Consider the following 113,170-nt stretch of genomic DNA (forward strand, 5'->3'; position numbering starts at 1 on the left):
TCGGCCTGGTGTTCTGGGGCGCCGCCGAACCGCTCTCGCACTACGTGCAGCCTCCGGAAGGACTGAGCCCCGCAAGTCCCGCCGCCGCGCGCGCATCGCTGCGCTACGCGTTCTTCCACTGGGGACTGCATCCGTGGGCGATCTACGCGCTCATGGGCCTGGCGATGGCGTGGGCGCAGTACAACCGCGGATCGCGCGGGCAGATCAGCGATCTGCTCGAACCGCTCATCGGGCGCCACGTGCACGGCACGATCGGCCACCTGGTGGACGTGCTCGCCGTGGTGGCGACCGCGGTCGGCGTCGCGACCACGCTGGGCCTCGGCGCCGCGCAGATCAGCGCGGGCCTTGAACAGGTCGCGCATGTTCCCGCGACATTCGCCACGCAGGTGGTGGTGATCGCCGTCGCCTTCGTGCTCTACATGGCCTCCAGCCTTTCCGGGCTGGATCGCGGCATCAAGTGGTTGTCGAACTTCAACATCGTCGCGGCGGCGATCCTGCTGGTGCTGGTGATCGCGCTCGGACCCACCGCCTTCATCTTCGAGACCTTCACCACCACGCTCGGCGGTTACCTCAACCAGCTTCCGGCGATGAGCCTGCGCATGACGCCGTTCTCGCAGACCTCGTGGGTCGGCGAATGGACGATCTTCTACTGGGCCTGGTGGATCGCGTGGGCACCGTTCGTGGGCGCGTTCTTCGCGCGCATTTCCTACGGCCGCACGGTGCGCGAGTTCGTCTTCGGGGTGGTGTTCGGCCCCGCGCTGGTGAGCTTCATCTGGTTCTCCGCGTTCGGCGGAACGGCGCTGTTCCAGCAGATGTTCGGCGGAATCGACCTGCTGCCCGCACTCGCGGAAGGCTACGAGCACGTGCTGTTCGCGATGACCACGCACCTTCCGCTGGCGAGCCTGCTGGCGTGGTGCGCGATCGTGCTGCTGCTCACCTTCTTCGTCACCTCCGCCGACTCGGCGACGCTGGTGCTCGCCAGCATGTCGAGCGACAGCCCCGAGGATCCGCCGATATCGCGCCGCATGGTGTGGGGCGTGATGCAGGCGGCGATCGCGATCGCGCTGCTCGCCGCGGGCGGACTCAACGCGTTGCAGGCGGTCGTCATCGTCGCGGCGTTGCCGTTCGCCATCCTGTTGGCCGCCGTGCTGGTCGCGTTGCAGCGGGTGCTGTCGCAGGATCTGGCGACGCTGGAACGCGAGGAACGCGAACTTCACCGGGCCGAACTGCGCTGGCTTCGGAAGGAGCGCGATGATGCAGTGCGAAGCCCGCCGGCCGGGGGCGAAAGCGACTGATCTTCCATGCCGCGACTACCGCGTGCGACGCAATTCCTTGCGCGTGATGTATGCGAGCACCCCGCCCGCGATGCCCAGGATCACCGCGTAGAACGGCCAGAAGTAGAAGTACCAGAGCCAGTCGATCGGGCCGCCGGTGCCGCGCTTGAACGTCAGCGGCGGCTCGACGACGACCGTGACGCGCTCGCCTTGGATGGCGTCGCCGACTTCCAGGACCGTGATGTCCAACGTCGACCGGCCCGCCGGAATCGATCTGGAAGGAAGCCGCGGCGGCCAACGGAAGCGTGTTGGATCGCCGTCGTCCAGGAATGGGGTCAGGCTTCGGTGTATCCGGTCCCTGCTCCAACCGCCGGCCGGAAGCGCCTCGTATACTTGCGGGCGCGTGCGATCGGCAACGCGGAGTTTGACCGCTTCGCCGGGATTGGCGAAGTACAGCGTTCCCTCTCTCTGCGAAGGCCTCCACTCGCCCAGCTCGGGCCGCCTCCGCGCGAATCCCGTCGATGGACTCGCTTGCGCCGGGACGTCGAACTCCATCGACAATCGCGGCGAGTCGGGCACGAACCGGAACACGGGAATCGAGACCTGCGCGCCCGGCTTGAGATCGATCCGCGCACGAACGGTGCGCGATGCGATGTGCAATGCAGTCGTGCCCAGGATCAGCAACGTGCAGAGGATGGCCAAGACCGACCAGGCCCACTTCAGCGGGGATGACATCCTCGAAGCTCCCATCCATGCAACCCGATTACGACGACGGAGGAGTCACGGGCACCGGACATCCCTGAGCCGCCCGACTCTCGACCTTGGCCCGCCGAAGCCCATCCGGCTCCTGCACCAGCTCATACACCTGCACGGCACAATCGCCCGCGACCCAATGGCTGACCACCTCGTAGTTCCGTCCGACCTGCGGAACGAAACTGCCTGCGGCGTAGCAACTCGCCGAATTGCGCGTGCCGGGCGCGCCAGTGCCCGGGGTGCCGGGCATGGACGATTCGCGATAGAACGAGAACGCCGCCGAAATCGGCTGGCCGGCGCTGGCGGCGATCTCCACGTAATGTTTTGGCGCCTCGGCGCCCTTCGGCATGCCCAGATCGCGCTTGCGCTGGCCGCCCATCTGCGGCCCGGCTGGATATCCGCTGCCCGGCACCAGATGACTCACGCACGTACTGTCGGGATACACCTTGACGTTGCGCGAGCCGATCAGGCGGATATGTGCGCGCTCGCCGTCATGCGGTTCCGCATACGAGGACAACTCGCTCTTGATGGTGTCGCCTATGAACGAACACCCCGTTACGCCAGCGCATATCAGGACGGTTACGCCTAGCAATCTTGAACTCACTACTTCACCTCGTTTCTTGAAGATCTTCTCCGGCTTGCCTGAGCGCCTAACGGCACGCGAACAGCCACAGCCCTACATGGCTCTCACCCGGGGAAACGCATCGTCATGTCGTCGGCATCCCGCGTGCGCTTCGCCTACCCGGGCTACGCTGGCTTGCGCGCAAGAGCAACGGCTCGATCAATCATCGCTTTATCGATGTAAGGAACGAAGCCGAAATCGATCACCACGCTCGAATGCCTTCCGGTAGCCCTCCAGCCTCCAGAGCTCTTGATCATCTGATGTAGCCGTTTTCATCATTCCAAGTATCAACACCTCAGAAGCGTAACGGAATCAGCGCCTCGTTCGTCCATGGCACGCCGTTGGCCTCGAACAGTTCGCATATCTCCTCGTTGAAGCCGGCGACATTCCGCTCATCTTCCAGGTCGAGTGCCCGCGGAAAATAGCGACTCACCAGTGCTTCGCCGGCTTCCGTGCAATAAAGCTCGGGCCCCAACCAAATCATCATGTCATCCATGCGTTTATTGTGAGCTGCCTCGTCAAGGCGACGCCCTCCAAACTGATCAACTTGCGCCAGCCTCTCGGCAAACCCCTCGATATCATCCACCCCGTAAGCTTGCCTCCAACCCTCGGGATCGATATCGATCAGCCCACACTTTAGGCACCGGTAGATCATGTCTACGGCCAATTGCTGTTCGCTTGGCGTGCGCGCCGGGTAGGCGGCGTCGTTGACTCCCCCAGGGAAGAAATCCGGGGAAGCACTATTTCCTCTCAGCGTATGCAAATTGAACAACAGCCACCGACTGACACTAGCAGGCATCTTCATCGATCAGCCCCCTGGCCCTGTTTCGCCTATCAATGGAAATTTAAGTTCCAATCTGCTCTTTCCCGCATTCAGCTGATTCACATTCGGGCTATTGATGTCCACAGTGGCTGTTGTTCCTTTGGTCCTTGAACTTGCCTGCCCCGCAGGACGATACGTAATGATTGTGCCGTCTGGCGCTTCGGCAACCCATGCTCCTGGTTTGTTAGGAATCGGCCTAGCCTTTTGAGGCATCTTTCCTCCGAAGAACCCCAACGCAAACTCCTCTGCTACTGCATTCGGATTACCAGTTGCAGGCATCTCCCGGGGAGTTCCCGGACCACCAATCGGCTTACCTGGCAAGCGACCTGCATTCAGGTCATTGATGACCTCCTGCGCAGTGCGTCCAGCCAGTCCGTCGCCGCGAACGCTATCCGGCAGCAAGTGATCCGGCGTTTCGACACGTCCCGCACCGTTGGTCGTCGGCTTGCCTACCGCCGCATCTCCGCCTCCACCCGCTGACCGGATCGCCCCCGGCACCTTGGCAAGCTCCGACAATGCACTACCGGCAGCGATGCCCACCCACGTCAACCGCTGCGCCGTCGCCCAGTCGACGGCCTCAACAAAACCGGCCTCATCCCAGCGGCCTTCATCCTTCAGCAGCAGCTGATAGTTGTTCTTCAACGCCAGTTCGTCGTAAGGCCCCACCTGGTCGCTGCTGCCGCTGTTGAGCACTGAGCCCACATATCCAAGAACACCCTGGCCCAAAGCCACGACATCACTGCCAAGGCCGGCTTGCGCGTCCGCCGTGGCATAGCCTTGCTGCTGCCCCTGATGATAAAGGGCCTGATTCTTTGCCGAGGGGCCTGCGTCGGCCGCCTTGTTGTTATCCAGGAACGTGCGAACCGCGGGGTCGAAGCGGTTGTTGTACAAGGCGTTGAGGTTGATGGTCTCGTCCTTGTACTCCGTGGCCGTGCTCTGGAAATAGGCGTGCTGATTGCCGTTCGAGTCGGTATAGGTGCGACCCTTGGATTCCTTGTCCAGGAAGGCTTCGGTCATCGCGTCCTTGCCATTGACCGCCGCCCGGTGGGCGTCTTCGCCGGCTGCGCCGTAACGATCCAGTCGGATGCGGGCCTCGCTCTCGGTCAGCGACACACCGTTGGCCGCCATGTACTCGATGTAATCGGCGACGACCTTGTCATCCTGGAGGAACTTCGCCTCATCGGGGTGAAGCTGACGGTTGTACACCTCGCCAGCCAGTGCGGTGCTGGCACCACTTGTGCCGCCGACCGCTCCACCGATCGTGAAGCTCACAAGATCCTGGACCAGCTTGTTCTCATCGGCCGTCAGAGGACGCGCCAACTCAGCCGCCGCCGCACCCAATGCGCCATCGAGCGAAATTCCGCCCCCAAGCCCCGCTGACATTGCCCCCGCCACTGCATGCGCGATGGTCTTGCCAGTGCCACCGTCCTTCCACAGGTCGTACTTGGCTTGATTGGCCGCCATGGTGCCGTTGGCGTCAGTCAGCATCTGCTGAGCGACGGCTTTGTCGGACGGTGATGCCTTGGGGTCCTTAAGGATGGATTCGGCAGCTTCCTTCTGCACCTTTGCACGGTCGTAGTCGCGGGTCATGGAGCGGGCGATATCACCCACTGCGGTGAACCCGACCTGGGCGGCCACCTGGCCCATCTCCATCTGCTCGGCGACCGTCTGCGCATCAAAGACCTCCTTCAGACCGTCCTGCTGCAACTCGGTCGCGCCGCGCGCGATGCCGGTGCCACTGCCGTCCTTCACAATCAGCGTGCCGTCGGCGATACCGGCCTTCGTCGTGCTGCTGGCCTTGTCGCCGGTGTTGGCGTATCCGCCGCTGCCACTTCCACCGTCGCTGCCGCCGCTGACGCTCACACTCACACTGGTGGCCTTGTACTCGGCCTCGTTCTTCAGATCCGTATAGCCCAGCGACCCGGTGCTGAAGTGATTCTTGCTCGGGTCTGCAGTGCTCGCGATCGCGCCTGCGTCCAACTGCGTATGGCCCTTGACGTCGATCTGGAACCCACCTGCTCCGGCCTGGATGCCCGACTGCTCACGCACACTGGTGTAGTTGCTGTCGATCTTGCTCTGTGCGTAGTTGACGCTGACCGATCCGCCGCCAATGCCGACGGCCGCGTCGACACCGGCGCTCTGGTCCTTGCGCTTGTAGTCGTCGATGTCCTGCTGGCTGCGGATCGTGAGGTCGCCGCCGACCTGGCCGACGACGCGCTCGCCGATGATCTGCGCGCCTTCCAGCGTGGTGTCGTTGCCGCTGACGAAAGTGACGCTCTGGTTGCCCTGGATCACCGTTTCGATGTGGCTGGTGCTCGCACCATCACCCTTGCCGCGTGCCGCGCTGGCGCTGACGTACACGCCGATGCCGGCTTCCGTACCGATCGTTACGCCGATCTCGCCGCTCGATGCCTCGCTGCGTTCGCGCTGCTCGGTGGACTCCTGCGCGCTTTGCAGCACGATGCCGCGCTTGGCCGCCAGCGCGACGTCCTCGCCTTCGATGCGACTGCCGCTGACAGTTAGATCGCCCTCGCGCGCGACGATGGCGACTTCGCCATTGCTGCGGATCGTGCTGCCCTGCACGGTGGTTTCGCTGGTGGCGATGTCGCTCTTGCTGGAGCTGGCACCGATGCCGATGCGCAGGCTCATGCCACCGGCTCCGGTGACGTTGCCATCGGCGTCCATCTGCGGATTGAAGTTCTGCAGGTCCATGGCCTTGTCGATGCCGTCGCCACCCGCATTGGAGAACAAGGCCTGTCCGGCCTTCGCCGCATACAGACCCTTGAGCCGGTCGTCCTCGACCTCATCCGCACGCTTGGCGCTGTCATAGACCGTCATCGCGGCGTCCACCACGCCGCCCTTCAGGCTGACATTCAACCCGCCCTGTTTCGCGTACTGTCCCTGGTTGACTTCCAGCGTGTTCTCGACGTGTTCGATGGTCACGTTGGCGCCGGTGATCAGCGTGCCAGCGCCCGACAGCACGTCCGAGCCGCGAATCGCGACATCCTTGCCGGCGACGATATCGACGCGCCCTTCGCTGCTGCCGATCAGGCTTCCGGTGTGCGTCGTCTCCTTGAGGTCCAGCGTGTTGCCGGTCTTCTGGCTGCCGATGGTGAAGCCGATGCCGCCGTTGCCGAAGGCCCCGGACTTCTTCTTGTCGGTCGTGTTCGATTCGGTGTGCGTGTTGACGACGGTTTCGATGACGATGTCGTCGCCTGCGACGAGGCTCACGCCCTGGTCGCCCGCCACGACCGCGCCGCGCAGCGTGAGGTCGCTGCCGGCCGACAGGTCCACGCGCTCGCCGGAGAGCGTGGTGCCGATCGCCGTCGTGTCCGTCACCTCGTTGTGCGTGCGCGTGGTGGTCTTCGACAACGTGTTGCGCTTCTTGCTGATGCTGTCGGTGACGGTGTGGTCGGTTTCGTACGCCGATTCCAGCGTGAGGTCGCGTCCCGCCGCCAGCGCGATCCCGCCCTCCTCGCTGCGCACCGTCGCCGCTTCCAGCGTGATGTCGCGGTCGGCCACCATCGCGATGTCGCCGCCGGCTTCGAAGGTGCTGCCGGTGACGGTTTCGTTGCTGAACGTGGTCGTCGTCCACGTGCGCTTCTTGCCCTGGCGGCTGTACGTGTCGTACGTGCCCGACACCGTGTCGGTGACCGCTTCGCTGACGACATCGCGGCCGGCGGTGACGGCGATGCTGCCGCCGGCGCCGACCTCGGAGGCGATGAACTTCGCGTCGCGGCCCGCATCGACGACGGCGTGGCCGCCTGCGTTCACCGAGCTGCGATCGATCACCACGTCGTTGCCGGCGGTGATCGACGTGCTGCCGCCGCTCGCGATCGCCGCCACCGGGCCGCGCACCGCACCCGCGGCGTCGGCCGCCTTCTGCACGAAGTCGCGGCCGGCGGCCACGATCGCGTTGCCGTCGCTCGAGAGCGTGCCCTGGTTGACCACGTCGCGCGCGGCCGAGACCTGCAGGCCGCCTTCGCCGGCGGCGATCGTGCCGCCGCGCCATGCCAGGCCGCCGTTGACCTGCGCGTTGACGACGTCACCGCCGGCATCGACGACGATCGTGCGGCCTTCCATCGAGCCGCGGTTGATCGTGTCCCCGCGCGTGGCGATGTCGAGCACGTCGCCGCCACGGATCGCGCCGTCGTTGATCAGCGTATCGGCGCTGAGCCAGGTGCCCATGTCGGCGGAGAACGTGCCGCTGTTGTCGATCCTCCCACCCGCTTCGACGTCGACGGAACCACCGGCGATGAGCGCGCCGTCCGCGCGCAGGCGCTCGGCGGTGGCCTTCGACAGGTAGACCACCGGCACCAGCACCTTCTGGCCGTCGACGATCTGCTCGACCAGCCAGACGATGTCCTGGTCCAGCGCGGCGATCTGCGTGCTGGTCAGCGGGACGCCCAGCGCGAGGCCGAGCCGTTCCGCCTGCGCCGCCGCGCCGTCCATGAGCGAGCGGTACTGGGTGAACGCGTCGTCCAGTCCGTTCAACGAACGGCGGCCCGTCAACGCCATGATCTGGTCGAGCACCAGGCGCTGCTCGTAGTAGCCGTCGCCCACGCGCTTGTCGATGACGTCCGGATCGGTGCGCAGCGCGTCGAGCAGGTAGTCCGAACTCGTCCACTCGCCCTTCGATGCGAAGCGCGGCGCCGTGGTCACCAGGAAACGCGCGTTCGGATCGGCGCTGACGTCGAACATGCCGTTGTCGGAAGGCACCAGCCCGGGCAGCGGCTGGTTCGCGTCGCCGACGGTCTGCGGCGCGGCGTTGGCCGGGTTGTCGGCGCTTCCGATCTGGTCCTGCAGCGCGAGCTGCGTCGCGCGCGTGGCCTGCACCTGGCGGCTGTTCGCACCGCCGGTGGCCGACGCGCCCGAGGCGTTGCGGCCGTTGGCGCCCGTGAGCCCGACGCTGCCCGGCCCCGTGATCGACCCCGCGTTCAGGCCGCCCAGTCCCGCACCGGCGCCGACCACCGCATTGGTGAGGTCGCCGCCGGTTTCGATGACCAGCGCGTTGCCGGCGGTGATGGTCGCGCGGCCCTCCGCCGGCGTGACGGTCTGGGTGATCGTGCCGTAGCTGTACGAGCCGTAATCGAAATTGGGTTCGTAGTAGCACTGGCCGGTCGGGCTGGTGCAGCGCTGGTACTGCACCTCGTATTCGCCCGTCACCTGGTAGACCTGCTCGCCGGACAGGCTGATGTTGCTCACGCCGCCCGCGCCTTCGCCGCTGGCGCCCGACTGCGAGGCGCCGTTGATCCACAGGTTCCAACCCGCCGCGATGGAGGAATGGCGGTTCAGGATCGAACCGGCTTCCAGCGTCATGTCGCCGCCGGAAGCGATCTGCGCCGCCGCGGTGACGGTGTCGGTGTTCACGAACAGCCCGGTCGTCGGCGTCATCCGTTCGACGTAGGAGTCGATCTGGAACACGAAGCAGCCGCCGGTGCAGTGGTCGGCGAGCAGTTGCTGGCGCGTCTGGCCGTAGGTGATCGCGTCCGTGCCGGCGTTCGTCAGCGTCATCGCGGCCTGCTGTTCGGGCGAGAGCGTGCCCTGCACGAACTGGAGCACGCGACGCTCGTTGCGGATCGCGTTCGCGGCGATGTACACGTCGCCTTCGGCCTGGATGCGGCCGGAGATGTTGTCCACCTGGCCCACGCGCGTGCCGTCGCCGCCACGGCCGGTGATCGACAGGTCGCCCGCGCTGAAGATCTCGCCGTCGAGGTTGCGCAGCGACTGGCCGATGCGCAGGTCCAGGTCCACCGCCGCGCCGATGAAGCCTTCGCCGTAATCGCGTGCGGCCTGCTGCGTGCCCAGGTCGCGTCCGTTCACGAGCGTGTCGGCCTGGATGCCGACCACGTCGCCGACGATGTCGCCGGTGTTGACCACGCTGCCGGCGATCAGCGACAGCGTGTCGCCTTCCAGGCTCGCACCCGTGCGGTTGTCGATGACGCCGCCCACCGTGATGCGGTTGATGCCGGTGCCGTCGGCGTTGCTGGCGTTGATGGTGCCCTGGTTGACCAGGTGGCCGGCGGTGATCGCCAGTTCGCCCGGCGTCTGCAGCGTGCCCAGGTTGGTTAAGGTGCCGGCGACGCTCAGGTCGAGCAGGCGGTCGCTTTCCAGCCGCAGCCCGTTGCCGTAGGTGAAATCGCCGGTGAAATCGATGTCCAGCCATTGCGCGCCGTACACGCGGCCGGTGCCGGTGAGGCTGCCGAGCTGCAGATGCAGCGCGTTGGCCGCGATCTCGCCGCCGCTGGTGTCCAGCGTCGGCATGCTCAGCCAGAGCGAGCCGGCCTGGATGCGCCCGCCGCCGGCGTTGTCGATGGACGCGAGGTTCAGCCGGGCGGTATCGCCGGCGCCGAACTGCCCGGCCGCGTTGAACAGCGTGGCGGCGCCGTTCTGGAAGCGCGCCTCGCGGGTGGCGAAGACGGTGCCGTTGCGGTTGTCGAGCGTCGTCGCGTTCACCGTGAGGTCGCGACGGCTCGCCAGCGTGCCGCCCGCGCTGTTGTCGATGGTGGCGACGTTCAGGACGGCGTCGCCGTCGCGCGTGCCCACCGTGCCGCCCCGGTTGTCGAGGGCGGACGCAGAGACGGTCAGCGCTACGGCATCGCTGGCGCTGGCGAGGATCTGCCCGCGCACGTTGTCCACGCGCGTGGCGTTCACGGTCGCACGGCCGGTGGCGTCGATGACGCCATCAGTGTTGTCGAGCCGCCCGCCCGCGCCGATCGTCAGGTCCGTGTTGCTGCGCACGACGCCCGCCACGTTGCGAAGATCGGCATCGGACTGCACCTGCAGGCCGTTGCGGGCGAACAGCGCGCCGGCGCTGTTGTCGATCGAGCCGCCGGTCACGCGTGCGCTGCCTTCCGCGCCGATCAGGCCGCCGGCGGTGTTCGCCAGCGATTGCGCGACGTCGAGCGTGAGCATTCCGCTTTCGCCGCGCTGCACGAGTTCGCCGTCGGTGTTGACCAGCGCGTCGACGAGCACGTCGACGTTGCCCACGCCATCGATGCGGCCGGACGCGTTGGTCAGCGTGCCGCCGCCGATCGACAGCGCGTCGTGCGCCACGATCTGGCCGCGCGTGTTGTCGAGCTGCTGCGCCTGCAGGATGACCCGATCGCCGAACAGGCCGCGCTGCGCGGATGCGTCGGTGTTCGCCGGATCCAGCGTGTCGCGGTTGAGCAGGCTGCCCGCGCGCACGCCCAGATCGCCGCCGGCCACGACGGTGCCCAGCGTGTTGTCGAACGCGCCGGCAACCTCCACGTCGATGCCCTGCTGCGTCTGCACCAGGCCGGCGCGATTGCTCAGCGACGCGGCCTGGAGTTCGATCGCGCCATTGGCGGCGATGGTGCCGTCGTCGTTGACCAGTTGCCCGTCGGCGGTGATCTTCAACGGCGCGCTGCCGGCGGCCTGGAACGTTCCGCCGGTGTTGATCAGATCGAGCGCGTGGACCGTCGCGTCGCCCGCCGCGGCCAGCACGCCGCGCGTGTTGTCGAGCGTTCCGGCGACGCTCCAGATGCTCGATCCGGTCCCCGCCGCGCGCACGGTCCCGTCGATGTTGTTCAGCGCACCCGCGGTCAGGTCGATGACGCCGTTGGTGGCGATGACGCCGCCGCGATTGTCGAGCGTGTCGCGCACGTCCAGTGCGAGCGCGTCGGTGCCGGCAGCACTGAGCTGGCCGCCCGCGGTGACGAGCGAACCGGCGTCGATGTCGATGCGGTTCGCCGTCGTGCTGCCGTCGCGCAGGTTCAAGGTTTCGCCGGTGAGCTGCAGCGTGCCGTTGCTGGCGATCGTGCCGCCCGCGCCTTCCAGTGTCGCGGCGTCGATCGCCATCGACTGCACGGCGCTCAACAGACCGTTCGCGTTGTCGAGGCGCTGTGAGGTCAGCGCGAGCGTGGTGTTCGCGGCGATCTGTCCGCCGGTGTTGTCGACGTGACGCGCCTGGACGCCGAGCGTCCCGGCGAGGATGCCCCTGGGCGCCGCATCGGGATCGGCGACGCGCGTGTCGCGGTTGACCAGCTCGTCGGCGGCGATCGCGAGCGCCGCATCGGTGGCGATCAGGCCGCGCGTGTTGTCGAGGCTGCCCGACACGTCCAGTCGGCTCTCGCCATCGCCGGACGCGCTGAGCGTGCCGTCCGTGTTGACCAGGTCCGCGGCGTCGAGTTGCAACGCGCCATTGGTGAGGATCGCGCCGGCGGTGTTGTCGAGCATGCCGTCCGCATGCAGCGTCATCGTGCCCGCATCCAGCGCGCTGAGCGTGCCACCGGCGGTGATGAGATCGCCGGTGTCGATGGTCACCGAGCGGCCGAACGTGGTGGCGTCGCGCAATTGCGTGCGCTCGCCGGTGATGGTCAGCGCGCCGTTGCTCGCGATGCGCCCGCCCTCGCCTTCCAGCGCATCGGCGTCGATCGACAGTGCGCCGCTGCCCGCATGCTCGATCGCGCCGCCGGAGTTGTCGAGCGTCTGCGCGGCCAGCGTGAGGTCGCCGTTCGCCATCAGCACGCCCTGCGCGGCGTTGTCGAGGCGGCCGGTGGCATCGATGGTCAACGCCTGCTGCGACTGCACGATGCCGCCGCGATTGAGCAGATCGCCGACGCCAAGCACGGCGTTGCCGGCGGTCGCGAGCGTGCCGCCGGCATTGTCGAACGCGCCGCTCACGACGACGTTGGACGTCGCGGTCCCCGCCGCGCTCAGCGTGCCGCCGCGATTGTCCAGCGTCGCGGCGGAGAGTTGAAGCGCGCCGTTGGTGGCGATGTTGCCCGCGGTGTTGTCCAGCGCGTCGCGAACGTTCAGCGACAGCGCCTCGCTTCCGGTGGAGATCAGGTCGCCGCCGGCGGTGACCAGCGTGCCGGCATCGAGGGCGATCGCCTGCGCCTGCGTCGCGCCGTCGCGCAGATCGATCGCCTCGCCCGACAGCCGCAGCGCGCCATTACCGGCAATGGTGCCGCCCGCACCGTTCAGGGTTTGCGCCTGCACCGTCAGCGTGCCGTCGCCCGCGTGCTGCACGGTGCCGCCGGCATTGCCGAAGGTGCCGGCCGACAGCGTCAGATCGCCGTTGCCGGCGATGCTGCCGCCGCCGTTGTCGAGGACGCCGGAGACGCGCAACGCACTGGCGTCGTTGCCGCTGGCGAGCAGCGTGCCGCCGCGATTGTCGAAGTCGGCGGCATCCAGTGCGATGCGCGTGGCGGCGAGCGTGGCATCGCGATGATCGGCCTCGCCCACGGCCAGCGTGGCCGTGCCGGCGGTGACGATCGCGCCGCCGGCGCCGCGCAGCGTGTCGGCGGCGAGGCGGAGTCCGCCGGTTCCGGCGTGTTCGATGCGGCCGTCCTCGTTGACCACGACGCCGCCTTCGATGTCCAGCCGCGCGCCGTTGCTGGCGAGCGTGCCGCCCGAGTTGTCGAACGTGCCGTCCACGCGCAGCGATGCATCGCCGTGCCCGCTGTGGCTGATCAGGCCCACGCGGTTGGAGAGCTGCGCCGCGCCGAGATCGAAATCGCCCGCCACCTCGAAGCGTCCGCCATCGTTGACGATGCGATCGGCGTGCACGTTCGCGGCGCCCGACACGCTCAGTTCGCCACCGGCGTTGGTGAGTTCGCCCTGCGCGATCGTGAGTTGCCGCAGGCCGAGATGTCCGCCGTCGTTGTGCAGGGCCGACGCGATGTCCACGCTCACGTTGCCGCCGGCGTTGATCCGGCCGCCGTCGTTGTCGAGCGTCCCGGCGATGTTCAGCGCGCCGTCGGGCAACGGCGTGAGATCGGGAAGACCGCCGCCGCTTCCGGCATCGCCGCCGCTTCCGCCGGTCGAACCGCCACCGGTGCCACCCGTGCCGCCCGAACCGGTACCGCTTCCGCCACCGCTGCTGCCGCCCTCGCCGCCGCTTTCGGCAATGCCGATGCGACCGCCCACGCGGTTGGTGATCGTGCCCGCCTTCAGCGCGAGCGCCTGCAGGCCGGTCTGTTCGATCGAACCGTCGCGGTTGCGCAACGATTGCGCGTCCACGGCGACGCGACGTGCATTCAGCGTGCCGCCGCTGTTATCGAGGTCCGCACCGGTGCGCAGGATCAGCTCGCGCGCCGCGCTGAGCGTGCCGGCGTTGGCGACGCCGCCGGTGGTGTCGATGCGCGCATCCGACTTCGCCTGGATCGCACCGGTGTTCTCCAGGCGGCCATCGACGTTGACCACCAGCTCGCCCGCCTGCGCGCCGATCTCGCCCGCGTTGCGCACGCCGACGCCGTCCTGCGTGCCCAGCAGCACGATCTTGTTGGCGTACATGCCGCCGAGGTGGCTCACGTCCAGCGCGAACGACGGCGCCGTGGTCGCGCCGGCGTCGCGCGTGATCGCGGTCTGGTCGGCGCTGACCGTGTTGACGCCCAGCGTCGCCTGCAGCTGCCTGGCCCAGATGCCTGCGTTGACCTCGATCGAACGCGCGATGAGATCGGTGTAGTCGGTCTGCGTCGCATCGAGGCCGGCGCCGTCCACGCGGATCGCGCCGCCCTGTACGCGATAGCCTTCGAGCGCGCCGCCGTTGACGATCGGCGTGCCGGTGGTCAGCGTCGCGCGGCTGGCGTTGAGGAAGCCGCCGCCGTTGACCCGGATGCCGGCGGGGTTGGCGATCACCACCTGCGCGCGATCGCCGGCCACTTCGACGTAGCCGTTGAGATGGCTGGGATTGGCGCTGTTGACCTCGTTGAGGATCACCCGCGCAGTGCCGCCGACCAGCCACGGATTGCCCTGCACCGGACCGCCCAGCTGCGTCTGCGCGCCGGCGCGCGAGTTGTTGAGGACGACGCCCTGCGCGCCCACGTCGAACTGCCGGTACGTGTTGCGCGAAACGCCCGCCGCGCTGGGCGTGGTGATGTTGACCAGCGGCGCGCCGCTGGGCGCGGTGATCACGGTCGGACGCTGGTTGCCCGGCGCGTTGGGATCGGCCACCACCTGCGCGAAGGCGTCGTGCGCCAGCGTCACGTAGCCCAGCGCCATCCACAGCGCGAAGCTCACCGGACGCAGGACGGCCGTCGTCGTCCCCGCCTGCGCGGGGCCGTTCGCGCCGGGCCGGCGGACGATCTCCGCGACGGCCTGCAGCACGCCGAGCGCGCGGTTGAAGACGATGCGGTACAGATGCTTGTTCATGCGACAGCTTCCCTACATTGCACGAATGGACACGGACGCGGCCTGCGCCTCCGTCGGTCAATACGACCAGCTCAGGCTGAAGCCGGTGGTGGTGTAATCGGTCTGGAATCCCGAGGGCCGGTCGATCGCCGCGCCGACGAACACATCCCAGTACAGGCGATGCGCGCCGCCGCGCAGGCCGACGACCGCGCCGGCGAGTTCCTGCCCCTGCAGCCATCGCGCGGACGGCCCGCCGACGTGGCCGTAGTCCGCGCCCAGGTACAGTTCCTGCCCCGCGCCGAGCGTCAGGCCCACGTCGTTGCGCACGGTCCAGCCGCGTTCGCCGGCCAGGGTGAGTTCGCCGTCGAAGCCGCGCACGGTGAAGCGGCCACCGATCGAGAAGCGGTCCTGCGGCACCAGCGGCGTGCGCTCCCACTGCGCGCGCCAGCTGCCGGTGTAGCGCAGGCGCTGTTCGCCCAGCTGGAAGGGGACGGCGATCTGCGCGTCGGCGGTGATCACCTTCGAGCGAGACGTGCCTTCGCCGAACGCCTCCTCCGGCGCGGGCAACGCACCGAACGCGCCGGTGCCGCGGCGGTACGCGACGCTCGCATCCAGCGTCGCCTGGCCGAAGAACTGGCGATGCGTGAAGCCCAGCTCCCAGCCGGCCATGCGGCGGCGCTGCACTTCGACTTCGGTGTCGTCGACGTAGTTCTTCGACTCGCGCCACCAGCCGCGCGCATAGGCGCCGGTCTTGACGGTGGCATTGCGGAACAGCAGGCGCGACACGCGCAGCTCGGCGTTCTCGCTGGTGCCGCTGTAGGTGTAGGTCTCGAACGCGCCGGCGACGTTCTGGTGGTAGTCGTAACTGCTGGCGGTTGCACCGACCAGCCAGTAGCCGAACGGGACGTCGTAATGCGCGGTCCAGCTGGACGTGCCCTTGCCCGCGCCGTTGAACGCGTCGTGGCCGACGTTGACGTAGAAGAGGTCGTTCCAGCGCAGCGTGTTGTCGAGCGACACCGTCGCGCCGGCCTGCACCTTTCCGGTGCCCTCGCTGCCGGAATCGTCCAGCGTCACGCCGATGCGGAACGGTGCGCGCTGCTTCCAGGCGATCACCAGGTCGCTCTCGCCCGGCTGAGCATCGCTTCCGTCGGCGGGCGCGATCTGGATGTCGGCCTCCACCGTCGGAACGCGCTTGAAGTTCTCCAGCGCCTGTTCGATGTCGCGCAGGTTGAGCAGGTCGCCGCGTCGCGCCGGCACCGCGTTCCATGCAGCCGCCCGCGCATCGCCGTCGGCGAAGCGGACCGCACGGATGCGCCCGGGCACCAGCGTCAGCGTGAGCACGCCCGCGTTGAGGTCCTGCGGCGCGGCCAGCACGCGCGTGGTGACGAAACCGCGCGCGACGATGGCGTTCTGCACGCGCTTCATCACCACGTTGACGCCCTGCGTGCCGAGGCAGCGTCCGGTCGCCCGATCCCCGTCGGGGTCGGCCGCCCGCAACGCCCATTGGAAACGCGCGGCCTCATCGCCCGTCAGCCGGATCTCGCGGATCTCGAAGCACGGCGACTCGTCGGCCGGCAGCCGGTCGGCGCGCGGCGCCTCCGGCTCCTGCATGCGCACGTCGGGCCGCGTTTCCTGTTGCTCGCGCAGGGCGCGCTCGCGCTCCTGCTGGCGCAGCAGTTCCTGCGCCGCCGTATCCAGCCCCTGCCCCAGCGCCACACCGGCCGGCGCGAACAGACCGCACAGCACGAACCATCCCGCAAGCGGCTTGTGCAGCCGCATCCATTTCCCCTGTTCCACTTCGCCTTTCCCTGTGAAGACCGCGCCCGGCCAGTCGATGCCCCCTGCGACCGCTCCCGGACGGTCGACGACCCCAACGCCGGACACCTTCAAGGATACATCGGCCGGCGTGCCGGCTTCTTTAGCGTCGGCGATGCGGGCGGGCCGGCACGTGCCTCAAGGCGCGCGCGGCTAACATGGACGCCTTGTCACCGGGATCGGAAATGGAAGCACTCCGCAGGCTCCTGGCCGCACTGGATCGCGATGGCGACCCGGCGCCGGCGGACGACATCGCGTTCCGGATCGAAGCGCTGGACCGTATCGACGCGTGCCTTCCACATGCCGACGAAGCGCTCCGACGGCAGGCGATGGCGGCCAGCGATCGACTCGAATCGCTCAACGCGCGGTTCTTCGAAGATCTGCGCGAGGACATCCGCCGCGGCTTCGGCCCGGAACGGCTGATGGCCTGCTTCGCCCGATGGGAGCGTCCCCGCGCGCACGCCGACGACCCGCAAGCCTACGACCTGCTCGACGAACTCGTCGCCGGCCTCCTGCGCATCGGCGAGCCGGCGGTGCCAACGATCGAGCTGTCGCCGGACATGGTCTTCTACCAGCCCACGCCCGCGCGCCACATCCTGGCGATGATCCGGCACAGCAGGCTTGGGCCGGACGATGTGCTGGTCGATCTGGGCTCGGGGCTCGGTCACGTCCCGCTGCTCGCGGCGATCTGCACGCGAGCGACGGCGATAGGTATTGAACTCGAACCGGCATACGTCGCCTGCGCGCAGGCGGCGGCCGGGGCGTTGGCGCTCTCCAACGTGCGCTTCATGCAGGCCGACGCGCGCGCGGCCGATGTCTCGGCGGGCACGGTGTTCTACCTCTACACGCCGTTCAAGGGCGCGATCCTGCGCGACGTGCTGGAACGCCTGCGCGATGAAGCGACGCGACGCACGATTCGCGTGTGCACCTTCGGCCCGTGCACGGCGGAGGTCACGCAACAGTCGTGGCTGATTCGAAGCGCGGAGTATGAAGCGAACGCCCCCGCGATCTTCCACAGCGGGTAACTGCACGGCGGCGTTGCGCGGTTGAGCTGGTGGGGCTCGATCCTCTTCAGTTCGCCGATCCCGGCCTCGAGCATCGCGGACGGCGGTGCTTACGCATGAGTCGCTCCTTGAGGAAGGGCTGCCTTGCGGCGGAGCCGCAAGGCTGTCGGGAGGCTCAAAACCGTGTACGGACGGCGGGCAGCTTTCCCTTTCGGGTGCTCCATGGCGGCCACGCTCCCGACGCGGGAACGACTGCGTCCGGTTCGCGCCCTGGAATCATCCGGTCACAAAAAACCCACCGTGGTTACGGAGGTGAGAGCCGCTGTACAAGGAGTTGCCTCACATATTCACTCGGTCGCGTACTCCACGCGCTCTTGTAGCCCGGGCAAGGCCGAAGGCCGCACCCGGGGAACGCTCGACGGACCCTCACGCGAGAAGCCCCGTATGCGCGCCGCTTACCCGGGCTACGGATGCCAATGGGCATGTAGCCAGGGCGGCACGTGAATCGGCGTCCCGGACACCTTCCCGTATTCCTCGCCCCCGAACGTGTGCGAGAACCCGTGCGCGCCGCTGAAGCCCTTGTCGGACAGCTCGCCTCGATACATCGGATACGCATCGCACAGCGCCGTCGACAGAAGAACAACGAGGTTTCGCCCATCCACTGCGTAAGCAGGATCGCGGAGCCGGGCTCCGTCACCGCTGACGATCTCCAGCTTCTTCCAGCTGCCCGACAAACAAACCTCCTGTGGCGTTTCCGTCACGCGGAAGACGAAGGACTCCGCAATGGCGCCGCCGTTGTCGAAAGCCACGAACCTCCATTCGGCGCCTGCCCGCCAGGTATCCGGTGGCGCTTCCGACGCCAGCTTCCGATAGCGCGCCTGCCTGGCTTCAAGTCTTCGTGTTCGCGTCCGGATGACAGACCGCTTCGTGTCGGGCATCCGGACAAGCCGACAACGGTCACGAACAACAGCAGCACGATCGGGGCATGAAGCTGCTCGCAGGAGGGCGCCGTGATGATATTCCACCGCGATCGAATGTCCGATTCGGGCCGGAAGCCGACACCATCCGGCGCCCCCTCACCCCACCGCCCGCCGCGCATTGCGACGCAGCACCTGCGGCGGTTGCCCGAACGCGCGCAGGAACGCCCGCCGCATGCGTTCGATGTCGGCGAATCCGGTTTCCGTCGCGACTTCGCCCATCGAATGCCGGCCCTGTTCGATCATCACGCGGGCCGCTTCCACGCGCATGTGCTCGACGGCTTTCGCGGGCGACTGGCCCGTTTCGGCGCGGAAGGCGCGACTGAACTGGCGCGGGCTCAGGTGCGCGGCATCGGCGAGTTCCTCCACGCTCAACGTCGAGTTCAGATGGCTGCGCGCGTAGGTGAGCGCGCTCTGGATGCGATCGCTCTTCGCGTCCAGTTCCAGCAACGCCGAATGCTGCGATTGCCCGCCGCCGCGCCGGTGGTAGACGACCAGCTTCTGCGCGACCGCCCGGGCCAGTTCGATGCCGAAGTCCTTCTCGATCATGCCGAGCGCCAGGTCGATGCCGGCGCTCATGCCGGCCGATGTCCACAGCGCGCCGTCGATGATGAAGATGCGATCGTCCTCCACGATGGCGTCCGGAAACCGCGCCTGCAGATCGCGCGAATGGAACCAGTGCGTGGTCACGCGCCTGCCGTCCAGCAGCCCCGCCTCGCCGAGGATGAAGGCGCCGGTGCAGACGGATGCGATCCGTCGCACGGCGCCAGAGGCGCGGCGGATCCGCCTGACCAGCCCATCGGGGGACGCGGCCGGATGCAGCAGACCCGTCACGATCAACGTGTCGACTTTCGCGCGCGACAGCACGCGCGTTTCGATCGGAATGCCGAGCGAACTCGCGACCGCGCCGCCATGTTCGGAGAACACGCGAATCCCGTACAGCGCGTCGCCCGCGGTGGCGTTCGCGAGTTCGAACGCGGAGATCGCGGCCAGCCCCATGATCTGGAAACCAGGGGGCGCGACGAATCCGATGGTGAGCACGGGGCGCTCCAGATGGCCGGACGCGGCATGTCCTGAAACGAGGTATATACGTCATTTAGGCCATTGGCAAGAAGGTCTACATTCCCGTTCGCCCGGCCATCGCGCCGCCCCACTGGAATCGACATGACCCCCTCCATTCATCAAGGCACCGCCCTCATCACCGGCGCGTCGTCCGGCATCGGCGCGGTGTACGCCGACCGTCTCGCGCAGGCCGGCCATGACCTGATCCTTGTCGCACGCCGCGCCGAACTGCTCCGCTCGCTCGCGCAGGACATCACGACGCGCACCGGCCGCTCGGTCGAAACGATCGCCGCCGACCTCACCCGCGCCGACGATCTCGCGCGCGTCGAATCCGTCCTGCACACCGATGCCAGCATCACGCTGCTGGTCAACAATGCCGGCGTCGGCGCCACTGCCCCGCTGCTGCGCAGCGACGTGGCCGACATGGATCGCATGATCGCGCTCAACGTCAGCGTCCCGATGCGCCTGGCCTACGCGGCGGCACCGGCGTTCGTCTCGCGCGGCGCCGGCACCATCGTCAACATCGCCTCGATCCTCGCGCTCCAGCCGGAGCTGCTCAACGGCGTGTACGGCGGCAGCAAGGCGTTCCTGCTCGCGTTGTCGCAATCGCTGCACCATGAACTCGCCGACCAGGGCGTGCGCGTGCAGGCCGTGCTGCCCGGGGCCACCGCGACCGGATTCTGGGCCGTCGCCGGCCACCCGCTCGAAGACCTGCCGCAGGACATCGTGATGTCCGCGGAGGACATGGTCGACGCCGCGCTCGCGGGACTGGCGATGGGCGAACTCGTCACCATCCCCGCCCTGCCCGACGTCGCCGACTGGAACGCATTCGAGCGCGCGCGCGAAGCGCTGCAACCCGGCTTGTCGCGCAATTCCCCTGCGGCGCGTTATCGGATCGCGCGCGCCGCCTGAGCGGTGCTCGATGCCGCAAAGGCCCCACTACGCGGAGGAAACGCCATGTTTCGACAGTCACTCCACGGCCATGAACGCAGGCCCATCGCACGCGCGTGGCGCCTCGTTACCGCCGCGGCGCTCGGACTGGCGGCAATGGGCAGCGCGTCGGCGCAGGATGGACGAGAGGCTTCGCAATTCGTCCCCATCGCGAACGAACCGCCGGCGGAACTGTCCGTCGAACCGCCGTTGCCCGGACCGCTAGCACGCGGCGCGGCCGTCGTCCCGTACCGGACACGGCACTTCCGGATCCTCCCAATATTCGGCGCGGGCGCGCGGGAGGTGTCGCCACGCGCCGGACACCTTCACGTCGGCGTGGACGATCTGCCATGGCGCTGGGCCGATGCGGGCGGAAACGGTTCGGTGGTCGTGAACGGGCTGCCCGCCGGGCCGCACACGATCCACATCGAACTCGCGCTTCCGGATCACACGGTCATCGCAGCCGGAGCGGTGCACTTCACCGTGCCGGCATCGGCGCCTTCGCCTCACGGTCCACCGCATGCTTCGAACACGCACTGAGCGACCAACGCGCGCTCCAGCATCCTGCGTACGCGACGATACGAAACAGGCGCGCGGCGGACATCTCAGGCCGCACGCGCAGCGTTGAATCGGAACTCCAGTCATCAGGATCCGCCGACATGAAACTCGCCACCCTCTTGCTCGCGACCGTCGTCACAGGCGTCACGCCTGCCGACGCCGACGCCGCGCCACCCGCCGAAACCGGATTCGTCCGCCTCGACGAGGACATCACCCTGCGCCACCTCGTCGTACGCAACCCGCATGCGAAAGGCGCCGTGCTGTTCCTGCACGGATTCCCGGAAAGCAGCCTCGCCTTCCGGGACATCGCCATGCGCCTGGGCGACGACTACGAAGTGCACGCGTTCGACTGGCCGGGATACGGGCAGTCCTCGCGCCCTCCGGCGGAGCGTTTCAGCTACGCGCCGGCCGACTACGCGCGCGTTCTCGGTGACTACATCGAGCACGAGCGCATCGACACCGCGAACCTGACGATCTACGCCACCGACATCGGCGCGCTGCCGGCGCTGCTGCTGGCACTGGACAAACCGGAGATCGCGCGACGCATCATCGTCGGCGATTTCGCCCCGTTCGACCGGCCGCACTACATGTACGAGAGCCTGCGCGCCCTCAAGACGCCCACCGGCGCCGGGCCCACGCGCGCGGCGATGAACGCGAACCGCGCGGAGATCCTCGCCAACTTCCATCGCCGCGATCTTCCGTCGGAAGCGCAGTACGAACTGCCTGCCGACTTCGCCAGCGACATCGCGAAGAACTGGAACCGCGACGGGATCACGACCGCCGACGCCTTCGCCCACTACTACGCCCACTTCACCCGCGACCAGCGGCTCTTCGAAGCGAACATCGCCCGCCTGAAGACGCCGGTGCGCGTCGTCTGGGGCGAGCGCGACATCTACATCCGGCCGGACATGGGCAAGGAGTTCGCCGAGAAGGCCGGTTTGAAGTTCGACGTGCTGCACGGCATCGGCCACTATCCGCACCTGCAGGATCCGCGGCGCACCGCCGAGGAAGTGCGCGCTTCGTTCCGCTGAAATCTGCGCGCGAAGCCGCGTCGGGCCTTCCTCAGTAATCCACCGGATCGCGCATGATCGGACACGTCATGCAGTGTCCGCCGCCGCGTCCGCGACCGAGTTCGGCGCCGACGATGGTGATGACTTCGATGCCGTGCTTGCGCAGCAGCGTGTTCGTGTACGTGTTGCGATCGTACGCGTACACGACGCCGGGCGACGCGCAGACGAGGTTCGCGCCGCTGTCCCACTGCGTACGTTCCTGCTGGTACGTGGTGCCGCCGGTTTCGATCACGCGCAGCGCCTTCAGGCCCAGCGCTTCGGCGACGACGTCGACGAAGGGCCTGCTTTCGCGATGCAGTTCGATGCCGCTGGGATGATCGCTCGGCCGGTACGAGAACGTGCGCACCTGGCTGATGAATTCCGGCGCGAGCAGCACCACGTCGCGATCGGCGAAGGTGAACACCGTGTCCAGGTGCATCGCCGTGCGCATCTTCGGGATCACCGCGACGATCACGCGTTCGGCCGCCTTCTTGGCGAACAGCGTGGCCGCGAGCTGGCTGATCGCCTGCCGCGACGTGCGCTCGCTCATGCCGATGAGCACGTTGCCCCGTCCGATCGGCATGACGTCGCCGCCTTCCAGCGTCGCCAGTCCGTGATCGACCAGCGGATCGCCCCACCACACGTTGACCTTGCCGACGAAGTCCGGGTGGAACTTGTAGATCGCCGTGGCGAGGATGGTTTCCTCGTGGCGCGCGGCCCAGTACAGCGGATTGAGCGTCACGCCGCCGTAGATCCAGCACGTGGTGTCGCGCGTGTAGAGCGTGTTCGGCAGCGGCTGCAGCAGGTATTCGGTCTGGCCGACGGCTTCGTGCACGATCTTCAGCACGTCGCTTCCGAGCTTCTCCGGGAATTCCTCCACCGACAATCCGCCGATCAGCGTCTCGGCGAGTTCGCGCGATTCCATGCCATCCAGGCAGCTGCGGATCTCGTCGACCAGTTCGAGACCGACCTGGTCCGGCACGATCTGGTTGTCGAGCACCCACTTGCGCGCTTCCGGAATCGCCATCGTGGCGGCGAGCAGGTTGTGCATCTCCACCACGTCGATGCCGCGATCGCGCATCTTCATCACGAAGTCGGCATGGTCGCGCTTGGCGTTGTCCACCCACAGCACGTCGTCGAACAGCAGGCGCTCGCGGTTGGTCGGCGTGAGGCGCTGGTGCGGACGGCCGGGCGAGCACACCATCACCTTGCGAAGCGTGCCGACTTCCGAATGCACTCCGAACTTCAGGTCTGCGGCGACGGCCATGGCCAAGCCTCCTGCTCTCAGATGGTGATGTAGCCCGTGGCGAGCCACCAGATGCCGACGATCGCGCCCAGCAGCGCTGCGGCGAAGATCACCCAGTCGGACACGCGCGTGAACACCGCCACGCCCTGCTCGCGCCGCGCCCACACGTAAAGCGCGGTGCCTGGTGCGTACAGCACCGCCGACAGCACGATGAACTTCAGGCCGCCGGCGAAGAGCAGGAAGATCGTGTAGACCGTTGCCAGCGTCGCGATGAACAGGTCGCGTCCGCGACGTTCGCCATGCGCGTAACCTTCGCCCCGCCGCGACACCATGAAGCCGTATCCCGCGACCAGCAGCAGCGGGATCAGCGACATCGCGCTGGTGAGATTCAGCATCAGCGCGAACGCGTCGCGCGACCAGTACGTCGTGACGACGATGATCTGCACGACGATGTTCGTCGCCCACAGTGCGCTGGACGGCACCCTGTTCGCGTTCTCCGTCGCGAACACGCGCGGCATGTCGCGGTTGTTCGCGGCGGCGAACAGCACTTCGGCGCAGATCAGCGACCATGCGAGGTACGCGCCGAGCACCGAGATCAGCAGGCCGATGCTCACGAACACCCCGCCCCACGGCCCGACCACGGCCTCCAGCGCCGCCGCCATGGAGGGCTGCCGCATGCCGGCGACGTCGGAACGCTCCAGCACCGCGTACGGCAGCAGCGTCACCAGCACCATCAACGTGGTGACGATGAAGAAGCCGGAGATCGTGGCGAAGCCGACGTCCTCGCGCTTGAGCGCGTAACGCGAGTACACGCTCGCGCCCTCGATGCCGAGGAAGACGAACACGGTGACCAGCATCGTCGCGCGCACCTGTTCGAACACGCTGCCGGCGAGCCCGCCGCCGTAGAAGTTGAAGCGGAACATGTCGGCCTTGAACAGGAAGGCCAGGATGACGATGAACACGACGATCGGAATGACCTTGGCGATCGTCACGATCTTGTTGATCGCCGCCGCCTGCTGCACGCCGCGCAGGATCATGAAGTGGAACGCCCAGATGCCGACCGACGCCACCGCGATCGCGATCACCGTGTTTCCGTCGCCGAACACCGGGAAGAACGCGCCCAGCGTGGACTTGATCAGCACCCAGTACGACACGTTGCCGATGCAGCTGCCGATCCAGTAACCGAACGCGGACAGGAAGCCGGGGTAATCGCCGAAGCCTTCCTTCGCATAGGCGAAGACGCCGGCGTCGAGTTCGGGCTTGCGTTCGGCCAGCGCCTGGAAGACACGCGCGAGCATGAACATGCCGGTGCCGGCGATGAGCCAGGCGATGACCGCGCCGAGCGGTCCGGTGGCGCCGGCGAAGGTGCGCGGCAGCGAGAAGATGCCGGCGCCGACCATCCCGCCGACCACCATCGCGGTCAGCTGTGCCCGCGACATCTTCTGGGCAGACGCCATGGCGCAACATCCTGTCAAGGCCGCTGGAGGCGCAGCGGAGCCGACGATGGCGTGGTGGCCGTCATGGAGTCGTGAAGGCGGCGTGCACGCGCCGGAGGTCTCCAGTGAACGCGGCCACGGTTCGTTAATGCGCGATGCGGTGCTTCTTCCCGACGCGTTGACGCGTCGTTAACGCAAGCACCCGCCACAGTGCCCGCGCGCGCGACGGACTGGCGCATCGAGCCGGTGCGGCAAGGAGGAGCCATGCGACGTCCCCGCGGATCACCCGCCGTACGGCGCCGCCACCGGAAGCTTCGTCTCGCGGCGTGCATCGCGCTGCTCGCAACCGCCATGGCGTCGAATGCGCAGGACGACGCGCTTTCCAGCGCGGAGGAGATGCTCGCGCATTACCAGTACGCGCAAGCGATCGAATTGCTGGAGCCGATGGAACCGACCCGATCCGACGATGCGAGATTCCTGTACCTGCTCGGTCGTGCCGCGCTGGGCACCGGCGATACGGAACGCGCGCGCGTGGCGCTGGAACGCAGCATCGAGCTCGATCCCGACAGCGCCAGCGCGCATCTCGCGCTGGGTCGCGCATATCACGCACGCGGCGAGCACGCGAACGCGCGCAACCAGTTCGAAGTGGCCCTGCATTTCGAGAACCTGCCCCCCGATCTGCTGACACAGGTACGGATCTACGACGAGGCGGCGCGCCAGGCCCTGGAGGAAGGACGCCGGACCACCGCCTTCGGCTACGCGGCCACGGGCATCGGCCGCTATCGCGTGAATTCCACGCGCGGCACCAACGCGCTGGGCGGCGGCGATCGTCGCGAAACCTTCTACAACCTGCGCGTCGGCGGCGGGCTGAGCCACTCGCTCGCCAACGACACCGCACTCGACGCGACGCTCGACTATCGCCATCGCGAATACGACGCCGGATCGCGCGACGACCGCGACCTGCGCTGGAGTTTCGCCGCCAGCCACGGCTTCGACGACAGCCGCCTTTCCGGCGGACTTCGTGGGCGCGTGAGTTATCGCGGCAATGGCGACTATCGCAACGACGTCGCCGGCTTCATCGATTACCGGCACAATCTGGACGTAAAGTCGCAACTGACGACCGGGCTGTCCGTGCAGCGCCGGCGTTATCCCCAAGGTCCGCTGCGCGCGCGCAGCCGCACCACCACGATCGCGAACGTCGGCTGGTCGCGCTCGTTCAACGATGGCGCGGCGAACTTCGGCATCACCGCGCACGCCGGGCGCAACACCGCGACCTCGCGACCCGATGGCGATTCGGACGTGTTCGGCGCCACCGCGAGCCTGGACTGGACCTTCGGCGACACGCTCGACGCGTTCGTCTACGTGTGGTGGGAGCGCGACGACTACAACACCGACCGCTTGCATTTCCATCCGGACGCGGTGGACGAGGAGGCGATCTTCCGCCGCGAGGACAATCTGTACGAAGGCGGCGCCGGGCTGGTGTGGGCGTTCACGACGACGTGGACGCTGCGGCCGGAACTGCTCTACATCCGCGACCAGAGCAACGCGGTCGCCTTCAACTACAGCTCGACGGAGGTGTGGCTGAATGTGCGCAAGGATTTCTGAGGCGCTTCCGGCAATCGCCGCATGCGCGTCGCTCGCGCTGCTGTGCGCGTGCGCGCATGCGCCGGTCGATCCGCGCGAGCGTCTGGCGCAGTACCGCGCGAACGCGGGCAGCCCGGTCGCGAGCATCGAATACGTGCGCAACATGCGCTGGCAGGCGCTCGGCGACCAGGCGATGGCGGTGTGGCCACGGCGCGATTCGGGCTTCCTGGTGGAGTTCGCCTCGCCCTGCCCCGGCCTCGGCGAGGCCCGTTCGATCCAGATCACCCGCGCGGAAGGCCGCGTGCGCGCGCGTCAGGATTCGGTGCGCGTGGTTTCGCTGGCCGGCGCGCCGCCGATGCAGCGCGCTCCCTGTCCCATCCTGCTGATCCGGCCCATCGGCGAACCTGCCGGCGACATGCCGGACGGGCTTCGCGGACTCGATCCGTCCGAAGGAACCGCACCATGACAGCACCACGCGCCTCTTCGCGTCCGTTCCGACCGCCCGCGACGCGCGGCGTCTCGCACCGCGCGACCCTGATCGGCATCGCGATCCTCGCGGCGCTGGCGATCCTCATGTTCTCGCTGTTCGACCGCAGGAGCAGCCAGGATGCGCCGCCAGGGGCGCTGATCGAACGCGGGATGTCGCCCGGGCACCGTCTGCTCAACCTGGAAACCGGCCGCACGCTGCCGGCGAACTCGCCGCGCATCCAGCGCGCCGACGCGTCGATCACCCGCGTGTCCGCGCGATTCGGCACGAGCAAGGACCACGTCGCCGACCTCGCACTGTCCACGCGCAACACCATCGCGAAGCAGCACCCCGAAGACGTGCTCGACGTGCTCGATGCGGCACTGTTCGCGACCGAAGGCATGCCGGCACGGTCGGTGCCGCCGCTGGCGCCGCTCCTCGCCGCGTACGCGCAGGCACGGCTCAGCGGCGCAAGCGTGACGGAATCGCGCGCGGTCACGCGCTCGTTCGCACAGCTCGCCGCGAAGGATCGCCCGCCGCGGTAAGCGCGATCAGCGCCGGAACCTGCGTCGCATCGCCGCGATCCGGCCCAGGTACAGCGCGACGAGAACGCCGATGCCGACGATCAGCCACAACGCCGTCACGCGCAGCCATTCCCCGCGTGCGGCGCGCAGGCGTTCGCCGCTGGCGATCCGGGTGAGTTCGGCGATGCACGGCGCATCCGCGCGTTCGCGGTCGCGCGTGGCGCCGTAGACGGCGCCCGCGCGACGCTGTTCGGCGACTTCGCCGGAGCGCTGCGCGAGGCGTGCGGCATCGGTGCCTTCGGCCGTGGCTGCGTTGCGGCGGTCCAGTTCGCGTCGCGCCTGCGCGCGGGTGATCGGCGGCGCGAGATCCGCACAACTGGCGGCGACGCCGGTGGATTGCGCGGTCGGCCATGCGGGCAAGCGGAACACGGCCACGAGCGCGAGCACGGCGCCGATCGCGATCAACAGCATTCCCCGGTACATGATGGCCTCCTGGCTTCTGTGGTCATGGATGCGTGGCGGCGCGCCTGGACGGATCGCCCGCGAGCAGCGACGCCCATCGCCGCGCGGCGGGATGGTGCTCGGCGAGCGTCGTCGCCGCGATCAGGATCGGCACGCCGATGAAGGCGCCGGCCACGCCCCACAGCATGCTCCACAGGAACACCGCGAACAGCACCATGAAGGGCGAGATCGACAACTGCTCGCCGGCGATGCGCGGCTCCAGGTAGCTGCCGAGCAGGAACTGCACGAGGTTGAGACCGGCGAAGATCGCCAGCGGGAGCAGCACGCCGTCGAACTGCACGATCGCGAACAGCGTCGGCAGCATCGTCGCGAACAGCGGGCCGAGGAACGGGATGAAGTTCAGCGCGAACGCGATCACGCCCCATTCCAGCGCGAGGTCCACGCCCAGCGCCCAGGTCAGCGCCCACACGCCCAGGCCCGTCGCCAGGCTCATGATCGCGCGTATCGCCATGTAGCGCTGGAACTTCGCCGCCGCCGCGCGACACGCCGCGATGAGCTCGACCTTGCCCGCGTGCACCAGCTTGCGGCGCGTGGCGTCGACTTCCAGCAGGCCGAGGACCACGAACACCAGCGCGATCATGACGAAGCTCGCGAGGTACTGCAGCCCGGCGCCGAGGCGTTGCAGCGCCGCGAACAGCCAGCGCGGATCGAAGTTGTGCACGAACTCGCTGACCAGGTACAACCCATGCGCCTGCAACCATGCATCCATGTGCAGGTATTGCGCCTGGAAACCGGCGGCATTGGCGATCGCCCACTGCATCGCACGGTTGAGCCCCCACAGCACCAGGCTCGCCATCGCGGTCGTCGCCACGCCCGTCGCCACCACGGTGAGGAACATCGCGAGCACGCGCGGCACCACGCGCTCCATCGCGTGCTGCAAGGGGAAGACGATGGCGATGATGAAGATCGAGAAGCACACCGGCGCGAACAACGCGCGCCCGAGGTACAACGCCAGCAGGATCACCAGCGCCGCGCTGATGCCGAGCAGCGTCGCGATGGGCGTGGAGGTGCGGGGCGCGCGCATGCGGGCGTGGTCAGAACGCGGCTTCGAGGTACGCGTAGAGATAGTTCGAACCGCCATCCACGGTGCCGAGCAGCTGCGAACTGGCGAAGATGCCCGAACGGTGCGAGACGGCGAGGCCGAAGTACACGTCGTGCCAGCGCTTGTTGCCGAACAGGTCGCCCAGGCTCACGTCGATGCTCGGCTCCAGGTAGTTCAGCAGCTTGGACGTGTTGCGCTCGCGCGCCGCCTGGGTGACGACTTCCGAGTACGGCACGCGTTCGGCATAGGACACGCCGATGCCGAAACCCACGCGCGTGGTCACGCGGTGGCTCCATGGAAATCCGTACCAGAAACCCTTCATGTACGCGTCGAGCTGCCATCCGTCCGGCTGGCGGCCTTTCTCGTCGTGGCGCAGTACGCCCACGTAGCCGATGATGTCGAGCGGCCAGCCGTTGAGGCGCGATACGAACGGCCGGCCCACGTGCACGCCCCAGATGTCGGTCGGATCCTCGTCGTTGAGGCTCACGCACTGCAGCGTCATGATGCGCACGAGGTGGCAACCATCGCCCGTGTCGCGACCGTAGAACACCTTCACGTAGGTGGGCGCGGCGTCCTCGTCCCAGCGCACCTGGCCGTTGCCGAAGTCGTAGGCGGCGCCGGCCATCACGCCCCATTGCAGGTCGTCGTCGACCACGGGGCTGTCGCGGATTTCCGACGAAAGCCGCGTGACGTACGCGCCGCCGATCAGGCTCCAGTGCTGGAGGATGCGGTACTTGCCGTACAGCGCCAGCGTCGCGTTCCAGCCGGCTCCCGCGTCGTAGGACGGGCGATCCGGCAACGCATCGATCGGGGACACGCCGTAGTAGTAGTCGTTGAGATCGCCGCTGCGCCATGACGCGAGCGCGACCGGTTGCAGCCGCCAGCGTTCGCCTTCGATCGTGTAGGCGTAGGCGGCGCGCGCTTCGGTGCCGTGCGAGAGCCCGGCGATGTCGTGGCGCACGCTCACGTCCCAGCGCGACGCGCCGTGCTTCACGTAGAAGCGCGCGCCCAGGTCCGCACCGGTGTTGCGCACTTCCATGCCTTCCAGCGACAGCGGCAGTTCGTCTTCCGGATAGCCTTCCAGGCGCCGCTCGACGAAGCCTTCGAACCCCATCGTGTCGTTGCGCCACAGGCGCATGCCGGCTTCGTTCGCGCGCAGGAAGAAGCGCTCGCCTTCGTACAGATAGAGCGGAAGGAAGTCGTCGCGCGTGCCGCCATCGCGATACGGCGAGGACTCCGCGCGCACCATGAAACCCAGGCCCGCGCTGCCCTCTTCCTCCAGCACGGTGCCCATCCACGCATCCTGCGCCGATGCATCGGACGCGATGACGAACAGGCTCGCGCCGAGCGCCGCAGCGAGCATGCGGCAACGCAACGCGACACGAGCGCGCGGCACGCGCGCCGGGTGGCGGGACATCGCGGGCACCCTCATGGCATCGTCCTCCTGGACGCCGCGGCACGGCGTGCGCCGCGCTCGCTGCGCACCATCGCCGGTTTTCGTCGATGCGGCGTGGGCACCGCGTGAAACCCGCGTCACATCGCGTGCATGCCGTCACGACGACTTCACCCTCATTTCACCGCATCGGGAGTAAGCCGACTGCGCGTAATCGCTCATGGAGCCGGCAGCGCCGGTATCGACCAGGGAGGCACCCCATGAAACGCGAGATGATCCATGCGACGTTGATCGCGCTCGGGCTGGCGCTCGCCGCGGGCTGCGCGACGCACACCACGCCTTCGACCTTCAACCGCTCCGAAGTGGGCGCGGCCCGCACCGTCGAATGGGGCACGGTGCGCGGACTGCGCGACGTCGCCATCCAGAACGATTCGCGCGGCATCGCCACCGCCACCGGCGCGGCGCTCGGCGGCATCGCCGGCAGCACCATCGGCAGCGGCACGCGTGCGAACACCGCCGGTGCGGTCGCGGGTGCCGTGGCCGGCGGCGCGGCGGGCAACGCGATGGCGCGCGGCAGCCGCGCGGGCGTGGAGATCACCGTCGAACTGGATTCGGGCCGCACGATCGCGGTCACGCAGGACGGCACCAGTCGCGATTACCGCGTGGGCGATCGCGTGCAGGTGTCGTCCGACGGAACGACCACGCGCGTCACGCGCTGATCGTCCGCGCCGATTCATCCGCGCGGATCCTGACCTCCGGCCACATGACGCGGCCAGAGCGGCACGCGTCGAACAGGACTTTCCATCGCGCAAGGGATGCCAGCGACATGAAGCCTCACGCCCTCCTCCTGCCGCTGTTCGCGGCCGTCATCGCCGCCTGCTCGACCGGACCGACCCTGTCCACCCAGGACCGCCTCGCGCTGTATCGCCAGCATGCCGGCGCGCCGGTGATGTCGTTCCGCCTGGAACGCATGACCGGCACGCAGCAGTGGACGCCGCTGGGCGACCAGGCGCTTGCGGTCTGGTCCAGCGCCAATCGCGGCCATCTGATCGAGTTGCGCAACCGGTGTCCGGCGATGATGTCGGCGGGTGGCATCTCGATCACCAATTCGCTCGGCCAGGTCACCGCGCGCATGGACAGCGTGGTCCCGCGCAGCCCCGCCGCGTCGCGCCTTTCGTGCCGCATCGACACGATCCGCCCGATCGACGGACGCTCGCTGCGCGATGCCAAGCGCGAACTGCGCGAGGCGCAGATCGTCGATCGCAGCACGGCGCCCCCGGAACCGGAACCGCCGCAATCCTGACGCGCGGCGCTCAGCCGCCGCCCTCGTCCTCGTCGCGCGCGAGTTCCGCCGCACGGCGCTCGTCGAGCACGCGCGCCAATCGCGTGAGATCCCGTGGCGACCAGTCGTCGATGCCCGCGACCTCGCGCCATGCGGCCACGTAGTGCGAAGGCGCGTACACGTGGCCGAACCCCATGGGCGTCTCGTCGGCCAGCGTCATGTCGAGCACCAGCTGCATGGTCGAAACGACCGGATACCAGCGCATCTGTGGCGCGACGTCCGGCCCGCGCACCGGATACAGCCAGTCCGGCGTGCGGAACAGATCGCGATGATCGAAGAAGGTGATCGCATCGCTGGCGTATTGCAGGTAGACCACCCGCATCGGCCCCCAGGGGGCGTCGGAAGGCACCGGCGAGCCGTGCTGGTTCATGAAGCGCACGAAGCGGCCGTCGCGGAATTCCGGCCGCCACGCGGGGGAGCCGGGATTGCGCATCGCCGTGAGCCTGCGCCATTGCCGCGCGGCGAACGGCGGGCCGCTCCACAGCGCGCCCTGCGGCGGATCGCCGAGCACGTCGAACAGCTCCAGCGAACGTTCGGAGTTCATCGCGCCCAGGCTCAGACCGTGCAGGTACAGCTTCGGCCGCGCCTGCGGCGGCAGCGTGCGCCAGTACGCGTACACGGCCTCGAACAGCGCCTGCGAGCTTTCCTCGCCGTATTCGGGCTCGATCATCAGCGACAACGGGCTGGACAGGTACGAGTACTGCATCGCGACGCTGGCGATGTCGCCGCGGTACAGGTATTCGACGGGTTCGATCGCGGCCGGATCGACCCAGCCGGTGCCGGTCGGCGTGATCACGATGAGCGCGCTGCGCGAGAAACCGCCGACGCGGCGGAGTTCGGCGAGCGCCAGTTGCGCGCGCTCCGTCGCGGAATTCGCCGACGGCAAGCCGGCGTATACGCGTAACGGCGTCTGCGCCGGTTCGCCGGCGAGCGTTGCGACGTCCGCGGCATCCGGTGCGCTGGAGACGAAGCGCCGGCCCATGCGCCCGAGGTTTTCCCATGCGATCAACGATTGCGGGCTGCCGGTGCGGTATGCCTCCTGCGACGGCGCGGTGTCGGGCGGGATCAGCGCATCGGCCTGGCGGAACGACGAGTCGATCACCTGCAACGCGATGCGCAGCACGACGTTGTTGCTGAGCACGATCACCAGCGCGAGCACCGCCGACACGCCGAGCACGCCGGCCATGCGTCGCGGCAGCACCATGCCGAGCGAGCGCGAGAACCACGCCGCGAGGAAACCGAACACGCGCGCCGCGCCGAGCAGCACGCCGAAGGCGAGCGCCGCCGCGAGCGCGACGATGATCGAATCGACGCCCTCCTCCGGCGCCAGGCCGAACACCGCACGCACCTGGTTCTGCCAGTGCGGCGCGCGCCACAGCGCCCACAGCACCGCGAGCGCGCACAGCGCGTGCGACGTGCGTAGCACGTGTCGTGGCGTACGGCCGCGCGCGGGCGGGATTTCCAGGTACTCCCACAACCAGCGGGCGAACACGCCGATGGCATACCCGGTGGCGAAACCGGCGCCGGCCAGCACCCCCTGCATCGCGGGCGTGCGCGGGATCAGGCTCGGCGTGAGCGAGGCGACGAGGAACAGCGAGCCGACGACGACGCCAACCGGGGACAGCGGCGCCGGCAGTCGCGCGAGGGCCGCGAGGTGTCGGTGCCGTTCGCCTTCGATCGCCGCGCCATGGATGTTCGCCTCGCGCATGGCACTCGCGCGCGCTTCAGTGGGCGTCGGGGGTGTTCGTGCGGATCGCCCCGTTCTCCGGCGCGTGCGTGGGGGCGAGGTTCGCGGACCATGCCTGTCGCATCACCATCGCTCCCTGCGGGGACGGGCGAGGATAGGTGTACGTGGCGTGACGGTTCCGTGATAGCGGATGCGTTCGCGACCCACGAGGACGAGGGGCGCATCGGTGGGATCATGCCGGGCGGCAGCAGCACGCACTTGATGCCACGAACAACGCGTCGATGGACGCATGCGGGCCAGGATCATGACGGTCTCGCGCGTTGCAGTCGCCGAGCCTGCTCGGGCGCGCAACGCCGCACCAGCGCCACCTGCTTCGGGATGTGGGCAGCGGCAGGCGAACGCGGCATGTCCAGCGGCGACGGCTGGCGCGGATCGGAGGGAGGGAAATCGGTGTCCATGCTCCTCGGACGGGCCAAGGGGAGCGGCTGTGCCCGGACGGCCGGTTCGGTGTCCCTTTTGGTGTCCCCTTCCCTGTCCCTGGGCCGCGGCCGGCGTCCGTCGTGAAGTTGCGTGCCTCGACGGATCGCTTCGGCCTGTCATCCAGCCGCCAGTACGCTGTGCCACACTCGCCTCTCGAGCGCGCTACTTGCGCGGCGCGCTCGAATCGGCCCAGTCGTTCGAAACGATGGCGAGCGCATCGTCCACGTGTACGTGCAGCGCAATCCGGAAAGCTGCGGCGGGTATCCGGATTGCAGGTGTTTGGGTTGCAGTGAAGCGGCTGCGGCGGCGTGCCATTGGTGCGCGGCAGGCAACGCGGTGAGATCGTGGCGATGGCTACCCGCGGTGCGCAGCCGTCGCTAAGGTCCTGGTGTACTGGTTTTTCGAACATCGGCGTCGCGTGTCCGCGGTGCTTTACTTTCGTTTCGTGCATTTCTCCCTTCGCGCCATGAAGGCGGGCGTTCCTCTTCCGGAAGTCCACCGCTGAAGCGCGAAGCGTCCCCGGGTTCCCGCCAGCGCGGGAACGACGAGTCGTTGCTTCTGCTCCCCGCCTCGTCGCTGTCGCTCGTTCCTCGTTCCTCCGCTCGTTTCCTCATCCCCGTTCCCTCAACGAAGGACACCCCCATGACCCACATCACCACGCAGGACGGCACGAAGATCTTCTACAAGGACTGGGGCACCGGCCAGCCGATCGTGTTCCACCACGGCTGGCCGCTGTGCGGCGACGACTGGGACACCCAGATGATGTTCTTCCTCGCGCAGGGCTATCGCGTGATCGCGCACGATCGCCGCGGCCACGGGCGCTCGACGCAGACGGCGACCGGCAACGAAATGGACACCTACGCGGCCGATGTCGCCGCGCTCGCCAGGGAGCTGGACCTGCGCGACGCGATCCACGTCGGCCATTCCACCGGCGGCGGCGAAGCGACGCGGTATGTCGCACGGCATGGCAAGGGCCGTGTCGCCAAGCTCGTGCTGATCGGCGCGGTGCCGCCGGTGATGGTGAAGTCGGCGAGCAATCCGGGCGGACTCGACAAGCAGGTGTTCGACGGCCTGCGCGAGCAGTTCGCCGCCAATCGCGCCGGGTTCTACTGGGATTTCCCGATCCCCTTCTACGGCTACAACCGCGACGGCGCGACGCTGTCGGAAGCCGTGCGCCAGAACTGGTGGCGCCAGGGCATGATGGGCGGCGCGAAGCCCCAGTGCGACTGCATCGCGGCGTTCTCGGAAACCGACTTCACCGAAGACCTCAGGAGCATCGAGGTGCCCACGCTGGTGATGCACGGCGACGACGACCAGATCGTGCCGATCGACGATTCCGCGCGTCTTTCGGCCAAGCTGCTGCGCAATGCGACGCTGAAGGTGTACGAGGGTTTCCCGCACGGCATGTGCACCACGCATGCGGACGTGATCAATCGCGATCTGCTGGCGTTCCTGCGCAGTTGAGCGCGCCAGGATGCATGCGCCGGCGCGTTGGCCGGCGCATGCGGCGCTCGCCGCGTCGTTCAGACACGGCGCGACCCTTCGGCGTAGGGTCGAAGATCCCCGCATGGATGGAACCCGTCATGTCCGAGATGCTCGTGACCGATAGCCAGCGGGCCTTCCTCGAAGACCTGGGCCGCACCGCGCGTTCCCACCTGCCGCACATGGAATGGGACGAAGTGGAGCCGCACCTGCGACTGGGCTGGTATTCGAGCGTGCTCTCCAACGACCTGGACTGGGGGCGCGTGGAGGCGATCGCGCATGAGAGCTGGTCGAGGGATCCGTTCTAGGTTGGGTCGCTGGTGATCGCCTGAGCGCTTGCACCGGCTGCATCGTTACATCGCGCGTCCCGACCCTCGCCCCAACCCCGCTCCCGGTGGGAGAGTGGGAGAGGGGCCCTACTCTCCCGGCCCCGGCACGCCGACGAGGCCCTCCTGTGCGCGCCAGGCCCGGACATGCGCTATATAGCCCCCTATATCCCGCCGTCCCAGGAGCCCTCCCCCGATGTCCGCCTGGCCTCGCCACGCCGCGCTGTGCGCGCTCGCGCTCGCCTTCGCCGCGCCGGCCGCCGCCGAGCAGCCCGTGCGCGTGTTCGCCGCCGCCAGCCTGACCAACGCGCTCGGCGACATCGCCACCGAATGGGAAAAGGCCGGCCACCCCAAACCACGCCTGGCCTTCGCCGCCTCCTCGACGCTGGCCCGGCAGATCGAAGCCGGCGCACCGGCGGACGTGTTCGCATCCGCCGATGCGACCTGGATGGATCACCTCGAACGGCGCGGCAAGCTCGCGCCGGGCACGCGCGCGAACGTGGCCGGCAACACGCTGGTGATGATCGTGCCGCGCGGCAGGCGCTTCCCGGTGCACATGCAGCGCGGCTTCGACCTGGCCGACGCGTTCGACGGAAAACTGTGCACCGGCGCGCCCGGCGTCGTGCCCGTCGGCATCTACGCGCGCCAGGCCCTGCAGGACCTTGGCTGGTGGAACGCGCTGCAGGGCCGCGTGGTCGGCACCGACGACGTGCGCACCGCGCTGGCCTTCGTCGAACGCGGCGAATGCCCGCTCGGCATCGTCTATGCCACCGACGCGAAGATCAGCCGCAGGGTCGAGGTGCTGGCGACGTTCCCCGCCGCCTCGCACGAACCCATCGTGTATCCGATGGCGATCGTGCGCGGCGCGCGTCCGGAAGCCCGCGCCTTCCTCGATTACGTGAAGACCTCGAAGACCGCCGCCGCGATCTTCGCAAGGTACGGCTTCACCACGGGCGCGCGCTGACATGTGGCTCTCGCCCGAGGAATGGGATGCACTGGCGCTGTCGGCGAAGGTCGCGTTGTGCGCGACAGCCGCCTGCCTGCCGTTCGGCATCGCGCTGAGCTGGCTGCTCGAACGCCGCCAGTTCCCCGGCAAGGTGTGGATCGACACGCTGGTGCAGTTGCCGATGGTGCTGCCGCCGGTGGTGCCGGGCTATCTGCTGCTGTTGCTGCTGGGCACGCAGGGGCCGCTGGGGCGTTGGCTGCTCGACACGTTCGGAATCGTCGTCGCCTTCACCTGGAAAGGCGCGGTGATCGCCTCGGCGGTGATGGCCTTCCCGCTGATGGTGCAGCCGATCCGGCTGGCGGTCCGGCTCATCGATCCACGCCTGGAGAAGGCGGCGGCGACGCTCGGCGCGAAGCCGTGGGACACGTTCCTCAACGTGACCCTGCCGTTGTCGGCGCCGGGCGTGATCGCCGGCTGCATCCTGTGCTTCTCGCGCAGCCTGGGCGAATTCGGCGCGACGATGGCCTTCGTCGGCAACATCCCCGGCGAAACCCGCACGCTGCCGCTGGCGATCTACAGCCTCACCCATGTGCCCGATGGCGAAGCGGCGGCGTTGCGGCTGTCGCTGCTGTCGATCGCGCTCGCCGTGGCCGCGCTGCTGGTCAGCCGCTGGATCGGCCTGCGCGCCGAACGCCGGCTCGGCTTCCACGATCGGGGGCCGCATGCTGAGCTTTGACCTGCACTTCGCGCGCGGCGACTTCGCGCTGCAAGCCATCGCGGACGTCGGCGACGGCGTGACCGGCGTGTACGGGCCGTCGGGTTCGGGCAAGAGCACGTTGCTGGCGTTGCTGGCGGGATTGCTCACGCCCGCGCGTGGACGGATCAGGCTGGGCGAACGCGTGCTGGTCGACACCGGTGCGCGCCGGTTCGTGCCGCCGTGGGATCGCCACGTCGGCCTGGTGTTCCAGGACGGCCAGTTGTTCCCGCACCTCACCGTGCGCCAGAACCTGCTGTTCGGCCACGCGCGCATCCCGCAGGCGATGCGCCGTTACGAACTGGACGGCGTGGCGGAGCTGCTGGAAATCGCGCCGCTGCTCGATCGCCGCCCCACCCTGCTCTCCGGCGGCGAGCGCCAGCGCGTGGCGCTCGGCCGCGCCCTGCTCTATTCGCCGCAATTGCTGCTGCTCGACGAACCGCTGTCCTCGCTCGACGATCGGCTGAAGCGCCAGATCCTGCCCTTCCTCAAGCGCATCAAGGACGAGACGCGGCTGCCGATGCTCTACGTCACCCACGCGCACGGCGAACTGGATTACCTCGCCGACCGCGTGCTCGGCATGGAGCGCGGACGGCTGGAAGCGAAGGTCACGGGCTGACGGCGAGGATCACGCTGGAGGCCTCGAACAGCGCGCTGGCGCGGGTGCCTTCGGCGAGTCGCAGCTTTTCGGCGGAGGTGTTCGTGACGATGGCGGCGATGGTCGTGCCGCCTTCGGCTTCGATCACGACTTCGGTGTTCACCGCGCCGGGCGTCACCCGCGACACGATGCCGGGCAGCTGGTTGCGCGTGGACAGGCGCACGCCGTCGAGGTCGGTGGCGACGACCACGCTGGACGCCTTGACCAGCGCGATCGCCTGCGCGCCGACGGCCAGGCCCATGTGCTGCGTGCTTTCGTGCGTGACGATGGCGACGATGCGCCCGCCGCCGCGCAGTTCCAGTTCCACCTCGTCGTTCACCGCGCCGTGCACGATGCGCGCGACGCGGCCGGCGAAGTGATTGCGCGCACTGGTGAGCATGGCGAACCTCCCGATGATGTCCAGGTCGCGCCCGGCGTTGGCGATGCGCTGGTTGAGCAGCTCGACGAACCGCGCGTTCTGCGCCTCGGCTTCGCGCCACGTCGAGACCAGGCGTTCGCCGTCCGGCGTGAGCCGCGTCGCCCCGCCGCCCTTGCCGCCGACCACGCGCTCGACCAGCGGTGCGTCGGCGAGGTTGTTCATCGCCTCCACCGCGTCCCACGCGGCCTTGTAGCTCAGTCCGACGCGGCGCGCGGCGGCGGCGATGGACGTCTCGCTGCCGATCGCCTCGAGCAGTTCCATCCAGCGGCGGCTGCCGAACCGGCCGCGCGAGGCTTCGACGGTGAGCGAGCTGTGGATGCGCATCGGGTTTCGCGATGTCCGGGGCGGTGAACTGTAACGCAGCGGGCATTCGTAGCCCGGGTAAGCGAAGCGCATCCGGGGTCGCCGCGTCGTATCCGTGGCGGCGAGGCTTCCCCGGGTGCGCTTCGCTTACCCGGGCTACAGAAGCTCTGGTGACTGGACGCCGCAACGCTGGCCACACACACTCGCCGCTTCCGCGCGACGGCTGGAGGACGCATGAGGCTGATGATCGTCGGTTCCACCGGTCTCGTCGGCCGGCATGCGCTGGAGATCGCGCTCGCGCATCCGGCCATCGCGCAGGTGATCGCGCCCACGCGCAGGCCAGCCGCCGATCATCCGAAGCTGCTCGCACCGGTGGTCGACTTCGACGCGTTGCCGGCCGATGCGCCGTGGTGGACGGTCGATGCGGTCGTCTGCGCGCTGGGCACGACGATCCGCACGGCCGGGTCGCAGGAGGCGTTCCGTCGCGTGGACCACGACTATCCGCTCGCCGTCGCGCGCCTGGCGCAGGCGCACGGCGCCTCCACTTTCGTGCTCAATTCCGCGATGGGCGCCGACGCCGGTTCGCGCATCTTCTACAGCCGCGTGAAAGGCGAAGTGGAACGCGACCTCACTGCCCTGGGTTTCGCCTCGCTGACGCTGTTGCGGCCGGGACTGATCGGCGGCGATCGCGAGGAATTCCGTGCCGGCGAACGCGTGGCGACGGCGGCGCTGCGCGTGCTGCATCCGCTGCTGCCGCGGCGCTGGCGGATCAATCCGGCCGCGCGCATCGCGCAATGCATGGTGGATGCCGCCGTGCAGGCGCGGCCGGGCGTCCACGTGGTCGCATCCGACGCGCTGACCTGACGCATCACCGTCGGCTAACCGGTCGCGCGCGAGACTGCGGGCTCGTTTCCACCATCGCGACCGCCACGCCATGAAGATCCTTATGGTCCTCACCTCGCACGACCGCCTCGGCGACACCGGCGAGAAAACCGGCTTCTGGCTGGAGGAATTCGCCGCGCCGTACTACGTGTTCACCGACGCGGGCGCGCAGGTCACCGTGGCTTCGCCAAAGGGCGGACAGCCGCCGATCGATCCCAAGAGCGACGATCCGTCGAACCAGACGCCTGCACAGGACCGGTTCAAGGCCGATGCGAAGGCACAGGCCGTGCTGGCCGACACGAAGCGGCTGGATTCGCTGTCCCCCGACGATTTCGACGCCGTGTTCTATCCCGGCGGCCACGGGCCGTTGTGGGATCTCGCGGAAGATCCCGCGTCGATCCGCCTGATCGAATCCTTCTTCGACGCCGGCAAGCCGGTCGCCGCCGTCTGCCATGCGCCCGGTGTGCTGCGGCACGTGAAGCACGACGGCGAGCCGCTGGTGAAAGGCCGCCGCGTCACCGGCTTCACCAACTCCGAGGAAGCGGCGGTGAAGCTGACGGAGGTGGTGCCGTTCCTGGTGGAGGACGAACTCAGGCGCCTCGGCGGCCGTTACGAAAAGGCCGCGGACTGGCAGAGCTTCGCGATCGTCGATGGACGACTGGTGACCGGGCAGAACCCGGCGTCTTCGGAGGCCACGGCGGAGGCGCTGCTCGGGTTGTTGCGTTAGGCGGCAGAGGTTCGATTTTCGGCGCGGCGGCGGCCGGGGGTGCGCTTCGCTTGCCCGGGCTATCAGGGCTGCGGTGCTTCGGTGGCGCGTTTGTATCGGACTGTATCCGCGCACCTGACGGCCACATTCCCCGACAAAATTCCCGGTCGCCCGACACGGGCGCGATACCGCGCGGGCATGGAATGGCGCCACCGGAAACCACCGGCCACCCACACCGAGGAAACATCGCCATGACCCACTCCCTCCAGACCGTCGTCTACACCGCGCACACCCATGTCACCGGCGGGCGCAGCGGCAAGGGCCGTTCCAGCGACGGGGCCATCGATGTCGCGCTCAGCACGCCGGGTTCGAACCGCCCCGGCACCAATCCGGAGCAGTTGTTCGGCATCGGCTGGTCGGCGTGCTTCATCGGCGCGCTGGGCTTTGCCGCGAACGAGCTGAAGGTGAAGTTGCCGGCCGATACCGCGGTCGATGCGGATGTCGTGCTCGGCAAGACCGCGAACGGCGAGTACCAGCTCGCGGTGAAGCTCGACGTCAAGCTGCCCGGGCTGGACGAGGCCACGCGCCGGCAGCTGGTCGACATCGCGCACCAGACTTGCCCGTACTCGCGCATGACGCGCGGCGACGTGGACGTCGAGATCGTCACCTGAACCTGGATCGCGACCGCGACGCGGCCCGGGCAGGCGCGCCTGCGCCGTGCCCGGGCCGCGAGGCGGTGTCGTTCCGTCGATCGCCCACAAACCTCATCAGCAGGTGTCCCATGTTCAAGTCGATCCTCACCGCGTTCGCGCTGTCGCTCACGCTGCTCGCCGGCTGCGCGCCCGGTGCGCAGGCCGAGCCGCCGAAAGCCGCGCCCGCACCGGAATTCACCGGCATTTCCCGCTGGCTCAACGCACCGCCGCAGACGATGGCGGGGCTGAAGGGCAAGGTCGTGCTGGTGGAGTTCTGGACGTACTCCTGCATCAACTGCATCCACGTCCTGCCGCACGTGCGGCAGTGGCACGAGCGCTACCGCGAGCAGGGCCTGGTCGTGATCGGCGTGCACACGCCCGAGTACGACGAGGAGCGCAGCACCGACAACGTGCGCCGCGCGATCGAACGCTTCGGCATCGCCTATCCGGTCGCGCAGGACAACGGCTACGAGACCTGGAACGCCTGGGGCAACCGCTTCTGGCCGGCGCTGTACCTGGTCGATCGCGACGGCCGCATCGTCCATCGCCACTACGGCGAAGGCGGCTACGAGGCCACCGAGCAGCGCATCCGCGAACTGCTCGCCACGCGCTGAACCCTCCCGGGGCGATGGCACAATCGCGTCATCGCCTCCCTCTTCCCGAGCGCCGCATGGAACACGCAGACCACATCCTGGTCGTGGACGACGATCGCGAGATCCGCCAGATGGTCGCCGACTATCTGCGCAAGAACGGTCTGCGCGCGAGCGAGGCCGCCGACGGGCGCGAGATGCGCGCGGTGCTGGAGACGCACGCCATCGACCTGATCGTGATGGACTTGATGATGCCCGGCGAGGACGGCCTCACCCTCACCCGCAACCTGCGCGCCGGCCGGCATCGCGCGATCCCGGTGGTGATGCTGACCGCGCGCGAGGACCAGACCGACCGCATCATCGGCCTGGAAATGGGCGCCGACGATTACGTCACCAAGCCCTTCGCCGCGCGCGAACTGCTGGCGCGGATCAAGGCCGTCATCCGGCGCACGCGCATGCTGCCGCCGAACCTGCAGGTCACCGAAGCCGCGCGCCTGCTCGCGTTCGGTCGCTGGCGGCTGGACACCACCGCGCGGCACCTGCTCGATCCGGACGGCACCGTGGTGGCGCTCAGCGGCGCGGAGTTCCGCCTGCTGCGCGTGTTCCTCGACCATCCCAACCGCGTGCTCAGCCGCGACCAGTTGCTGAACCTGACGCAGGGCCGCGATGCGGAACTGTTCGACCGCTCCATCGACCTGCTCGTCAGCCGCCTGCGCCAGCGCCTGCAGGACGACGCGCGCGATCAGAGCTACATCAAGACCGTGCGCAGCGAGGGCTATGTCTTCAGCATGGCGGTGACCGTCGTGGGCGAGGACGGATGAACATGCGTGCGCATGCCGGATCGCGCTGGCTTCCGCGCAGCATGGCCTCGCGGCTGTACGCGATCCTCGCCGGCGGGCTGCTGCTCGCGCACGCGCTGTCGTTCGGGCTGCTGTTCTACGAGCGCTACGAGGCCGCGAGTTCGATGCTGATGACCAACCTGGAACAGGACGTGGTCGTCGCCGTGAACCTTCTCGACCGCCTGCCGCCGGACGAACGCGCGTACTGGCTGCCGATGCTGCGGCGGCGGACGTTCCATTACGCGCTCGGTGAAGGCGATCCGGGGACGCCGCTGGAAGGCGCGACCTCGCGCCAGATGGCCGGCACCATCGCGAGCGCGCTCGGCCCGCGCTACACGACGCGAGCGCGGCAGCTGTCGCGCGATCCCGAACGCTTCCAGGTGCAGGTGCGCCTGCGCGATGGCAGCCCCGTGGTCATCGACGTCCAGCCCTCGGTGATGCCGCTGGCGCGGTGGCTTCCCTACCTGCTCGCGTTGCAGCTGGCCGTGCTGCTGCTGTGCGCCTGGGCCGCAGTGCGGCTGGCGACGCGCCCGCTCGCGCGGCTCGCGCGGGCAGCGGAGAACGTGCGCCCCGACGGCGACGGCGAACGTCTCGGCACCGACGGCCCGATCGAAGTCGCGCAGGCCGCCGGCGCCTTCAACGCGATGCAGGACCGCATCGCGCGCTACATGAAGGAGCGGTTGCAGATCCTCGCGTCGATCTCGCACGACCTGCAGACGCCGATCACGCGGATGAAGCTGCGCGCCGAGTCGATGGACGAAGCGCCCGAGCGCACGAAGCTGCTCGACGACCTCGACCAGATGCAGCACCTGGTGCGCGAAGGCATCGCCTACGCACGCAGCGCGCATGGCAGCGACGAGCCGCCGGTGCGGCTGGACCTCAACGCGTTCCTCGACAGCCTGGTCTGCGATTACCGCGATACGGGGCGACCGGTGAACCTCGACGGCCGCATCGCCGCGCCGGTCGTCACCCGTCCGCACGCACTGCGCCGCGTCGTCGCCAACCTGATCGACAACGCGCTGAAGTACGCAGGCGCGGCCGAGGTCGATCTGCGCGACGAAGCGGATGCGGTCGCGATCCGCATCCGCGATCGTGGGCCGGGCATTCCCGAGGCGGAACTCGCCCGCGTGCTGGAGCCGTTCTACCGCCTGGAAGCGTCGCGCAATCGCGATACCGGCGGCACCGGACTGGGGCTGGCGATCGCGCAGCAGCTGGCGGAGTCGATCGGCGCGACGCTGATGTTGCGCAATCGGGACGGCGGCGGGCTGGAGGCGATGGTGCGGTTGCGGCGGGCGTGAGCTTCGCCCTTACCGTGAAGAACGTCGCTCGATCCGAACGCCCGGGAGATTCGCATCGCTACTCCTGCAACACGGGGCGCAGCGCCTCCGGCCGGCGCGGCTTCCGCTTCGACGGGAACCACAGCGCGATCGCCGCCGCCCCCAGCCCCACCGACATCGACCCGATGTACATCCACGTGTAGCTGCCGTAGCGATCGAACAGCCATCCGCCGAGCAGCGGCCCGAGCGCCATTCCCAACGCCGACAGCATGCCGGCCGCACCGAGAATGAGGCCTAGGATCTGCGGACTGAACGCTTCCCGCGCGAGCGAGGCGTACAGCGGCATCGTGCCGCCATACGCCATGCCGAACACGATCGCCACCGCGTAGAAGCCGTCGAGCTGGTTCACGCCCAGGTACGAGACCGCGGCGATGGCCTGGATCAGCAGCCCCGCGATCAGCACCGGCTTCGCGCCGAGCCGGTCGGCGAGCAGTCCGAACAGCACGCGTCCTCCCAGCCCGGCCGCGCCTTCCATGCTGTAGATCGTCACGGCCGTCGTCACCGCCAGGCCGCAGCCGACGGCGTAGCTCACGGTGTGGAAGATCGGGCCCGAATGCGCGGCGCAACAGGCGAAGAACGTCAGTGCCAGCACGATGAAGGCGCGCGAGCGCAGTGCCTGTCCCGCGTTGCCGATGGTGGGCTCGCCGGGTTCACTTGCGGATGCGTGTTCGGGACCAGGCTCCGGAATCGGCGAAGCGCGCACGAACCATACCGCCGGCAGGGTCAGCGCCCACGCGACGACGCCGACGATCAGCAAGGTCTGTCGCCAGTCGTACTGCGTCACCAGCCACGCGACGAGCGGCGACATCGTCATCGGCGCGACGCCGACGCCGGCCGACACGAGCGACACGGCGATGTTGCGGCGCTTCTCGAACGACGAGGCCGTGGCGGCGATCACCGGCGCGAAGAAGCTCGACACCGCCACGCCCATGAGAACGCCGTAGGTGAGCCGGAACTGCCACAGGCTCGTCGCGCGGCCGGCGAGGATGCACGACAACCCGAGCAGCACCGCCCCGACCAGCACGACCTTGCGCGGTCCGATGCGGTCGCTGAGCGTGCCCCAGGCGAAACCGCCCACGCCCATGCTCAGGAACGCCAGCGTCATCGCGCTGGACAACGCGCCGCGCGACCAGCCGGTCGCGACGCTCATCGGCCCGAGCAGGACCGCCAGCGCGAAGATCACCCCGACGCCGACGCAACCCAGCACGGCGCCAGCGGCGACCAGCGGCCAGTTGCGGTCGGGGGGATAGGAAGCGACGTGGCTTGCGTTCATGCGGCGGTTCTCCGGGGGCTCATCCGCTTGGACGAACCGGGAGGGAGGGATTCGACATCGGATTGTGATTCACCGTTGGGCTCCCTCCCCTGCTCCGCAGGGAGGGTTGGGGAGGTGAAGTGCACGGCGCCACTTCGTCAGGCTCATCTCATCAAGTTCGGCGCGGACCGCGCCTCTAACCCCCTCCCAACCTCCCCTGCAAGCAGGGGGCGAGGAGCAACAGAGGCGCCACCGCGTCGGTGAGCCCATGGTCTTTCTGTCGCGGTCGAGCGTGGATCGACGCGCGCAGCACGCTGTCGCCCCACGCCCACGTGCCGCCTTGCACTCGCTCTTTGCTCCCTCTCCTGCTCCGCAGGGGAGGGTTGGGGAGGGTGAAGTGCTCAGCGCCCTTTCGTCAGGTTCACCTCATCAAGTTCGCCGCGGACCGTGCCTCCGCCCCCCCAACCTCCCCTTGCAAGCAGCGGGAGGAGGAATAGCGGTGCCATCACTTCCGTGAGCGCCTGGCGCTAGTGCTCTGCCCTCGCACTTTAGCTCCGCCTCTTGCTCCCTCTACTGGTCCGCAGCGGAGGGCTCGACACCGAAATCCCGCGCCCCACGTAGCCGACGGGACGATCCACATGGCTGGACCGCGGCCTTCGTGGTACGACGGCGACAGCCCGCATGATCTGCCGCGCGATTGTCCCATCGGACATCGATTCATCCGCGCCACGCCGACCCGGCAGTGCCGGTGCGTGCACGGAATCCGCACCTCGCCCTTCCCGCTATGCGGCGCGTTCACACGCGCAGCGCCATCGTGTGCGCATCCGGAAGGTTTCGGCGCGGCGCAGGCGCCGGGGAGCATCACGTGGGCCAGGCAGGCGTCGATCCGGAATCGCTGCACCCTGCTCCGGCACCGGCGGCGAACGAGGGCGAATGCGTTCCGCAATTCGCGCCCGAGGTGTTCGCGAGGATCGTCGAGCAGAGCAGCGTCGGCATGGTCGTCGCGGGCATCGGCGGCGACAACCCGATCCTCTATGTCAACGAAGCGTTCCTGCGCATGACCGGCTATGCGCGCGAGGAGGTGCTCGGGCGCAATTGCCGTTTCCTCCAGGGGCCGGAGACCGATCGCGCAACGGTGGCGGACATCGCCGCCGCGATCGCGGAACAACGCGAGTTCGCCACGGAAATCGTGAATTACCGCAAGGACGGCAGCACGTTCTGGAACCTGCTCCACATCTCGCCGGTGCAAGAGGCGAACGGCCGCGTTGGCTGCCTGTTCGGTTACCAGCGCGACGTCACGCGGCGCAAGGAGATGGAGGATGCGCTGCAGCAATGCATGCGCCTGGAAGCGCTGGGCAAGCTGACGGGCGGCATCGCGCACGAGTTCAACAACCTGCTGCAGGTGATCGGCACCACGCTCGACATCCTGGAACAGGATGTGATGCAGTCGCCGGAGCTGCCCCACCGTACGCTGCGGCACTTCGGCCGCTGTCGCGACGCGATCGATCGGGTCGACGCCCTCACCTCGCAGTTGCAGACGTTCTCGCGCGGACGCCCCGGCAGTGCCACGGCGCTGTGCGTCAACGAACTGCTCGAGAACCTGCGCGCGGTGCTCGGCCGCGCGCTCGGCGAGCAGGTGCAGCTGACGCTGCATCCCGGCGACGGCGTGTGGGGGTGCACGCTCGATCCGGTGCTGGCCGAGACCGCGCTGCTCAACGTCGCCATCAACGCCCGCGACGCGATGCAGGGACGCGGCGATCAGAGCCTGTCCCTCAGTTCGCGCAACCACGATGTGGATGCGCACGAGGCGCGCATGCGCGACATTCCGGCGGGCCGCTACGTGGCCATCGAGATCGCGGACAACGGCTGCGGCATGTCGCGGGCGATCCTCGCGCACGTGCTGGATCCGTTCTTCAGCACGAAGGGCGAAGGCAACGGCGTGGGCCTGGGGCTGTCGATGGCGTACGGCTTCGCGCGCCAATCCGGCGGCACGTTGTTCCTGGAAAGCCAGAAGGACCTTGGAACGCGCGTGACCTTCCTGTTCCCCGCCACGGACACGATCGATGCCGCGCGCGCGGAGATGGCGGAGGCGACCGAACCGGCCGCGCCACGTGTGCTGGTCGTCGACGACCGCGAGGATCTCGCCATGCTGGTGAAGGAATCGCTGGAGATGAACGGCTACAGCGTGGCCGTCGCATACGAAGCCGAATCGGCGCTGGCCTGCCTCGAACTCGACGGCCCGTTCGACCTGGTGCTCAGCGACATCGTCATGCCCGGAACGCGCAGCGGGCTCGCGCTTGCCCGCGAGGCCGTGCGGCGGTTCCCGCGTCTGAGCGTCCTGCTGATGACCGGCCAGGCCGGCAGCGAATCCGAAGACGGGCCGATCGAGTTCGACGTGCTCTCCAAGCCGTTTCGTCAGGTCGAACTGCTTTCGAAGGTCCGCATCGCATTGGGGCTGGCGATGGCGTCGGGAACAGACGGCGGCCCCGCCTGACTGCACGGCATGCCTGCGCGGCATGCATCGCGGCGTCCTTCCTGAATGCGCGTACGCCGCTACAGCATGAACGTTGCCGTTCAGTTTCGGAGCTTCAGCCCGCGCGGCGGGTGCCGTTAACCGAACCGTAACGCTTCCGCGGACCGTCCGCCTCCTTCCTACGAGCAGTTCCCCATGAGTGGATTCAAGAACCTTTCCATCGCCAGGAAACTGGCGGTGGCCTTTGCCGCCGTGATCGCCCTGGCCGCCTTGCTCGGCGGGTATTCGATCATGCAGTTGAGCGCCGGCAACGTGCAGATCACCGACATCAACCGCAACTGGGTGCCTTCGGTTCGCCATCTGCTCGGCATGCGCGCGGAACTGGGCGAGTACCGCACCTTCGAGATCTCGCAGCTGCAGTTCCAGGGGAACGAGACGCAGCTGGCCGACTACCGCAAGCGCATGGAGGATTCGAAGGCGAAGATCGACGCGGCCATCGAGGCCTACCAGAAGCTGATTTCCAGCGCCGAGGAACGCAAGCGTTACGACGTGGTGGCGCGGGACCTCTCGGCGTACTTCGCCGCGCACGACAAGATGATGGCCGCGGTGGCCGCGAACGACTTCGCCGAGGCCAGCCGTGTCTCCGGCGAGGAGTCGCGTCCGATCCGGCGCAGGCTTTTCGCATCCCTGGGTGACCTGACCGGCTACAACGCCAAGGGTCTCGACAACATGGTCGGCCTGGCGGAAGCGAACCATCGCAGCACCGTGCGGAACATCTGGGTCGGCATCGCGGTGCTGGTGCTGTTGGGCGCGGGGCTCGGCTTCCTGCTGGCACGCGCGATTTCCCGTCCGCTGGCACGCGCCACGAGCGTCGCCCAGGGCATCGCCGCCGGCCGCATCGACGAGCGCATCGTGGTCGACAGCCAGGACGAAGCCGGTCAGCTGCTGCGCAGCATGAGCCAGATGCAGGCGACCCTGCAGCGCTTCGCCCACGCGCAGGGCGAGATTGCCCGTCGACATGACGAAGGCGAGATCGATTTCCGCATCGACAACCGCGATCTGCCCGGCGCCTACGGTCAGATGGCGGGCGAAATCAACGCGCTGGTGGATTCGCACATCCGCCTCAATGCCCGTGCGATCGCCATCGTGGCCGCCTACGCCCGTGGCGACCTGTCGCAGGACATGGACCGCCTGCCCGGCCAGAAGGCGCGCATCACCGATGCGGTCGACTCGGTCAAGAGCGGCATGAACGCGATCAATGCCGAGATCAAGACGCTGGTCGACGCCGCGGTCGCGGGCGACTTCAGCCGTCGCGGCGACGCGTCGCGCTTCGAGTTCGTCTATCGCGACGTGGTGGACGCGCTGAACCAGCTGATGGCGACTGCCGACAACGGCCTGGACGAAGTGGGCACGCTGCTCTCCGCGGTGGCCGACGGCGACCTGAACCGCCGCGTCGAAGTGGAACTTCCGGGCCAGTTCGGCCGCCTCGCCAGCGACGCCAACCGCACCGTGGACAAGCTGTCGGAGATCGTGGGCCAGATCCGCCAGGGCTCGGATGCGATCAGCTCGGCCGCGGCGGAAATCGCCGCCGGCAACAACGACCTGTCGCAGCGCACCGAATCGCAGGCGGCCTCGCTGGAGGAAACCGCTTCGTCGATGGAGGAACTCACCTCGACCGTGCGCCAGAACGCCGACAACGCGCGACAGGCCAACCAGCTGGCGCAGAGCGCGGCGGAAGTCGCCGGCCAGGGCGGCACGGTGGTCGGCGAGGTCGTCGACACCATGAACGCCATCAACGAGTCGTCGAAGAAGATCGCCGACATCATCGGCGTGATCGACGGCATCGCGTTCCAGACCAACATCCTGGCGCTGAACGCCGCGGTGGAAGCCGCACGCGCCGGCGAACAGGGTCGCGGCTTCGCGGTCGTCGCCGCCGAAGTGCGCTCGCTGGCGCAGCGTTCGGCCAACGCCGCCAAGGAGATCAAGCAGCTGATCACCGACTCGGTGGTGAAGGTCGAGGAAGGCAGCCAGCTGGTCGACCAGGCCGGCCGCACGATGGAGGACATCGTCAGCAGCGTGCGCAAGGTGACCGACATCATCGCCGACATCTCGGCCGCATCGCAGGAACAGTCCGCCGGCATCGAGCAGATCAACCAGGCCATCACGCAGATGGACGAAGGCACGCAGCAGAACGCGGCACTGGTGGAGGAAGCCTCCGCCGCCGCGCGCAGCCTGGAGCAGCAGTCCGAGCAGCTGGTGCAGACCGTTGCGGTGTTCCGCACCGCGCAGGGAGCGAACCTGCGCGCGCCGGTCGTCGATCTGCCGGCCGCGTCCCGCGCCGAAAAGCCCAGGGCGCCGGTGAAGGCCGCTGCCACGCGTCCGGCTCCCGCGCCGCGGAAGGTTCGTGGCGGCGCCGCCGCCGCGATGGATTCGGACTGGCAGGAATTCTGATCCAGCCCGTCTCCTGATCGACCCGTAGTCGAGTGCGCGCCCGCTTTCCACGGGCGCCGCACTCCCCTTCACTTCCGGCGCTGCGTTCGCGGCGCCGCTTCTTCCGGTTCCCCGATGTCGCACTTCCCGATCCGATCGCTGGCGATCGCGCTTGCCGTCGCCGCTCTCCCCGTCTGCGCCCATGCCGGCGCCGTCTCCTTCAAGCCCACGGGCGTCATCTACTACGACAACGTCGAAGCGCAGCCGGACGTCAAACCGTTCGAGGACGTGGACAAGGTGCGCTCGGCGCGCCTGGGCTTCGTGCTCAAGGCCGGCGAGCGCTGGCAGATCAACGTCGAGCATGAGTTCACCGACCGCTCCACGCCCGACGTCTATCTGCAGTTCACGCCCGCCAAGGGGCATGCGCTGCGCCTGGGCCAGTTCAAGCAGCCGTTCCTGATGGAGGATGCGACCAGCGCACGGCAGACGCCGATGATGGACGCCTCCCTGCTCGGCGCGTTCGCGCTCGGCCGCCGCATCGGCGTCGGCTATGGCTGGTCGGACGCGGACCATGCGGTCAACGCGGCGGTTTTCGGCAAGCGCCTGGACGGCAAGAACGAAGGCGTCGGCATGGCGGTGCGCGCCTCGCGCGCGCTGCACTTCGGCGAAGACTTGCTGCACCTGGGCGTCGGCGCGGCCGTGGATTCGCCCGACAGCGAAAGCGCCCGGTTCTCGAGCAAGCCCGAAACCGCGCTGGCAACCTCCAGCCTGGTCGATACCGGCACGATCGTGGACGTGGATCGCGTCGAGCGCGCGGGCCTGGAAGCGCTGTGGATCGGCGGCGCGTGGTCGGTGCAGGCCGAAGCCGCCGCGGTCCATGCCACGCGCGATGGCGAGGCGGATCTTCGTGGCACCGGCGGATACGCGCTCGCCAGCTGGTCGCCTTCCGGGCATCGCCGCAATTACAAGGCCGGCACGGTGTCCGCGCCGACGGTCGGCGATGGCACGGCGTGGGAACTCGTCCTGCGTTACAGCGTGCTCGATCTGGATTCGGCCGCGTCGCGCGGTGGCGTGGAATCGGACTGGAACCTCGGCGCGACCTGGTACCTCAACCGGTATGCGCGCGTGATGGCGAACTATGTGATCGCCGACAGCCGTCGCCGGGACGTGGACGACGACCCGCGCCTGCTGCTGATGCGCCTGCAGGTGCAGTTCTGACCTCATCGGCATGCCCTTCGCACCTGCTCGTCCAGACGGCTGAGCAGGTCGTAGGTGCGCTTGAGACCGACGCGTTCGAGCGTGCTGTCGCGGTTCGCTTTCGCCGCTTCGCACGCGGACGGCCTGGACGCGGTGCGGATGCTGCTCGCGCTGCCGTTGCTTCGCATGCGCGTGCCGGCACGTCTGGACGCGACGCCGGGGCTGCTGCTGTCACGCTCCCGCTTCGGCGCCGCCGCATTCGACGGTTCGGCAGGCGGGTGCGGGTCGATGGGCGCTTCCCACCGGGCCGCTTCGCGCAAGGGATCCTCGCATGGCGAGTCCTGGTAAGTCGTCGCGCCTCCGGGTGCGATGCATTTGTGCACGTTCTGCGACGCTGCGGCTGTGCGCGGCAACAGCGCGCACAGCAGTACGGATAGCAGCCACCATCGCCGATGCATTCGCTTCCCCGCATGTTTCGGAACCGGGACAGGCTAGGAGCGAACGCAAGGATCGCGTGTACGGGAACACGCCAGCGGCGCGGGAAACGTGCCGCGAGCTCATGTCGGAATTCGCCGCGTCGTCAGCGGGCAGGACTTCGCCCGCTTCGCAGGATTTCCGCACATGACGGTCGGGCAATTCCGCCGGGCCGAAGAGGCTCGCGACGAGCTCAGCACCTCAAGCGGTGCCGCAGCGATTCGCCGACGGACATCGTGACGCACTCTCGAACGGCAACCCAGGGGGAACGGCGAGCCCTACACCGCATTCACCCGCGTCTGGCACTCCAGCACCAGCATCGCCGCGCCATTGGGGACGCACATCGACGGACTGCTGTCGAGCACGAGCGCCCGTCCGCCGGCGAACACGCGCGTGCTGCCATGCAGCCACTGGCCGCCCGTGCAGCGCAGCGCTTCGGCCGGTGCGGGCAGGTTGCAATGGGCGATCTGGTAGGGTGCGGCCACCGTCACCACGGGATGGCCCGACAGCGTGACGCGCGAGTAAGGCACGGTCGGCACCGCGGGGCCGCCGTGGGAGCAGGTCACGCTCGCGCCCAGATGGAGGATCAGGCCCGGCACGTCACACCACCGTCAGCGCGCCGTCGTTGATGGTGACCATCGAGCCGGCCAGCACGATGCTCGCGCCGCGTCCGTTGCTGATGGTGATGCCGGCGTCGTTCACCGCGAGCGATGCGCCGCTCTGCGAACGCAGCAGCACGCCGCCGTCGGGCCCGGGGAGATCGGACACGGTCAGCGCATTGCGTCCCGGCGTCTGCAGCACCAGCGCCGGCGCGACCGCGTGCCCGGCCTGCGCCAGCGATGGCAGTTCGGCGGCGTCGACCCAGTAACCGCCGACCCAGATCGGCAGTTCGGCGTCGCCCTGCTCGAATTCCACCCACACCGGCGCGCCCACCGGCGGCAGCAGGAACAGTCCGCTCTGGTGGCCGGCCACCGGCACGCACGGCATCGCCCAGCGCCCGTCGCCGTCGAACACCTGCGGAACCTGCACCAGCACGCGCCCCAGTTGCAGGGGATCGATGTTGTCCATCACCACGCCGCGGTGCTTGCCGAAATGGCGTTGCGGCGCGGGCTTGCTCGTCTGCGGCATCGTCGGTTCCCTGGGCCAGGCCCCTCTGGATTTCGAACGTGAACGGCCACCGCCGCAGGCCACGATCCGGCCGGCGCGCCGCTCGTCGGAACATTCAACCTGATGGTTGACAATCGGCACCGCGATGTCGATATTCAACCACATGGTTGAATCACACTCCGATCGCCTCGACGCGGTGTTCCGCGCCCTCGCCGACCCCACCCGCCGCGCGATGGTGCGCGATCTCTCGCACCGGCCGCGCAGCGTGGGCGAGCTCGCGCAGCCGTTCGAGATCTCGCTGGCCGCCGCGTCCAAGCACATCAAGGTGCTCGAAGGCGCGGGCCTGGTGCAGCGCGAGGTGCAGGGCCGCACGCACGTGTGCCGGCTCGACGCGCGCCCGCTGCATGCCGGCATGGAATGGATGCGTCATTACGAGCGGTTCTGGAACCAGCGCCTGGACGCGCTCGAATCGCTGCTGCGGGCCGAGGATCGCGAGAACGCCGCGCGCGGGAAGCCGCCGCGGAAGGCCGCGACGATCAAGCCCGGCCGCCCGGACCGGAGCAGGCGATGAGTTCCGTCGCCGTGCGCGTGAACCGTCGTTTCGAGGCATCCGCCGAGCGCGTGTTCGACGCGTGGCTCGATCCGGCCACGCTCGGCCGCTGGCTGTACGCGACGCAGGGCGGACAGATGCTACGCATGGACGTCGATCCGCGCGTCGGCGGCGCATACGCGATCGTCGAACGTCGTCCGGATGGCGATGCCGCGCATTACGGCCGCTATCTCGAGATCGATCGCCCGCGCCGGCTGGTGCTGACGCTCGCGCTCGATCCGCAGGCACGGGGCGACCGCATCACCGTGGACATCGAACCCGACGGGGACGGCTGCCGGCTCACCCTCACCCACGAAATGGCGCCCGAATACGCGCCCTACGCCGATCGCACCGAACGGGGCTGGACCACGATCCTCGCCTCGCTCGCGCGCCATCTCGAACACCCGTTCTCGAACACCCGTTCCCCACGCGAAGGAGCAGCACCCATGAACGACTTCGGCATCGTCACCGCGCCCGACACCCTGCGCATCGAACGCCTGCTACCCGGCCCGATCGAGCGCGTATGGGCCTACCTCACCGAATCGGAGAAACGCGGCACCTGGCTCGCGCGCGGCGAAATGGACCTGCGTCCCGGCGGCGCGGTCGAGCTGGTCTTCCACAACGACCGCCTGACCGAGAACGATGCCGCGCCACCGCCGAAGTACGCGAAATACGGTGGGGAAATCCAGTCGCATGGGCACGTGATCGAATGCGATCCGCCGCGCCTGCTGGTGTTCACCTGGGGCGAGGACAACGGCAGCGATTCGCGCGTGCGCATGGAACTCACGCCACGCGGCGACGAAGTGCAGCTGGTGCTCACGCACAGCCGCCTGGCCAGCCGCGAAGGCATGGTCGATGTCGCCGGTGGCTGGCACACGCACCTGGGCATCCTGGCCGACCGCCTTGCGGGACGCACGCCGGCGGGCTTCTGGGCCACGCTCGGACCGGTGAATGCCGAGTACGAGAAGCGCATTCCGGCGACGTGAGCATGACGCTCCGATGCGGCGCGATAGTGCGTCGCATCGGAGTGCCCGTTCTTCCAACACGGCACGGAGTACCCACGCATGCAGATCCGACTGACCAGCGTACTGGTGGACGACCAGGCGCACGCGCTCGATTTCTACACGCGCGTGCTCGGCTTCCAGCTCGACAAGGACATGCCGGCCGGTGGCGCGCGCTGGCTGACGGTGACCTCGCCCGAAGGCGCGGCCGGCGTCGAGCTGCTGCTGGAACCCAACGGCATGGACTTCGCGCGCGAATTCCAGCGCCAGCTGTACGAACGCGGGATTCCGGCGACGGCGTTCTTCAGCGCCGACATCCAGGCCGAGTACGAACGGCTGGTCGAACGCGGCGTGCGCTTCAAGGCGCCACCGGCGGAGATGGGGCCGGCGATCGTGGCGCAGTTCGACGATACGTGCGGAAACTGGATCCAGCTGGTGCAGGTGCCCGCGGGCGATTGAAGGCGGCGCGCCACATGACGAACGCGCGCGACTCCCCTACCCTGCGCGCATGACGACCTTCCAGCGCATCCGCAACACCGTCGCCGCGCTCGCCGCGTTGACCCTGCTCGCCGCCTGCGCCGATCCCGGCCCGCCGCCGGGCGGCGTGGTTCCGAAGTTCGAAATCGTCGACCAGCAGGTCGGCACCGGCGCGGAAGCGAAACCGGGAATGGACGTCACCGTCCACTACACCGGCTGGAACTACGACAAGCGCAAGCCCGACGGACGCGGCGAGAAGTTCGACAGCTCCCGCGACCGCAGCGAGCCCTTCACCTTCCTGCTCGGCGCCGGCCGCGTCATCCGCGGCTGGGACGAAGGCGTGGCCGGCATGCGCGTGGGCGGCAAGCGCGTGCTGATGATTCCGGCCGAATACGGCTACGGCCGCAAGGGCGCGGGCGGTGTGATTCCGCCCAATGGCTCGCTGGTGTTCGAAGTGGAACTGCTCCAGGTGCGCCCGCACTGAGCGCGGCGTGTCACGCCAGCGAGCGGCACGCCTGCGCGGCGATCTCGAACGAGCGCACGCGCGCGGCGTGGTCGAACACGTTCGCGGTGATCAGCAGTTCGTCGGGCTTGTGACGTTCGACGAAGGCATCGATACCCTCGCGCACCGCCGCCTCGTCGCCGACCACCGAACACGCCAGCGCCTGCTCCACGCCGCTTTTCTCCAGCGGCGTCCAGTAGGCTTCGATGTCGTCGATCGGCGCCGGGATCAATCCCGGACGGCCGCGACGCAGATTGACGAACGCCTGCTGCAGGGTGGTGAACAGACGCCGCGCCTGCGCGCCGCTTTCCGCGGCGACGACGTTGAGCGCCAGCATCGTGTGCGGCTGCTGCAATCGCTTGGACGGCTTGAACTCGCGGCGGTACATCGTGAGCGCGTGCTCCATCGCATCGGGCGCGAAGTGCGACGCGAACGCGAACGGCAGTCCGAGTTGTGCGGCCAGCCGCGCCGAGAACAGGCTGGACCCCAGCAGCCACACCGGCACGTCGAGCCCCGCGCCGGGGACCGCGCGCACGGCCTGGCCGGGTTGCACCGGTTCGAAGTAATGCAGCAGTTCCACCACGTCCTGCGCGAACATGTCGGCCGCTTCGAAATAACGTCGCAGCGCGTGCGCGGTGGCGTGGTCGGTGCCGGGCGCGCGGCCCAGGCCCAGGTCAATGCGCCCCGGATACAGCGACGCCAGCGTGCCGAACTGCTCGGCCACCTGCAGCGGCGCATGGTTGGGCAGCATGATGCCGCCGGCGCCGACGCGGATCGTCTTCGTGCCGCAGGCGACGTGGCTGATCAGCACCGACGTGGCCGCGCTCGCGATGCCGGGCATGTTGTGGTGCTCGGCCAGCCAGTAACGGTGGAAGCCCAGGCGTTCGGCATGACGCGCCAGATCGAGGGTGTTGGCGAAGGCCTGCGCGGCGTCGCCGCCTTCGGTGATCGGGGCCAGGTCGAGTACGGAAACCCTCATTGAAGCTTGGAACATCAGGCGCTCCTTGGCGGTGAGCCTTCGTTCTGGGGACGGACGCCCGCCGGTTCCAGCCGTCCGGCGTTCCATCACGAGACCTTCAGCATTGCACGGGGCGGTGCACCGGCGCGTGAGTCCTACCAGAGGTCGAACACGACGCCCTCACGCTCGTTGTCCCAGACGGTGCTGAAGACCCACCAGCGGCCGTGCTCGAAACACAGCTGGATGCTGTTGGCGCCGCGCTTGATCACCGGTGAATCCGGCGCTTCGCGCGCCTCGTAGCGGCTCCACACGTGCGCGACCTGGCCGAAGCGCTCCACGCGCTGGTCGATCTCAACTTCGTAGAAGCCGTTCGCGGCGAAGTACGGCGCGACGTCGTCGATGTAGTCCTCCACGTCGAACACCACCGCACGCGTGCCGCCGTCCGCTTCGACGACCGTGCGCAGGCTGCGCGCCCGCGGATGCTGGAGGAAGCGGAAGCGCGCCCAGTCGCGCGGCGCGCCGGCCGGGCCGGAGATGCATTCGTAGATCGCACGGACGATCGTCGGGATGTCCTGCGTGTCCTGCCACCACTGCGGGTTCGTCGCCTGCATGGCCCTGCTCCTTCGTCTGCGGTGCGCATGATGGTGGCGCCGGTGTCGACGAAGTGGAAGGTCCACGCGGCATACTCCGACGGTGCCTTCCACCGGACCCCGAACCATCGAGACGTCGCCTGCCCTGGAGGTGTTCCGGGTGTTCCTGCGGCTGGGCCTGACCTCGTTCGGCGGGCCGATCGCGCACCTGGGCTATTTCCGCGAGGAATTCGTCGCCCGTCGCGGCTGGCTGGACGATGCCCGCTATGCGCAGCTGCTGGCGATCTGCCAGTTCCTGCCCGGCCCGGCGAGCAGCCAGATGGGGTTCGCGATCGGCCTGCTGCGCGCGGGCTGGCGCGGGGCGCTAGCGGCGTTCGCGGGTTTCACCCTGCCTTCGGCGTTGCTGATGTTCGGCTTCGCGTCGGTGTCGGCGCGACTGGATCGCGGGCCCGGCGCCGCGCTGGTGCACGGGTTGAAGCTGGTCGCGGTGGCGGTGGTGGCGCACGGCCTGCTCGGCATGGCGCGGCAGATGACGCCCGACCTGCGGCGCGCGGCGATCGCCGCGATCGCCTGCCTGTGCGTGCTGTGGCTGGGGACGGCCTGGTCGCAGCTGGCGGCGATCGCCTTGGGCGCCGTGCTCGGCGCGATGCTGTGCGCGCGGACCGTGGCCTCGCCGGCATCGCCGGACGCATTGCCGGTCCGGTACGGGCACGGCGTCGCGCTGGCATGGCTGGGGGTGTTCGCCAGCCTGTTGGCCGCCGCGCTGGCGTGGCCGCCGCGCGAGCCCGGTGCCGGCGCGATGGCCGCCGCGTTCTACCGCGCCGGCGCGCTGGTGTTCGGCGGCGGCCATGTGGTGCTGCCGCTGCTGCAGGAATCGCTGGTCGATACCGGCTGGATCCCGTCCGGCACCTTCCTCGCCGGCTACGGCGCGGCGCAGGCCGTGCCCGGGCCGATGTTCTCGATCGCCGCCTACCTCGGCGCCGCGACGCCGACCGGCTGGCCCGTGCCGGCATCGGCGACGCTGGCGCTGATGGCGGTGTTCCTGCCGGGTTTCCTGCTGCTCGCCGCGACGCTACCGTTCTGGCGGCGCGTGCAGGCGGTGCGCGGGGCGGCGCCGATGCTGGCGGGCGTGAACGCCGCCGTCGTCGGCCTGCTCGCGGCGGCGCTCTACGATCCGGTGTGGACGCAGGGCATCGCGACGTGGCGCGACGTCGCGATCGTGCTCGTCGCCTTCGCGATGCTGCTGCGCTGGCGCGCGGGCGCGCCGTGGGTGGTGGCGTGGTGCGTGGGCGCGTCGATGGCGCTGCACCTGCTGGGCTGATCGCCGCCCTCACCCGGGCCCGTCAGGATTCGCTCTTCTCCTCGACCGGCATCAGGCGCAGGTCCTGGAAATCGAAGCTGAAATCCGTGAGCGGCGAGATCGCTTCCATCCGTCCTTCGCGCACCTTGCCATCGGCGTCGAGCGAGAAGGTCACGAACGCATCCGCGTTGAGCCAGCGCTCGTCCCAGCGCACCACGAAGGTGTCGTGCTGCCACGGTTCCATCCGGCCGACCAGGTCCGGCGTGCGCGAGAAACGCATCACCAGGCCGTCCTTGCCCTGCTCGACCACGATGTCGCCGTACCACGGATCGCGATACGTGCGCGCGTACGCCGACAACGGACGCGACGGCGGCGCATCGGCGGCGCGCGCCTCGACGTGCTTGCGCCAGTCCTCGGCGGCCTTGTCCTTCGACTTCGCCAGCGCGGCGGCGTAGGCGGCGGTCCAGTCGGTGCGCGGCGCATCGAGGTAGGCGTCGAGCGCGCGCATCGTCACCGCGTTGAACGCGCCGCCGACCTCGGCATTGGTCAGCACGATCACGCCCAGCTTCTGCTGCGGCACCAGCGTCACGCGCGAGACCATGCCCGGCCAGCCGCCGGTGTGCGAGACGAGCTTGCGACCGCGGTAATCCGACAGCTGCCAGCCTTCGCCGTAGCCCAGGAAACTCGGCTTCGCCGCTTCGAGTTCCGGCACGGCGGGCTTCGGAATCGCGATCGGCGTGATCACCGACCACATCTCGTCCTGGCGCTTCTGGCTGAACAACCGCTGCTGCGTGCCCTTCGCATCGGTGTACGTGCCGCCGGCGAGCTGCATGTTCATCCAGCGGCTCATGTCGTGCACGCTCGAATAGATCCCGCCGGCGCCGGACACGTTGTGCCACGACATGCGGGGCGCCGGTTGCAGGTCCTTGAAATCGGCCTTCGCGTGGCCGGTGGCGACGTTGTCGCGCGGGCGCAGCGCATCGGAATTGAAACGCGTGTCGCGCATGCCCAGCGGCGCGAAGATGCGCTGCTGCAGGAACTGCGCGTAGCTCATGCCGCCGGCCTGCTCTATCACCAGCTGCGCCACGCCGTACAGGATGTTGTCGTAGGCGTACTGTCCACGGAAGCTGCCGGTGAGCGGCACGTCCTTCAGGCGGCGCGCGACGTCCTCCGTGGTGTAGTCCGTGCCCGGCCAGTACAGCAGGTCGCCGGCACCCAGCCCCAGACCGCTGCGGTGCGCGAGCAGGTCGCGCACGCGCATTTCCCGGGTGACGTAGGCGTCGGACATGCGGAACCACGGCAGGTGGTCGATCACGCGGTCGTCCAGGCTCAGCTTTCCGTCGTCGGCGAGGATCGACAGCGAGGCCGCGGTGAACGCCTTGGTGTTGGAGGCGATGGCGAACAGCGTCTTCGGATCGACCGGCGCCGGCTTGCCCATCTCGCGCACGCCGAAGCCGCGTTCGAGCACGACCTGCCCGTCCTTCACGATCGCCACCGCGATGCCCGGGACGTCGAACTGCTTGCGCACGCCCTCGACGTAGGCGTCGAAGTCCTGCAGTTGCGGCGGCAGTGCGGCGTCGTCGGCGTGCGCGGCGCCCGCCGCGAGGAGGAGCGCCAGGGCGGCGGGAACGGTGCGGCGATGCATGGGCGGAGCGGTTCCTGTGGCGGAGCGCTCGAAGATACCTGCTTTGCCGGGCCGGGGATTGCACTGAAGTTGCCGGAACCTGCCCGCCCTCAGGGCGTGGAAGCCCCTCTACCAGCGGCGACCGAAGGGAGTGCAGAGCTGAGGGGGAGTTCGAGTGAGGGGCAACGAAGCGACGGGAAACCAGACCTTCCTGCACTACCGCGCTGCGGGTTTGGATGAATCGCAGCGCCCGGATAACCCCACCGCCGCATAATGTCGCCCCCTCTCCACCCCACCCGCGCATGCCCACTCCCCCGCAGCTCCACACGCGCCTGGCCATCGTCGGCGGCGGCCCCGCCGGACTGATGGCCGCCGAGGTCGCGCGCGCGGCCGGCGTCGAGGTGGACCTGTTCGAGGCGAAGGGCTCGGTCGGGCGCAAGTTCCTGATCGCCGGCAAGGGCGGGCTCAACCTCACCCATGGCGAACCGCGCCCGGCGTTCGACCAGCGCTACGGCGCACGCGCACGCGAGGTCGGCGCCTGGCTCGACGATTTCGATGCGGACGCGCTGCGCGAATGGGCGCGCGGGTTCGGCATCGACACCTACATCGGCACGTCGGGCCGCGTCTTCCCGACCGATCGCAAGGCCGCGCCGCTGCTGCGCGGCTGGGTCCGGCGCCTGCGCGAGGACGGCGTGCGCTTCCACGTGCAGCACCGCTGGCTCGGATGGCGCGAGGACGGCGCGCTGCGTTTCGCGACGCTCGAGGGCGAGACGATCGTGAGCGCGGATGCGACGGTGCTGGCGCTCGGTGGCGGCAGCTGGCCGGAGCTCGGTTCCGATGGCGCGTGGGTGTCGGCCTTGCAATCGCGTGGAGTCGATGTCGCGCCGCTGCAGCCGTCGAACTGCGGCTTCGACATCGGCTGGAGCGAACACTTCGCCAGCCGTCACGCCGGTGCGCCGTTGAAGCCGGTGGTCGCGCATTGGCACGACGACGCGGGGACCGCGCACGAGCTGCAGGGCGAATGCGTGGTCACGCAGACCGGCATCGAGGGCAGCCTGGTCTATGCGCTTTCGGCGATGCTGCGCGATGCGATCGCGGCGCGCGGCGAGGTCACGCTGGAGCTGGATCTTGCGCCGGGTCGCGAACTGCATCGCCTGCGCGCCGATCTCGACAAGCCGCGCGGCGGCCGGAGCCTCACCGAACATCTGCGTCGGCATGCGGGCATCATCGGCGTGAAAGCCGCGCTGCTGTACGAGGTGCTGCCGAAGGACGCGATGCACGATATGCAACTGCTGTCGCGCACGATCAAGCGCGTGCCGCTGCGACTGCTGCGCGCCCGGCCGATCGCCGAGGCGATCAGCAGCGCCGGCGGCGTGCGCCTGGAAGCGCTGGATGCCGGCACGCTGATGCTGCGCACGATGCCCGGCGTGTTCTGCGCGGGCGAGATGCTCGACTGGGAAGCGCCGACCGGTGGGTATCTGCTGACGGCGTGTTATGCGAGTGGGGTTCGGGCGGGGCGTGGGGCGGTGGCTTGGTTGGGGGGTCGCGGCTGAGCACGTAACAGCGCCGACGAACGCAAAGGCGACCTTGAGCGCATTGCGTGGGGATCGGCCGCATCACCGCATCGCGCGCCCCGACCCTCACCCCAACCCCTCTCAGCTCTGCACTCCCTTCGGTCGCTGGAGGGAGAGGGGCTCAAGCATCCGCATCCCGACAAGCACACCCCTCAGCGATTGGCGACCTTCTTCCCCTCGCCCTCGCCGCCGCCGGCAATCGGGAAATACTGCGTGCTCGCACACAATTCGACGCCATTGGCGGTCGCGGCCGGAAGGTCCGTGCCCTTCAGGCCGATGAGCTTGAGCGTCTCGCCGGTGGTGTCCTCCACCTTCGCCAGCGCGATGAAGCCGGTGCGGTTGCCGCCGCACAGCGCGTTCGCAGGCGACTGCGTGGGCGGGGTTTCCTCCAGCACGCGGCGCAGTTCGATCGGCTGCGAGGCGTCGACGATCATCGCCTGCGCATACGTGCTGCCCGGCGAATACTGATCGCCGCCGGTCACCAGGGCGACGCGCTCGGTGGTGAAGCTGGCGCCGTTCTCGCCCTTGATCACGGTGTCTTCCAGCGACAGCTTGCCGGTGACCGCCGTCGCAACCGGGTTGCCCGGGTCGAACTCGCCCAGCGCGACCGGCTTGATCATCGGCGGCGCGGCGCGTTCGACCGGCTTGGCGTTGACGTCCGGCTGCGGGTTGGCGGCCGGCGCCGGTGCGGTGATCGCCTCCGGCGGCGCGGTGTTCACCGGCTGGCTGGGCTCGCAGGCCGACAGGCCCGCCACCAGCAGTACCGCCGCCACGCGCGGGGCCGTCCACGTCACGCCGGAATTCGTCATCGCCTTGCTCACAGATCGGGGCTCCTTGCGGCTCGTGGATCCGGTGGGGGATTCCGTGCCGCGATCAGGCGGCGTCGTCCACGAGCGGTTGCAGTTGTGGGTCGAGCGCGACGCGCCCGTCGAACACGAAACAGCGGCCATCGTAATGGCGACCGCCAACCTGCTCAAAGTACCCCAGGATGCCGCCATCGAGCTGCAGCACGTTGTGCATTCCCTCCGCGTGCATCCACAGCGCGGCCTTCTCGCAACGGATGCCGCCGGTGCAGAAGCTCACCACGGTGGACCGACTCAACGCTTCGCGGTGCGGCTCCAGCGCCTCGGGCAGGTCGGTGAAATTGTCGATGGGCAGGGTCAACGCGCCCGTGAAGGTTCCGTAGCCGAACTCCTCGCGATTGCGCGTGTCCAGCATCACCACCGGCCGACCTTCGTCGTCGCTGCCGCGATCGAGCCAGCGCGCCAGGGTCTGCGGATCCACCATCGGCGCGCGGCCATCGGACAACGGCGAGGCGTTGTCACGACGGAAGCTGATGATCTCCGGCTTCACCTTGGTCTTCAGCCGGCCGAACGGCTGGCCCCGGCTGTGGCTGAATTTGACCAGCAGGTCGGCGAAACGCGCGTCTTCGCGCAGGGCATCGAGGAAGCCGTGGATCGCCTCGTCGCGTCCCGCCAGGAACAGGTTGATGCCCTCGCCCGCCACCAGGATCGTGCCGCGCAGGCCGGCGGCGTCGGCGCGCTCGTGCAGGGTCTCCGCCAGTTCGGCGGGACGGTCGATGGGAACGAAGTGGTAGGCGGCGATGTTGAGCATCCGCCTATTGTAAGGTGCGCGCGGTACTTGAAGTTCGCGCCGCAAGTGCTTGATCAGTATGGCTCGTTGGCGGGCGTGCGCCGCAGCCAGTGCGCGGCCAGCACCAGCCACGCGACGATCGCGGCGATCACCGCCTTCTGGCTCAGCCCGCGCGGCAGGTCGCGCCAGAGCGCATGCAGCCACAGCGCGACGAAGCAGAACACCGCCAATCCGAAGGCCAGCGCGAAGTGCCGCCGCCAGCGCGGATCGCGGCGCAGGGCCCAGCTCTGCACCAGCATCCCGACCGTGGTGCCGAGGAACGCCAGCGGGGCGGAGATCGCATGGATCTTCGCGGCCATCGTCAGTGCCGCCGCGCCGCCCCGGTCGGTCTCGGCCCATGCCGTGACGGCCACGCCGATGGCGCCGACGAGGAACAGGCACAACGCCGCGCGACTGCGGCCCGCGCGCGTGGCGGCACCGTAGTAGCCGGCGCCGATCAGGCCCAGGCTCAGCGCGAGACCCAGGTACGCCAGTTGCAGCCACAGCCCGGACGGGCCCAGCAGGTAAAAACTCAAGGTGGCGCGCACGAAGTCCAGGTCCGTGCGCAGGAACTGGACGGCGGTGGCGACCGTCGCGAAGACGATCACCCCGGCCAGCGCCCAGGTTCCGACCGCGCGCGTGCGTTGCGCGGTCAGGCGCGACTCGACGACGGCCGGAACCTCGGACATCAGCGCGCTCCCATGTAGTCCAGCTTGCCGACCGGAACGCCGTTGTGGCGCAGCAGCGCATAGGCGGTGGTCACGTGGAAGAAGAACTGCGGCAGCCCGTACTGCAGCAGGTAGCCGCGGCCGTCGAAGCGGCGCTCCTTCGGCGTGCCGGGACGCAGGACGATCTCGCGCTCGCCGGCGCCTTCGAACAGCAGCGCATCGAGGCCTTCGACGAACGCCAGCGTCTTCGCGATGCGCTGGCGCAGCTCCTCGAAGGTGCGCTCCTCGTCGGGCATCGCCGGCACTTCGACGTCGGCCAGTCGTGCGCTGACGCTCTTGGCGAAATCGCAGGCGATCTGCACCTGCCGCACGAGCGGGAACATGTCGGGGAACAGGCGCGCGTGCAGCAGCACCTCGGGGTCGTATCCCTGCGCCTTCGCGTGCGCCTCGGCCTTGGCCAGCAGGCCTTCGAGCGCGCCGAGCATGTGACGGAACACGGGCACGCTGGTTTCGTGCAGGGACAGGGACATGCGTTTCTTCCGGGTTGGGGATGCGGCGATGGTACACGGGCGGACATCCCGTCCGTCACGCCCTCAGCCCGGCGCGAGCGCGTCGCGTTCCCGCGCCAGCGATTCGTACAGCGCTTCGATCTGGCGCGTCAGCGTCTGCGAACTCCAACGCCGCGCGTCGTTGGGACCGGCCGCCGACAACCGCGCGCGCAATTCGGGCGAACGCAGCAGCTGCGCGACCTGCGCGGCGAAGGCGTCCACGTCCTCCGGTGCGATCAGCGCGCTTTGCGTGTCGCGCAGGACCATCGCCGTCCCCATCACCGCGGTGGAGACGATCGGCACGCCCAGCGCCATCGCCTCGATCAGCACCAGCCCCTGCGTTTCGGTCGGTGAGGCGAACACGAACGCGTCGCCTGCCCGGTACGCATCCAGCAGCGTGGTCCGCCGATCGAGGTTGCCGAAGAAGCGCACGTTCGCCCCGATGCCGAGCTCGCCGGCGAGCTTGCGCAGCCGCGCTTCGTCCGGGCCTTCGCCGGCGATGAGGAACACCAGTTCCGGGAATTCCGTCGTGAGCCCGCGCACCACGCGCAGCAGGAAGGCGATGTTCTTCTCCAGCGACAGCCGGCTGACGGTGACCAGCGCCGGGCGGTCCGGCGCGACGCCGTGCGCTTCGCGGAAACGCGCGCCGTCGCCGCCCTGGAATTCGGAAAGATCGATGCCGGTCGGCAGCACGGTGTGCGGCGTGGCGATGCCGTAGCGGCGCAGCACGTCGACCATCTGCCCGCTGGGCACGATCAGGTGGTCCACGCCACGGCACAGCATCCGCGACGCGGTGCGCGCGACGAAGCGGCCCAGCGCGGTCGGCAGCCATGGCAGGTAATGACCGACGTATTCCTCGAAGTAGGTGTGGTAGGTCTCCACCGTCGGCACGCCGAGTTCGCGCGCGAGCTGCACGCCCATCGAATGCGCGCGGAACGGCGTGTGGATGTGGATGACGTCCCACTCGCGGCCGGCGAGCTGCCGTCGCAATCGGCGCGCGGCGCCGGCGCGCATCAGGCGGTCCTCGGGATCGAAGAAGATCACCCGGGCCGGCACGCGGATCACCTCGAACTCGCCCTGCCCGTCGTGCGGGTCCTGCCCGCTGCCTTCGCCGTAGTCCGGCGCGACGATGGTGACCGCGTGGCCCATCCGCGCCAGCGAACGGGCGAAGGTGCGGATCGAGGTCGAGACCCCGTTCACCCGGGGGAAATACACGTCCGACAGCATCAGCAGGTTCATCGCGTGCCCCCGTCCCGGCGCGTGGGCCGGTTTGGGGGATTGCAGCGAAGGTTTGTTACAGGAACGTCACAGGGCCAGGACGAGTGGGGAGGAACGGGAAACGAGTGAAAGCAGACGCTCACCCTCTCGTTTCTCGTTCATCGCCCTAGGGTCCTTCCGCGTCGCCGTCCTCCCAGCGCCGCGCCCCCGATCCCTGCTCGCCCAGCACATCGCGGGGATTCGCCAGGCGGCAGCGGTCCAGCGACAGGCAGCCGCAGCCGATGCAATCGTCGAGCGTGTCGCGCATGCGGATCAGCTCGCGGATGCGGGCGTCCAGTTCCTCACGCCATGCGCTGGACAGGCGCGACCAGTCGCGGCGCGTGGGCGTGCGCGCTTCGGGCAGGCTCGCCAGTGCGTCGCGGATCGTCGCCAGCGGCATGCCCACGCGCTGGCCCGCGCGGATGATCGCGATCCGCCGCAGCATGTCGCGCCCGTATCGGCGCTGGTTGCCGGCCGTGCGCTGGCTGTGGATCAGGCCCTTGGCCTCGTAGAAATGCAGCGTCGAAACGGCGACTCCGCTGCGCTGGGCGACGTCGCCGACGGTGAGCTCCTCGCAGCGCATGACTTGACCTCAACTTAACTTGAGGTTCTATCCTCACGCCCGTCTTCCTTCCGAGTCAATCCATGGATACCCGCAACGCGCGCGACGGTTACGTCGCCCGGTCGGCGCCCGTGTCGACGATGCAGGCGGTGGTGTTCGACGAATACGGCCCACCCGACGTCCTGCGCCTGGGCGAACGCCCGCTGCCCTCGCCCGGTCCCGGCGAAATCCGCGTGCGCGTGCGCGCGGCCGGCGTGCAGCCGGCCGATTGCGCCACGCGCAGCGGCTGGTTCGCGCAGCGCGGCATCGGCGTCGCGCCGTTCCCGCGCCAGCTCGGCAACGAATTCGCCGGCGTGGTCGATGCGGTCGGCGACGGCGTCGTGTCGCTGATCGCCGGCGACGAAGTGCTTGGCTGGACCAGCGCGAACGCGTACGCCGAAGCCGTCGTCGTCTCCGTCGAACAGGTCGTGCTGAAGCCGGTGATGATGTCGTGGGCCGTGGCCGGCGCGTTGTCGGCGTCGGGTCAGACCGCGCACACGGCGGTGCAGGCGCTGGCGATCCGCGCCGGCGATACCGTGCTGGTGCACGGCGCCGCGGGCGGCGTCGGCACCATCGCGGTGCAACTGGCGCGATTGCGCGGCGCGCGCGTGATCGGCACCGCCAGCCGCGAGAACCACGACCACCTGCGCTCGCTCGGCGCCGAGCCCGTGCTGTACGGCGCGGGCCTGGCCGAACGCGTGCGTGCGCTCGCGCCGGAAGGCGTGCATGCCGCGCTGGACGGCAGCGGGCGCGGCGCGCTGGATGCCTCGATCGAACTGGGCATCGAACCTTCGCGCATCGGCACGCTGGTGGACTTCGAGGACGTGCAGCGCCTGGGCGTGCAGGCGATCCGCAGCCAGCGCAGCCGGGAACGCCTGCAATCGCTGGTCGAACTGCACGACGCCGGGCGCCTGCGCGTGCACGTGCGCGACATCTATCCCCTCGCCTACGCGGCGGTGGCGCATCGCGACGTGGAAAACGGCCACGGTCGTGGCAAGGTCGTGCTGATGGTCTACGAGGAAAAGGGATTCGCACTGTGACGGAAGGACGCCAGGACGACGCCGCGCCGACGCCGCTGACCGATGCCGCATCGATCGAAGACGCGCCGCCGCCCGCACCGGCGCCGGTAAGCCTCTTCGCCCGGCCGTATCGCGCCACGACCATCGGCGCGGTCGTGCTGGTCGCGCTGTACGCGTTCGAGGCGCTCGCGGTCGCCACCGCGATGCCGACCGTCGCGCAGGCGCTGGACGGCCTGCCGCTGTATGCGCTGGCCTTCGGCGGCACGCTCGCGTCCTCGGTCGTGGGCATGGTCGCGTGCGGACGCTGGGCCGACCGGCGCGGGCCGGCGCCGCCGCTGCGGCACGGCATCGTGTGGTTCTCGCTGGGACTGCTGATCGCGGGCCTGGCGCCGTCCATGGCGGTGCTGCTGCTCGGCCGCATCGTGCAGGGATTCGGCGGCGGGCTGATGTCGGTGGCGCTGTACGTGGCGGTCGGACGCGTGTATCCACCGTCGATGCATCCGCGCATCTTCGCGTCGTTCGCCGCCGCGTGGGTCGTGCCCGCGGTGGTCGGGCCGACCATCGCCGGCGCACTGGTCGAACACCTCGGCTGGCGCTGGGCGTTCCTGTCGGTGCCGTTGCTGGCGGTGGCCGCCGCCGCGTGCGTGCTGCCCGCGCTGCGCGGGCTGGGCGCCGCGGACGGCACGGCGCACGAGGACGACGGCCTGCCGCCGCATCGTCTCGCATGGGCGGTCGGCGCGGCGCTGAGCGCGCTCGCGCTGCACTACGCCGGCCAGCTGCATCACGGTGGCGGCGTGGCGATGCTGGCGATCGCCGCGATCGGGCTGCTGGTCTGCGCGTGGCACCTGTTGCCGCGCGGCACGCTGCGTGCGGCGCGCGGTTTGCCGACGGTGGTGATGATGCGCGGCATCGCATCGGGCGCGTTCTTCGGCACCGAAGTGTTCATCCCGCTGCTGCTCTCGCGCGAACGCGGCCTCTCGCCAACGATGGCCGGCGCGGCGCTCACGCTCGGCGCGCTCGGCTGGTCGTTCGGCTCGTGGTATCGCAGCCGGCCGTCGCAGCCGTTCACGCCGCCTCGGCTGTTGCGCATCGGCATGTCGATGATCGCGCTCGGCATCGCGGGCGTGGCCTGCGCGGTATCGCCCTCGGTGCCGGTGGCGGTGGGCATCGTCGGCTGGATCGCCGCCGGCCTCGGCATGGGCGCGCTGTTCCCGACGCTGTCGGTGCTCACGCTGGAACTCTCGCCGCCGAACCGCCAGGGCGTGAACTCCTCCGCGCTGCACCTGTGCGATGCGCTGTCCACCGCGACGGTGCTGGCGATCGGTGGTTCGGTGTTCGCCGCGCTGCTCACGCGTGCGCCGTCGATGGCGTACCTCGCCGGCTTCGCGATTTCCGCGGCGATCGCGCTGCTCGGCGCGGTGCTGGCCTCGCGCGTGCGGCCGGAGGACTAGTCCTGCTCCGCGGCGCGCGCCCAGCGCCAGCCGGCGACGACGCCCGCGATCGCCACGACGACCGCCACCGTGGTGCCCACGGCGTTCTGCGGGCCGTAGTCGACGATCAGCCACGCGGCGATCGCGGTGAGCGCGAGCGCGACCGCCATGCGCCAGCTCTGCACGACCTGCCCCGCGAATTCCAGCAATTCCACGATCAACGACATCGCTGCGCCCCTGCCGCATGCGCGGCGCCGAATTCCCCGGCGACAGGTTAGCGGCGCGCGCAGCGCGTCGCCAGGACCTGGTTGGCAGGAATGGATCAGGCCGCTGCCGCTTCAGCGGGAAGGACGGCGTATCCGGCCAGGCGCCAGATGCCGTCGGCTTCCTGCTCCAGCGTGACCATTTCCTCGCCGGCCCATGCGGCGAACGCGGACTCGAACGTCAGGCGCAGGTACTGCGGTGCCGCGGGGTCGCGACGCGCGCCCACCCAGTGGCGCGACACCAGCGCGCCCTGCCCTTCGCGGAACGGGCCGATGGCGTCGGCGACTTCCTGCGGCGGGACCAGCCGGCGCGCGCTCTCGGAGGCGCGTTCCCAGATGTCGAGCATCCGGCCCTGGTCGATTTCTTCAAGCAGGCGGAACGCGGCCCTGACCAGGGCCGCCACGTGGGGAACGGCATCGTGGGAAATGTTCATGCCGTGCATGGTTCCCGACGTGCCGACTTTGCTCCATCGGAGCAATCCTATTTGCGCAACCGGCCGGCGCCGGGCCTCGGTCAGGCGATCGGGGCGCGCATCGCCATCACCTCGCGTCGCGGCGGCGCACCGAACAGGCGGCGGTATTCGCGGCTGAACTGCGACGGGCTTTCGTAACCGACGCGATGGCTCGCGGCGGCGGCTTCCATGCCGTCGACCAGCATCAGACGCCGCGCTTCCTGCAGGCGCAGCTGCTTCTGGTACTGCAGCGGCGTCATCGCGGTGGCGGCCTTGAAGCGCTCGTGCAGCGAGGACGCGCTCATGTGCGCGGCGGCGGCGAGCTGCTCGATGCGCAGCGGCTCCTGGTAGCGCTGCTTGATCAGGTCGATGGCGCGTGCGACGCGCTGCGACGGACCTTCGACGTCGCACAGTTCGCGCAGGCGGTCGCCGAGTTCGCCGGTGAGCACGCGGTAATGGATCTCGCGCATCGCCAGCGGGGCGAGCACCGCGGCTTCGTCCGGCGTGTCGAGCAGGCGCACCAGGCGCAGCACGGCGTCGAGCAGCGTGGGGCTGGTCCGCCCGACGAACAACGCGCGCCCGGCGCGCTGCGACGTGCGGCCGGCCGGAATCTGCCGCAGCAGTTCGTTGACCAGCGCGGTGTCGATGTCGATGCGCAGGCACAGGTACGGCGCCTGCGGCGTGGCTTCGAGGATCTGCCCGGTGATCGGCAGCGACATCGACACGACCAGGTAATTGAGCGCGTCGTAGTGGAAGACCTCCTCGCCCAGCAACGCCCGCTTGCTGCCCTGCACCACCACGCACAGGCTGGGGTGGTAGACGCTGGGCAGCGGCTGCGAGGGCTCGCTGGCGCGGATCAGGCCCAGGCCGGGGACGGCGGAATCGTGCAGGCCGTCGCCGGGGATGTTTCGGGCAATCCGGTCGGCGAGCTCGGCCTGCTGGGCCTCCATTCCGTGGGGCGCGGCGATGACGTTGGAAGCATTCGCGTTCATGGGTTTCCGCCTTGCGATGGCACGGGGCGATTATGCGCCGCCGGTGGCGCCCGCCAAGGACGTGGCGCGCATCGCCGGAGGATCGGGCAAGGATCGCAGAGCATCGTGCTAACGCCGCCGCGGGGGCCGGGCGCAGCATGTGTCCACGTTCCCACGCCACGCAGGAGACCCCGCATGAACGTTCCCTTCCCCCGTCGCACGCTGGGCCGCCAGGGCCTGGTCGTATCCGCCATCGGCCTGGGCTGCATGGGCATGTCGGATTTCTACGGCCCCAGCGACGAGGCCGACAACCTCGCCGTGCTGAACCACGCGTTGGACATCGGCGTGAATTTCCTCGACACCGCCGACATGTACGGCGTGGGGCGCAACGAGGAGCTGCTCGCCAAGGTGCTGCGCACGCGCCGCGACGAGGTCGTGCTCGCGACCAAGTTCGGCAACGTGCGCGCGCCGAACGGCGATTTCCTCGGCATCGACGGTTCGCCCGAATACGTCGCCGCCGCCTGCGACGCCAGCCTGAAGCGCCTGGGCGTGGACCACATCGACCTGTACTACCAGCACCGCGTCGATCCGAAGGTGCCGATCGAGGAGACCGTCGGCGCGATGGCCCGCCTGGTCGAAGCCGGCAAGGTGCGTCACCTCGGCCTGTCGGAAGCGTCCGGCGCGACCGTGCGCCGCGCCGCCGCCGTGCATCCCGTCGCCGCGTTGCAGAGCGAGTACTCGCTGTGGACGCGCGATGTCGAGAACGACGCGCTGCTCGCCTGCCGCGAACTGGGCATCGGTTTCGTCGCCTACAGCCCGCTGGGCCGCGGCTTCCTCACCGGTGCGATCCAGAACGCCAGCGAGCTGTCCGACAGCGACTGGCGTCGCCAGAACCCGCGTTTCCAGGACGGCAACATCGACCAGAACCAGCGCCTGGTGCAGGCCGTGACCGAACTCGCCCGCGAACGCGACTGCACGCCCGCGCAGCTGGCGCTGGCGTGGCTGCTGCATCGCGGTCCGGACATCGTGCCGATCCCGGGCACGCGCCGGATCCCGCGACTCGACGAAAACGCCGGTGCCGCGCGCATCGATCTGACGCTCGCCGAACAGCGTCGGCTGGACGAAGTCCTCGCCACGCACGAAGTGGCCGGCACGCGGTATCCGGCGGCGCACATGTCGTCCGTCAATGCCTGACTGAGAAGTGCGGTCGGGAAGTGAGGAGTGGGCGAACGCGCTCCTCCTCCCGCCTCACGCTCTTCTTTCCCACCCTGCCCCCGCGCGGCCGCACGCCGGCCGCCGACGGGCGACTGCATCCCGAACACGGAGAAACCCCATGTCCAAGCAGGATTCGCTTTCCCTCGACATCGCCGGCAAGGTCGTCGCGATCACCGGCGCCAGCAGCGGCATCGGCGAAGCCACCGCGCTCCGGCTGGCGCAGCACGGCGCGATCCTCGCGCTCGGCGCGCGTCGCACCGACCGGCTCGACGCCATCGCCGCACGCATCCGCGACCACGGCGGCGAGGTGCTCGTGCACGCGCTCGACGTCACCCGGCGAGACCAGGTCGAAGGCTTCATCCAGGCGACGATCGCGCGCTTCGGCCGCGTCGACGTGCTGGTCAACAACGCAGGCGTGATGCCGCTCTCGCGCATGGCCGATCTCAAGATCGACGAATGGGACCGCATGGTCGACGTCAACGTGAAGGGCGTGCTGTACGGCATCGGCGCGGTGCTGCCGTCGATGAACGAGCGCGGCGCGGGGCAGATCGTCAACGTGTCGTCCGTCGCCGGGCGCCATGTGTTCGCGACCGCCGCCGTCTACTGCGCGACGAAGTTCGCCGTGCACGCGTTGTCGGAAGGACTGCGCCAGGAATCGCCGTTCCTGCGCGTGACCACCATCGCGCCGGGCGCGGTGGAATCGGAGCTTACCGGCACGATTTCCGATCCGGCGATGAAGCGCGAGGTGGACGAGGTCTTCCGCAAGGAGCTGCTGCCGGCCGATGCCATCGCGCGCGCGATCGCCTTCGCGATCGGCCAGCCGGCCGACGTCGACGTCAACGAACTGGTGGTCCGCCCGACGGCGCAGCCGTACTGAGGCATCGCCGCCCGTCTCCCGTGCGCGGGAGAGGGCGCGACGACACGGCCCGCAAGCACCGGCCCGGTCACTCGCCCTTCTGGTACGTACCGATCATCGACGTCTCGGCAAGCACGTGTCCTTCCATCGCCTCGCGCAGGCGCAGCTTGTCGACGTCGCCGAGGTCCGGCAGTTCGACGTCCAGCGCGTACAGCCGGAAGAAATAGCGGTGCCGCCCGATCGGCGGACACGGACCGCCGTAACCCGCGCGCTGCCAGCCGTTCTGGCCGGCTTTCGTTCCATATGGCAGGCGGTCGCTCGCGATCGCCTCGCCGACGCCGGTCGAGTCGGCCGGCAGGTTGTACAGCACCCAATGCACGAACACGCGCTTGGGCGCGGCCGGGTCGGGCGCGTCCGGGTCCTCCACGATCAGCGCCAGGCTGCGCGTGCCCTCGGGTGCGCCGGACCAGCGCAGTTCGGGCGAGATGTCCTGCCCTTCGCAGGTGAATCGCGTGGGGATCTTCCCTTCGTGGTCGAAGGCCGGGGAACTGATCTGGAAGGCCATGGCGGGCTCCTGATCCGACGGGAACGTGGGACAGGCCCCGGATTCTAGGCACGTCGCGATTGCGCGCCCGTGACGGGCCTTCAGCGTTTGGACGTCACCGCGCGGCGCAGGTTGTTGCGCGCCTGCGCGTCGAGCCGCTGGTGGAAGAACGGTGAGAGATAGATCCGCTCGCGCCCCAGCAGCGACTTCAGGAAACGCTTGCGGTTGATGCGGAACAGCCAGCCCGGCACGACGGCACGGTATTCGGCGGCGATGCCCCGGTCGTAGGCGTCGAACACCGGCGCTTCCGCACCGAGGATCGCCATGTCGCAATCCAGGAACAGCGCCGCTTCCTCGTCGACGTCGTTGGGCTCGAGCACGCCGTGCCGCGCGGTGAGTTCGATGAGTTCCGTCACGCGGGGCACGTCGATGCCGCGATCGGGCATCCAGCGGGCCACGTGTTCGGCGGCCAGCTGCGCCGAACGCGTTTCGTTGTCCTTGCGCCCCGCTTCGTAGATCGCGTCGTGGTAGAGCACGGCCAGCGCGACCTCGTTCGGCTGCGTCCATCCGGGCCCGTGCGCGGCTTCGAGGTAGCGGCGCAGCACTTCGCGCACGTGTTCGAAGTTGTGGTACGCGCGCGGCGGGGTGGCGTAGGCGGCCTCGAGCGCGCTGCGCTGTTCGTCGGGAAGATCGAAAGGGAGCGTCAGGGTCATGGGCGGCGTGGCGGAAGCGTCGCGGCATTGTCGCGCGACCGCGACGCGGCGTCCCGCCCGGATCCCTCATCCCCGGGAATCCATGCTCCCGGGGTCAAGGCGCGCGCATCGCATCCACGTGCAACCGGATCCACTGCGCCCACTTGTCCACCCACCCCTGCAGGAACTTCCGGCTGCCTTCCGACGCGACATTCCCCGCCTCGTCGAAGAAACCTTCCTTGACGTGGATGAACGCCTCCGGTTGCCCCATCGTCGGCACGTCCAGGTACGCCAGCATGTTGCGCAGGTGCTGCTGCGACAGCGCGGTGCCCACCGCGCCGATCGACGCGCCGATCACGCCGGCCGGCTTGCCCTGCCACGCGCTGTCGCCGTACGGCCGCGAGGCATGGTCGATCGCGTTCTTCAGCACGCCCGGCACCGAGCGGTTGTATTCGGGCGTGACGAACAGCAGGCCGTCGGCGTCGCGGATCTCCTGCTTGAGCCGCTTCACCGGCGCGGCCTGGTGGCCGTCGTCGTCCTGGTTGTACAGCGGCAGGTCGTCGATGCGGCACTCGTGGAAGGCGAACGAGGAGGGCGCCATCTTCTGCAGCGCGTTCGCGAGCTGGCGGTTGATCGATTCGCGGCGCAGGCTGCCGACGAGAAACGCGATGCGGTACTGGCTCATGGGACGCTCCCGGCTGCGGAAGCGCCCACTGTCGCGCCGGCCGCGCAAACGCGCGGTGATGGCGCGGCCGGTCAGGCCTTGCGCAGGAAGATCGTCTTCAGCACCAGGCCCTTGATCTTCTCCGAGTTGCCTTCGATGTGCTCGGCATCGTCCTCGACCAGGCGGATGTTGCGGATCACCGTGCCCTGCTTGAGCGGGATCGAGGAACCCTTCACCTTCAGGTCCTTGATCACCACCACCGTGTCGCCGTTGGCCAGCACGTTGCCGTTGCTGTCGCGCACGACGACGCCCGAGACTTCATCGCCACCGCCTTCGACCGGCCATTCGAAGCCGCAGTCGGCGCAGACGAAATTCGTGCCATCCACGTAGGTGTTGGCCAGGGTGCATTGCGGACAGGCGGGCGACGTGGGCATGGAAGGCTCCTGCGTGGGGGTGCGCAGTGTACGCGACAGGGGCGGCGCTCCGGCGCGGCGACGCGCGTCAAGGCGCAGGTTTCCCGGGTTCGCCGCCCTGTTCCAGCGCCCGGATCTCGGCCACGTCGCGCTCCAGGAAATAGTTGAGGAAGGTGCGGATCACGGCGACCGCGGCGAGCCGCCCGATGCCATCCCAGTCGGGCGTGATCGAGGATTCGACGATGTCGGCCGCCAGCTGGAACGTGAGCCCGGCCACCAGCCAGTGCGAGTAGCGCATCCACAGGTGGCGGCGCTCGTGACGGTGCATCTCGTGCTGCGACACCAGCAGCACGAGGCCGTCCTTCAGCGCGATCAGCGTGCCAACGACGATCACCGCCAGCGCGACGAAATCGATCGCCAGGATGACCGGTTCGGATATGGCGATCAGCCAGTACTCCATGCGCCCTCCTGCCGCCGGTCGCGGCGGTTCCGGTCAGCTCAGCCGCGCACCACCAGGCGGAAGCCGACGTGGCACGTCGAGGTGTCCACCGGTTGCGCCATGCGCGCGGCGGGACGGTAGCGGCGGCAGTAGTTCGGCGCGCACAGGTGCGAGCCGCCCTTGGTCACGCGACGCGGCACGCGTGCCGGATCGCGCGGGTCCAGACTCGCCTCGCGTTCGCCGCCGCGCGGGTTCTCGCGCGTGCAGCAGGCGTGCTGCTGGACGCGGCCGTGGTCCTGGTACCAGTCGGAGGTCCATTCCCACACGTTGCCAATCATGTCGTACAGGCCGTAGCCGTTGGGATCGAACGAACCCACCGGCGCGGTCCAGGCATAGCCGTCCTCGGGCCGCAGTTCCCACGGGAACTCGCCCTGCCAGGTGTTGGCCATGTGCCGGCCGCCGGGGACCAGCTCGTCGCCCCAGGCGAACTCGCTGCCCTCGCGTCCACCCTTCGCCGCGAACTCCCATTCCGCCTCGGTCGGCAGTTCCTTGCCGATCCACTGCGCGTACGCGAGCGCGTCGGCGTAGGCGACGTGCACGACGGGATGGTCCTCCAGTCCCGCGAGCGAACTCTCCGGCCCGCGCGGATGCCGCCAGTCGGCGCCGGGAATGTACTGCCACCAGTGGAAATGGTTGCCCAGGTCCACGCGCCCCGGCGGCGGCACGAACACCACCGACGCCGGCGCCAGCATCGTGGGGTCCGCATCCGGATAGTCCGCCGGATCCGCCGGCCGCTCCGCCTGCGTGACGTGCCCGGTGGCCTCGACGAAACGCGCGAAATCGCGATTGGTCACCGCGTGGCGATCGATCCAGAAGCCGTCCACCCGCACCTTGTGCGCTGGCCGCTCTTCCGGATAGTGGTGGTCCGATCCCATCGTGAACGCACCGCCATCGATGCGGACCATGTTGTCGTACGTCGTGCTCAAACGCCGCCTCCCGTTGCGGGCGCATCGCCGTCGTCGGCGAACACGCGGTTCCAGTCGCGCTGCATGCTGACCACGCCGATGCCCAGTTCCGCCGCGCGGTCCAGGCCTTCGCGCAACGCGCTGAGCCTGAAATCGCGGTCGTAGGCGAACTCGCGCGTCGCGTCGTCGTGGTGCAGGTACCACGCCATGCGCGGTCCATCGCCGCCGAGCGTATACCGGATCATCGCCAGGTCGCCATCGGAATTGCCGAACGCGAACACCGGCCGACGGCCGATGTGCAGCGCGATATTGACGACTTTCTCGTCCCTGTCGTCGAAGCTGCCCAGTTCTGGCAGTTTCCGCAGCACCATGCCGCCACCGGACTCCTCCAGTTTCATCTTCGTGCTGGAACCGACGACCTGCTCGGGCGGAATGCCGTAAAGCTGCTCGGCCACCACGCGCACGAACTCCACGCCGCCGCCGGTGACGATGTACGTCTTGAAGCCGTTCGCGCGCAGATGGTCCAGCAGTTCGCGCTGCGGCGCGTAGGCGTTGCGCAGGAACGGGCGCCGCAGCTTGGGATGCTCGGCCTGGCGCAGCCATCGCCACGCATTGGCGTGGAACTCCTCCACCGTCATCCCCGCATGCGTGGCGAACGCCGGCTCGAAGACGTCCTTCTTCGGCAACGACATCAACGTCTTCACGTCGCCGTCGACCATCGCCTTGAACGCGGGCTTCCGCAGCAGCGACGGATCCTGCTTCGTGAGCCGTTTCACCTCGGCCAGCGCGAAGAACACCTGCACCTGCAGCGGGTACTCGCACCACAGCGTGCCGTCGTTGTCGAAGACCGCGATCCGCTCATGCTTCGCGACGAAGTCCGGCCCGCCTTGCGCGCACACGCGCGCGACGAAGTCGAGGATCCCCGACTTCGCCGCGCCGTCGTTCCAGGAGGGCAACGGCTCCACGCGGATGCCTCAGCCGGACTTGCTGTTGAGCTCGCCCATCTTCTGCTCGGCCTGGCTGAGATCGAACGCACCTGGCGCCTGCGCCGGCGGGAATTCCTTGAACGTCGACAGGAACTGCGCCGCCGCGGCCTGCGCCCCGTAGATCCAGAACGCGTTGTGCAGCATCCAGTCCCAGTACACGTTGGACGTGATGTCGGCGCGCTCGTACGGATCCATGCGCAGGTTGAAGATCTTAGGCACGCGCAGCGGCGTGAACGGCTCGGCCCAGACCTGCAACGTGCCCTGGCAGCGCTGTTCCATGAAGACCATCTTCCAGTTCATCCAGCGTATGCCGAGCACGTCGCCGTCGTCGCTGAAGTAGAAGAACCACTTGCGGGGCGACTTGTCTTCCTCGCCCGTCAGGTATGGAAGCAGGTTGTAGCCGTCGATGTGGTTCTTGTACTTGCGCCCGTTGACGGTGGCGCCTTTCTTCAGTCGATCGACGCAATCGGTGTCGCCGGCTGCGGCGAGCAGTGTCGGCAGCCAGTCATGGTGCTGAATGATCTCGTTGCTCACCACGCCGGCCGGGATGCGGCCGGGCCAGCGGATCAGCTCCGGAATGCGGAACGCGCCTTCCCAGTTGGTGTTCTTCTCGCTGCGGAACGGCGTCATGCCCGCATCCGGCCAGCTGTTCATGTGAGGGCCGTTGTCCGTGGAGTAGATGACGATGGTGTCCCCGGCCAGGCCCAGTTCATCGAGCAGGTCGAGCATCTGCCCCACGTTCCTGTCGTGGTCGATCATCGTGTCGTGGTACGGCGACTGGTGTTCGCCGGCCTGCCCCAGGCTTTCGGGCTTGGTGTGCGTGATGAAATGCATGTGCGTGGTGTTGAGCCACACGAAGAACGGCTTGCCCGCCTTGTCCTGACGGCGGATGAAATCGCTCGCGGCCTCCACGAACTCGTCGTCGCAGGTTTCCATGCGCTTCACGTTGAGCGGGCCGGTGTCCTCGATCTTCTGCTTGCCGACGCGTCCCCAGCGCGGATGCGTGGTCGTATCGTCCTTGTCCGTCGCCCAGCTGTGGATCACGCCGCGCGGGCCGAACTGCTCGCGGTACCGCGGGTCCTTCGGATAGCCGTACATCTCCGGCTCTTCTTCCGCATTGAGGTGGTAGAGGTTGCCGAAGAACTCATCGAAGCCGTGCACCGTAGGCAGATGCTTGTTCAGATCGCCCAGGTGGTTTTTGCCGAACTGGCCGGTGGCGTAACCGCGATCCTTCAGCAGCGACGCGATGGTGACGATGGAGTCGGTCATGCCCTGCGGCGCGCCGGGAATGCCTACCTTCGACAGGCCGGTGCGATGCACGCTCTGGCCGGTGATGAAGGAGGAACGGCCGGCGGTGCAGCTCTGCTCGCCGTACGAATCGGTGAAGCGCATGCCTTCGTTGGCGATACGGTCGATGTTGGGCGTCTGGTAACCCATGAGTCCGTGCGTGTAGCAGCTCAGGTTGGCGATTCCGATGTCGTCACCCCAGATCACCAGAATGTTCGGCCTTTCTCCCCCGCCCTTGCGCGAGGGTGTTGCACTCTTCTGCGGTGCTCTCCCGCTCGCGGCGCCTTTGTCGGACCGCTGCGACGGCGGTGCGGATTTGGCCACCTTGGCCGGACGGGCGGCCTTCTTCGCCTGTGCCATGACGCGTCTCCTTGCCTTGCCTGGGGGAATACCTGCGGGGTGATCCTGCGAAAGCTTTCGCAACGGCGGGTTTCAATCGCGCGAGCGTCAGCCGCGCGCCACGTCGAACACCATGCTGACGATCGCGAACACGCCGATCATCAGCAGGATGATCGCGGTGAGCAGCGTGTACGACAGCGGATAGCCGCTCTCGCCATGCACCAGCCCCGCCTCGACCATGGCCTTGCGCGTGGCGCGCAGTCCGCGCATGAAGCTGACGTGGTAGACGATGCCGGCGATCAGCAGCACGACGCCGAGCGCGACCAGCGCCATGCCGAAGTTGCTCGGCGCGGCCATGTTCATGCGCAGCATCCCGGCGTCGCGCGCCTTGGTGAACACCTGGAAGATCGTGAAGCCGAAGCCGATCAGCGACAGCGCCGTTCGGATCACCGACATCAGCGTGCGCTCGGCGCTCATGCGCGTGCGCTGGAACGACATGCCGGTGCGCCGCATCGACATCTCGGTGCGGTTGGTGGACAGGTCGGTGCGGTATTCGGAAAGCGAGGTGCGATGTTCCGAAAGCCCCGTGCGGTGCGTCGACAGCTTCGTGCGGTGCTGCGAAAGCTCGACGGATGCGATGTCCGAATCCAGCAGGCCGACGTCGGGAATCGGCGGCAATGGCGCTTCCGGGAGCCGGTCGGGCCGCACGGGCGCTTCGTGGGTTTCCGGGCTCATGCGCGTCTCCAGTCAGGTCGCGCGATGCGCACGCGCGAGCCACCAGCGCACCAGCCGGTTGATCGGCCCGCGCAGCAGCAGGTAGGGAAGGAAGCACAAGGCGACGATGACGTTGATCGCCTCGAGCACGTGGAAGGTGCCGAGCACCCTGTACTGGTAGATGATTTCCATCACCAGGCCCAGCAGCAGGATGCGTGCGGTGGCCTTCACGCCCTCGTGGATCGACGCGCGACGCGCGGACGGATCGTTGACGATGTTCCAGAAGTACGGCGGGCGTCCGCTCTTCGCATCCTTGACGCCGTCGCGCAGCGCCATCAGCAACGCCATGGACGGTTGCAGGAAGAAGCGGAACGACATCGGGCCCTGCGTGCGGCCGATCAGGTCGTCGTAGAAACGCACCAGGTCGTTCACGAGCCCTTCCAAAACCCGCTCCTCCTGCATGCTTGCATCGGAACAGCCGGGAAAACACGATCCGCATCGACTCCGCACGCGCGGAATGCGCGGGGAGCACTTCCACACCGGCGCATCGCGCACCGGATCGCTCCCGCGGGTCGTCGGCCGCCACGCGGGACAACGCCCGGTGGCGGACCGCATGATCGTGTCCACCGGGTGAAAAGGTCGTGACGAGCGCATCAACGCGTGCGACGCGCGGCGAGAAGACACGGCGCCGCCCGTCACGGCGCCGCGGCTGTTCCCGGAGTTCGGCGTGCGCTCAGAGCACGCGCAGGAACGCCACCAGGTCTTCCTTCTCCTGTTTCTCCAGCTTCGTCTGCAACACGATGTTGAAGAATTCCACGCTGTCCTCCAGCGTGAGCAGGCGACCGTCGTGCAGGTACGGCGGCGAGTCCTTGATGCCGCGCAGCGGGAAGGTCTTGATCGGCCCGTCCGCGCTGGCGAAGCGCCCGTTGATCATCTGCGGCCGGAAGAAGCGTTCCACCTGCAGGTTATGCATGGTGTTGTCGGTGTAGTACGGCGGCGAATGGCAGGACGAACACTGCGCCTTGCCGAAGAACAGCGCCTCGCCGCGCTTCTCCTGGTCGGTCGCCTTCGCCGGATCGAGCCTGCCGAAGATGTCGAGCTTCGGCGCCGGCGGGAAATCCAGCAACGCCTGGAACTCGCCCATCGCGTGCACCTGGTGGCCGCGATCGAGGATGTTGATGCCCTTCTTCGTCGCGATCACCGGATCGCCGTCGAAGTACGCGGCGCGCTGCTCGAACTCGGTGAAATCCTCCACCGACTTCAACGCACGCTGCGAACCGAACAGCCGCTGGATGTTCACGCCACGCAGCGTCGGCGTGTCGATGCGATGACGGAACTGCTGCGGCCGGATGTCGCCCACCAGGTGCGTGGCCGCCGAGGTGTGGCCGTTGCTGTGGCAATCCAGGCACGCCACGCCGCGACTGGGCAACGCGGAGCGGCGGTCCTCGGTCTGGTTGAACTGTTGCTGCGGGAACGGGGTGACCAGCAGGCGCAGTCCTTCCAGCTGTTTCGGATTGAGGATGCCGTTGAACAGTTCGAAGTAGTTGTTGATGTTGACGACCTTGCCCTTCGACACGTCGCCCAGGTCCGGCCGCGTGGTGAGGAAGATCGGCGCGGGGAATTCCGGCACGAAGTGGTCGGGGAGATCGAAGTCGAGATCGAACCGCGTCAGGTCGCGCTGCTCCAGCCGCTTGAGTTCGTCGATCTGGAACTGCGGGAACAGCATGCCGCCTTCGGGATGGTTCGGATGCGGCAACGGCAGGAAGCCGATCGGGAACGCATTGCGTTCGCGGATCTGCTCCGGCGTCATGGTCCCCAGTTCCTCCCATGTGACGCCGGAAGGCAACCGTGCGCGCACGCCGCCCTGCACGGGTTTTCCGCGCGTCATCGTCAATCCCGCGACGGGGCGGTTCGACAGGTCGTACCGCTGTTCGAGCAGACTTCTGTGTCGCTGCATCACGCCGCGCTTGGCGCCTTCCATCCGCGACTTGATGGCCTGGAAGGTTTCGGTGATCACCACCGGCATGTAGCTGCTCGGTGGCGGATCGGCCGCGAGCGCCAGGCCGGAAAGGCCCAACGCCGTAACGCACACCACCCACAACGATTTCAGCCTGGGTTGCCTGGGCTGCCTCATGGTCATTCTCCTTTGACTGGGATGACGGCTGCAGGACGCACATGCGCGCCCCGCCGCGAGGCTAGTCGGGCATTCGCCCGAGATGAAATCGTTTGATTGGATGTATTCGATAGTCCCCGGCTATTCGCGTGAACGCGAACGCATTACTTCACGACGATGAGCTTCCCGCGCATCAGCGTCGCGTGTCCGGGGAACGTGCAATAGAACGCGTAGTCCCCGCCGGGCTTCAGGCGCGAACCGGCGAACGTCGCCTTCGTGCTCTGGCCGCCGCCGATCAGTGGGGTCGCTGCGATCACCCGCGAGTCGTTCTTCGCCACGTAGTTGGCACTCGCGCCCGCCTTCAGGCCATCGCGTGCGATGGCGTCGTACAGCACCGTCTGCGATACGACGACGTTGTGGCCCATCGCGGTCACCGGCAGCTTGCCGACATGGGCGAGTTCGATGGTGATCGTCGGGCACGACGCCGAGACCGTCGCGGTCTTGATGTCGTACTTCATCGCGTCGTCCGAGTTGATCTTCACCGTGCAGTTGCCTGCGGCGAATGCGTGGGACGTCAGGCCGGCCAGCGCGAGGCCGGCCAGCAGCAGTGCGGTTTTCATGGGAACCCCTGGAATGCGCAGGATTGCGTCGCCGCCAAGTCTAGGAAGCACGTGCGCGCGCGCCCTTGATCCGGATCAATCCGCGCTGCTGCGGATTCGCTTCCGCGCCTTCTTCGCTGGCGTACGCTTCGTCCCGTGCGCCTTGGGCCCGCGCTTGGCGAACTCGCGCAAGGCATCCTTGCCGATCCATCGCGCGCCGGCGTGTTCCGCCGCGGCAAGGCGTTTCGCCAGTGCGACGGCTGCGGCACGCCACGACTCGCGCATGCCGATCGCACGCAACGCCCAGTTCACGCCCTTCTTCACGAAGTTGCGATCGTCGAAGGCCTCGCGTTCGATCAGCGCCAGACCTTGCGCATACAAGGCTTCGTCTTCGAGCCGGTCGTGCAGCGCGAGCGTGGCGAGCAGCGCGAAGGCGGCGCGCTTCTGGAATTCGCCCTTCCGCGACGACCACTGCTCGACCTTGCGCCACGCATGCGGCGTGCGATCGAACAACGCGAAGCACAGCGTGTCGCACACGGCCCAGTTGTCGAAATCGCGGCACCAGCGGTCCATCTGCTGCGCGGTGACGCGCTCGGGCTCCTCGACATGGGCGGCGAGCATGCGTGCCTCGTAGACATCGGTGTCCCATAGCGCGGCGGCGAGGCCGTGATCGCGACCCAACTGCTTCGCCAACGACTGGATGTCCTTCATCGGCACGCCGAACGCGCGGTCGGCCGGAATCGCGAAACGCGCCATGCCGTCGCGATGCTGCGCGGAGGCATGCTCGCGCAGCCACGCGAGCGCGTGCTCCGTGCGCGCCTGCGGCGACAGGTCGCTGCCGGCGGGCTTCGTGCGTCTGCGCGCGGTCGTCGCCACGGACGTGGTCCGCTCAGCCGCGCCGCAGCGCCATCCGCGCGAACACCACGCAGATCACGCCGAACAGCATGTGCGCGAGGATGCTGTAGGAGATCCAGTCCGGATGCGCGAACGACGGCGAACGCCCCACCCGCGAAAGCGGCATCACGACGAAGTTCATGACCACGTAGAGCACCACGCCGTACAGCAGGCCGAGCACGACCGGCCGCGCCAGCAGCGACGGATGCCGGCGCGCGACGAGCGTGTAGATCGCGACGAAGGCGATCGCCATCAGCACGTGCAGCACGGCGCCGAGCGCGGCCGACTGCATGCCGCCGGCGTAACTCGCCTGCCCCAGCACGCCCACGGCGATGGTCTGGAAGACGCGCTTTAAACCTTCCGCGTCCCACGAGAACCAGAGCGTCGTGGCGAAGATGAAGTCGCCCAGGGCGACCAGCAGTCCGCCGATCACCACGGAAATCCAGAGGATGCGCGGTGCGTGCGGACGGACGGAGGACATCGCGATGCTCCCGGTGGCGCTTGGCGCGGCCGGCACATCGTAGTGGCGGGACGGGTCCGTCGCCCATGACTTTCGCCATAGACAAAATGGTCTAGACAAACCGTTCTAGTTGGATCAGCATGCCGCCACGCACCCATCGAACGACGCCATGACCCGCAGGACCACCAAACCGCCCAAGCCCACCGCCGCCGAGCTCGACCTGCTCCGCGTGATCTGGCGCCTGGGCCCGTCGACGGTGAAGGACGTGCACCAGGCGCGGCTCGCCGAACGCCCGGACGTCACCTACGCGACCGTCCTGCGGATCCTGCAGGTCATGCACGGCAAGGGCCTGCTCACGCGCGACGAGAGCCAGCGCTCGCACGTCTACGCCGCCGCGCACGCGCAGGACGCGCTGCAGACCAACCTGTTGCGCGAGCTGATCCAGAAGGCGTTCTCCGGCTCCGGCAAGGCGCTGGTGATGGCCGCGTTGAACGAGCACGTCACCGAGCGCGAACGCGAGGAAATCCGCCAGCTCCTGAAGAGCGACGGCTTGACGGACGATGACAGGGAGCATCGCGATGAATGATCTTCTGGTCGAAGCGGTTCCGGTGCTGGGCCGCGCCCTGCTCCACTTTCTCTGGCAGGGCGCGCTGATCGGGCTGCTCGCCGCGTTCGCGTTGCATCTGTTGCGCGATGCCCGGCCGCAGGCGCGATATGCGGTGGCGTGCTTCGCGTTGCTGCTGTGCGCGCTGGTGCCGGCGATTTCCGTCGCGGTCGCGCTGGTGCAGGCGTCGGGCGCGGCGGACGTCGCGATCCCGACCGCGATCTTCGTGCGCGGCAGCGGCCTTGCGGCGATCGTCCCCGGCGTCGCACCCGACTGGACTTCGCGCATCGACGCGGCGCTTCCTGACATCGTGCTGGCGTGGGCGGCGGGCGCCGGCGCGTTGTCGCTGCGCATGGGCCTGGGGCTGGTGTGGATCGAACGCCTGCGCGCCACGCCGCAGGGGCCGGCGCAGCGCGAATGGCAGGCGCGGCTCGATGCGCTCGCGCAGCGTTTCGGCCTGCGGCGCATGGTCGCGTTGCGCCTGGTCGAGTCGCTTACCTCGCCGGTATCGGCGGGCTGGTGGCGGCCGGTCGTGCTGCTGCCGGCGGGACTGGTCACGCGCATGCCGGCGGAGCTGATCGAAGCATTGCTCGCGCACGAGCTGGCGCACATCCGTCGCCACGATTACCTCGTCAACCTGTTGCAGAACCTCGTCGAGGCGCTGCTGTTCTACCACCCCGTGACGTGGTGGCTGTCGCGCCGCATCCGCGACGAACGCGAACACATCGCCGACCGCCTCGCCGCCGAGGCCACCGGGCAGCCACGCCGCCTCGCACTCGCGCTGTCCGAACTGGCGGAGTGGTCGTGCGGCCACGCCGCCGCCCCGTCCACGCCCACCCTCGCGCAAGCCGCCCATGGAGGCCATCTGATGTCCCGCATCGAACAACTCGTCCGTCCCGGTACGCGCCCCGTGCGCGGCGGCGTCGCGCTGCCGCTGGTCGGCATGGCGATCGCCTGCGTCGCGTTCTACGCGCACGCCCACATCGGCCAGGACGCGAAGCCCGCACCGGCGGCCATCGCGCAGGCCAGGGCCGACGCGGCCAGCCGCGCGACGCCCGCCGCGAACGTGCATGCCACGCCGGCCACTGCGCCATCGCCGGCCGCGAAGCGTTCCGTGCGCGTCGCGCGTGGCGACGACGATGCCTACGCGCTGATCAGCAAGGATCGCGACGGCATCCGCCTGTCCGGTTCCACCGACGACCTGCCCGAGATCGAACGCGCCCGCCGCAGCCTGGCGAACCAGGACTTCGTGTGGTTCCGTCGTGGCGGCCAGGCGTACGTCGTGTCCGATGCCGACACCATGGCGAAGGTGCGCGATGCATGGCGCGACAGCGATCGCATCGGCGAACAGATGCGGGTGCTCGGCGACCAGATGGAAGCGCACGGCCGCAGGATGGAAGCGCTTGGCGCGCAGATGGAGCAGTTGTCGGAGAAGGCCGAGGACCACGCGGAGATCGATGCGTCGTCGCGGCGCATGGAGCGGCTGGCCGATCAGCAGAGCGCGCTGGCGGAACGGCAGGCGGAGCTCGCCGGAAAGCTCGCGGGCGTCGACGGCGAGGACCGCGCGCGGCTTCAGGCCACCATCGACGATCTGGCGCGGCAGATGGACGAACTCGGCCGGCAGATGGACGAGCAGGGGCGCGTGATCGAACGGCAGTCCGCGAGCCTTGCGGCGAACACCGCGCCGATGGAAGCGCTGGGCCGCCAGATGGACGAGGCGAGCAAGCCGATGGATGCGCTTGGCCGGCAGATGGATGCGCTCGGCAAGGAACAGGAGAAGATCATCGGCGATGCCGAACGCAAGACGCATGCGTTGCTGGACAGTGCGGTCAAGCGGGGGTTGGCGCGGCCGTTGTCGGCGCTGTGAGGCGGTCGGGTTGATGGTTTGAGGATGAACCCTCTCCCTCCGGGGGAGGGGTTGGGGTGAGGGTCGGGACATGCGGTCATCGATGCGGCCGATGCCTTGCTTCGATGCTTCCGCGCTGTGCACGTCACCCCTCCCCTGCAAGCAGGAGCGGGAGTCAGCGCAGGCGACCCGCGCGGCAACGCCGTTTTGCACCGCCTTCGAGTAACACGTCGTCGCCATCATGGCGAAACGCGACCGCCTCCGCATCGCCCCGCCCGGCCATCCATGGCCGTGCTTTCGGCAGGCCACGCGCGGCAGTGCCGCGTAAGCGGCCTGCCTCAACCTTCCCACCTGTCCCCTTTCTGCCCTTGCCTGCGTTCACTCGGAACGGTAGCCCGGCGTGCGCACGCACGACCGGTGCATGAACGTTTCAAGGGGCAGCGCATTTGATCTTCGATTACAGAAAGGCGTCGGCGCCGGCGGACATCGAGGCGGACATCTGCATCGTCGGTGCCGGCGCGGCCGGGCTGGCGATCGCCTGGGCGTTCCTCGACACGCAGGCGACGGTGTGCGTGGTCGAGAGCGGTGGCCTCACCGCCGACGAGCGCTACCAAGCGCTGCTGGAAGGCCACTCGGTCGGCGAGCCGTCGTTCGATCCGGGCGCCTCGCGGCTGCGCGCATTCGGCGGCACCTGCAATTACTGGGGACGCGGCTGCATTCCGCTGGCGAACCTCGCGCCGCGCGACTGGGTGCCGCACAGCGGCTGGCCGATCGGGTTCGCCGATCTCGAACCGCACTACCGCAAGGCGCGCACCTTCTGCGGTCTCGAACAGCACGACTTCGGCGAGGACACCTTCCTCACTCCGTCCTCGCGCCAACCGCTGGAATTCGAAGGCGATGCGCTGGTGCACAAGACCTTCGCCTCCAGCCCGATGATCTTCGGGCACGCATACCACGACGTGTTCGAGCGCGCGCGCAACATCACCGTGCTGCTGCACGCGAACCTGATCGAACTGGACGCGGTGGAATCGGCGCAGGCGGTGCGGCAGGCGCGCATCGGCACGCTCGATGGCCGCCAGGGCACGGTGCGTGCGCGGCATTACGTGCTCGCGTGCGGCGGCATCGAGAACGCGCGGCTGCTGCTGTCGTCGAATTCGACCGCCGCCGAGGGCCTGGGCAACGCGCACGACCTGGTCGGCCGTTATTTCATGGACCATCCCAGCGGCAAGCTCGGCACGTTGTTCAGTCCGGACCCGCGCGTGCTCATGCGTCCGTACGACCGCAACGTGCCCAAGGGCCGGCCGCAGGCGCATCCGGAAATCTGCCTGTCGGACGAAGCGCAGCGCCGGCATCGCATCCTCAGCGGGCGCGTACGGCCGTTCGCGTTCGAGGAACCGGTCCCCGAAGGACTGCAGGCGCTGCGCGACCTGCGCGCGGCGATCCGTGCGCGTAGGCGGCACGAGAACTGGGCCATCAAGGCGCGTGTGTGCGGTCGCCGCAACGGCGAGCCGGATTACATCGCCAACGCCATGCCGCCGGCGGAGGACCTGCGTGCGCTGACGCTGCGGGCCGGGCTCAATGCCGCCGACATCGCCAAGGCCATGGGCCGCAAGCTCACGCGCAAGCCCGCCGTGCGCACCGAACGCGTGGACCTCATCGGCTATTTCGAACAGGTGCCCAACCACGACAGCCGCATCACCCTGGGCGGGGAACGCGACGCGCTCGGGCTGCGCAAGGTGAGCGTCGACTGGCGCCTGACCGAACTCGACCGGCACACCTACCGCACCGCGGCGACGCTGTTCGGCGAGCAGCTCGCGCGCGCGTGCAACGGGCGCTTCCAGCCCGAATCATGGATCGGGGAAAACGGCGGCGTGCCGCAGGTGTTCGGCACCTCGCACCACATGGGCACCACGCGCATGGCGGACGACGCGCGCGAAGGCGTGGTCGATCGCCACTGCCAGGTGCACGGCGTGGACAATCTGCACATCGCCGGAAGCTCGGTGTTCCCCACCGGCAGCTGGGCGTTCCCGACGTTCACGATCATCGCGCTGAGCCTGCGCCTTGCGGAGCAGCTGCGCGCGCGACTGGAGCAGGCGACGCCGTTGCTGGGCATCTGAGCGCCAGGAACGAGTCTGGAGGAACCAGAAACGAGCAGAGGCCGGCGCTGGTTCCTCGTTCCTCTCCGCTCGCTCCCGCGCCGTCACCGCAATTGCGAATCCTTGCTCCCGCGCCGGTTGTATCCGCTGAAACCGGCCTCCTCGCGATCGAGGGCTTCCTGGCACGCGATGCACAGGCGCACGCCGGGCACCGCGTCGCGGCGGGCCTGCGGGATCTCGACGCCGCACTCCTCGCAATGCGTCAGTCCCGGGCCCTGCGGGAGCTTGCTGCGCGCGCGCTTGATGGCGTCCTTCACGGTCGCGTCGATCTGGTCCTGGACCGCGCCGTCGCCTGCCCAACCGGTGGCCATGTCGTTCTCCTGCGTGATTGCGTGACTCCGTCCGAAGCATAGCGCCGGCGGGCTGAACTTCCCGCGCACGGCGTCCACGCGCGCTTGCGGTGCGCGGGACTACACTCCGCGCAGCCCCTGGCGCGGCCCGCGGGACCGCACGGAGCGTTCGTCGATGCGCGGCACGCTCGCCGCCGTGGTTTTCGCGCTGGCCTGGCAGGCCGCGGGCGCGTTCGCCCAGCCGGTGTCCACGGGCGAAGTCATGACGATGCCCACGGGACTACGCGAGCGGCTGCATCGCGAAGTGCTGTACGACGACCCCGCGCCGCACGAGCGCCTGGAACGCCTCGGCGTCTTCATGTTCGCGTCCGAAGGCCTGGGCATGACCTACGTGGAAACGGCGAACCTCACCGTGGCGCAGGCGTACGAGGCGCGCACGGCGAACTGCCTCACCTTCACCCTGCTCTTCCTCGCGCTGGCCAAGGAAGCGGGGCTGGAAGCGACGCCGCAGGAAATCGAACAGATCCTCGGTTTCCGCCAGGCCGACGGCACGCTGTACCTGAGCAACCACGTCAACGCCAGCGTGCGCGTGGGCTCGCGGCGCTACACGGTGGACGTGGCCGGCGACCAGATCATCCAGCGCGATCGCCCGAAGCCGATCACCACCACGCGCCTCATCGCGCATTACTACAACAACCTCGCGGTCGAACGCCTCGCCGCCGGCGATTACCCCGCGGCGTCGTCGCTGCTGGACATGGCGATCGGTCTCGATCCCGCCTACGCCGGCTACTGGAGCAATGCCGGCGTCGTGCACACGCGCGGCGGCGATCCGGAAACCGGCCGGAACGACTATCGCCAGGCGCTGGCGCTCGACCCGGACAACACCAACGCGCTGTTCAACCTGGCCGGGCTCGCCGCGCGCACGGGCGATCGCGCGCTGGAGGCCGAATACCGCAAGCGCCTGGCGAAGCTCGAACGCAACGATCCCTTCCACGCCTTCGTGCAGGCGCTGACCGCCGAGAACGCCGGCGACCTGGCGCGCGCGACGCGCTTCTACCGCCGCGCGGTGGACCTGCGACCGCAGGAGCACCGCTTCCATTCCGCGCTCGCCAACGCCTACCTCAAGGCCGGCAAGACCGGGCTGGCGATCCGCTCGCTCGCCCGCGCGCAGGCACTCAGCAACGGCGACACCCACGCGGCCTACAGCGAGCGCCTGGATGCCCTGCGCGCCCGCTGATGCGCGACGCGTCCCCTTTTTCCCGCGCATCGCGTTGTTTCCCGGGAGACGAGACGATCGGAAGGGGAACCCCGTGCGACACGAAACGCTGATGGCCCGACGCAACCTGGTCCGCATCGCCATCGAAAGTGCCGAACTGCCCGGAATACGCCTGATCGCCCGTCCGCTGTACCGACGACTGTTCAACCGCCCCTACCACGGCGGCAACGCGTACTACGGCGCCTACGATTCGCGCGCGCAGGCGCTGGCCGCCGCGCCGTCGCTGCCGACCACGTACGACCAGTCTTCGACCACGGGCATGTACATGGACCGGCATCGCAGCATCCGCGTGAGCGACTATCCGATGGTGCACTGGCTGTCGCGCCTGCTCGCGCAGGGACGGCACCGCATCTTCGACCTGGGCGGCCACATCGGCGTGACGTACTACGGGTTCCGCCGCTATCTGGACTATCCGGGCACGATGGAATGGCGCGTTCACGACGTGCCCTCGGTGATGGACGCCGGCCGCAGCTGGGCGGTCGACAACGATCCGGAAAGGCTGCTGCATTTCGCCGACACGCCGGAGTGCGCGAACGAACACGACGTGCTGATCACCTGCGGCGCCCTGCAATACCTGGACTACACGCTGCCCGAGCTGCTCGGCCGGCTGTCCTCGCCGCCCACGCACGTGCTGGTGAACCTCACGCCCGTGCATCCCAAGCGCGGCTACGTGACGTTGCAGAACATCGGCAAGGCGGTGCTGCCGTATCGCGTGATGTCCAAGCCGCAGTTCATCGCGGAAATGCAGTCGCTGGGGTATGCGCTGGAAGACCAGTGGCAATCGAAGGAACGCCACCTGCGCGTGCCGTTCGAACCGGACTGCACGCTGGATCACTACGCCGGGTTCTATTTCCGGCGGGCCTGAACGGCGCGTTCGAAACAGGAAGGCCGGCGATTGCCGGCCTTCCGCGTTACGCGCTTGCGTCGCGGCGGTTCACTTCGGCGGCGCGCTCCCCGGCGGGAACGCCGCGAACATCTTGTCCACGCCGGCCTGCGCCTTGGCGTTCACGCCTTCCGGCGAATCGGGCACGGTGCCCGACGCGGTACCGCGCCAGATCGCCTGCCGCGTCTTCATGTCGAACATGTCGACGACGAGCGTCCCGACTTCGTAATTGCGCACGGTGGTCGTCGCCGATCCCATGCCCGCCCCGCCCCAGCGCCCCCATCCGTAGCCGCCCCAGGCCGGGCCGCTGTAGAAGGTGTCCAGCGTCTGTTGCTGCTGCGTGGCGACGTGCGCGGCGATGCCGACGTCCGCATCGGTGCCGGTGGTCTGCCGCCAGCCCTGCGCGGCGAGCTTCGCGTCGATGGCCGCGACCACGCGCTGTTCGACCAGCGGCGACCGTCCTTCGGGTTTCTTCAGCCACGTGTAGGTGCGATAGCCGGCGAACTGCGCGGCCGGATCGTAGTCGGTGTGCACCGTCGGCGTACTGGCGCAGCCGGCCAGCGCGACCAGCAGGATCGCGCCGAAAACGAGTGGTTTCATGAGCCTTCTCCGTGTGCGGGTGACGAAGGAAAGAGCCGATGTCGCGGGAACGTGCGGGCGCGCGTCCGCCGGTGCGGATGCGCTCGCCGTGGTGCGGACATAGAACTTGCGGCCGTGAAACAGGCGTGAAGCCGCTCGAAGGATCCCGCGCGATGCACACCGCTCCGTCATCCAGGCGAAGACCGGTCCAGGTCGACCGCGCATCGTTCTTGCGATGCACGCGATCCCGGCACGGTGACAGCCTGGATCCCGGCTGCGCCGGGACGAGGGATCTCTTCGATGGCAAGCCTGCGCGGCGAAGAAGCGAACGTCAGAACGAAATCGGCACCCGCGCCGTCAACGTCATGTCCGGCGTATCGCGCGTCACGCCGACGCCGAGTGCGACGTTGAGCGACCAGCGATCGCTGAAGCGGTACGTGCCGCCCAGCAGCAGCGTGCCGAGCGTGACGCGCACCGAACCCGGGCTTTCGCGGCCGTTCTGCTTGGTCTTGCCGACCAGGCTGGTGTCGTAGCCCAGGCTGATCGACGCCTTCTCGTTGAGCGCCAGGCCCATGCCGAGATTGAAGCCCCAGATGTCGCCGGCCTGCACGTCGCCGAGGAATTCCTGTTCGCGCCCGAGCACGGTGCGCGAGACGTTGCTGCGTTCGAAGTTGTACAGATAGCTGAAGGTGCCGAAGAACACGACCGGATCGGACGGATACAGCCAGGTCACGCCCGGCTGGATCGCTTCGAAGCCGGTGCCGGTCGGCAGTTCCAGCGGAAGCCCGGTGCCGGTGGCGTTCTGAACGCAGCGCTGCACGCAGTCGGTGGTGACTTCGAACAGGTCCTTGCCGGTGCGGCTCTTGTAGCGCAGCCAGCCGATATAGAACGCCTTGTCCGGGCCGCCGCGATTGAGCTGGTAGCGCGCGGTCGCCTCGATGTCGCCCATGCCGTGGCCGCTGGCGTTGAACACGCGGTCCTGCGCCGAGCCGGTGAAGATCTCGCGGCTGACGGTGTCGCCGTTGAGGTAGACATACGGCACCTTCGCCTCGATCTCGAATCGGCCGCCGATGCCCATGCGCCCGGTGATCGTGCCGACGCCGGAGGTGGTCTTCACCTGGCGCACGTCGATGAGGCCGATCAGGATGGCCGGGATCACCGTGTAACCGACCAGCGCCACGCGATCGTTCGCCGAATAGCCGTATTGCAGCGAGGGTTCGAGGATGAACTGGCCGGCCGGCGTGAGCACGCCGGGCTGGTCGAAGATCTGCGCGACTTCCGGTGGGCGCATCGCCGATTCCGGCGCCTGCCCGACCGGCTTTCGTCCCTGCTGCGGTTGTTGCGGCGCGGGCGCCTGTTGCGCCTGGCGCTGCGCGGGCGGCGCGGGCTGCACGGCGGCGGGCGCCTGCTGCGCGAGCGTCGGCAGCACCGTACCCGGTGCGGCACCGGCGCCGCGTTCGGCGTCCAGGCGTTCCTCGTCGAGCGCGCGTTGCAGGTTCGCCACCGCCTGTTCCTGCTGCGCGAGCGAATCGCGCAGTTCCTCGAGCCGGCGCGTCTGCGCGTTGATCTCGCGCTGCAGATCGTCGAGCGAACGCCCCTCCGCGACGGGCGCTGCCGGCGCGACCTGCGTCGCGGCCGGAGGCGCCCCGCCCACCTGAGGCTGCGCAGCCGGACGGGCCGGCTCCAGTCCCTGCCACTGGTCCTGCGCATGGGCCGTCGCGGCGGCGGCGAGCCACAGGCACGGGGCGAGCATCAGGCGGCGGGGCAACTGCGGCGTCCTTCTCATGCGTCGTCCTTCTGGTGCGGTCGGCCGGCTTCCTTCCGATAGAACGCGGTCCGACACGAAATCAGGGCGCAACCGCACGGTCAGGGAGCGGTCGCGGTCACCATCGCGTTGTGCAGCGTGGACTGGGTGTTCAGGTCCTGGAACGCCTGCAGCGTGTCGACGCCGACGTTCACCGTGGTCAGCGCGCGGATGTCCTGTCCGTCGAGCGTGTTCTGGATCACCACGCCGCCCGGCAACCCGCCCGGCTGGAACGTGTTGCCTCCGCCGACCTGCACCACCACGCCGTCGTTGAAGCGCTGCAGCTCGCGCGCCTGCGCGGTGGTCATGCGGCCCACGTCGGGAATCTGCACGCGCGTGGTCGCCATCAGTTCGCCGTTGACGAACACCGCGCGCTCGATGCCGAACGACAGCGCCATGCCGCCGTCGGTCATGAAGCCGCCGCGCATGTCGTCCAGGCGCGCGGGGTCGATGGCGACCCATTCCGGCCCCAGCACCTCCGCCGGTGGCGCCGCGAACGCCGGCGCGCACCACGCCAGCATCGCGATGAAAACGTACTTGAGCCGAACACGTTCGATCCGCCTGTGATGCAGCGAGGGCGATGTCATCGTCCGACCCTCCGTCAGATGTCGCCCGGGCCGCGCCGGGGCGTCACGATGTTGTAGAGGCTGTCGCGGGCGATGCCCGCATCCAGCGGCGCGGGAGGCGCCGTGCGCCAGTCGCGCGCCATGTTGAACTGCGCCCGGTCGCGGCGGTTGTGCACCACGAACAGGATGCGGTTGTCCCACAGTTTCTCGAAACGCGAACGCGGCATCGCGCGCGTGCCGCGTGCGGGGTCGCCCAGCAGCACGCGATCGTTGCGGAAGCCCTTCACCACCACGAAGTGGCGGTAGCCGCGATCGTTGAGCAGCACGATCGCCGGCAGGCCCTCGGCGACGAGCTTGTCGAGCGGCTGTTCGAAGCCGTCGGCCTCGAAGCCCAGCGAACGCAGGTAGCGGCGCATGTCCAGCAGCGAGAACCCGCGCTGGCGGATCTTCGCCTGGTCGCCGGTTTCGTACATGCGCATGAACACTTCGGCCTCGGTGACCGGATGGCCGTACTGGTAGGTCAGCAGCGTCGCGGTCGCGGCCGAGCCGCAGCTGAAGTCGTACTGCTGCCGCACGGTGGTCTTGAAGCGCGCTTCCTTGAGGCTCGTGACGCGCAGCGTGTAGCTGCCGTTCGGTGGCGCGCGCACGTCCACCGTCCCGGCCTGCACGAGGCCGGAAACCAGGATCCACGCCGAAGCCGCGATCCACGCACGGCGCCGGAATGTACGCAGGCTCATGGGCCCGCGTCCGCGAACTTCACGTTCACGATCATCGCGTTCTGGATCAGCACGTTCGCGCCGGTGTTCTGGATAACCGTGGAAATGCCGCTGGCGCTGGCGAACGAACCGCCCGCGACGGAGTTGCTGCCGGTCAGCACGTCGTCGGCGATCGCGTCCTCGACGCGGCCGTTGACGAGGATGTCGTTGTCGACGAGTTGGGCTTCGCCGCCGCGCAGGTCGGCAAGCGCGGACGGATCGACCGCGGCGCCGAACGCGGCGTCGGGTGCGTCCGCCTCGTCGAGGACGACGGGCTGGGTTGCCGTGGGCTCGCGAATTTCCTGCGCCCAGGCCACACCGGCGACGATCCACATCACCACGCCCGCCAGACCGCCCAATGCGATGGAACGATTGCGTTGCATCGTCATGCTCCTTGCCCTTCGCTTCCTCCCTGCGCCATCGCTGGAGTCCCGCCGGCGCGGACGCCGGCGGGAATGCGATGCGCATCCGGTGACGCATCGGAGCGGGGGCTCCGATGCGTCGAGGGGAAGGCGCTTACGGGCCTACGGTCAGGTTGGCCTGGACGGTGATGCCCTGCTGGATCAGCGAGGAGAAGCCGCTGTTCTGCGCGGCCACCGTGATGCCCGCTGCGCCGCTGGCGGTGCCGGTCATGGTCGAGGACATATCGAATGTGCCCGCATCGACCATGTTGCTGCCGCCCGCGCCGCCGGTGCCGCCGGTTGCGCCGTTGCCGACGCCGCCGTTGCCTACGCCACCGTTGCCGGTGCCGCCCGCGCCGCCGTCGCCGCCGGTCGCGCCGGCCGCCGCCACCGCGCCGTCACCGGCCGTGGCCGAGCCGTTGCTCGCGCTCGCGTCCGCGCTGCCATTGCTGGCATCGCCGTTGGTGGCCGAGCCACCCGCGCCGCCGCCGCCCGCACTGGCGGTCACGGTGCCGCTGGCACCGCCGTCGCCCGCGGTCGCGCCGGACGTGCCGGTGCCCGCGCCTGCGGTCGCGGTGGAGGTCGAGCTGGGCGCGCCGCCCGCACCGCCTGCGCCGCCGGTGCCCGTCCCGCCCGCACCGCCCGCGCCGCCGGTGCCGTCGTTGCCGGCATCGTTGCCGCCGCCACCGCCGCCGCCGTCGTTGCCGCCGGCGCCGCCGCCACCACCACCGTCGCTGCCGCCCGCCAGCGAACCGGACGCGGCCACGCTTGCGCCGCCGGCATCGCCGCTGTCGTTGTCGGTGTCGCCGCCACGGCCGCTGCGGATGTCGTAGACATCGCCGCCGCGTCCGCCGCGTGCCGCGGTCGCATCGCCGATCGTCGCGTCGCCGACGGTCGCGTCGCCGGAGGTCGCGCTGCCGTTCACCGCGGAGCCGCCGGAGCCGCCATCGCCGCCCGAGCCACCGTCGCCGCCATTGCCGCCAGCGCCGCCGTTGCCGTCGCCGCCGTAACCGTCGCCGCCATAGCCATCGCCGCCGGAACCACCGGAACCGCCATTGGCGTTGCCGTTGTTGGTCGCGACGTTGCCGATGCCATAGGTGCGCACGTCATACACGGCGCCTTCGAGCACGGTCGATGCGACGATCGTGCTGGAGGTCGAGCTGAACGTGCTGGAGTCGGTGTAGGTGTTGGTGGCGGTGCCACCGCTGTGCGCCGCAGCGGAGCCCGCGTCGGCCGTGGCGTCGCCATCGTTGCCGCGGTTGTCGCCGGTGCTGTTGTCGGATGCATCGATCGGGACGTTGACGTTGGCGAGGATGTCGTCGCCCTCGCCGCCGTTGCCGTTGGTCTGTTGTGCCATCGCCTGGCCGCCGAGACCAAGGCCGATGAGCACCGCTGTTGCCATCAAGCTGGTACGAATGCGCATTGTTGTTCTCCTTTACGTGACGTCGGCTGGCACCCGGGGGAGGCACCGGTAAACGACGCAAGGAACTACACGCATGCCCGGTGCCAACCGTCGTTCAGGCGCGGCAACGCGTTGATCCGGCGGATTAATCGTCCTGAACGGAGCGCGCATCGCGCCTGCGGTGCGCGCGCACCATCGCGAAGCGGCCCCGCTCGTTGCAAAACTGAAATGCGCCTTGCGGCCATTGCCATGCATCGGACCGCGATGTGCGACGCAAGGCATTGATGCGACGGTGCGATGCACGCATCCGGCGGGATTCAGCCGCACGTATCAGCAGCGAAACGCGGGACATTACCGCGACACTTCAGCGGCAACACGCCCTTTTCCGCTCAGGCATTTACATCGGGAAGTTCGAGCGCGACCGGCGTTACGGGGCGGCAACGCCCGGAAAACACTCAGGTTCGTCCGTCGCCTCCACTCACATCCCCGTCACGGCGTGCGGCGTTGCGCTGCGCGCGCAGGCGGTCGAGCTTCTCCTTGAGCTTGATCTCCAGTCCGCGTTCGACCGGCGCGTAGTACACGCGCTCGCCCATCGCGTCGGGGAAACCGGTCTGGTCGAGCGCGATGCCGCCGTCGACGTCGTGGTCGTACTGGTAGCCCTTCGAATAGCCGAGCTGCTTCATCAGCTTCGTCGGCGCGTTGCGCAGGTGCAGCGGGACGTCCTGCGTTCCATACTGCTGGACGTCGGCGCGCGCGGCGTTGTACGCGGCGTACACCGCGTTCGATTTCGCGGTGGTCGCCAGGTACACCACGACCTGCGCAAGCGCGAGTTCGCCTTCCGGACTGCCGAGGCGTTCGTAGGTATCCCACGCGTCCAGCGCCATCGGCATCGCGCGCGGATCGGCCAGGCCGATGTCCTCCACCGCCATGCGCGTGAGGCGTCGCGCCAGGTACGCGCGATCGCAGCCGCCGTCGAGCATGCGCGCGAACCAGTACAGCGCGGCGTCCGGGTTCGAACTGCGCACGGATTTGTGCAGCGCCGAGATCTGGTCGTAGAACTGTTCGCCGCCCTTGTCGAAGCGGCGCGTGCGATCGGCGAGCACCTGCGCGAGCGTGGCAGCTGTGATCTCGCCACCCTCGCCTTCGGCCAGTTCGGCGGCGATTTCCAGCAGCGTCAGGGCGCGACGCACGTCGCCGTCGGCGGCCTGCGCGATCTCGCCCAGAAGCGCATCGTCGACCTGCAATCCGCGTCCGCCGAGGCCGCGCTCTTCATCGTCCAGCGCCTGCCGCAGCGCGATGCGGATGTCGTCGGCCGACACCGCTTCCATCACGTGCACGCGGCAGCGCGAGAGCAATGCGGAGTTGAGTTCGAACGACGGGTTCTCGGTGGTCGCGCCGACGAACAGGATCGTGCCGCGCTCGATGTGCGGCAGGAAGGCGTCCTGCTGCGCCTTGTTGAAGCGGTGCACCTCGTCGACGAACAGCACGGTACGGTGACCTTCGGCGAAGCGTTGCGCGGCTTCGGCGAGCACCTGCCGCACTTCGGGCAGGCCGGAAAGCACGGCGGAAATCGCGCGGAAATCCGCGTCGGCATATTTGGCCAGCAGCAACGCGAGCGTGGTCTTGCCGCAGCCCGGCGGGCCCCACAGGATCATCGAATGCACCCGGCCGGACTCGATCGCCCGACGCAAGGCCGAACGCGGGGACAGCAGGCGCTTCTGCCCGACCATCTCGTCGAGCGTGCGCGGACGCATGCGCTCGGCGAGCGGCTGCATGCCGCGGTTGTCGACGTGGAGCAGGTCGTCGGTCAGCGAGGATGAGGAAACGGTACGGCGGGCCACGTGCGGTCTCGGGGAGAGCTGCGCACACGATAGCAAGGTGGGCGAAACGGGGGCGTTGCCTCGCCTTTGCCCTTCTTACTTCGGGAGAAGGTGCCTGAAGGGTGATGAGGGCAACGGAGGCATGGCAGGGAATGCTGTGCACTGCTTTTTCCCTTCTCCCCTCGGGAGAAGGTGCCCGAAGGGCGGATGAGGGGAACGGAGGGGCACGGCTCGTCCTTGCGGCGCTTCACTGCGCTGCGGGTTTCCGCTGTCTCTACGTGCCCGTCACCCCAACGCCTCTCCAGTCGGGAGAGGGCCTTTACAGTCGCTCACGGAGACGGAGCGAGCGAGGCCGTCTGCGCCGCTTCCGGCCCCAACTGGTAATCCAGCTGCAACCACGCCCCATCGCGCCGGTCGTACAGCGCATGGATGCGCACCTCGCTGCTGCCGTCGAGGCCGAAATCGGCGAGGCCGCGGGCCTCCATGCCTAGGTAATGGCCGGCCATCTCGGTCGTGTCCACGCGATCGAGCTGCATGCGCACCGTCGTGGTGCCCACTTCGTCCTGCAGCAACGCCGCCATGCGATCCTCCAGCTGCCGCAGCGCCACACTGTCGTTCGGGATCAGGCGGCCGTCGCCGCCGACGCCGATCTCCAGTTCCGGCCAACCCGCCTGCCCGAGGAACTCGTCGTACCGGCTCGCGAAACGGAAGCCGATCCAGCCCGTCTCGCCCGCGAAGCGCATGCCGCCTTCGCCACGGATCGCGCGTTCCCGCCCGTCGATCGACTGCTCCTGCAGATCGTCGAACCGGGCCTCGATCGCGCGTCCGCCGAAGCGTTCCGACAATGCGGCCACCACCGTTCCGGCGATCGCCTTCTCCAGCGCCGCGCGGTCCATCGTGCGCGGCATCGGCGACGACGCGAGCGCGCCCCCCGCTGGCGGCGGCGTGGGCAGCGGCTCGTTCGAAAGCGCCGGTGGCGTGGCCAGGCACAGGCCGATCAGAAGCAGCGAAGGACGGCAGGTCACGCGACGCTCCGGCGGCCGGCGGATCCGGCCCCTGCGCTTTCCCAAACGAAAAGGCCTGCCGAAGCAGGCCTTTCGATTCGCGATGGCGAGGTGTACGGCTTACTCGCCGCCGATCACGTCCACACCCTTGGGCGGCGTGTAGCGGAACGTGTCCGCCGCGAAGGCCGGGTTGCGCTTCCAGCCGGTGAAGTCGATTTCGGTGCGCTGGCCGAGGTTGTCGACCACCTGCATCTTCGCCAGTCCGCTCTGGCCGAAGCCCAGGCGCGCGCTGCGGAACGCCGCCTGCGATTCGTCCTTCGGCGCGAGCGCGAGCCATTCCAGGCCCTTGTCCATGCCCAGCTCCTTCACCACGAACTGCGCGTCGAGCTTGGCCGGATCGATCAACGCGGCGAGGGGACTGTTCTGCTCTTCCACGCCCTGCGGGCGCACCGTGGCCTGCTGCAGGTCCGGATCGAACACCCACACCTTCTTGCCGTCGGCGACGATCAGCTGCGGGTACGGCTTCACGTACTGCCAGCGGAACAGGCGCGGCGCCGACAGTGCCAGCGTGCCGGTCGAGGTTTCCTTCAGCTTGCCCTGCGGGTCGAAGACCTGCTGGCTGAACTCACCGCTGAGCCCCTTCAGGCCCTTGGTGAACGCGTTGAGGTCGTCGCGCGCGCCGGCGAAGGCCGTGGTCGAGGCCAACGCGAGCGCCAGGGCGGCGCCGATGAAACGAACTGCACGCATGCGAAAAACTCCGGGGTTTCACGTGTTGCCGGCGAGTGTGCCGGCGGTTGTCTGAACAGGCCCGCACGCCGCGACGCTTCGCCGCGGCACGGTTCATTTCGGCGGCGGCGGCGCCAGCACCGAACGGTCGCCGTTGTGCTCCGGCGGCGATACGACGCCCGCGGCTTCCATCGCCTCGATCAGGCGCGCGGCGCGGTTGTAGCCAATCTTCAGGCGACGCTGCACGCCGGAGATCGATGCGCGGCGGGTCTCGGTGACGATGCGCACGGCCTCGTCGTACAGCGGGTCGGATTCGTCGCCGCCACCACCGCCGGTTTCCGGCAGGCCGGTCGCGCCGACCACCACACCGTCGCCCATGGTCTGCACTTCGTCCAGCACGCCTTCGATGTAATCCGGGCCGCCGCCGACCTGTTTGAGGTGTTCGACGACGCGGTGCACTTCCTCGTCCGACACGAACGCACCGTGCACGCGCTCCGGCATCGCCGTGCCCGGCGGCAGGTAGAGCATGTCGCCGTGGCCGAGCAGCGTTTCCGCGCCGGACTGGTCGAGGATGGTGCGCGAGTCGATCTTGCTCGACACCTGGAACGCGATGCGCGTGGGGATGTTCGCCTTGATCAGGCCGGTGATGACGTCCACCGACGGGCGCTGCGTGGCCAGGATCAGGTGGATGCCGGCCGCGCGCGCCTTCTGCGCCAGGCGCGCGATCAGCTCTTCGACCTTCTTGCCGACGATCATCATCATGTCGGCGAACTCGTCGATGAAGATGACGATGAACGGCAGCGTCTCGAGCGGGCGCGGCGTCTCGCCGAGTTCCGGGTTCGGCTTGAATAGCGGGTCCATCATCGGCTGGCCGGCGTCGATGGCGTCCTTCACCTTCTTGTTGAAGCCGGCGAGGTTTCGCACGCCGACGGCCGACATCAGCTTGTAGCGGCGCTCCATCTCGGCCACGCACCAGCGCAGGCCGTTGGCCGCTTCCTTCATGTCGGTGACGACCGGCGCCAGCAGGTGCGGGATGCCCTGGTAGACCGAGAGCTCCAGCATCTTCGGGTCGATCATCAGCATCCGCAGATCCTTCGCGGAGGCCTTGTACAGCAGCGACAGCACCATCGCGTTGACCGCGACGGACTTGCCCGAACCGGTGGTGCCGGCGACCAGCAGGTGCGGCATGCGCGCCAGGTCGGCGACGGTCGGACGGCCGGCGATGTCCTTGCCCAGCGCCAGCGTGAGCGGGCTGACCGACTTGTCGTATTCCTTCGAACGCAGCAGTTCGGACAGGAAAATCATCTCGCGCGAGGTGTTCGGCGTTTCCAGGCCGATCACCGACTTGCCCGGGATCACGTCGACCACGCGCACCGACTTGACCGACAGGCCGCGCGCGATGTCCTTGTCGAGCGAGGAGATCTGGCTGACCTTCACGCCCGGCGCGGGCTCGATCTCGAACCGCGTGATGACCGGGCCCGGGTACGCGCCGACGACCTGCGCGTCGATGCGGAAGTCCTTGAGCTTGAATTCGATCTGGCGCGAGAGGGTTTCCAGCGTCTGTTCGTCGTAGCCCTTGGGCTGCGGCTTGGGGTCGTCGAGCAGCGCCAGCGGCGGGATGCCCGAGCCGTCGCCGGTGTGGAACAGCGGAATCTGCGTCTCGCGCTTGGCGCGTTCGCTCTTCTCCACGACGGCGGCAGCCGGCGGCGGCGGTTCGATCTTCACCGGCGCACGCTTGGCGCGCAGTTCGGTGTCGACCTTGCGCGCTTCCTCGCGCTCCTCGCGCAGCGCGCGTGTCTGCTGCCACTGCGTGGCCTGCTTCTCGCCCTTGCGGAACAGCGTGGTGGCGGTCGGTCCGAACGCCAGCACCCACTGTCCGATCTTGTCCATCACCGCGAACCATGACAATCCGGTCGCCAGCGTCACCGACACCAGCAACAGCGCGAGCAGGAACAGATTGCCGCCGACCGGGCCGAAGCCGCTGTAGAGCGACTTGCCGACCAGCTGGCCGAGGATGCCGCCCGCGCGGGCGGAGAACGCTTCGGCGTGGCCGACGCGCAGTTCGAGCAGGCCCGTGGCCGCCACGAGAAAGCCGACGATGCCGACCAATCGCAGCGCAGGGCCGAAGTCCGCGTCGCCGTCGCCATCGCTGTCCATGCCGAACAGCGCGATCCATGCGATCGCGCCGAGCATGATCGGAAGCAGGAACGCCACGTAGCCGCACAGGTACAGCAGGACGTCGGCCGTCCACGCGCCGACGCGACCGCCGACGTTGTGCAGCGGCGCGGTCACGCTGCCCGAATGCGACCAGCCCGGATCCTGCGGCGAGAACGTTACCAGGCTCGCCAGCAGGTACAGCAGCAGCGGCGCGATCAGGATCAGCGCGATGTCGCGCACCAGCCGCTGCCGTCGCGGCGACGGCGGCAACTTCTCGGCCTTGAGCTTCTTTCGACTGGCTGCGGACGCTTGCGCCACCGTGATGTACTGCCTCAACAGGAGTTCGTTAGTTATTGAATATACGACAGAAGCGGGCCAGTCAGGCGAACTTTTGCCCTTTTCGGGACCGGCATCCCGCCGATGCGCCGGACTTCCGGGTCCGTCATTCCGGCGACGGCCGGGATCCAGGCCGACAGCCTATCCCAGCTCCCCTGCCCGCCAAACCACAACGCACCGCGAGGGTTCAGCGTTACGGGCGTGGATCCAGGCCTTCGCCGGGTGGCGAGTTCCCGCGTTCGACGCAACACCAACAAAAACGGGGAGCGCCAGTCGCCCGGCGCTCCCCGCATGTCGTTGCGAACGCCTGCTTAGACCTTCATGTCCTGCAGCGCCGGGTGGACGATCTTGCCGCCCTCGACGTTGATGCCGCGCACCAGCGCCTGGTTGTTGCGCCAGTCGCTGCCCGAGGCGAGCTTGTTGACCCACGGCAGGATCGCCGCGCAGATCGCCTGCGAGCTGGTCTGCGGCACGGCGCCCGGCATGTTGGTCACGCAGAAGTGGGTGACGCCCTCTTCCACGTAGGTCGGCTCCTTCCACGTGGTCGGACGCGAGGTCTCGAAGCAGCCGCCCTGGTCGATCGAGATGTCGACCAGCACGCTGCCGTCCTGCATGCCCTTGAGCATCTCGCGGGTCATCACGTGCGGCGCGCGCGCGCCGGTCACCAGCACGGCGCCGACGACGAGGTCGGCCGAGGCGACTTCACGCGCCACGACGTCCGCGTACGGGTACAGCGCGGTGACGTTGTTGCCCAGGCGCATCATTTCTTCCATGCGGTCCTGGCGCATTTCGAACACCACGACATTCGAGCCGCCGGCCGCGGCCAGCTGCGCCGACGCGCTGCCGGCCTTGCCCGCGCCGAACACCACGACCTTGCCGCGCTCGGTCGACGGCAGGCCGCCGAGCAGCTTGCCCTTGCCGCCTTCGGGCTGGTGCAGCAGGTGCGTGCCGACCTGCACGGCGATCTTGCCGGCAATGACGGACATCGGCGCCAGCAGCGGCAGGTCGCCGTTGGGCAGTTCGACGGTTTCGAACGCAACGCCGGTCAGGCCGATGTCGAGCAGCTGGCGCGTGAGCTTCGGCTCGGCGGCCAGGTGCAGGTAGCAGAACAGCAGGTGATCCTTGCGCAGGTGCGCCAGGTCGCCGGCGATCGGCTCCTTCACCTTCACGATCAGCTCGCCCTTCTCGTAGAGCGCGGCGGCATCGGGGGCGATCTTCACGCCGAGCTGGGTGTACTGCTCGTCCTTGAAGCCCGACTTGATGCCGGCATCCTTCTCGATCCAGACCTCGTGGCCGCGCTTGACCAGGTCGCCGGCCGCGGCCGGAACGAGCGCGACGCGCCCTTCGAGGGTCTTGGTTTCCTTGGGAACGCCGATCCGCATGTCTCTTACCTTCGATCGTTGAAAGGCCGCGCGTTGTGCGCGGCCGTTGGGGGGATGTGGTGACGAAAAAAACGCCGCATCGGCGGCGCGCGTGCCTATTGTCGTCCGTCGCCCCGGCGGCCTCACGGCGCAGTGCAACATTGCGTCGCGCGACAGAGCCGGTTCAGTGCCTTGTGTTAGGGGGACCGCGCCGCCAAGCTATGACTCCTACGTTCCGTTGCACACGCCTGCGTATGGCGGAACCCACCGCGCGCAGCGCACTTCACACAGCACGCAATTATACCCATGAGCCCATCGAAGCACTCCAAAGTCATCATCCTCGGCTCCGGCCCGGCCGGCTGGACGGCCGCCGTCTACGCCGCGCGCGCCAACCTGAAGCCGCTGGTGATCACCGGCCTGCAGATGGGCGGCCAGCTGATGACGACGACCGAAGTCGACAACTGGCCCGGCGACGCGCACGGCCTGATGGGCCCGGACCTGATGGCGCGCATGCAGGCGCATGCGGAGCGTTTCGATACCGAAGTCGTGTTCGACCACATCCACACGGCGGACCTGTCCTCGCGCCCGTACCGCCTGGTCGGCGACAGCGGCGAATACACCTGCGACGCGCTGATCATCGCCACCGGCGCGACGGCGAAGTACCTGGGCCTGCCGTCGGAAGAGCTGTTCAAGGGCCGCGGCGTGTCCGCGTGCGCGACCTGCGACGGCTTCTTCTACAAGGAGCAGGACGTGGCGGTGATCGGCGGCGGCAACACCGCGGTCGAGGAAGCGTTGTACCTGTCGAACATCGCGCGCAAGGTCTACCTCGTGCACCGCCGCGACACGTTGCGCGCCGAGAAGATCATGCAGGACAAGCTGTTCGCGAAGATCCAGGCCGGCAAGATCGAACCGGTGTGGCATCACCAGGTCGACGAAGTGCTCGGCAACGACGCGGGCGTGACCGGCGTGCGGGTGAAGTCGGTGCAGGATGGCTCGACGAAGGAAATCCCGATCCACGGCCTGTTCGTCGCCATCGGCCACACGCCGAACACTTCGCTGTTCGAAGGCCAGCTGGAGATGAAGAACGGCTATCTGGTCATCAGGACCGGTCTCGACGGCAACGCGACGCAGACCTCGGTGCCGGGCGTGTTCGCCGCGGGCGACGTCGCCGACCAGGTGTATCGCCAGGCGATCACTTCGGCGGGCTTCGGCTGCATGGCGGCGCTGGATGCCGAGAAGTTCCTGGACAAGGAAGGCTGAAGAAGGGTTTTCGACACGGAGCAGCAGGCGGCCCGTTTCTGCTCCGCGTCCGATGAAAAATGCACGAAGCACGCATCCTCGATTCGCTGGCGAAAGTCCCGCCCTCGCAATGGGATGCGTTGCACGACGGCCGCAATCCGTTCGTCGCGCATGCCTTCCTGCTCGGGCTCGAACAGCACGGCTGCCTGCGCGAACGCTGGGGCTGGCGACCGCAACACCTGACGCTCTGGGACGGCGATGACCTCATCGCCGCCGCACCTGCGTACCTGAAGGACAACTCGCACGGCGAGTTCGTGTTCGACCACGCCTGGGCGCACGCGTATGCGCGCGCCGGGCTCGATTACTTTCCCAAGTGGCTCTGCGCCGTGCCCTACTCGCCCGTCACCGGGCCGCGGCTGCTGGCGAACACGCCGGAACGGCGGGGCATGCTCGTGCAGGTGATGGCCGGGCTGGGCGCGGGCAACGAACTGTCGTCGGCGCACGTCAACTTCCACACGCCGGAGGAGGACGCCGATTTCGACGACGACTGGCTGCAGCGCCTGGACGTCCAGTACCACTGGCGCAACGATCGCGGCTGGCGCGGTTTCGACGACTACCTCGCCGCCTTCGACCACAAGCATCGAAAGAACATCCGCCAGGAACGCGCGAAGGTCGCGCGTGCGGGCATCACGTTCCGCGTGGCCGACGGCACGCAGGCGACGGCGGAGGACCTCTCCGCGATGCACGACTTCTACCTGCAGACCTTCGCCGAGTACGGCAACCATCCGGCGATCACCCTGGAGTTCCTGCAGCACCTCGCGCGCGCGATGCCGGAATCGCTGGTGATCATGCTGGCGATGCGCGACGACGCGCCGATCGCCGGCGCGCTGTGCCTGCGTGGCGGCGACACGCTGTACGGCCGCTATTGGGGCGCGATGGAAACCGTGCCCGGCCTGCATTTCGAAACCTGCTACTACCAGGGCATCGAATACTGCCTGCGCGAGGGCCTGACCCGCTTCGAACCCGGCGCGCAGGGCGAACACAAGCTCGCGCGCGGCTTCCTGCCGACCTTCGTGCGCAGCCGGCACTGGATCGCCCACCCGCAGTTCCGCGACGCGCTGCGCGACTGGTGCGCGCAGGAGGCCGAGTCGATCCGTGCCTACGCCCGCACGCTCGCCGCGCATTCGCCGTTCAAGTCGAGCGAAGGCGGAGCCGGCGGTGGCGATGCGTCATCATCGCCGGCGTGAGCACCCTGCCCGCCCTGCTCCCGCCCGAGCCCGACGCGCCGTTCCCGCCGGTCGAGCAGGCGCTGCGCCAACCCGACGGACTGCTCGCCGTGGGCGGCGACCTGAGCCCGACACGGCTGCTCAACGCCTACCGGCACGGCATCTTCCCCTGGTATTCGCAGGGCCAGCCGATCCTGTGGTGGAGCCCCGACCCGCGCACGGTGTTCGCCACCGACGGCGTGCGGCTGGGCTCGAAGTTCCGCCGCGGCCTGCGGCGTTCGATCTGGGAGGTGCGTGCCGACACGGCCTTCGCGCAGGTGGTCCAGGCCTGCGCCGAGACGCCCCGCCCGGGCCAGCGCGGCACGTGGATCACCCGCGAGATGCGCGCCGCCTACCAGCGCATGCATGAGCTCGGTCACGCGCATTCGTTCGAGGTCTTCGACGGCGCGCGGCTGGTCGGCGGGATCTACGGCGTGGCGATCGGCCGCATGTTCTTCGGCGAGAGCATGTTCAGCGCCGTCTCGGGCGGTTCGAAGGTCGCCCTCGCCGCGCTCGCCCTCCATCTGCGCGACTGGGGCTTCCCTTTGATCGACGCGCAGGTCGAGAACGACCACCTGATGAGCCTGGGGGCCCGGAGCTGGCCCCGGCCGCGGTTCAGCGCGGCGGTCGCCGAACTGACTGCCAGGCCCGGTATCGTGGGCGCGTGGTCGGCCCGCGTGGGCGGCTGGCCGGCAGCCCGGCTGGCCGACGTGAACTTTGCGGATGGGAGCCGGGCGGATGGGAGCCGGGCGGACGTGAAGCCGTCCGGAACGGCGATCGACGATCCTTAACCGATTTTTTGCACCGACGCCACCGGCATGGCAAAATGCGGGGCTTCGTTGCCGCTCCGCTTCCGGAACCGGCGCCACGACACACATACCAGGAACCACATGGCAAAAGACGACGTGATCGAATTCGAGGGCACGGTGGCGGAAACCCTTCCGAACACCATGTTCCGGGTGCGCCTCGAAAACGGGCACGAGATCATTGCCCACATCTCCGGCCGCATGCGCAAGAACTACATCCGCATCCTGACCGGCGACAAGGTGAAGGTCGAAATGACCCCGTACGACCTGACCAAAGGTCGCATTACCTACCGCATGAAGTAATCGCGGCAAGTGATTGAATAAAAAAGGCGGCCTTGGCCGCCTTTTTCGTTTCCGCGGACCGGCGCGGAGGTCAGACCGTCGCCGGGAGCAGCTTCTCCGGTTCCGCCTGCGTGGTGACGACCAGCTCGTCGTCCTTCACGTCGATGGTGACCTTGCCGCCGTTGACCAGCTTGCCGAACAGCAGCTCGTCGGCCAGCGGACGCTTGATCTTCTCCTGGATCACGCGCGCCATCGGACGGGCACCCATCAGCGGGTCGAAGCCGTGCTGTGCCAGCCAGTCGCGGGCGGTCGGGGTGGCCGACAGGGCGACGTCCTTCTCGTGCAGCTGGGTCTCCAGCTCGATCAGGAACTTGTCCACCACGCGCAGGATGTGCTCGAAGCCCAGCGGCTGGAACTGCACGACCGCGTCCAGGCGGTTGCGGAATTCGGGACTGAAGCTGCGGCGGATCACTTCCATCGCGTCGGTCGAGTGGTCCTGCTTGGTGAAGCCGATCGAACGGCGCGAGGCCTGCGCGGCACCGGCGTTGGTCGTCATCACCAGGATCACGTTCTTGAAGTTCGCCTCGCGGCCGTTGGTGTCGGTGAGGACGCCCCGGTCCATGACCTGCAACAGGATGTTGAAGATGTCCGGATGGGCCTTCTCGACCTCGTCCAGCAGCAGCACGCAGTGCGGGGTCTTGACGATCTTCTCCGTCAGCAGGCCGCCCTGGTCGAAGCCGACGTAACCCGGAGGCGCGCCGATCAGGCGGCTGACCGAATGCGGCTCCATGTATTCGGACATGTCGAAGCGGACCAGTTCGATGCCCAGCTGCAGCGCGAGCTGCTTGGTCACCTCGGTCTTGCCCACGCCGGTCGGGCCGGCGAAGAGGAAGTTGCCGATCGGCTTGTCCGGATTGCCCAGGCCCGAGCGGGCGAGCTTGATCGCCGAGGTCAGCGTGTCGATCGCCGGATCCTGGCCGAAGATCACCATCTTCAGGTTGCGCTCGAGGTTCTTGAGCACGTCCTTGTCGGAGGCGGACACCTGCTTGGTCGGAATGCGCGCCATCTTCGCGACGATCGTCTCGATCTCCTCGACGTCGATCAGCGACTTGCGCACGTCGTCCGCGAGCAGGCGCTGGCGAGCGCCGGCCTCGTCGATGACGTCGATGGCCTTGTCGGGGAGCAGGCGGTCGCCGATGTGCTTCACCGACAGGTCCACGGCGGCCTGCAGCGCGTCGTCGGCGTAAGTCACGCCGTGGTGCGCCTCGTACTTGGGCTTGAGGCCCTGCAGGATCTCGTAGGCCTCGCCCACCGTCGGCTCGACGATGTCGATCTTCTGGAAGCGACGCGCCAAGGCACGGTCCTTCTCGAAGATGCCGCGGTATTCCTGGAACGTGGTCGAGCCGATGCAGCGCAGTTCGCCCGAGGCGAGCGCCGGCTTGATCAGGTTGGAGGCGTCCATCGTGCCGCCGCTGGCCGAGCCCGCACCGATGATGGTGTGGATCTCGTCGATGAAGAGCACGGCCTCGGGCAGCTTCTTCAGCTGCGTCAGCACGGCCTTCAGGCGCTTCTCGAAGTCGCCGCGGTATTTGGTGCCGGCGACCAGGGCGCCCAGGTCGAGCGCGTAGATCGTCGCGTCGGCCAGCACCTCGGGCACGTCGCCGTCGACGATGCGCTTGGCCAGGCCTTCGGCGATGGCGGTCTTGCCCACGCCGGCCTCGCCGACGTAGAGCGGGTTGTTCTTGCGGCGGCGGCACAGCACCTGGATGGTGCGCTCCACTTCGTCGGCGCGACCGACCAGCGGGTCGATCTTGCCGTCGCGCGCGAGCTGGTTGAGGTTCACCGCGAACTCCGCCAGCGCGTCGCCCTTGCCCTCGCCCTCGCCGCCTTCGCCGGACGGGGATTCGCCGTCCTCCTGCGAACGCGCCGGCTCCTGGCCGCCGTGTTTGGCGATGCCGTGGGAGATGTAGTTGACGACGTCCAGGCGGGCGACGTCCTGCTGGTTGAGGAAGTAGACCGCGTGGCTGTCCTTCTCGCCGAAGATCGCCACCAGCACGTTCGCGCCGGTCACTTCCTTCTTGCCGCTGGACTGCACGTGGTAGACCGCGCGCTGCAGCACGCGCTGGAAACCGAGGGTCGGCTGGGTGTCGCGATCGACGTCCTCGGGCAGCACCGACACCGAGGTGGCGATGGCCTGCTCCAGGTCGGTGCGCAGGCGCTGGAAGTCGACCCCGCACGCCTTGAGCACGCTTTCGGCCGAGGGGTTGTCGAGCAGCGCCAGCAGCAGGTGTTCGACCGTCATGTACTCGTGACGCGCCTCGCGGGCGCGCTTGTAGCACTGGCCGATGCTGTATTCGAGATCCTTGCTGAACATGGTGGCGTAAGCCTCCGGAAAGCTACTGCCGTCCTAGATGGGGACGGGCATGGGGAATTCCATGCTCGCAAGACCTCGGGTGGACCCGGTCCGGGACCGGCGTTCCGCCCTTATCGCTCAGGACGTACTGAGGAGCACTTTTAGGCCTTTTCCATCGTGCACAGCAAGGGATGTTGGTTGAGTCTTGAAAATTCGTTCACCTGCGCCACTTTCGATTCTGCGACCTCGCGGGTGAAAACGCCGCAGACGCCACGGCCGCGGGTATGTACGTGCAGCATGATCTGGGTGGCCTTCTCGGCGTTCATCGCGAAAAAGCGCATCAGGACCTCCACCACGAAGTCCATCGGCGTGTAGTCGTCGTTCAGCAGCAGGACGGAATACAGCGGTGGACGCGCGATTTCGGGCTTGCCCGTCTCCACCAGGACGCCATGCTGGTGCTCGTGTTCGGTCTGTTTGGCCATGGCGGGATTATAGGCCGCAGGTCCGGCGGGTCGTGGACGCCCGAGCCCGGCGGCCGGCACAATGCCTGTTTCCCGCCTTCGATCACGTACGAGGAACGCACATGCGACTTCACGCTCTCGCCGTCGCCCTGGTGTCGCTGTCGGCCTCGATGCCGGCGCTCGCCGACGACACGTCCATGCGTGAAACGGTCCGTTCCGCCGATCCGGACATCGCGCGGCAGCTCGACAGCCTGAAGTACAAGTACGAGATCGACGCCGACGGCGACTACAAGCTGGGCTTCGACATGGACAACGGCCGCTCGCAGCTGGCGTTCGTGATCTCCGCCGTGGAGAGCTTCGGCGACATGAAGGTGCGCGAGGTCTGGGCGCCGGCGTATCGCGCCAGCGAGGGCAGCGAGTTCCCGGTGGCCGTCGCCAACCGCCTGCTCGAGGACAGTCAGTCGAGCAAACTCGGCGGGTGGGTCAAGCATGGCGACACCGCGGTGTTCGTGGTGAAGCTGGCGGCCGATGCGAGCCAGGGCCAGCTCGACGACGCGATCGACTTCGTCCTGCGCACCGCCGACCAGATGGAACTGGAACTCACCGGCAAGGACGAATTCTGATGACCTACCGCCAAGGCCGGTTCTGGCAGCCCGATGTCACCGTCGCCACGATCGTGGTCGATGGCGGGCGCCTGCTGATGGTCGAGGAGACCGTCGGAGGGAAGCTGGTCCTCAACCAGCCGGCCGGGCACCTGGAGCCGGACGAGACGCTGATCGAGGCGGCGCTGCGCGAGACCCGCGAGGAAACCGGCTGGGACGTGCGCCTGACCGCCTTCGTCGGCGCGTACCAGTGGAAGGCGCCGGTGAATCCCGACGGCAGCGGCGGCCGTCATTACCTGCGCTTCGCCTTCGCCGCCGAACCGGTCGCGCACGATCCCGCGCGCCCGCTGGACGAAGGCATCGTGCGCGCGGTGTGGATGACGCCCAGCGAACTGCAGGCCGCGCAATCGCGCCATCGCAGCCCGCTGGTGTGGCGCGCCGCCGCCGACTTCCTCGGCGGTCGCCGCCATCCACTGGAAATCACCCAGCACCTGGCATGAACGTCACACCGCGCACCATCGTCGGCATGTCCGGAGGGGTCGATTCCTCCGTCGCGGCGTTGCGCCTGCGCGACGAGGGCGAGCCGATCGCCGGGTTGTTCATGCAGAACTGGGCCGATGACGGGAGCGGCGATTGCCGCGCGGAAGACGATCGTCGCGACGCGGTGGCCGTCAGCGGACGCCTCGGCATCCCGATCCACTTCCGCGATTTCTCCGGCGAATACTGGAAGGGCGTGTTCGAGCACTTCCTCGCCGAATACGCGGCCGGCCGCACGCCGAATCCCGACGTGCTGTGCAACCGCGAGATCAAGTTCAAATATTTCCTCGACGCGGCGCGCGCGCTCGGCGCGGAGTTCATCGCGACCGGCCATTACGCGCGCGTCGAACAGGACGGCGATCGCCACCTCCTGCTGCGCGCGGTCGATCGCAGCAAGGACCAGAGCTATTTCCTGCACCAGCTCGGGCAGGCGCAACTGGCGGCGACGAAATTCCCGCTCGGCGGGCTGCTCAAGCGCGACGTGCGGCAGATGGCGCTCGACGCCGGCCTGCCGACCGCGGCGAAGAAGGATTCCACCGGCATCTGCTTCATCGGCGAGCGCGACTTCCGCGAGTTCCTCGGTCGCTACCTGCCCGCGCGCGAAGGCGAGATGCGCACGCCCGACGGCCACGTCATCGGTCGCCATCCCGGCGTGTTCTATTTCACGCTGGGCCAGCGTGAAGGCCTGAGCATCGGCGGCGTGCGCGGCTTCGAGGCCGCCCCGTGGTACGTGGTCGGCAAGGACGTCGCGCAGAACGTGCTGTACGTCGACCAGGGCGCCGACAGCCCATGGCTGCGTTCGCAGGCGCTGTGGTCGGAAGCGGCGCACTGGATCGCGGGAAGCCCGCCGGCGTCGCGCTTGGAATGCACCGCGCAGACGCGCTACCGGCAGGCCGACGAAGCCTGCGAGGTCGAAGTGCGCGATGACGGCACGCTGGCCGTGCGCTTCGCACGCGCGCAGCGGGCGGTGACGCCGGGACAGTCCCTGGTGCTTTACGACGGCGAGGTCTGCCTGGGCGGCGCGGTGATCGCCGCCACGGACGCGCCCCTGGAAGAACGATTGAAGGCTCGAGCTGCATGACCCAGAACACGTCGATGTCCACGCGCGTCCTCGCCCTCGCCGGCCTCGTGCAGGCGCTGGCCCAGGTGCGACGCGTCGCGGACACCGGACAGGCCAACGCGGCCATCCTCGCCACCGCCATGGATTCGGTGTTCCGCATCGATGCGCCCTCGCCCACCGCCGTCTACGGCGACGTCGAGGCGCTGCGCCCAGGCCTGACGCTGCTGCGCGATTACTTCGGCAATTCGCAGCGCGACGAGCAGCTGCCGCGCCTGGTGCTGGCGGTGATGCAGCTGGAACGCCGGTTCGTTCGCGACGACGACATGGGCCGCCGCGTGCAGTCGGGCATCCGCGCGCAGGCCGGCAACGCCGAGCGGATGGGCAGCACGCATCCGGATGTGATGGCGGCGCTGGGTTCGCTCTACGCCGAAACGCTCAGCCACCTGCGCCCGCGCGTGCTCGTGCAGGGCAACCCGCATTACCTCGGGCAGGCGTCGGTGGTGTCGGAAGTGCGCGCGATCCTGCTCGCGGCCGTGCGTTCGGCCGTGCTGTGGCGCCAGTGCGGCGGCAGCCTGTGGGATTTCCTGCTGCGTCGCCGCGACCTGCTGGCCGCGGTGCGCGACCATCTGGAAGGCTGAGTTTCCGCCAACGTGCGGCGCCCGGCGGCGATCCTTCCGCCAGCGTCCGCTGCAGCGTCCCGCTCGTCCTATCAGCCCGCGATGGGGCCTGCCGCCACCGCCCACCAGACCGCGGCCCCCAATGCCGCGAGTATCGTCCAGCGCATCGCCTGCTCCACCCGGTCCGACCGGGCTGGCTTGTCCGTCTTCATTGTCGCTTCCCCCTGCGTGCCGCATATGAAATAGCGGCACAGGACGCGAGTCCTTGACTGTTGTCACGCAGTTGATTCGCGAAGGCGGCCAAAGGGCGCGAATTGTTCGTGGCTTGGGATGGCGGGCAGGTTTAGCCCCTCTCCACCGGGGTTGGGGGATGGCGAACAGCCGTTGCGCACAACGCTGCTGCTTCGCTGCTTCTCTTTTGGAAACCAGAAGCAAGTGGGTTCCCGCTTTCGCTGGATTGAGGGCGAGGTGGGTTCGCCGCAGATGGGGGTGCCCGCTCGCTGTCAGCCTGGATCCCGGCCCTCGCCGGGATGACGGGTTGAGGTGTGGAGGTCGGTGCGAATAACCGCATGGATCTCGCAACGCAGCGTCCAAAACAAAAACCCCGGCCGAAGCCGGGGTTCTCTTTACTCCATGACGCCAGCGCCGATCAGGCCGCGACCGTCTCCGCCACCTGGCGGTAGTCCTCGATCTGGTCGAAGTTCATGTAGCGGTAGATCTCCGCGCCCTTCGCGTTGATCACGCCGATGTCGGCCATGTATTCCTCGCGGGTCGGGATGCGACCCAGGCGCGAG

106 protein-coding genes (2 of these 106 running past the window's edge) are annotated in these 113,170 nt (G+C 68.6%); 47 read left to right on the plus strand and 59 right to left on the minus strand.

The features are described from left to right. Nucleotides 1-1,295: the 3' portion of a BCCT family transporter gene (locus I4U41_RS07900; RefSeq protein WP_206860609.1), read on the plus strand. It extends 274 nt beyond the left edge of the window; only the last 1,295 of its 1,569 coding nucleotides appear in the window; its start codon lies off the left edge, out of view; the stop codon is at nt 1,293-1,295. A 15-nt stretch (nt 1,296-1,310) separates the two neighbouring features. Here the strand turns inward: I4U41_RS07900 and I4U41_RS07905 are convergent, their stop codons facing one another. The 5 genes from I4U41_RS07905 to I4U41_RS07925 all read right to left on the minus strand — a co-directional run bounded on the left by I4U41_RS07905 (nt 1,311) and on the right by I4U41_RS07925 (nt 16,348). Beyond that, on the minus strand, nt 1,311-2,009 hold the full coding sequence (locus I4U41_RS07905) for a hypothetical protein (protein WP_206860610.1): 699 nt from the start codon (nt 2,007-2,009) through the stop codon (nt 1,311-1,313). 28 nt (nt 2,010-2,037) lie between these two features. Further along, entirely contained in the window at nt 2,038-2,544 is a 507-nt protein-coding gene (locus I4U41_RS07910; protein ID WP_206860611.1) for a hypothetical protein, read from the minus strand. Between the two features lie 400 nt (nt 2,545-2,944). Then, complete coding sequence (locus I4U41_RS07915) at nt 2,945-3,454, minus strand: hypothetical protein (RefSeq protein WP_206860612.1); 510 nt, start codon at nt 3,452-3,454, stop codon at nt 2,945-2,947. A gap of 3 nt (nt 3,455-3,457) precedes the next feature. Continuing rightward, nucleotides 3,458-14,590 (minus strand): hemagglutinin repeat-containing protein, encoded by an 11,133-nt coding sequence (locus I4U41_RS07920; RefSeq protein WP_206860613.1) that lies wholly within the window; start codon nt 14,588-14,590, stop codon nt 3,458-3,460. 57 nt (nt 14,591-14,647) lie between these two features. Beyond that, nucleotides 14,648-16,348: a ShlB/FhaC/HecB family hemolysin secretion/activation protein gene (locus I4U41_RS07925; RefSeq protein ID WP_206861583.1), complete on the minus strand. Its 1,701-nt coding sequence runs from the start codon at nt 16,346-16,348 to the stop codon at nt 14,648-14,650. Between the two features lie 221 nt (nt 16,349-16,569). Here I4U41_RS07925 and I4U41_RS07930 point away from each other — a divergent pair, with 221 nt between their 5' ends. Next, the gene (locus tag I4U41_RS07930; protein ID WP_206860614.1) at nt 16,570-17,409 is read left to right on the plus strand and encodes a hypothetical protein; all 840 of its coding nucleotides are present in this window, start codon (nt 16,570-16,572) and stop codon (nt 17,407-17,409) included. A 443-nt stretch (nt 17,410-17,852) separates the two neighbouring features. Here I4U41_RS07930 and I4U41_RS07935 read toward each other — a convergent pair whose 3' ends face one another. Together I4U41_RS07935 and I4U41_RS07940 are read right to left on the minus strand one after the other, a co-directional pair. After that, nucleotides 17,853-18,197: a hypothetical protein gene (locus I4U41_RS07935; RefSeq protein ID WP_206860615.1), complete on the minus strand. Its 345-nt coding sequence runs from the start codon at nt 18,195-18,197 to the stop codon at nt 17,853-17,855. A gap of 267 nt (nt 18,198-18,464) precedes the next feature. Beyond that, the gene (locus tag I4U41_RS07940; RefSeq protein ID WP_206860616.1) at nt 18,465-19,406 is read right to left on the minus strand and encodes a helix-turn-helix domain-containing protein; all 942 of its coding nucleotides are present in this window, start codon (nt 19,404-19,406) and stop codon (nt 18,465-18,467) included. Nucleotides 19,407-19,529: 123 nt separating this feature from the next. Between I4U41_RS07940 and I4U41_RS07945 the strand changes: the two genes are divergently transcribed. From I4U41_RS07945 to I4U41_RS07955, 3 genes are all read left to right on the plus strand, one after another. Next, nucleotides 19,530-20,339, plus strand: coding sequence for an SDR family NAD(P)-dependent oxidoreductase (locus I4U41_RS07945; RefSeq protein WP_206860617.1), 810 nt, complete (start codon nt 19,530-19,532; stop codon nt 20,337-20,339). Between the two features lie 45 nt (nt 20,340-20,384). Beyond that, nucleotides 20,385-20,897, plus strand: a complete 513-nt coding sequence (locus I4U41_RS07950; protein WP_255542065.1) for a DUF6130 family protein — start codon at nt 20,385-20,387, stop codon at nt 20,895-20,897. 119 nt (nt 20,898-21,016) lie between these two features. Further along, a complete protein-coding gene (locus tag I4U41_RS07955) occupies nt 21,017-21,946 on the plus strand; it encodes an alpha/beta fold hydrolase (protein ID WP_206860619.1) in 930 nt (309 codons plus the stop codon). 31 nt (nt 21,947-21,977) lie between these two features. Here the strand turns inward: I4U41_RS07955 and I4U41_RS07960 are convergent, their stop codons facing one another. Both I4U41_RS07960 and I4U41_RS07965 read right to left on the minus strand, forming a co-directional pair. Continuing rightward, complete coding sequence (locus tag I4U41_RS07960; RefSeq protein ID WP_206860620.1) at nt 21,978-23,231, minus strand: arginine deiminase; 1,254 nt, start codon at nt 23,229-23,231, stop codon at nt 21,978-21,980. Nucleotides 23,232-23,248: 17 nt separating this feature from the next. Next, complete coding sequence (locus tag I4U41_RS07965; RefSeq protein WP_206860621.1) at nt 23,249-24,667, minus strand: basic amino acid/polyamine antiporter; 1,419 nt, start codon at nt 24,665-24,667, stop codon at nt 23,249-23,251. A gap of 243 nt (nt 24,668-24,910) precedes the next feature. Between I4U41_RS07965 and I4U41_RS07970 the strand changes: the two genes are divergently transcribed. The 3 genes from I4U41_RS07970 to I4U41_RS07980 are packed head-to-tail and all read left to right on the plus strand — an operon-like array spanning nt 24,911 to nt 27,241. Continuing rightward, nucleotides 24,911-26,251, plus strand: a complete 1,341-nt coding sequence (locus tag I4U41_RS07970) for a surface lipoprotein assembly modifier (protein WP_206860622.1) — start codon at nt 24,911-24,913, stop codon at nt 26,249-26,251. Further along, a complete protein-coding gene (locus tag I4U41_RS07975; protein WP_206860623.1) occupies nt 26,232-26,696 on the plus strand; it encodes a DUF6491 family protein in 465 nt (154 codons plus the stop codon). Before I4U41_RS07970 ends, I4U41_RS07975 begins: the two co-directional genes overlap by 20 nt. After that, nucleotides 26,693-27,241: a hypothetical protein gene (locus I4U41_RS07980; RefSeq protein ID WP_206860624.1), complete on the plus strand. Its 549-nt coding sequence runs from the start codon at nt 26,693-26,695 to the stop codon at nt 27,239-27,241. The genes I4U41_RS07975 and I4U41_RS07980 overlap by 4 nt, the downstream gene beginning before the upstream one ends. 6 nt (nt 27,242-27,247) lie before the next feature. On the opposite strand, the gene I4U41_RS07985 is transcribed toward I4U41_RS07980, so the two are convergent. Genes I4U41_RS07985 through I4U41_RS07995 form a run of 3 tightly spaced genes read right to left on the minus strand, consistent with a single transcriptional unit; the run spans nt 27,248 to nt 30,201 of the window. Then, entirely contained in the window at nt 27,248-27,703 is a 456-nt protein-coding gene (locus I4U41_RS07985; RefSeq protein WP_206860625.1) for a hypothetical protein, read from the minus strand. Nucleotides 27,704-27,725: 22 nt separating this feature from the next. Continuing rightward, nucleotides 27,726-28,766 carry an AI-2E family transporter gene (locus tag I4U41_RS07990; protein WP_206860626.1) on the minus strand — a complete coding sequence of 347 codons (1,041 nt, stop codon included), beginning with the start codon at nt 28,764-28,766 and terminating at the stop codon, nt 27,726-27,728. 10 nt (nt 28,767-28,776) lie between these two features. Beyond that, nucleotides 28,777-30,201: a MipA/OmpV family protein gene (locus I4U41_RS07995; RefSeq protein ID WP_206860627.1), complete on the minus strand. Its 1,425-nt coding sequence runs from the start codon at nt 30,199-30,201 to the stop codon at nt 28,777-28,779. A 236-nt stretch (nt 30,202-30,437) separates the two neighbouring features. On the opposite strand from I4U41_RS07995, the gene I4U41_RS08000 reads away from it, so the two are divergent. Continuing rightward, nucleotides 30,438-30,896, plus strand: a complete 459-nt coding sequence (locus tag I4U41_RS08000) for an outer membrane lipoprotein (protein WP_206860628.1) — start codon at nt 30,438-30,440, stop codon at nt 30,894-30,896. Nucleotides 30,897-31,003: 107 nt separating this feature from the next. Further along, a complete protein-coding gene (locus I4U41_RS08005; RefSeq protein ID WP_206860629.1) occupies nt 31,004-31,480 on the plus strand; it encodes a DUF6491 family protein in 477 nt (158 codons plus the stop codon). A gap of 10 nt (nt 31,481-31,490) precedes the next feature. On the opposite strand, the gene I4U41_RS08010 is transcribed toward I4U41_RS08005, so the two are convergent. Continuing rightward, complete coding sequence (locus I4U41_RS08010; RefSeq protein ID WP_206860630.1) at nt 31,491-33,227, minus strand: alpha/beta hydrolase; 1,737 nt, start codon at nt 33,225-33,227, stop codon at nt 31,491-31,493. Nucleotides 33,228-34,328: 1,101 nt separating this feature from the next. On the opposite strand from I4U41_RS08010, the gene I4U41_RS08015 reads away from it, so the two are divergent. The 5 genes from I4U41_RS08015 (at nt 34,329) to I4U41_RS08035 (ending at nt 37,813) form a co-directional block, all read left to right on the plus strand. Further along, entirely contained in the window at nt 34,329-35,150 is an 822-nt protein-coding gene (locus tag I4U41_RS08015) for an alpha/beta fold hydrolase (RefSeq protein ID WP_206860631.1), read from the plus strand. 119 nt (nt 35,151-35,269) lie between these two features. Then, on the plus strand, nt 35,270-35,476 hold the full coding sequence (locus tag I4U41_RS08020) for a hypothetical protein (RefSeq protein WP_206860632.1): 207 nt from the start codon (nt 35,270-35,272) through the stop codon (nt 35,474-35,476). Between the two features lie 214 nt (nt 35,477-35,690). After that, the gene (gene modA / locus I4U41_RS08025; protein ID WP_206860633.1) at nt 35,691-36,458 is read left to right on the plus strand and encodes a molybdate ABC transporter substrate-binding protein; all 768 of its coding nucleotides are present in this window, start codon (nt 35,691-35,693) and stop codon (nt 36,456-36,458) included. Between the two features lies 1 nt (nt 36,459). Continuing rightward, entirely contained in the window at nt 36,460-37,176 is a 717-nt protein-coding gene (gene modB / locus I4U41_RS08030; RefSeq protein ID WP_206860634.1) for a molybdate ABC transporter permease subunit, read from the plus strand. Next, nucleotides 37,163-37,813, plus strand: coding sequence for an ATP-binding cassette domain-containing protein (locus I4U41_RS08035; RefSeq protein ID WP_206860635.1), 651 nt, complete (start codon nt 37,163-37,165; stop codon nt 37,811-37,813). Before modB ends, I4U41_RS08035 begins: the two co-directional genes overlap by 14 nt. Here the strand turns inward: I4U41_RS08035 and I4U41_RS08040 are convergent. Then, nucleotides 37,803-38,594, minus strand: coding sequence for a TOBE domain-containing protein (locus I4U41_RS08040; RefSeq protein WP_206860636.1), 792 nt, complete (start codon nt 38,592-38,594; stop codon nt 37,803-37,805). The two genes, I4U41_RS08035 and I4U41_RS08040, sit on opposite strands and share 11 nt — an antisense overlap. 213 nt (nt 38,595-38,807) lie before the next feature. Here I4U41_RS08040 and I4U41_RS08045 point away from each other — a divergent pair, with 213 nt between their 5' ends. The 6 genes from I4U41_RS08045 (at nt 38,808) to I4U41_RS08070 (ending at nt 43,580) form a co-directional block, all read left to right on the plus strand. Continuing rightward, entirely contained in the window at nt 38,808-39,437 is a 630-nt protein-coding gene (locus I4U41_RS08045; RefSeq protein ID WP_206860637.1) for a Rossmann-fold NAD(P)-binding domain-containing protein, read from the plus strand. Nucleotides 39,438-39,507: 70 nt separating this feature from the next. After that, nucleotides 39,508-40,182: a type 1 glutamine amidotransferase domain-containing protein gene (locus I4U41_RS08050; RefSeq protein ID WP_206860638.1), complete on the plus strand. Its 675-nt coding sequence runs from the start codon at nt 39,508-39,510 to the stop codon at nt 40,180-40,182. Nucleotides 40,183-40,412: 230 nt separating this feature from the next. Then, nucleotides 40,413-40,832: an organic hydroperoxide resistance protein gene (locus I4U41_RS08055; protein WP_206860639.1), complete on the plus strand. Its 420-nt coding sequence runs from the start codon at nt 40,413-40,415 to the stop codon at nt 40,830-40,832. Between the two features lie 110 nt (nt 40,833-40,942). After that, nucleotides 40,943-41,467 (plus strand): thioredoxin family protein, encoded by a 525-nt coding sequence (locus I4U41_RS08060; protein WP_206860640.1) that lies wholly within the window; start codon nt 40,943-40,945, stop codon nt 41,465-41,467. A 56-nt stretch (nt 41,468-41,523) separates the two neighbouring features. Continuing rightward, a complete protein-coding gene (locus I4U41_RS08065; protein ID WP_206860641.1) occupies nt 41,524-42,264 on the plus strand; it encodes a response regulator in 741 nt (246 codons plus the stop codon). 2 nt (nt 42,265-42,266) lie between these two features. After that, entirely contained in the window at nt 42,267-43,580 is a 1,314-nt protein-coding gene (locus tag I4U41_RS08070) for a sensor histidine kinase (protein ID WP_242525097.1), read from the plus strand. A 58-nt stretch (nt 43,581-43,638) separates the two neighbouring features. Here I4U41_RS08070 and I4U41_RS08075 read toward each other — a convergent pair whose 3' ends face one another. Then, the gene (locus I4U41_RS08075; RefSeq protein ID WP_206860643.1) at nt 43,639-44,892 is read right to left on the minus strand and encodes an MFS transporter; all 1,254 of its coding nucleotides are present in this window, start codon (nt 44,890-44,892) and stop codon (nt 43,639-43,641) included. Nucleotides 44,893-45,736: 844 nt separating this feature from the next. On the opposite strand from I4U41_RS08075, the gene I4U41_RS08080 reads away from it, so the two are divergent. From I4U41_RS08080 to I4U41_RS08090, 3 genes are all read left to right on the plus strand, one after another. Then, complete coding sequence (locus I4U41_RS08080) at nt 45,737-47,365, plus strand: PAS domain-containing protein (protein WP_206860644.1); 1,629 nt, start codon at nt 45,737-45,739, stop codon at nt 47,363-47,365. Between the two features lie 174 nt (nt 47,366-47,539). Continuing rightward, on the plus strand, nt 47,540-49,795 hold the full coding sequence (locus I4U41_RS18515; RefSeq protein WP_206860645.1) for a methyl-accepting chemotaxis protein: 2,256 nt from the start codon (nt 47,540-47,542) through the stop codon (nt 49,793-49,795). A 114-nt stretch (nt 49,796-49,909) separates the two neighbouring features. Further along, the gene (locus I4U41_RS08090) at nt 49,910-50,992 is read left to right on the plus strand and encodes an OprO/OprP family phosphate-selective porin (RefSeq protein ID WP_206860646.1); all 1,083 of its coding nucleotides are present in this window, start codon (nt 49,910-49,912) and stop codon (nt 50,990-50,992) included. 2 nt (nt 50,993-50,994) lie between these two features. On the opposite strand, the gene I4U41_RS08095 is transcribed toward I4U41_RS08090, so the two are convergent. From I4U41_RS08095 to I4U41_RS08105, 3 genes are all read right to left on the minus strand, one after another. After that, entirely contained in the window at nt 50,995-51,291 is a 297-nt protein-coding gene (locus I4U41_RS08095; protein WP_206860647.1) for a hypothetical protein, read from the minus strand. Nucleotides 51,292-51,723: 432 nt separating this feature from the next. Continuing rightward, a complete protein-coding gene (locus I4U41_RS08100; RefSeq protein ID WP_320415156.1) occupies nt 51,724-52,011 on the minus strand; it encodes a hypothetical protein in 288 nt (95 codons plus the stop codon). Between the two features lie 34 nt (nt 52,012-52,045). Next, a complete protein-coding gene (locus I4U41_RS08105) occupies nt 52,046-52,573 on the minus strand; it encodes a phage baseplate assembly protein V (protein WP_206860649.1) in 528 nt (175 codons plus the stop codon). A 142-nt stretch (nt 52,574-52,715) separates the two neighbouring features. Here I4U41_RS08105 and I4U41_RS08110 point away from each other — a divergent pair, with 142 nt between their 5' ends. The 4 genes from I4U41_RS08110 to I4U41_RS08125 all read left to right on the plus strand — a co-directional run bounded on the left by I4U41_RS08110 (nt 52,716) and on the right by I4U41_RS08125 (nt 55,103). Beyond that, nucleotides 52,716-53,123 (plus strand): ArsR/SmtB family transcription factor, encoded by a 408-nt coding sequence (locus tag I4U41_RS08110; RefSeq protein ID WP_206860650.1) that lies wholly within the window; start codon nt 52,716-52,718, stop codon nt 53,121-53,123. After that, complete coding sequence (locus I4U41_RS08115; protein WP_206860651.1) at nt 53,120-54,127, plus strand: SRPBCC domain-containing protein; 1,008 nt, start codon at nt 53,120-53,122, stop codon at nt 54,125-54,127. Before I4U41_RS08110 ends, I4U41_RS08115 begins: the two co-directional genes overlap by 4 nt. Nucleotides 54,128-54,205: 78 nt before the next feature. Next, a complete protein-coding gene (locus I4U41_RS08120; RefSeq protein WP_206860652.1) occupies nt 54,206-54,601 on the plus strand; it encodes a VOC family protein in 396 nt (131 codons plus the stop codon). Nucleotides 54,602-54,650: 49 nt separating this feature from the next. Further along, the gene (locus tag I4U41_RS08125) at nt 54,651-55,103 is read left to right on the plus strand and encodes an FKBP-type peptidyl-prolyl cis-trans isomerase (protein ID WP_206860653.1); all 453 of its coding nucleotides are present in this window, start codon (nt 54,651-54,653) and stop codon (nt 55,101-55,103) included. Nucleotides 55,104-55,113: 10 nt separating this feature from the next. On the opposite strand, the gene I4U41_RS08130 is transcribed toward I4U41_RS08125, so the two are convergent. Together I4U41_RS08130 and I4U41_RS08135 are read right to left on the minus strand one after the other, a co-directional pair. Further along, entirely contained in the window at nt 55,114-56,115 is a 1,002-nt protein-coding gene (locus I4U41_RS08130) for an LLM class flavin-dependent oxidoreductase (protein ID WP_242525098.1), read from the minus strand. Between the two features lie 119 nt (nt 56,116-56,234). After that, entirely contained in the window at nt 56,235-56,690 is a 456-nt protein-coding gene (locus I4U41_RS08135; protein WP_206860654.1) for a hypothetical protein, read from the minus strand. A gap of 82 nt (nt 56,691-56,772) precedes the next feature. Between I4U41_RS08135 and chrA the strand changes: the two genes are divergently transcribed. Next, on the plus strand, nt 56,773-57,990 hold the full coding sequence (gene chrA / locus I4U41_RS08140; RefSeq protein ID WP_206860655.1) for a chromate efflux transporter: 1,218 nt from the start codon (nt 56,773-56,775) through the stop codon (nt 57,988-57,990). A gap of 22 nt (nt 57,991-58,012) precedes the next feature. Here chrA and I4U41_RS08145 read toward each other — a convergent pair whose 3' ends face one another. After that, nucleotides 58,013-59,614: a serine hydrolase gene (locus tag I4U41_RS08145; protein ID WP_206860656.1), complete on the minus strand. Its 1,602-nt coding sequence runs from the start codon at nt 59,612-59,614 to the stop codon at nt 58,013-58,015. A gap of 281 nt (nt 59,615-59,895) precedes the next feature. On the opposite strand from I4U41_RS08145, the gene I4U41_RS08150 reads away from it, so the two are divergent. After that, the gene (locus tag I4U41_RS08150; RefSeq protein ID WP_206860657.1) at nt 59,896-61,146 is read left to right on the plus strand and encodes a TIGR03862 family flavoprotein; all 1,251 of its coding nucleotides are present in this window, start codon (nt 59,896-59,898) and stop codon (nt 61,144-61,146) included. Between the two features lie 173 nt (nt 61,147-61,319). Here the strand turns inward: I4U41_RS08150 and I4U41_RS08155 are convergent, their stop codons facing one another. The 6 genes from I4U41_RS08155 to soxR form a co-directional block, all read right to left on the minus strand. Next, nucleotides 61,320-61,988, minus strand: coding sequence for a hypothetical protein (locus tag I4U41_RS08155; RefSeq protein WP_206860658.1), 669 nt, complete (start codon nt 61,986-61,988; stop codon nt 61,320-61,322). 52 nt (nt 61,989-62,040) lie between these two features. Then, on the minus strand, nt 62,041-62,781 hold the full coding sequence (locus I4U41_RS08160) for a sulfurtransferase (protein WP_206860659.1): 741 nt from the start codon (nt 62,779-62,781) through the stop codon (nt 62,041-62,043). Nucleotides 62,782-62,834: 53 nt separating this feature from the next. Then, nucleotides 62,835-63,488 carry a DUF998 domain-containing protein gene (locus I4U41_RS08165; RefSeq protein ID WP_206860660.1) on the minus strand — a complete coding sequence of 218 codons (654 nt, stop codon included), beginning with the start codon at nt 63,486-63,488 and terminating at the stop codon, nt 62,835-62,837. After that, nucleotides 63,488-63,997, minus strand: coding sequence for a DUF1993 domain-containing protein (locus I4U41_RS08170; RefSeq protein ID WP_206860661.1), 510 nt, complete (start codon nt 63,995-63,997; stop codon nt 63,488-63,490). The genes I4U41_RS08165 and I4U41_RS08170 overlap by 1 nt, the downstream gene beginning before the upstream one ends. Before the next feature lie 63 nt (nt 63,998-64,060). Next, the gene (locus tag I4U41_RS08175; RefSeq protein WP_206860662.1) at nt 64,061-65,254 is read right to left on the minus strand and encodes a glycosyltransferase; all 1,194 of its coding nucleotides are present in this window, start codon (nt 65,252-65,254) and stop codon (nt 64,061-64,063) included. Nucleotides 65,255-65,399: 145 nt separating this feature from the next. Next, entirely contained in the window at nt 65,400-65,855 is a 456-nt protein-coding gene (gene soxR / locus I4U41_RS08180; RefSeq protein ID WP_206860663.1) for a redox-sensitive transcriptional activator SoxR, read from the minus strand. Between the two features lie 62 nt (nt 65,856-65,917). Between soxR and I4U41_RS08185 the strand changes: the two genes are divergently transcribed. Next, entirely contained in the window at nt 65,918-66,913 is a 996-nt protein-coding gene (locus tag I4U41_RS08185; protein WP_206860664.1) for an NADP-dependent oxidoreductase, read from the plus strand. 35 nt (nt 66,914-66,948) lie between these two features. After that, nucleotides 66,949-68,343 (plus strand): MFS transporter, encoded by a 1,395-nt coding sequence (locus tag I4U41_RS08190; RefSeq protein WP_206861585.1) that lies wholly within the window; start codon nt 66,949-66,951, stop codon nt 68,341-68,343. Here the strand turns inward: I4U41_RS08190 and I4U41_RS08195 are convergent. The 3 genes from I4U41_RS08195 to I4U41_RS08205 form a co-directional block, all read right to left on the minus strand. Next, a complete protein-coding gene (locus I4U41_RS08195; RefSeq protein ID WP_206860665.1) occupies nt 68,340-68,549 on the minus strand; it encodes a hypothetical protein in 210 nt (69 codons plus the stop codon). The genes I4U41_RS08190 and I4U41_RS08195 overlap by 4 nt on opposite strands. A gap of 95 nt (nt 68,550-68,644) precedes the next feature. Then, nucleotides 68,645-69,019, minus strand: coding sequence for a DUF4019 domain-containing protein (locus I4U41_RS08200; RefSeq protein WP_206860666.1), 375 nt, complete (start codon nt 69,017-69,019; stop codon nt 68,645-68,647). 80 nt (nt 69,020-69,099) lie between these two features. Then, a complete protein-coding gene (locus I4U41_RS08205) occupies nt 69,100-70,029 on the minus strand; it encodes an AraC family transcriptional regulator (RefSeq protein ID WP_242525099.1) in 930 nt (309 codons plus the stop codon). 174 nt (nt 70,030-70,203) lie between these two features. Here I4U41_RS08205 and I4U41_RS08210 point away from each other — a divergent pair, with 174 nt between their 5' ends. Both I4U41_RS08210 and I4U41_RS08215 read left to right on the plus strand, forming a co-directional pair. Continuing rightward, complete coding sequence (locus I4U41_RS08210) at nt 70,204-71,202, plus strand: aldo/keto reductase (RefSeq protein WP_242525100.1); 999 nt, start codon at nt 70,204-70,206, stop codon at nt 71,200-71,202. Between the two features lie 139 nt (nt 71,203-71,341). Beyond that, nucleotides 71,342-72,100: an SDR family oxidoreductase gene (locus tag I4U41_RS08215; protein ID WP_206860667.1), complete on the plus strand. Its 759-nt coding sequence runs from the start codon at nt 71,342-71,344 to the stop codon at nt 72,098-72,100. Between the two features lie 67 nt (nt 72,101-72,167). Here the strand turns inward: I4U41_RS08215 and I4U41_RS08220 are convergent, their stop codons facing one another. The 14 genes from I4U41_RS08220 to I4U41_RS08285 all read right to left on the minus strand — a co-directional run bounded on the left by I4U41_RS08220 (nt 72,168) and on the right by I4U41_RS08285 (nt 83,209). Next, entirely contained in the window at nt 72,168-72,644 is a 477-nt protein-coding gene (locus I4U41_RS08220) for a YbhB/YbcL family Raf kinase inhibitor-like protein (protein ID WP_206860668.1), read from the minus strand. Nucleotides 72,645-72,724: 80 nt separating this feature from the next. Then, entirely contained in the window at nt 72,725-73,336 is a 612-nt protein-coding gene (locus tag I4U41_RS08225; protein ID WP_206860669.1) for an HD domain-containing protein, read from the minus strand. A 94-nt stretch (nt 73,337-73,430) separates the two neighbouring features. Beyond that, on the minus strand, nt 73,431-74,000 hold the full coding sequence (locus I4U41_RS08230) for an NADPH-dependent FMN reductase (protein WP_206860670.1): 570 nt from the start codon (nt 73,998-74,000) through the stop codon (nt 73,431-73,433). 71 nt (nt 74,001-74,071) lie between these two features. Further along, nucleotides 74,072-74,413, minus strand: coding sequence for a zinc ribbon domain-containing protein YjdM (locus I4U41_RS08235; protein WP_206860671.1), 342 nt, complete (start codon nt 74,411-74,413; stop codon nt 74,072-74,074). 67 nt (nt 74,414-74,480) lie between these two features. Beyond that, nucleotides 74,481-74,852: a DUF1622 domain-containing protein gene (locus I4U41_RS08240; RefSeq protein ID WP_206860672.1), complete on the minus strand. Its 372-nt coding sequence runs from the start codon at nt 74,850-74,852 to the stop codon at nt 74,481-74,483. A 38-nt stretch (nt 74,853-74,890) separates the two neighbouring features. Next, entirely contained in the window at nt 74,891-75,817 is a 927-nt protein-coding gene (locus I4U41_RS08245; protein WP_206860673.1) for a formylglycine-generating enzyme family protein, read from the minus strand. Then, nucleotides 75,814-76,752, minus strand: coding sequence for an HAD family hydrolase (locus tag I4U41_RS08250; RefSeq protein WP_206860674.1), 939 nt, complete (start codon nt 76,750-76,752; stop codon nt 75,814-75,816). The genes I4U41_RS08245 and I4U41_RS08250 overlap by 4 nt, the downstream gene beginning before the upstream one ends. Nucleotides 76,753-76,770: 18 nt before the next feature. Next, nucleotides 76,771-78,276, minus strand: coding sequence for an arylsulfatase (locus I4U41_RS08255; protein WP_320415158.1), 1,506 nt, complete (start codon nt 78,274-78,276; stop codon nt 76,771-76,773). A 240-nt stretch (nt 78,277-78,516) separates the two neighbouring features. Beyond that, nucleotides 78,517-79,143, minus strand: a complete 627-nt coding sequence (locus I4U41_RS08260; RefSeq protein WP_242525101.1) for a YidH family protein — start codon at nt 79,141-79,143, stop codon at nt 78,517-78,519. 12 nt (nt 79,144-79,155) lie between these two features. Next, nucleotides 79,156-79,554: a hypothetical protein gene (locus I4U41_RS08265; RefSeq protein WP_320415159.1), complete on the minus strand. Its 399-nt coding sequence runs from the start codon at nt 79,552-79,554 to the stop codon at nt 79,156-79,158. Nucleotides 79,555-79,855: 301 nt separating this feature from the next. Beyond that, nucleotides 79,856-81,256 (minus strand): hypothetical protein, encoded by a 1,401-nt coding sequence (locus I4U41_RS08270; RefSeq protein WP_206860677.1) that lies wholly within the window; start codon nt 81,254-81,256, stop codon nt 79,856-79,858. A gap of 143 nt (nt 81,257-81,399) precedes the next feature. Then, complete coding sequence (gene azu, locus I4U41_RS08275; protein WP_206860678.1) at nt 81,400-81,855, minus strand: azurin; 456 nt, start codon at nt 81,853-81,855, stop codon at nt 81,400-81,402. 75 nt (nt 81,856-81,930) lie between these two features. Continuing rightward, nucleotides 81,931-82,710, minus strand: coding sequence for a DNA alkylation repair protein (locus tag I4U41_RS08280; protein WP_206860679.1), 780 nt, complete (start codon nt 82,708-82,710; stop codon nt 81,931-81,933). Nucleotides 82,711-82,723: 13 nt separating this feature from the next. Continuing rightward, complete coding sequence (locus I4U41_RS08285; RefSeq protein WP_206860680.1) at nt 82,724-83,209, minus strand: hypothetical protein; 486 nt, start codon at nt 83,207-83,209, stop codon at nt 82,724-82,726. 148 nt (nt 83,210-83,357) lie between these two features. Here I4U41_RS08285 and I4U41_RS08290 point away from each other — a divergent pair, with 148 nt between their 5' ends. From I4U41_RS08290 to I4U41_RS08300, 3 genes are all read left to right on the plus strand, one after another. After that, on the plus strand, nt 83,358-83,774 hold the full coding sequence (locus I4U41_RS08290) for a BlaI/MecI/CopY family transcriptional regulator (protein ID WP_206860681.1): 417 nt from the start codon (nt 83,358-83,360) through the stop codon (nt 83,772-83,774). Further along, nucleotides 83,767-85,659, plus strand: coding sequence for a M56 family metallopeptidase (locus I4U41_RS08295; protein WP_206860682.1), 1,893 nt, complete (start codon nt 83,767-83,769; stop codon nt 85,657-85,659). Before I4U41_RS08290 ends, I4U41_RS08295 begins: the two co-directional genes overlap by 8 nt. A gap of 425 nt (nt 85,660-86,084) precedes the next feature. Further along, a complete protein-coding gene (locus I4U41_RS08300) occupies nt 86,085-87,755 on the plus strand; it encodes an FAD-dependent oxidoreductase (protein ID WP_206860683.1) in 1,671 nt (556 codons plus the stop codon). An 83-nt stretch (nt 87,756-87,838) separates the two neighbouring features. On the opposite strand, the gene I4U41_RS08305 is transcribed toward I4U41_RS08300, so the two are convergent. Continuing rightward, complete coding sequence (locus I4U41_RS08305) at nt 87,839-88,105, minus strand: DksA/TraR family C4-type zinc finger protein (RefSeq protein ID WP_206860684.1); 267 nt, start codon at nt 88,103-88,105, stop codon at nt 87,839-87,841. Nucleotides 88,106-88,259: 154 nt separating this feature from the next. On the opposite strand from I4U41_RS08305, the gene I4U41_RS08310 reads away from it, so the two are divergent. Continuing rightward, the gene (locus I4U41_RS08310; RefSeq protein ID WP_206860685.1) at nt 88,260-89,321 is read left to right on the plus strand and encodes a tetratricopeptide repeat protein; all 1,062 of its coding nucleotides are present in this window, start codon (nt 88,260-88,262) and stop codon (nt 89,319-89,321) included. Between the two features lie 91 nt (nt 89,322-89,412). Continuing rightward, nucleotides 89,413-90,225 carry a TIGR04325 family methyltransferase gene (locus I4U41_RS08315; protein ID WP_206860686.1) on the plus strand — a complete coding sequence of 271 codons (813 nt, stop codon included), beginning with the start codon at nt 89,413-89,415 and terminating at the stop codon, nt 90,223-90,225. Nucleotides 90,226-90,294: 69 nt separating this feature from the next. Here the strand turns inward: I4U41_RS08315 and I4U41_RS08320 are convergent, their stop codons facing one another. The 11 genes from I4U41_RS08320 to I4U41_RS08370 all read right to left on the minus strand — a co-directional run bounded on the left by I4U41_RS08320 (nt 90,295) and on the right by I4U41_RS08370 (nt 103,175). Further along, a complete protein-coding gene (locus tag I4U41_RS08320) occupies nt 90,295-90,843 on the minus strand; it encodes a DUF4136 domain-containing protein (RefSeq protein ID WP_206860687.1) in 549 nt (182 codons plus the stop codon). Nucleotides 90,844-91,153: 310 nt separating this feature from the next. After that, nucleotides 91,154-92,608 (minus strand): transporter, encoded by a 1,455-nt coding sequence (locus tag I4U41_RS08325; protein WP_242525103.1) that lies wholly within the window; start codon nt 92,606-92,608, stop codon nt 91,154-91,156. Between the two features lie 80 nt (nt 92,609-92,688). After that, complete coding sequence (locus tag I4U41_RS08330; protein ID WP_206860688.1) at nt 92,689-93,213, minus strand: hypothetical protein; 525 nt, start codon at nt 93,211-93,213, stop codon at nt 92,689-92,691. 14 nt (nt 93,214-93,227) lie between these two features. Further along, the gene (locus I4U41_RS08335; RefSeq protein WP_206860689.1) at nt 93,228-93,929 is read right to left on the minus strand and encodes a C39 family peptidase; all 702 of its coding nucleotides are present in this window, start codon (nt 93,927-93,929) and stop codon (nt 93,228-93,230) included. After that, nucleotides 93,926-94,330: a hypothetical protein gene (locus tag I4U41_RS08340; RefSeq protein WP_206860690.1), complete on the minus strand. Its 405-nt coding sequence runs from the start codon at nt 94,328-94,330 to the stop codon at nt 93,926-93,928. Before I4U41_RS08340 ends, I4U41_RS08335 begins: the two co-directional genes overlap by 4 nt. A gap of 133 nt (nt 94,331-94,463) precedes the next feature. Beyond that, nucleotides 94,464-95,771: a hypothetical protein gene (locus I4U41_RS08345; protein ID WP_206860691.1), complete on the minus strand. Its 1,308-nt coding sequence runs from the start codon at nt 95,769-95,771 to the stop codon at nt 94,464-94,466. A 434-nt stretch (nt 95,772-96,205) separates the two neighbouring features. Further along, complete coding sequence (locus I4U41_RS08350) at nt 96,206-97,525, minus strand: replication-associated recombination protein A (protein ID WP_206861590.1); 1,320 nt, start codon at nt 97,523-97,525, stop codon at nt 96,206-96,208. 374 nt (nt 97,526-97,899) lie between these two features. Continuing rightward, nucleotides 97,900-98,595, minus strand: coding sequence for a hypothetical protein (locus tag I4U41_RS08355; RefSeq protein ID WP_206860692.1), 696 nt, complete (start codon nt 98,593-98,595; stop codon nt 97,900-97,902). Nucleotides 98,596-98,694: 99 nt separating this feature from the next. After that, nucleotides 98,695-99,321, minus strand: a complete 627-nt coding sequence (lolA, locus tag I4U41_RS08360; protein ID WP_206860693.1) for an outer membrane lipoprotein periplasmic chaperone LolA — start codon at nt 99,319-99,321, stop codon at nt 98,695-98,697. A 93-nt stretch (nt 99,322-99,414) separates the two neighbouring features. Beyond that, nucleotides 99,415-101,775 carry a DNA translocase FtsK gene (locus I4U41_RS08365; protein WP_320415190.1) on the minus strand — a complete coding sequence of 787 codons (2,361 nt, stop codon included), beginning with the start codon at nt 101,773-101,775 and terminating at the stop codon, nt 99,415-99,417. 329 nt (nt 101,776-102,104) lie between these two features. After that, on the minus strand, nt 102,105-103,175 hold the full coding sequence (locus I4U41_RS08370) for an alanine dehydrogenase (RefSeq protein ID WP_206860694.1): 1,071 nt from the start codon (nt 103,173-103,175) through the stop codon (nt 102,105-102,107). A 285-nt stretch (nt 103,176-103,460) separates the two neighbouring features. Here I4U41_RS08370 and trxB point away from each other — a divergent pair, with 285 nt between their 5' ends. The 4 genes from trxB (at nt 103,461) to infA (ending at nt 106,767) form a co-directional block, all read left to right on the plus strand. Further along, nucleotides 103,461-104,414 (plus strand): thioredoxin-disulfide reductase, encoded by a 954-nt coding sequence (trxB, locus tag I4U41_RS08375; protein WP_206860695.1) that lies wholly within the window; start codon nt 103,461-103,463, stop codon nt 104,412-104,414. 59 nt (nt 104,415-104,473) lie between these two features. Further along, nucleotides 104,474-105,640, plus strand: a complete 1,167-nt coding sequence (locus I4U41_RS08380) for a GNAT family N-acetyltransferase (protein ID WP_206860696.1) — start codon at nt 104,474-104,476, stop codon at nt 105,638-105,640. After that, the gene (gene aat / locus I4U41_RS08385) at nt 105,637-106,449 is read left to right on the plus strand and encodes a leucyl/phenylalanyl-tRNA--protein transferase (RefSeq protein WP_206860697.1); all 813 of its coding nucleotides are present in this window, start codon (nt 105,637-105,639) and stop codon (nt 106,447-106,449) included. The genes I4U41_RS08380 and aat overlap by 4 nt, the downstream gene beginning before the upstream one ends. Before the next feature lie 99 nt (nt 106,450-106,548). Continuing rightward, nucleotides 106,549-106,767 (plus strand): translation initiation factor IF-1, encoded by a 219-nt coding sequence (gene infA / locus I4U41_RS08390; protein WP_031372296.1) that lies wholly within the window; start codon nt 106,549-106,551, stop codon nt 106,765-106,767. 70 nt (nt 106,768-106,837) lie between these two features. Here the strand turns inward: infA and clpA are convergent, their stop codons facing one another. Together clpA and clpS are read right to left on the minus strand one after the other, a co-directional pair. Beyond that, on the minus strand, nt 106,838-109,120 hold the full coding sequence (gene clpA, locus I4U41_RS08395) for an ATP-dependent Clp protease ATP-binding subunit ClpA (protein ID WP_206860698.1): 2,283 nt from the start codon (nt 109,118-109,120) through the stop codon (nt 106,838-106,840). A 140-nt stretch (nt 109,121-109,260) separates the two neighbouring features. Further along, complete coding sequence (gene clpS, locus I4U41_RS08400; protein ID WP_115841517.1) at nt 109,261-109,581, minus strand: ATP-dependent Clp protease adapter ClpS; 321 nt, start codon at nt 109,579-109,581, stop codon at nt 109,261-109,263. 101 nt (nt 109,582-109,682) lie between these two features. Between clpS and I4U41_RS08405 the strand changes: the two genes are divergently transcribed. The 4 genes from I4U41_RS08405 to hflD are packed head-to-tail and all read left to right on the plus strand — an operon-like array spanning nt 109,683 to nt 112,397. Next, nucleotides 109,683-110,183, plus strand: a complete 501-nt coding sequence (locus tag I4U41_RS08405; RefSeq protein WP_425492522.1) for a hypothetical protein — start codon at nt 109,683-109,685, stop codon at nt 110,181-110,183. After that, nucleotides 110,183-110,662, plus strand: a complete 480-nt coding sequence (locus tag I4U41_RS08410; RefSeq protein WP_206860699.1) for an NUDIX hydrolase — start codon at nt 110,183-110,185, stop codon at nt 110,660-110,662. The genes I4U41_RS08405 and I4U41_RS08410 overlap by 1 nt, the downstream gene beginning before the upstream one ends. Then, nucleotides 110,659-111,780, plus strand: a complete 1,122-nt coding sequence (mnmA, locus tag I4U41_RS08415) for a tRNA 2-thiouridine(34) synthase MnmA (protein WP_206860700.1) — start codon at nt 110,659-110,661, stop codon at nt 111,778-111,780. Before I4U41_RS08410 ends, mnmA begins: the two co-directional genes overlap by 4 nt. A gap of 14 nt (nt 111,781-111,794) precedes the next feature. Further along, nucleotides 111,795-112,397 (plus strand): high frequency lysogenization protein HflD, encoded by a 603-nt coding sequence (gene hflD / locus I4U41_RS08420; protein WP_206861593.1) that lies wholly within the window; start codon nt 111,795-111,797, stop codon nt 112,395-112,397. A 628-nt stretch (nt 112,398-113,025) separates the two neighbouring features. On the opposite strand, the gene acnB is transcribed toward hflD, so the two are convergent. Continuing rightward, on the minus strand, nt 113,026-113,170 hold the end of the coding sequence (gene acnB / locus I4U41_RS08425) for a bifunctional aconitate hydratase 2/2-methylisocitrate dehydratase (RefSeq protein WP_206860701.1). It continues 2,453 nt past the right edge of the window; the window shows 145 of its 2,598 coding nt (coding positions 2,454-2,598); its start codon lies beyond the right edge, outside the window; the stop codon is at nt 113,026-113,028.

It is taken from the genome of Lysobacter changpingensis, assembly GCF_017308985.1.
GTDB classification, from domain to species: Bacteria; Pseudomonadota; Gammaproteobacteria; order Xanthomonadales; family Xanthomonadaceae; genus Lysobacter_J; species Lysobacter_J changpingensis.

What these genes read in the sequence shown, in the direction of transcription:
- I4U41_RS07905 (WP_206860610.1), bottom strand. Translation starts at nt 2,009, where the DNA reads ATGTCATCCCCGCTGAAGTGGGCCTGGTCGGTCTTGGCCATCCTCTGC.
- I4U41_RS07915 (WP_206860612.1), bottom strand. Translation starts at nt 3,454, where the DNA reads ATGAAGATGCCTGCTAGTGTCAGTCGGTGGCTGTTGTTCAATTTGCAT.
- I4U41_RS07920 (WP_206860613.1), bottom strand. Translation starts at nt 14,590, where the DNA reads ATGAACAAGCATCTGTACCGCATCGTCTTCAACCGCGCGCTCGGCGTG.
- I4U41_RS07925 (WP_206861583.1), bottom strand. Translation starts at nt 16,348, where the DNA reads ATGCGGCTGCACAAGCCGCTTGCGGGATGGTTCGTGCTGTGCGGTCTG.
- I4U41_RS07930 (WP_206860614.1), top strand. Translation starts at nt 16,570, where the DNA reads ATGGAAGCACTCCGCAGGCTCCTGGCCGCACTGGATCGCGATGGCGAC.
- I4U41_RS07945 (WP_206860617.1), top strand. Translation starts at nt 19,530, where the DNA reads ATGACCCCCTCCATTCATCAAGGCACCGCCCTCATCACCGGCGCGTCG.
- I4U41_RS07950 (WP_255542065.1), top strand. Translation starts at nt 20,385, where the DNA reads ATGTTTCGACAGTCACTCCACGGCCATGAACGCAGGCCCATCGCACGC.
- I4U41_RS07955 (WP_206860619.1), top strand. Translation starts at nt 21,017, where the DNA reads ATGAAACTCGCCACCCTCTTGCTCGCGACCGTCGTCACAGGCGTCACG.
- I4U41_RS07960 (WP_206860620.1), bottom strand. Translation starts at nt 23,231, where the DNA reads ATGGCCGTCGCCGCAGACCTGAAGTTCGGAGTGCATTCGGAAGTCGGC.
- I4U41_RS07965 (WP_206860621.1), bottom strand. Translation starts at nt 24,667, where the DNA reads ATGGCGTCTGCCCAGAAGATGTCGCGGGCACAGCTGACCGCGATGGTG.
- I4U41_RS07970 (WP_206860622.1), top strand. Translation starts at nt 24,911, where the DNA reads ATGCGACGTCCCCGCGGATCACCCGCCGTACGGCGCCGCCACCGGAAG.
- I4U41_RS07975 (WP_206860623.1), top strand. Translation starts at nt 26,232, where the DNA reads ATGTGCGCAAGGATTTCTGAGGCGCTTCCGGCAATCGCCGCATGCGCG.
- I4U41_RS07980 (WP_206860624.1), top strand. Translation starts at nt 26,693, where the DNA reads ATGACAGCACCACGCGCCTCTTCGCGTCCGTTCCGACCGCCCGCGACG.
- I4U41_RS07985 (WP_206860625.1), bottom strand. Translation starts at nt 27,703, where the DNA reads ATGTACCGGGGAATGCTGTTGATCGCGATCGGCGCCGTGCTCGCGCTC.
- I4U41_RS07990 (WP_206860626.1), bottom strand. Translation starts at nt 28,766, where the DNA reads ATGCGCGCGCCCCGCACCTCCACGCCCATCGCGACGCTGCTCGGCATC.
- I4U41_RS07995 (WP_206860627.1), bottom strand. Translation starts at nt 30,201, where the DNA reads ATGTCCCGCCACCCGGCGCGCGTGCCGCGCGCTCGTGTCGCGTTGCGT.
- I4U41_RS08000 (WP_206860628.1), top strand. Translation starts at nt 30,438, where the DNA reads ATGAAACGCGAGATGATCCATGCGACGTTGATCGCGCTCGGGCTGGCG.
- I4U41_RS08005 (WP_206860629.1), top strand. Translation starts at nt 31,004, where the DNA reads ATGAAGCCTCACGCCCTCCTCCTGCCGCTGTTCGCGGCCGTCATCGCC.
- I4U41_RS08010 (WP_206860630.1), bottom strand. Translation starts at nt 33,227, where the DNA reads ATGCGCGAGGCGAACATCCATGGCGCGGCGATCGAAGGCGAACGGCAC.
- I4U41_RS08015 (WP_206860631.1), top strand. Translation starts at nt 34,329, where the DNA reads ATGACCCACATCACCACGCAGGACGGCACGAAGATCTTCTACAAGGAC.
- I4U41_RS08020 (WP_206860632.1), top strand. Translation starts at nt 35,270, where the DNA reads ATGTCCGAGATGCTCGTGACCGATAGCCAGCGGGCCTTCCTCGAAGAC.
- modA (WP_206860633.1), top strand. Translation starts at nt 35,691, where the DNA reads ATGTCCGCCTGGCCTCGCCACGCCGCGCTGTGCGCGCTCGCGCTCGCC.
- modB (WP_206860634.1), top strand. Translation starts at nt 36,460, where the DNA reads ATGTGGCTCTCGCCCGAGGAATGGGATGCACTGGCGCTGTCGGCGAAG.
- I4U41_RS08035 (WP_206860635.1), top strand. Translation starts at nt 37,163, where the DNA reads ATGCTGAGCTTTGACCTGCACTTCGCGCGCGGCGACTTCGCGCTGCAA.
- I4U41_RS08040 (WP_206860636.1), bottom strand. Translation starts at nt 38,594, where the DNA reads ATGCGCATCCACAGCTCGCTCACCGTCGAAGCCTCGCGCGGCCGGTTC.
- I4U41_RS08045 (WP_206860637.1), top strand. Translation starts at nt 38,808, where the DNA reads ATGAGGCTGATGATCGTCGGTTCCACCGGTCTCGTCGGCCGGCATGCG.
- I4U41_RS08050 (WP_206860638.1), top strand. Translation starts at nt 39,508, where the DNA reads ATGAAGATCCTTATGGTCCTCACCTCGCACGACCGCCTCGGCGACACC.
- I4U41_RS08055 (WP_206860639.1), top strand. Translation starts at nt 40,413, where the DNA reads ATGACCCACTCCCTCCAGACCGTCGTCTACACCGCGCACACCCATGTC.
- I4U41_RS08060 (WP_206860640.1), top strand. Translation starts at nt 40,943, where the DNA reads ATGTTCAAGTCGATCCTCACCGCGTTCGCGCTGTCGCTCACGCTGCTC.
- I4U41_RS08065 (WP_206860641.1), top strand. Translation starts at nt 41,524, where the DNA reads ATGGAACACGCAGACCACATCCTGGTCGTGGACGACGATCGCGAGATC.
- I4U41_RS08070 (WP_242525097.1), top strand. Translation starts at nt 42,267, where the DNA reads ATGCGTGCGCATGCCGGATCGCGCTGGCTTCCGCGCAGCATGGCCTCG.
- I4U41_RS08075 (WP_206860643.1), bottom strand. Translation starts at nt 44,892, where the DNA reads ATGAACGCAAGCCACGTCGCTTCCTATCCCCCCGACCGCAACTGGCCG.
- I4U41_RS18515 (WP_206860645.1), top strand. Translation starts at nt 47,540, where the DNA reads ATGAGTGGATTCAAGAACCTTTCCATCGCCAGGAAACTGGCGGTGGCC.
- I4U41_RS08090 (WP_206860646.1), top strand. Translation starts at nt 49,910, where the DNA reads ATGTCGCACTTCCCGATCCGATCGCTGGCGATCGCGCTTGCCGTCGCC.
- I4U41_RS08105 (WP_206860649.1), bottom strand. Translation starts at nt 52,573, where the DNA reads ATGCCGCAGACGAGCAAGCCCGCGCCGCAACGCCATTTCGGCAAGCAC.
- I4U41_RS08110 (WP_206860650.1), top strand. Translation starts at nt 52,716, where the DNA reads ATGGTTGAATCACACTCCGATCGCCTCGACGCGGTGTTCCGCGCCCTC.
- I4U41_RS08115 (WP_206860651.1), top strand. Translation starts at nt 53,120, where the DNA reads ATGAGTTCCGTCGCCGTGCGCGTGAACCGTCGTTTCGAGGCATCCGCC.
- I4U41_RS08120 (WP_206860652.1), top strand. Translation starts at nt 54,206, where the DNA reads ATGCAGATCCGACTGACCAGCGTACTGGTGGACGACCAGGCGCACGCG.
- I4U41_RS08125 (WP_206860653.1), top strand. Translation starts at nt 54,651, where the DNA reads ATGACGACCTTCCAGCGCATCCGCAACACCGTCGCCGCGCTCGCCGCG.
- I4U41_RS08130 (WP_242525098.1), bottom strand. Translation starts at nt 56,115, where the DNA reads ATGTTCCAAGCTTCAATGAGGGTTTCCGTACTCGACCTGGCCCCGATC.
- I4U41_RS08135 (WP_206860654.1), bottom strand. Translation starts at nt 56,690, where the DNA reads ATGCAGGCGACGAACCCGCAGTGGTGGCAGGACACGCAGGACATCCCG.
- I4U41_RS08145 (WP_206860656.1), bottom strand. Translation starts at nt 59,614, where the DNA reads ATGCATCGCCGCACCGTTCCCGCCGCCCTGGCGCTCCTCCTCGCGGCG.
- I4U41_RS08150 (WP_206860657.1), top strand. Translation starts at nt 59,896, where the DNA reads ATGCCCACTCCCCCGCAGCTCCACACGCGCCTGGCCATCGTCGGCGGC.
- I4U41_RS08160 (WP_206860659.1), bottom strand. Translation starts at nt 62,781, where the DNA reads ATGCTCAACATCGCCGCCTACCACTTCGTTCCCATCGACCGTCCCGCC.
- I4U41_RS08165 (WP_206860660.1), bottom strand. Translation starts at nt 63,488, where the DNA reads ATGTCCGAGGTTCCGGCCGTCGTCGAGTCGCGCCTGACCGCGCAACGC.
- I4U41_RS08170 (WP_206860661.1), bottom strand. Translation starts at nt 63,997, where the DNA reads ATGTCCCTGTCCCTGCACGAAACCAGCGTGCCCGTGTTCCGTCACATG.
- I4U41_RS08175 (WP_206860662.1), bottom strand. Translation starts at nt 65,254, where the DNA reads ATGAACCTGCTGATGCTGTCGGACGTGTATTTCCCCCGGGTGAACGGG.
- soxR (WP_206860663.1), bottom strand. Translation starts at nt 65,855, where the DNA reads ATGCGCTGCGAGGAGCTCACCGTCGGCGACGTCGCCCAGCGCAGCGGA.
- I4U41_RS08185 (WP_206860664.1), top strand. Translation starts at nt 65,918, where the DNA reads ATGGATACCCGCAACGCGCGCGACGGTTACGTCGCCCGGTCGGCGCCC.
- I4U41_RS08195 (WP_206860665.1), bottom strand. Translation starts at nt 68,549, where the DNA reads ATGTCGTTGATCGTGGAATTGCTGGAATTCGCGGGGCAGGTCGTGCAG.
- I4U41_RS08200 (WP_206860666.1), bottom strand. Translation starts at nt 69,019, where the DNA reads ATGAACATTTCCCACGATGCCGTTCCCCACGTGGCGGCCCTGGTCAGG.
- I4U41_RS08205 (WP_242525099.1), bottom strand. Translation starts at nt 70,029, where the DNA reads ATGAACGCGAATGCTTCCAACGTCATCGCCGCGCCCCACGGAATGGAG.
- I4U41_RS08210 (WP_242525100.1), top strand. Translation starts at nt 70,204, where the DNA reads ATGAACGTTCCCTTCCCCCGTCGCACGCTGGGCCGCCAGGGCCTGGTC.
- I4U41_RS08215 (WP_206860667.1), top strand. Translation starts at nt 71,342, where the DNA reads ATGTCCAAGCAGGATTCGCTTTCCCTCGACATCGCCGGCAAGGTCGTC.
- I4U41_RS08220 (WP_206860668.1), bottom strand. Translation starts at nt 72,644, where the DNA reads ATGGCCTTCCAGATCAGTTCCCCGGCCTTCGACCACGAAGGGAAGATC.
- I4U41_RS08225 (WP_206860669.1), bottom strand. Translation starts at nt 73,336, where the DNA reads ATGACCCTGACGCTCCCTTTCGATCTTCCCGACGAACAGCGCAGCGCG.
- I4U41_RS08230 (WP_206860670.1), bottom strand. Translation starts at nt 74,000, where the DNA reads ATGAGCCAGTACCGCATCGCGTTTCTCGTCGGCAGCCTGCGCCGCGAA.
- I4U41_RS08235 (WP_206860671.1), bottom strand. Translation starts at nt 74,413, where the DNA reads ATGCCCACGTCGCCCGCCTGTCCGCAATGCACCCTGGCCAACACCTAC.
- I4U41_RS08240 (WP_206860672.1), bottom strand. Translation starts at nt 74,852, where the DNA reads ATGGAGTACTGGCTGATCGCCATATCCGAACCGGTCATCCTGGCGATC.
- I4U41_RS08260 (WP_242525101.1), bottom strand. Translation starts at nt 79,143, where the DNA reads ATGAGCCCGGAAACCCACGAAGCGCCCGTGCGGCCCGACCGGCTCCCG.
- I4U41_RS08270 (WP_206860677.1), bottom strand. Translation starts at nt 81,256, where the DNA reads ATGAGGCAGCCCAGGCAACCCAGGCTGAAATCGTTGTGGGTGGTGTGC.
- azu (WP_206860678.1), bottom strand. Translation starts at nt 81,855, where the DNA reads ATGAAAACCGCACTGCTGCTGGCCGGCCTCGCGCTGGCCGGCCTGACG.
- I4U41_RS08285 (WP_206860680.1), bottom strand. Translation starts at nt 83,209, where the DNA reads ATGTCCTCCGTCCGTCCGCACGCACCGCGCATCCTCTGGATTTCCGTG.
- I4U41_RS08290 (WP_206860681.1), top strand. Translation starts at nt 83,358, where the DNA reads ATGACCCGCAGGACCACCAAACCGCCCAAGCCCACCGCCGCCGAGCTC.
- I4U41_RS08295 (WP_206860682.1), top strand. Translation starts at nt 83,767, where the DNA reads ATGAATGATCTTCTGGTCGAAGCGGTTCCGGTGCTGGGCCGCGCCCTG.
- I4U41_RS08305 (WP_206860684.1), bottom strand. Translation starts at nt 88,105, where the DNA reads ATGGCCACCGGTTGGGCAGGCGACGGCGCGGTCCAGGACCAGATCGAC.
- I4U41_RS08310 (WP_206860685.1), top strand. Translation starts at nt 88,260, where the DNA reads ATGCGCGGCACGCTCGCCGCCGTGGTTTTCGCGCTGGCCTGGCAGGCC.
- I4U41_RS08315 (WP_206860686.1), top strand. Translation starts at nt 89,413, where the DNA reads ATGGCCCGACGCAACCTGGTCCGCATCGCCATCGAAAGTGCCGAACTG.
- I4U41_RS08320 (WP_206860687.1), bottom strand. Translation starts at nt 90,843, where the DNA reads ATGAAACCACTCGTTTTCGGCGCGATCCTGCTGGTCGCGCTGGCCGGC.
- I4U41_RS08325 (WP_242525103.1), bottom strand. Translation starts at nt 92,608, where the DNA reads ATGAGAAGGACGCCGCAGTTGCCCCGCCGCCTGATGCTCGCCCCGTGC.
- I4U41_RS08330 (WP_206860688.1), bottom strand. Translation starts at nt 93,213, where the DNA reads ATGACATCGCCCTCGCTGCATCACAGGCGGATCGAACGTGTTCGGCTC.
- I4U41_RS08335 (WP_206860689.1), bottom strand. Translation starts at nt 93,929, where the DNA reads ATGAGCCTGCGTACATTCCGGCGCCGTGCGTGGATCGCGGCTTCGGCG.
- I4U41_RS08340 (WP_206860690.1), bottom strand. Translation starts at nt 94,330, where the DNA reads ATGCAACGCAATCGTTCCATCGCATTGGGCGGTCTGGCGGGCGTGGTG.
- I4U41_RS08345 (WP_206860691.1), bottom strand. Translation starts at nt 95,771, where the DNA reads ATGCGCATTCGTACCAGCTTGATGGCAACAGCGGTGCTCATCGGCCTT.
- I4U41_RS08350 (WP_206861590.1), bottom strand. Translation starts at nt 97,525, where the DNA reads ATGCAGCCGCTCGCCGAGCGCATGCGTCCGCGCACGCTCGACGAGATG.
- lolA (WP_206860693.1), bottom strand. Translation starts at nt 99,321, where the DNA reads ATGCGTGCAGTTCGTTTCATCGGCGCCGCCCTGGCGCTCGCGTTGGCC.
- I4U41_RS08370 (WP_206860694.1), bottom strand. Translation starts at nt 103,175, where the DNA reads ATGCGGATCGGCGTTCCCAAGGAAACCAAGACCCTCGAAGGGCGCGTC.
- trxB (WP_206860695.1), top strand. Translation starts at nt 103,461, where the DNA reads ATGAGCCCATCGAAGCACTCCAAAGTCATCATCCTCGGCTCCGGCCCG.
- I4U41_RS08380 (WP_206860696.1), top strand. Translation starts at nt 104,474, where the DNA reads ATGCACGAAGCACGCATCCTCGATTCGCTGGCGAAAGTCCCGCCCTCG.
- infA (WP_031372296.1), top strand. Translation starts at nt 106,549, where the DNA reads ATGGCAAAAGACGACGTGATCGAATTCGAGGGCACGGTGGCGGAAACC.
- clpA (WP_206860698.1), bottom strand. Translation starts at nt 109,120, where the DNA reads ATGTTCAGCAAGGATCTCGAATACAGCATCGGCCAGTGCTACAAGCGC.
- clpS (WP_115841517.1), bottom strand. Translation starts at nt 109,581, where the DNA reads ATGGCCAAACAGACCGAACACGAGCACCAGCATGGCGTCCTGGTGGAG.
- I4U41_RS08405 (WP_425492522.1), top strand. Translation starts at nt 109,683, where the DNA reads ATGCGACTTCACGCTCTCGCCGTCGCCCTGGTGTCGCTGTCGGCCTCG.
- I4U41_RS08410 (WP_206860699.1), top strand. Translation starts at nt 110,183, where the DNA reads ATGACCTACCGCCAAGGCCGGTTCTGGCAGCCCGATGTCACCGTCGCC.
- mnmA (WP_206860700.1), top strand. Translation starts at nt 110,659, where the DNA reads ATGAACGTCACACCGCGCACCATCGTCGGCATGTCCGGAGGGGTCGAT.
- hflD (WP_206861593.1), top strand. Translation starts at nt 111,795, where the DNA reads ATGTCCACGCGCGTCCTCGCCCTCGCCGGCCTCGTGCAGGCGCTGGCC.